115 protein-coding genes (2 of these 115 running past the window's edge) are annotated in these 110,429 nt (G+C 65.1%); 55 read left to right on the top strand and 60 right to left on the bottom strand.

The window, feature by feature from the left end; genetic code table 11:
• Positions 1-875 carry the 3' portion of an ATP-binding protein gene (locus tag P9220_RS17730; protein WP_309766355.1) on the top strand. Its footprint begins 1,315 nt before the window's first position, so 875 of the gene's 2,190 nt are visible here — the last part of the coding sequence; its start codon lies off the left edge, out of view; it ends in the stop codon at positions 873-875.
• Positions 876-884: 9 nt separating this feature from the next.
• Here the strand turns inward: P9220_RS17730 and P9220_RS17725 are convergent, their stop codons facing one another.
• From P9220_RS17725 to P9220_RS17705, 5 genes are all read right to left on the bottom strand, one after another.
• Positions 885-1,373, bottom strand: coding sequence for a hypothetical protein (locus P9220_RS17725; RefSeq protein WP_309766354.1), 489 nt, complete (start codon positions 1,371-1,373; stop codon positions 885-887).
• The gene (locus tag P9220_RS17720) at positions 1,374-2,690 is read right to left on the bottom strand and encodes a sorbosone dehydrogenase family protein (protein ID WP_309766352.1); all 1,317 of its coding nucleotides are present in this window, start codon (positions 2,688-2,690) and stop codon (positions 1,374-1,376) included.
• Entirely contained in the window at positions 2,690-2,857 is a 168-nt protein-coding gene (locus tag P9220_RS17715; RefSeq protein WP_309766350.1) for a hypothetical protein, read from the bottom strand. Before P9220_RS17715 ends, P9220_RS17720 begins: the two co-directional genes overlap by 1 nt.
• A gap of 62 nt (positions 2,858-2,919) precedes the next feature.
• The gene (locus P9220_RS17710) at positions 2,920-3,315 is read right to left on the bottom strand and encodes a DUF3175 domain-containing protein (RefSeq protein WP_309766348.1); all 396 of its coding nucleotides are present in this window, start codon (positions 3,313-3,315) and stop codon (positions 2,920-2,922) included.
• 12 nt (positions 3,316-3,327) lie between these two features.
• Positions 3,328-3,945, bottom strand: coding sequence for a UdgX family uracil-DNA binding protein (locus tag P9220_RS17705; RefSeq protein ID WP_309766346.1), 618 nt, complete (start codon positions 3,943-3,945; stop codon positions 3,328-3,330).
• Positions 3,946-4,132: 187 nt separating this feature from the next.
• Here P9220_RS17705 and P9220_RS17700 point away from each other — a divergent pair, with 187 nt between their 5' ends.
• On the top strand, positions 4,133-4,444 hold the full coding sequence (locus tag P9220_RS17700; protein ID WP_309766344.1) for a hypothetical protein: 312 nt from the start codon (positions 4,133-4,135) through the stop codon (positions 4,442-4,444).
• 58 nt (positions 4,445-4,502) lie between these two features.
• Here the strand turns inward: P9220_RS17700 and pqqA are convergent, their stop codons facing one another.
• The 3 genes from pqqA to P9220_RS17685 all read right to left on the bottom strand — a co-directional run bounded on the left by pqqA (position 4,503) and on the right by P9220_RS17685 (position 5,194).
• On the bottom strand, positions 4,503-4,577 hold the full coding sequence (gene pqqA, locus P9220_RS17695; RefSeq protein ID WP_008353049.1) for a pyrroloquinoline quinone precursor peptide PqqA: 75 nt from the start codon (positions 4,575-4,577) through the stop codon (positions 4,503-4,505).
• Between the two features lie 162 nt (positions 4,578-4,739).
• Complete coding sequence (locus P9220_RS17690) at positions 4,740-4,940, bottom strand: hypothetical protein (protein ID WP_309766343.1); 201 nt, start codon at positions 4,938-4,940, stop codon at positions 4,740-4,742.
• 20 nt (positions 4,941-4,960) lie between these two features.
• On the bottom strand, positions 4,961-5,194 hold the full coding sequence (locus P9220_RS17685; RefSeq protein ID WP_309766342.1) for a DUF2795 domain-containing protein: 234 nt from the start codon (positions 5,192-5,194) through the stop codon (positions 4,961-4,963).
• A 120-nt stretch (positions 5,195-5,314) separates the two neighbouring features.
• Here P9220_RS17685 and P9220_RS17680 point away from each other — a divergent pair, with 120 nt between their 5' ends.
• Complete coding sequence (locus tag P9220_RS17680) at positions 5,315-5,551, top strand: hypothetical protein (RefSeq protein WP_309766339.1); 237 nt, start codon at positions 5,315-5,317, stop codon at positions 5,549-5,551.
• 11 nt (positions 5,552-5,562) lie between these two features.
• Here the strand turns inward: P9220_RS17680 and P9220_RS17675 are convergent, their stop codons facing one another.
• Positions 5,563-8,454 carry an EAL domain-containing protein gene (locus P9220_RS17675; protein ID WP_309766338.1) on the bottom strand — a complete coding sequence of 964 codons (2,892 nt, stop codon included), beginning with the start codon at positions 8,452-8,454 and terminating at the stop codon, positions 5,563-5,565.
• 193 nt (positions 8,455-8,647) lie between these two features.
• Positions 8,648-9,067, bottom strand: coding sequence for a GNAT family N-acetyltransferase (locus tag P9220_RS17670; protein ID WP_309766336.1), 420 nt, complete (start codon positions 9,065-9,067; stop codon positions 8,648-8,650).
• Between the two features lie 63 nt (positions 9,068-9,130).
• On the opposite strand from P9220_RS17670, the gene P9220_RS17665 reads away from it, so the two are divergent.
• The gene (locus P9220_RS17665; RefSeq protein ID WP_404980294.1) at positions 9,131-9,628 is read left to right on the top strand and encodes a cupin domain-containing protein; all 498 of its coding nucleotides are present in this window, start codon (positions 9,131-9,133) and stop codon (positions 9,626-9,628) included.
• Here P9220_RS17665 and mobB read toward each other — a convergent pair.
• Complete coding sequence (mobB, locus tag P9220_RS17660) at positions 9,625-10,149, bottom strand: molybdopterin-guanine dinucleotide biosynthesis protein B (RefSeq protein ID WP_309766332.1); 525 nt, start codon at positions 10,147-10,149, stop codon at positions 9,625-9,627. The two genes, P9220_RS17665 and mobB, sit on opposite strands and share 4 nt — an antisense overlap.
• A gap of 134 nt (positions 10,150-10,283) precedes the next feature.
• On the opposite strand from mobB, the gene P9220_RS17655 reads away from it, so the two are divergent.
• Positions 10,284-12,815 (top strand): adenosylcobalamin-dependent ribonucleoside-diphosphate reductase, encoded by a 2,532-nt coding sequence (locus P9220_RS17655; protein WP_309766330.1) that lies wholly within the window; start codon positions 10,284-10,286, stop codon positions 12,813-12,815.
• On the opposite strand, the gene P9220_RS17650 is transcribed toward P9220_RS17655, so the two are convergent.
• Entirely contained in the window at positions 12,812-13,396 is a 585-nt protein-coding gene (locus P9220_RS17650; RefSeq protein ID WP_309766328.1) for a TetR/AcrR family transcriptional regulator, read from the bottom strand. The two genes, P9220_RS17655 and P9220_RS17650, sit on opposite strands and share 4 nt — an antisense overlap.
• An 87-nt stretch (positions 13,397-13,483) precedes the next feature.
• Here P9220_RS17650 and P9220_RS17645 point away from each other — a divergent pair, with 87 nt between their 5' ends.
• The gene (locus P9220_RS17645) at positions 13,484-13,951 is read left to right on the top strand and encodes a nuclear transport factor 2 family protein (protein WP_309766326.1); all 468 of its coding nucleotides are present in this window, start codon (positions 13,484-13,486) and stop codon (positions 13,949-13,951) included.
• A gap of 4 nt (positions 13,952-13,955) precedes the next feature.
• Here P9220_RS17645 and P9220_RS17640 read toward each other — a convergent pair whose 3' ends face one another.
• Complete coding sequence (locus P9220_RS17640; protein ID WP_309766325.1) at positions 13,956-14,978, bottom strand: transporter; 1,023 nt, start codon at positions 14,976-14,978, stop codon at positions 13,956-13,958.
• Positions 14,979-15,191: 213 nt separating this feature from the next.
• Here P9220_RS17640 and P9220_RS17635 point away from each other — a divergent pair, with 213 nt between their 5' ends.
• The 3 genes from P9220_RS17635 to P9220_RS17625 all read left to right on the top strand — a co-directional run bounded on the left by P9220_RS17635 (position 15,192) and on the right by P9220_RS17625 (position 16,602).
• Positions 15,192-15,536, top strand: coding sequence for a hypothetical protein (locus tag P9220_RS17635; RefSeq protein WP_309766324.1), 345 nt, complete (start codon positions 15,192-15,194; stop codon positions 15,534-15,536).
• Between the two features lie 62 nt (positions 15,537-15,598).
• A complete protein-coding gene (locus P9220_RS17630) occupies positions 15,599-16,030 on the top strand; it encodes a response regulator (RefSeq protein WP_309766322.1) in 432 nt (143 codons plus the stop codon).
• Positions 16,031-16,326: 296 nt separating this feature from the next.
• Complete coding sequence (locus P9220_RS17625; protein ID WP_309766320.1) at positions 16,327-16,602, top strand: hypothetical protein; 276 nt, start codon at positions 16,327-16,329, stop codon at positions 16,600-16,602.
• Positions 16,603-16,709: 107 nt separating this feature from the next.
• Here the strand turns inward: P9220_RS17625 and P9220_RS17620 are convergent, their stop codons facing one another.
• Entirely contained in the window at positions 16,710-17,669 is a 960-nt protein-coding gene (locus tag P9220_RS17620) for a chemotaxis protein (RefSeq protein WP_309766319.1), read from the bottom strand.
• A 349-nt stretch (positions 17,670-18,018) separates the two neighbouring features.
• On the opposite strand from P9220_RS17620, the gene P9220_RS17615 reads away from it, so the two are divergent.
• The 5 genes from P9220_RS17615 to P9220_RS17595 all read left to right on the top strand — a co-directional run bounded on the left by P9220_RS17615 (position 18,019) and on the right by P9220_RS17595 (position 21,649).
• Positions 18,019-18,459 carry a CBS domain-containing protein gene (locus P9220_RS17615; protein ID WP_309766317.1) on the top strand — a complete coding sequence of 147 codons (441 nt, stop codon included), beginning with the start codon at positions 18,019-18,021 and terminating at the stop codon, positions 18,457-18,459.
• A gap of 119 nt (positions 18,460-18,578) precedes the next feature.
• Positions 18,579-19,598 carry a diacylglycerol kinase family protein gene (locus tag P9220_RS17610; RefSeq protein ID WP_309766316.1) on the top strand — a complete coding sequence of 340 codons (1,020 nt, stop codon included), beginning with the start codon at positions 18,579-18,581 and terminating at the stop codon, positions 19,596-19,598.
• Positions 19,595-20,455, top strand: a complete 861-nt coding sequence (locus tag P9220_RS17605; protein WP_309766315.1) for a metallophosphoesterase family protein — start codon at positions 19,595-19,597, stop codon at positions 20,453-20,455. The genes P9220_RS17610 and P9220_RS17605 overlap by 4 nt, the downstream gene beginning before the upstream one ends.
• 104 nt (positions 20,456-20,559) lie before the next feature.
• Positions 20,560-20,949: an MAPEG family protein gene (locus P9220_RS17600; protein ID WP_309766313.1), complete on the top strand. Its 390-nt coding sequence runs from the start codon at positions 20,560-20,562 to the stop codon at positions 20,947-20,949.
• Positions 20,950-20,965: 16 nt separating this feature from the next.
• On the top strand, positions 20,966-21,649 hold the full coding sequence (locus P9220_RS17595) for an alpha/beta hydrolase (RefSeq protein WP_309766312.1): 684 nt from the start codon (positions 20,966-20,968) through the stop codon (positions 21,647-21,649).
• Here the strand turns inward: P9220_RS17595 and P9220_RS17590 are convergent.
• From P9220_RS17590 to cobA, 9 genes are all read right to left on the bottom strand, one after another.
• Positions 21,646-23,640: an ATP-binding protein gene (locus P9220_RS17590; protein WP_309766311.1), complete on the bottom strand. Its 1,995-nt coding sequence runs from the start codon at positions 23,638-23,640 to the stop codon at positions 21,646-21,648. The genes P9220_RS17595 and P9220_RS17590 overlap by 4 nt on opposite strands.
• 216 nt (positions 23,641-23,856) lie before the next feature.
• Positions 23,857-24,018, bottom strand: coding sequence for a hypothetical protein (locus P9220_RS17585; protein ID WP_309766309.1), 162 nt, complete (start codon positions 24,016-24,018; stop codon positions 23,857-23,859).
• A 174-nt stretch (positions 24,019-24,192) separates the two neighbouring features.
• A complete protein-coding gene (locus tag P9220_RS17580) occupies positions 24,193-27,381 on the bottom strand; it encodes an Hsp70 family protein (protein ID WP_309766307.1) in 3,189 nt (1,062 codons plus the stop codon).
• On the bottom strand, positions 27,382-29,265 hold the full coding sequence (locus P9220_RS17575) for an Hsp70 family protein (protein ID WP_309766305.1): 1,884 nt from the start codon (positions 29,263-29,265) through the stop codon (positions 27,382-27,384).
• Positions 29,262-29,852 (bottom strand): DUF2760 domain-containing protein, encoded by a 591-nt coding sequence (locus P9220_RS17570; RefSeq protein ID WP_309766303.1) that lies wholly within the window; start codon positions 29,850-29,852, stop codon positions 29,262-29,264. Before P9220_RS17570 ends, P9220_RS17575 begins: the two co-directional genes overlap by 4 nt.
• Positions 29,853-30,264: 412 nt before the next feature.
• Entirely contained in the window at positions 30,265-30,750 is a 486-nt protein-coding gene (locus P9220_RS17565; RefSeq protein WP_309766302.1) for an adenosine-specific kinase, read from the bottom strand.
• A gap of 59 nt (positions 30,751-30,809) precedes the next feature.
• Positions 30,810-31,922, bottom strand: coding sequence for a CmpA/NrtA family ABC transporter substrate-binding protein (locus P9220_RS17560; RefSeq protein ID WP_309766301.1), 1,113 nt, complete (start codon positions 31,920-31,922; stop codon positions 30,810-30,812).
• A 20-nt stretch (positions 31,923-31,942) separates the two neighbouring features.
• Positions 31,943-32,518, bottom strand: a complete 576-nt coding sequence (locus tag P9220_RS17555) for an ANTAR domain-containing protein (protein WP_309766299.1) — start codon at positions 32,516-32,518, stop codon at positions 31,943-31,945.
• A 94-nt stretch (positions 32,519-32,612) separates the two neighbouring features.
• A complete protein-coding gene (gene cobA, locus P9220_RS17550; RefSeq protein ID WP_309766297.1) occupies positions 32,613-33,377 on the bottom strand; it encodes a uroporphyrinogen-III C-methyltransferase in 765 nt (254 codons plus the stop codon).
• A 588-nt stretch (positions 33,378-33,965) separates the two neighbouring features.
• On the opposite strand from cobA, the gene P9220_RS17545 reads away from it, so the two are divergent.
• The 5 genes from P9220_RS17545 to P9220_RS17525 are packed head-to-tail and all read left to right on the top strand — an operon-like array spanning position 33,966 to position 42,209.
• Complete coding sequence (locus P9220_RS17545; protein ID WP_309766295.1) at positions 33,966-35,291, top strand: MFS transporter; 1,326 nt, start codon at positions 33,966-33,968, stop codon at positions 35,289-35,291.
• Between the two features lie 13 nt (positions 35,292-35,304).
• Positions 35,305-37,845: a nitrite reductase large subunit NirB gene (gene nirB / locus P9220_RS17540; RefSeq protein ID WP_309766294.1), complete on the top strand. Its 2,541-nt coding sequence runs from the start codon at positions 35,305-35,307 to the stop codon at positions 37,843-37,845.
• Between the two features lie 16 nt (positions 37,846-37,861).
• Entirely contained in the window at positions 37,862-38,203 is a 342-nt protein-coding gene (gene nirD / locus P9220_RS17535; RefSeq protein ID WP_309766293.1) for a nitrite reductase small subunit NirD, read from the top strand.
• Positions 38,200-39,456 (top strand): FAD-dependent oxidoreductase, encoded by a 1,257-nt coding sequence (locus P9220_RS17530; RefSeq protein WP_309766291.1) that lies wholly within the window; start codon positions 38,200-38,202, stop codon positions 39,454-39,456. Before nirD ends, P9220_RS17530 begins: the two co-directional genes overlap by 4 nt.
• A gap of 11 nt (positions 39,457-39,467) precedes the next feature.
• On the top strand, positions 39,468-42,209 hold the full coding sequence (locus P9220_RS17525; protein ID WP_404989556.1) for a molybdopterin-dependent oxidoreductase: 2,742 nt from the start codon (positions 39,468-39,470) through the stop codon (positions 42,207-42,209).
• A 7-nt stretch (positions 42,210-42,216) separates the two neighbouring features.
• On the opposite strand, the gene P9220_RS17520 is transcribed toward P9220_RS17525, so the two are convergent.
• The 4 genes from P9220_RS17520 to P9220_RS17505 form a co-directional block, all read right to left on the bottom strand.
• Entirely contained in the window at positions 42,217-43,668 is a 1,452-nt protein-coding gene (locus tag P9220_RS17520; protein ID WP_309766816.1) for a heavy metal sensor histidine kinase, read from the bottom strand.
• A gap of 2 nt (positions 43,669-43,670) precedes the next feature.
• Entirely contained in the window at positions 43,671-44,384 is a 714-nt protein-coding gene (locus tag P9220_RS17515; RefSeq protein WP_309766288.1) for a heavy metal response regulator transcription factor, read from the bottom strand.
• Between the two features lie 194 nt (positions 44,385-44,578).
• Positions 44,579-44,845 carry a DUF4148 domain-containing protein gene (locus P9220_RS17510; RefSeq protein ID WP_309766286.1) on the bottom strand — a complete coding sequence of 89 codons (267 nt, stop codon included), beginning with the start codon at positions 44,843-44,845 and terminating at the stop codon, positions 44,579-44,581.
• 144 nt (positions 44,846-44,989) lie between these two features.
• Entirely contained in the window at positions 44,990-45,268 is a 279-nt protein-coding gene (locus P9220_RS17505; protein ID WP_309766284.1) for a DUF4148 domain-containing protein, read from the bottom strand.
• A gap of 200 nt (positions 45,269-45,468) precedes the next feature.
• Between P9220_RS17505 and P9220_RS17500 the strand changes: the two genes are divergently transcribed.
• Positions 45,469-46,797, top strand: a complete 1,329-nt coding sequence (locus P9220_RS17500) for an Nramp family divalent metal transporter (RefSeq protein WP_309766283.1) — start codon at positions 45,469-45,471, stop codon at positions 46,795-46,797.
• Between the two features lie 7 nt (positions 46,798-46,804).
• Here the strand turns inward: P9220_RS17500 and motB are convergent, their stop codons facing one another.
• Together motB and motA are read right to left on the bottom strand one after the other, a co-directional pair.
• Positions 46,805-47,788: a flagellar motor protein MotB gene (motB, locus tag P9220_RS17495; RefSeq protein WP_309766282.1), complete on the bottom strand. Its 984-nt coding sequence runs from the start codon at positions 47,786-47,788 to the stop codon at positions 46,805-46,807.
• Between the two features lie 29 nt (positions 47,789-47,817).
• Positions 47,818-48,687, bottom strand: coding sequence for a flagellar motor stator protein MotA (gene motA, locus P9220_RS17490; RefSeq protein ID WP_309766281.1), 870 nt, complete (start codon positions 48,685-48,687; stop codon positions 47,818-47,820).
• Positions 48,688-48,920: 233 nt separating this feature from the next.
• Between motA and P9220_RS17485 the strand changes: the two genes are divergently transcribed.
• Complete coding sequence (locus P9220_RS17485; protein ID WP_309766814.1) at positions 48,921-49,748, top strand: helix-turn-helix transcriptional regulator; 828 nt, start codon at positions 48,921-48,923, stop codon at positions 49,746-49,748.
• Positions 49,749-49,838: 90 nt separating this feature from the next.
• Positions 49,839-50,111, top strand: coding sequence for a hypothetical protein (locus P9220_RS17480; protein WP_309766279.1), 273 nt, complete (start codon positions 49,839-49,841; stop codon positions 50,109-50,111).
• A 56-nt stretch (positions 50,112-50,167) separates the two neighbouring features.
• On the opposite strand, the gene P9220_RS17475 is transcribed toward P9220_RS17480, so the two are convergent.
• On the bottom strand, positions 50,168-50,335 hold the full coding sequence (locus P9220_RS17475; RefSeq protein ID WP_309766277.1) for a hypothetical protein: 168 nt from the start codon (positions 50,333-50,335) through the stop codon (positions 50,168-50,170).
• Positions 50,336-50,472: 137 nt separating this feature from the next.
• Positions 50,473-51,774 (bottom strand): MFS transporter, encoded by a 1,302-nt coding sequence (locus tag P9220_RS17470; protein WP_309766276.1) that lies wholly within the window; start codon positions 51,772-51,774, stop codon positions 50,473-50,475.
• 463 nt (positions 51,775-52,237) lie between these two features.
• On the opposite strand from P9220_RS17470, the gene P9220_RS17465 reads away from it, so the two are divergent.
• Positions 52,238-52,981: a response regulator transcription factor gene (locus P9220_RS17465; protein WP_309766275.1), complete on the top strand. Its 744-nt coding sequence runs from the start codon at positions 52,238-52,240 to the stop codon at positions 52,979-52,981.
• Positions 52,982-53,038: 57 nt separating this feature from the next.
• Here P9220_RS17465 and P9220_RS17460 read toward each other — a convergent pair whose 3' ends face one another.
• Complete coding sequence (locus tag P9220_RS17460) at positions 53,039-53,944, bottom strand: dihydrodipicolinate synthase family protein (protein WP_309766274.1); 906 nt, start codon at positions 53,942-53,944, stop codon at positions 53,039-53,041.
• Positions 53,945-54,123: 179 nt separating this feature from the next.
• On the opposite strand from P9220_RS17460, the gene P9220_RS17455 reads away from it, so the two are divergent.
• The 6 genes from P9220_RS17455 (at position 54,124) to P9220_RS17430 (ending at position 59,687) form a co-directional block, all read left to right on the top strand.
• On the top strand, positions 54,124-55,092 hold the full coding sequence (locus P9220_RS17455; protein ID WP_309766811.1) for a 4-hydroxyproline epimerase: 969 nt from the start codon (positions 54,124-54,126) through the stop codon (positions 55,090-55,092).
• Positions 55,089-56,237, top strand: a complete 1,149-nt coding sequence (locus P9220_RS17450) for an FAD-binding oxidoreductase (protein WP_309766273.1) — start codon at positions 55,089-55,091, stop codon at positions 56,235-56,237. The genes P9220_RS17455 and P9220_RS17450 overlap by 4 nt, the downstream gene beginning before the upstream one ends.
• Before the next feature lie 203 nt (positions 56,238-56,440).
• Entirely contained in the window at positions 56,441-56,689 is a 249-nt protein-coding gene (locus P9220_RS17445) for a (2Fe-2S)-binding protein (RefSeq protein ID WP_309766271.1), read from the top strand.
• Entirely contained in the window at positions 56,686-57,969 is a 1,284-nt protein-coding gene (locus P9220_RS17440) for an FAD/NAD(P)-binding oxidoreductase (protein ID WP_309766269.1), read from the top strand. Before P9220_RS17445 ends, P9220_RS17440 begins: the two co-directional genes overlap by 4 nt.
• A 190-nt stretch (positions 57,970-58,159) precedes the next feature.
• The gene (locus tag P9220_RS17435; protein ID WP_309766808.1) at positions 58,160-58,906 is read left to right on the top strand and encodes an AraC family transcriptional regulator; all 747 of its coding nucleotides are present in this window, start codon (positions 58,160-58,162) and stop codon (positions 58,904-58,906) included.
• Positions 58,907-59,276: 370 nt separating this feature from the next.
• Positions 59,277-59,687 carry a response regulator gene (locus tag P9220_RS17430; protein ID WP_309766267.1) on the top strand — a complete coding sequence of 137 codons (411 nt, stop codon included), beginning with the start codon at positions 59,277-59,279 and terminating at the stop codon, positions 59,685-59,687.
• A 44-nt stretch (positions 59,688-59,731) separates the two neighbouring features.
• Here P9220_RS17430 and P9220_RS17425 read toward each other — a convergent pair whose 3' ends face one another.
• Entirely contained in the window at positions 59,732-59,902 is a 171-nt protein-coding gene (locus tag P9220_RS17425) for a hypothetical protein (protein ID WP_167569274.1), read from the bottom strand.
• A 65-nt stretch (positions 59,903-59,967) separates the two neighbouring features.
• On the opposite strand from P9220_RS17425, the gene P9220_RS17420 reads away from it, so the two are divergent.
• The 3 genes from P9220_RS17420 (at position 59,968) to P9220_RS17410 (ending at position 64,232) form a co-directional block, all read left to right on the top strand.
• The gene (locus P9220_RS17420; RefSeq protein WP_309766807.1) at positions 59,968-60,639 is read left to right on the top strand and encodes a glutathione S-transferase; all 672 of its coding nucleotides are present in this window, start codon (positions 59,968-59,970) and stop codon (positions 60,637-60,639) included.
• 66 nt (positions 60,640-60,705) lie between these two features.
• On the top strand, positions 60,706-62,343 hold the full coding sequence (locus tag P9220_RS17415; protein ID WP_309766262.1) for an ATP-dependent helicase: 1,638 nt from the start codon (positions 60,706-60,708) through the stop codon (positions 62,341-62,343).
• Positions 62,344-62,387: 44 nt separating this feature from the next.
• Complete coding sequence (locus P9220_RS17410; protein WP_309766260.1) at positions 62,388-64,232, top strand: ATP-binding protein; 1,845 nt, start codon at positions 62,388-62,390, stop codon at positions 64,230-64,232.
• Between the two features lie 18 nt (positions 64,233-64,250).
• Here the strand turns inward: P9220_RS17410 and P9220_RS17405 are convergent, their stop codons facing one another.
• Both P9220_RS17405 and P9220_RS17400 read right to left on the bottom strand, forming a co-directional pair.
• Complete coding sequence (locus P9220_RS17405; protein WP_309766259.1) at positions 64,251-65,105, bottom strand: helix-turn-helix domain-containing protein; 855 nt, start codon at positions 65,103-65,105, stop codon at positions 64,251-64,253.
• 189 nt (positions 65,106-65,294) lie between these two features.
• Positions 65,295-65,972, bottom strand: a complete 678-nt coding sequence (locus tag P9220_RS17400; RefSeq protein ID WP_309766257.1) for a TetR/AcrR family transcriptional regulator — start codon at positions 65,970-65,972, stop codon at positions 65,295-65,297.
• A gap of 158 nt (positions 65,973-66,130) precedes the next feature.
• On the opposite strand from P9220_RS17400, the gene P9220_RS17395 reads away from it, so the two are divergent.
• A complete protein-coding gene (locus P9220_RS17395; protein WP_309766255.1) occupies positions 66,131-66,649 on the top strand; it encodes a DUF6622 family protein in 519 nt (172 codons plus the stop codon).
• Between the two features lie 58 nt (positions 66,650-66,707).
• Here the strand turns inward: P9220_RS17395 and P9220_RS17390 are convergent, their stop codons facing one another.
• Both P9220_RS17390 and P9220_RS17385 read right to left on the bottom strand, forming a co-directional pair.
• A complete protein-coding gene (locus P9220_RS17390) occupies positions 66,708-66,911 on the bottom strand; it encodes a cold-shock protein (RefSeq protein ID WP_040052162.1) in 204 nt (67 codons plus the stop codon).
• Positions 66,912-66,989: 78 nt separating this feature from the next.
• Positions 66,990-67,238, bottom strand: a complete 249-nt coding sequence (locus P9220_RS17385; RefSeq protein ID WP_309766254.1) for a hypothetical protein — start codon at positions 67,236-67,238, stop codon at positions 66,990-66,992.
• Positions 67,239-67,439: 201 nt separating this feature from the next.
• Between P9220_RS17385 and P9220_RS17380 the strand changes: the two genes are divergently transcribed.
• The 5 genes from P9220_RS17380 to P9220_RS17360 all read left to right on the top strand — a co-directional run bounded on the left by P9220_RS17380 (position 67,440) and on the right by P9220_RS17360 (position 71,817).
• On the top strand, positions 67,440-67,598 hold the full coding sequence (locus P9220_RS17380; protein WP_309766253.1) for a hypothetical protein: 159 nt from the start codon (positions 67,440-67,442) through the stop codon (positions 67,596-67,598).
• Positions 67,599-67,721: 123 nt separating this feature from the next.
• Positions 67,722-68,483, top strand: a complete 762-nt coding sequence (locus tag P9220_RS17375) for an SDR family NAD(P)-dependent oxidoreductase (RefSeq protein ID WP_309766252.1) — start codon at positions 67,722-67,724, stop codon at positions 68,481-68,483.
• A gap of 25 nt (positions 68,484-68,508) precedes the next feature.
• Complete coding sequence (locus P9220_RS17370; RefSeq protein ID WP_309766251.1) at positions 68,509-69,828, top strand: MFS transporter; 1,320 nt, start codon at positions 68,509-68,511, stop codon at positions 69,826-69,828.
• A gap of 17 nt (positions 69,829-69,845) precedes the next feature.
• Positions 69,846-71,024 carry an L-rhamnonate dehydratase gene (gene rhmD / locus P9220_RS17365; protein ID WP_309766250.1) on the top strand — a complete coding sequence of 393 codons (1,179 nt, stop codon included), beginning with the start codon at positions 69,846-69,848 and terminating at the stop codon, positions 71,022-71,024.
• Positions 71,025-71,034: 10 nt separating this feature from the next.
• On the top strand, positions 71,035-71,817 hold the full coding sequence (locus P9220_RS17360) for an SDR family NAD(P)-dependent oxidoreductase (protein ID WP_309766249.1): 783 nt from the start codon (positions 71,035-71,037) through the stop codon (positions 71,815-71,817).
• Here the strand turns inward: P9220_RS17360 and P9220_RS17355 are convergent.
• Positions 71,804-72,760 (bottom strand): LysR family transcriptional regulator, encoded by a 957-nt coding sequence (locus P9220_RS17355; protein WP_309766248.1) that lies wholly within the window; start codon positions 72,758-72,760, stop codon positions 71,804-71,806. The genes P9220_RS17360 and P9220_RS17355 overlap by 14 nt on opposite strands.
• Positions 72,761-72,945: 185 nt before the next feature.
• Between P9220_RS17355 and P9220_RS17350 the strand changes: the two genes are divergently transcribed.
• The 6 genes from P9220_RS17350 to rhaS all read left to right on the top strand — a co-directional run bounded on the left by P9220_RS17350 (position 72,946) and on the right by rhaS (position 78,815).
• Positions 72,946-73,260, top strand: a complete 315-nt coding sequence (locus tag P9220_RS17350; RefSeq protein ID WP_309766247.1) for an L-rhamnose mutarotase — start codon at positions 72,946-72,948, stop codon at positions 73,258-73,260.
• Positions 73,261-73,285: 25 nt separating this feature from the next.
• Positions 73,286-74,176: an amidohydrolase family protein gene (locus P9220_RS17345; RefSeq protein WP_309766246.1), complete on the top strand. Its 891-nt coding sequence runs from the start codon at positions 73,286-73,288 to the stop codon at positions 74,174-74,176.
• 5 nt (positions 74,177-74,181) lie between these two features.
• Positions 74,182-75,696 carry a sugar ABC transporter ATP-binding protein gene (locus P9220_RS17340; RefSeq protein WP_309766245.1) on the top strand — a complete coding sequence of 505 codons (1,515 nt, stop codon included), beginning with the start codon at positions 74,182-74,184 and terminating at the stop codon, positions 75,694-75,696.
• Entirely contained in the window at positions 75,696-76,736 is a 1,041-nt protein-coding gene (locus tag P9220_RS17335) for an ABC transporter permease (protein WP_404980293.1), read from the top strand. The genes P9220_RS17340 and P9220_RS17335 overlap by 1 nt, the downstream gene beginning before the upstream one ends.
• Positions 76,729-77,733 (top strand): ABC transporter permease, encoded by a 1,005-nt coding sequence (locus P9220_RS17330; protein ID WP_309766244.1) that lies wholly within the window; start codon positions 76,729-76,731, stop codon positions 77,731-77,733. The genes P9220_RS17335 and P9220_RS17330 overlap by 8 nt, the downstream gene beginning before the upstream one ends.
• 68 nt (positions 77,734-77,801) lie before the next feature.
• Positions 77,802-78,815, top strand: a complete 1,014-nt coding sequence (gene rhaS, locus P9220_RS17325) for a rhamnose ABC transporter substrate-binding protein (RefSeq protein WP_309766243.1) — start codon at positions 77,802-77,804, stop codon at positions 78,813-78,815.
• Between the two features lie 49 nt (positions 78,816-78,864).
• On the opposite strand, the gene P9220_RS17320 is transcribed toward rhaS, so the two are convergent.
• From P9220_RS17320 to P9220_RS17305, 4 genes are all read right to left on the bottom strand, one after another.
• Positions 78,865-79,269, bottom strand: coding sequence for a helix-turn-helix domain-containing protein (locus tag P9220_RS17320; RefSeq protein WP_309766242.1), 405 nt, complete (start codon positions 79,267-79,269; stop codon positions 78,865-78,867).
• A 387-nt stretch (positions 79,270-79,656) separates the two neighbouring features.
• Entirely contained in the window at positions 79,657-79,986 is a 330-nt protein-coding gene (locus tag P9220_RS17315) for an H-NS family nucleoid-associated regulatory protein (RefSeq protein WP_309766241.1), read from the bottom strand.
• Between the two features lie 370 nt (positions 79,987-80,356).
• Positions 80,357-80,602, bottom strand: a complete 246-nt coding sequence (locus tag P9220_RS17310; RefSeq protein ID WP_309766240.1) for a hypothetical protein — start codon at positions 80,600-80,602, stop codon at positions 80,357-80,359.
• A 223-nt stretch (positions 80,603-80,825) separates the two neighbouring features.
• Positions 80,826-81,821, bottom strand: a complete 996-nt coding sequence (locus P9220_RS17305; protein ID WP_309766239.1) for a luciferase-like monooxygenase — start codon at positions 81,819-81,821, stop codon at positions 80,826-80,828.
• 264 nt (positions 81,822-82,085) lie between these two features.
• Between P9220_RS17305 and P9220_RS17300 the strand changes: the two genes are divergently transcribed.
• Together P9220_RS17300 and P9220_RS17295 are read left to right on the top strand one after the other, a co-directional pair.
• Positions 82,086-83,189, top strand: coding sequence for a YjgN family protein (locus tag P9220_RS17300; protein WP_309766238.1), 1,104 nt, complete (start codon positions 82,086-82,088; stop codon positions 83,187-83,189).
• Positions 83,186-84,211, top strand: a complete 1,026-nt coding sequence (locus P9220_RS17295; protein WP_309766237.1) for a M48 family metallopeptidase — start codon at positions 83,186-83,188, stop codon at positions 84,209-84,211. Before P9220_RS17300 ends, P9220_RS17295 begins: the two co-directional genes overlap by 4 nt.
• Positions 84,212-84,213: 2 nt before the next feature.
• Here the strand turns inward: P9220_RS17295 and P9220_RS17290 are convergent, their stop codons facing one another.
• Together P9220_RS17290 and P9220_RS17285 are read right to left on the bottom strand one after the other, a co-directional pair.
• Complete coding sequence (locus P9220_RS17290) at positions 84,214-85,029, bottom strand: PhnD/SsuA/transferrin family substrate-binding protein (RefSeq protein WP_309766236.1); 816 nt, start codon at positions 85,027-85,029, stop codon at positions 84,214-84,216.
• Positions 85,030-85,041: 12 nt separating this feature from the next.
• Positions 85,042-86,061, bottom strand: a complete 1,020-nt coding sequence (locus P9220_RS17285; RefSeq protein WP_309766235.1) for a fatty acid desaturase — start codon at positions 86,059-86,061, stop codon at positions 85,042-85,044.
• Between the two features lie 294 nt (positions 86,062-86,355).
• On the opposite strand from P9220_RS17285, the gene P9220_RS17280 reads away from it, so the two are divergent.
• The 3 genes from P9220_RS17280 (at position 86,356) to P9220_RS17270 (ending at position 89,038) form a co-directional block, all read left to right on the top strand.
• Complete coding sequence (locus P9220_RS17280) at positions 86,356-86,856, top strand: OmpA family protein (RefSeq protein ID WP_309766234.1); 501 nt, start codon at positions 86,356-86,358, stop codon at positions 86,854-86,856.
• Between the two features lie 142 nt (positions 86,857-86,998).
• Entirely contained in the window at positions 86,999-88,078 is a 1,080-nt protein-coding gene (locus P9220_RS17275) for a HoxN/HupN/NixA family nickel/cobalt transporter (protein WP_404980274.1), read from the top strand.
• Between the two features lie 93 nt (positions 88,079-88,171).
• Positions 88,172-89,038, top strand: a complete 867-nt coding sequence (locus tag P9220_RS17270; protein WP_309766232.1) for a formate/nitrite transporter family protein — start codon at positions 88,172-88,174, stop codon at positions 89,036-89,038.
• Positions 89,039-89,071: 33 nt separating this feature from the next.
• Here the strand turns inward: P9220_RS17270 and P9220_RS17265 are convergent, their stop codons facing one another.
• From P9220_RS17265 to P9220_RS17240, 6 genes are all read right to left on the bottom strand, one after another.
• Positions 89,072-89,374, bottom strand: a complete 303-nt coding sequence (locus P9220_RS17265; protein ID WP_309766231.1) for a beta-xylosidase — start codon at positions 89,372-89,374, stop codon at positions 89,072-89,074.
• Between the two features lie 153 nt (positions 89,375-89,527).
• Positions 89,528-89,833, bottom strand: a complete 306-nt coding sequence (locus tag P9220_RS17260; RefSeq protein ID WP_309766230.1) for a hypothetical protein — start codon at positions 89,831-89,833, stop codon at positions 89,528-89,530.
• A 283-nt stretch (positions 89,834-90,116) separates the two neighbouring features.
• A complete protein-coding gene (locus tag P9220_RS17255; RefSeq protein ID WP_309766229.1) occupies positions 90,117-90,407 on the bottom strand; it encodes a hypothetical protein in 291 nt (96 codons plus the stop codon).
• Positions 90,408-90,430: 23 nt separating this feature from the next.
• Positions 90,431-90,763 (bottom strand): hypothetical protein, encoded by a 333-nt coding sequence (locus P9220_RS17250; protein WP_309766228.1) that lies wholly within the window; start codon positions 90,761-90,763, stop codon positions 90,431-90,433.
• 117 nt (positions 90,764-90,880) lie between these two features.
• Complete coding sequence (locus tag P9220_RS17245; RefSeq protein ID WP_309766227.1) at positions 90,881-92,527, bottom strand: penicillin-binding protein 2; 1,647 nt, start codon at positions 92,525-92,527, stop codon at positions 90,881-90,883.
• 71 nt (positions 92,528-92,598) lie between these two features.
• Entirely contained in the window at positions 92,599-93,483 is an 885-nt protein-coding gene (locus P9220_RS17240; protein ID WP_309766226.1) for an arylamine N-acetyltransferase, read from the bottom strand.
• A gap of 183 nt (positions 93,484-93,666) precedes the next feature.
• Here P9220_RS17240 and zwf point away from each other — a divergent pair, with 183 nt between their 5' ends.
• From zwf to P9220_RS17225, 3 genes are read left to right on the top strand one after another with little or no spacing between them, the layout of a single operon-like run.
• Complete coding sequence (gene zwf, locus P9220_RS17235) at positions 93,667-95,199, top strand: glucose-6-phosphate dehydrogenase (RefSeq protein ID WP_309766225.1); 1,533 nt, start codon at positions 93,667-93,669, stop codon at positions 95,197-95,199.
• Positions 95,200-95,226: 27 nt separating this feature from the next.
• Positions 95,227-96,051, top strand: a complete 825-nt coding sequence (locus P9220_RS17230) for an ROK family protein (RefSeq protein ID WP_309766224.1) — start codon at positions 95,227-95,229, stop codon at positions 96,049-96,051.
• The gene (locus tag P9220_RS17225; RefSeq protein ID WP_309766223.1) at positions 96,048-96,926 is read left to right on the top strand and encodes an HAD family hydrolase; all 879 of its coding nucleotides are present in this window, start codon (positions 96,048-96,050) and stop codon (positions 96,924-96,926) included. Before P9220_RS17230 ends, P9220_RS17225 begins: the two co-directional genes overlap by 4 nt.
• A 98-nt stretch (positions 96,927-97,024) precedes the next feature.
• On the opposite strand, the gene infA is transcribed toward P9220_RS17225, so the two are convergent.
• From infA to P9220_RS17195, 6 genes are all read right to left on the bottom strand, one after another.
• On the bottom strand, positions 97,025-97,291 hold the full coding sequence (gene infA / locus P9220_RS17220; protein ID WP_309766222.1) for a translation initiation factor IF-1: 267 nt from the start codon (positions 97,289-97,291) through the stop codon (positions 97,025-97,027).
• Between the two features lie 533 nt (positions 97,292-97,824).
• Positions 97,825-98,802, bottom strand: a complete 978-nt coding sequence (corA, locus tag P9220_RS17215) for a magnesium/cobalt transporter CorA (protein ID WP_309766221.1) — start codon at positions 98,800-98,802, stop codon at positions 97,825-97,827.
• 143 nt (positions 98,803-98,945) lie between these two features.
• Positions 98,946-99,383: a polymer-forming cytoskeletal protein gene (locus P9220_RS17210; RefSeq protein WP_309766220.1), complete on the bottom strand. Its 438-nt coding sequence runs from the start codon at positions 99,381-99,383 to the stop codon at positions 98,946-98,948.
• Positions 99,384-99,459: 76 nt separating this feature from the next.
• Positions 99,460-99,816, bottom strand: coding sequence for a hypothetical protein (locus P9220_RS17205; RefSeq protein WP_309766219.1), 357 nt, complete (start codon positions 99,814-99,816; stop codon positions 99,460-99,462).
• Positions 99,803-100,783 carry a M23 family metallopeptidase gene (locus tag P9220_RS17200; protein WP_309766218.1) on the bottom strand — a complete coding sequence of 327 codons (981 nt, stop codon included), beginning with the start codon at positions 100,781-100,783 and terminating at the stop codon, positions 99,803-99,805. Before P9220_RS17200 ends, P9220_RS17205 begins: the two co-directional genes overlap by 14 nt.
• A 218-nt stretch (positions 100,784-101,001) precedes the next feature.
• A complete protein-coding gene (locus P9220_RS17195) occupies positions 101,002-101,964 on the bottom strand; it encodes a LysR family transcriptional regulator (RefSeq protein WP_309766217.1) in 963 nt (320 codons plus the stop codon).
• A gap of 177 nt (positions 101,965-102,141) precedes the next feature.
• Between P9220_RS17195 and P9220_RS17190 the strand changes: the two genes are divergently transcribed.
• From P9220_RS17190 to P9220_RS17180, 3 genes are all read left to right on the top strand, one after another.
• Positions 102,142-103,674 (top strand): CoA-acylating methylmalonate-semialdehyde dehydrogenase, encoded by a 1,533-nt coding sequence (locus tag P9220_RS17190; protein WP_309766216.1) that lies wholly within the window; start codon positions 102,142-102,144, stop codon positions 103,672-103,674.
• A 17-nt stretch (positions 103,675-103,691) separates the two neighbouring features.
• Positions 103,692-104,576 carry a 3-hydroxyisobutyrate dehydrogenase gene (gene mmsB / locus P9220_RS17185; protein WP_309766215.1) on the top strand — a complete coding sequence of 295 codons (885 nt, stop codon included), beginning with the start codon at positions 103,692-103,694 and terminating at the stop codon, positions 104,574-104,576.
• A gap of 268 nt (positions 104,577-104,844) precedes the next feature.
• Positions 104,845-105,201 carry a hypothetical protein gene (locus P9220_RS17180; RefSeq protein WP_309766214.1) on the top strand — a complete coding sequence of 119 codons (357 nt, stop codon included), beginning with the start codon at positions 104,845-104,847 and terminating at the stop codon, positions 105,199-105,201.
• A 69-nt stretch (positions 105,202-105,270) separates the two neighbouring features.
• Here the strand turns inward: P9220_RS17180 and P9220_RS17175 are convergent, their stop codons facing one another.
• The 4 genes from P9220_RS17175 to glgC all read right to left on the bottom strand — a co-directional run.
• Positions 105,271-106,707: a dihydrolipoyl dehydrogenase gene (locus tag P9220_RS17175; protein WP_309766212.1), complete on the bottom strand. Its 1,437-nt coding sequence runs from the start codon at positions 106,705-106,707 to the stop codon at positions 105,271-105,273.
• A gap of 29 nt (positions 106,708-106,736) precedes the next feature.
• On the bottom strand, positions 106,737-107,537 hold the full coding sequence (locus tag P9220_RS17170) for an SDR family oxidoreductase (protein ID WP_309766211.1): 801 nt from the start codon (positions 107,535-107,537) through the stop codon (positions 106,737-106,739).
• 55 nt (positions 107,538-107,592) lie between these two features.
• On the bottom strand, positions 107,593-109,056 hold the full coding sequence (gene glgA / locus P9220_RS17165; RefSeq protein ID WP_309766210.1) for a glycogen synthase GlgA: 1,464 nt from the start codon (positions 109,054-109,056) through the stop codon (positions 107,593-107,595).
• 738 nt (positions 109,057-109,794) lie between these two features.
• Positions 109,795-110,429 carry the 3' end of a glucose-1-phosphate adenylyltransferase gene (gene glgC, locus P9220_RS17160; RefSeq protein ID WP_309766209.1) on the bottom strand. The gene runs 640 nt beyond the window's last position, so only the last 635 of its 1,275 coding nucleotides appear in the window; the start codon falls outside the window, past its right edge; the stop codon is at positions 109,795-109,797.

Raw genomic sequence — 110,429 nt, 5'->3', positions numbered from 1 at the left:
TGAGAAGCGCGGTGCATCCATCGGTCGTGCTGACGCTGGAGTGTGCGGCGGACTCGTGGAACGTCATGGCGGATGCGGTCGAACTCGAGCTCGCGCTCGTCAACATCGCGGTCAATGCGAGCGATGCGATGCCGCACGGCGGGCGCATTGTGATCCGTTGTCAGAACGCGCGCGTGCGCAGCGCCGGGAACGACTTGCCCGACGGCGAATACGTGCTGATCGCCGTCACCGACAACGGCGAAGGCATGAGCGAGTCGGTGCTGCGTCGCGCGTTCGAGCCGTTGTTCACGACGAAAGAGCGCGGCGCGGGAACGGGACTTGGGCTTGCGCAAGTGCTCGCGGCATGCGAGCAGGCGGGCGGCGCCGCACGCATCACGAGCGTGCCGAATGCGGGCACGACCGTGCGGTTGTACCTGCCACGCTATCAGGGGGCGGTTGCATCGACGAAACAGGAGGTAGTTAGTCAACCTGAGCATCGGGTTCCACCGCCGAACGTCGATGAGGACCATCCATTGCGCGGCATGTCCGTGCTGCTCGTCGAAGATAACGCCGATGTCGCCGCGGGCATCACGGCGGTGCTCGAAGTGTTCGGCTGCGCCGTGCATCACGAAGAGAGCGCGGACGCGGCCTTCGCGCTCCTGGGCGAAGGCTATGGCTTCGATCTCGTGTTGTCGGATGTGCAGATGCCTGGCCGCATGAACGGCATCGATCTGGCCGAGCAGATCGTTCAGCGCTTGCCTTCGCAGAAGATCGTGTTGATGACCGGCTACGCGGACGAGATCGAACGCGCGAAGCATCTCGGTGTTCGCATCCTCGCCAAGCCGTTCGATATGGATGAGCTACGCGTCCTGATGGCGGACGGCGTCCCGCATTGAAGCGATGACTCAGCGCTTGTGCTTCGGTATCGCGCGCGCGCCGACGAGCGGATTGAACCCGGCAGGCTTGCGCGACGACGCCTCCTGCTTTTCGGAGCCCTCATCGCTTCGCTTGCCGCCTAGCTGGCTCAACAGGTCTTCGTCGTCGGCAGGCTCTTCGCTGGTATCGTCAGCGACATGCGCCTTCGGCGGACTCCTTCCCGAAAGATGCTCGACCACCGACAAGAAGTCCTTCTGTGCCGAACGCAACGCGCGCCCCGGCATCATGATGAGCACGACCGCTTCCTGAAGCGTTCGGTCATCCACGGTATGCATGGAGCCTGCTTCGTTCCAGTCGATGCCGCTATCCGCATAAGCCGCGATCACCTGATGCAACACAGCGGGTGACAATACGCCCGCGTCGTACAGGCCGACGATCTGCCGCTCCGCAAGTGCGAAGAGCGTGAGCCGAGGCGCGGCCTGCGCTTCTTCTTTAGCCTTGGGCTTGCGCGCGGCCACTTATTTCGACGCGGGCGCGACCCGCCAGACGGTATTGCCGACATCGTCGGCGACGAGCAGGCCACCCGTGCGATCGACTGCCACGCCGACCGGACGCCCGAGCGCGCGTCCATCCGATGACAAGAAGCCCGTCAGTATGTCTTCGGGCGGTCCCGAAGGCTTGCCATTCGCGAATGGAACGAACACGACCTTATAACCGCTCTTCGGCTTGCGGTTCCAAGACCCGTGCTGACCGATGAACGCGCCGTTCCAGTAGCGCTGGGGAAACGCTTTACCATCGTAGAACGCGAGGCCGAGCGATGCCGTATGCGCGCCCAGCGCGTAGTCGGGAACGATGGCCGCGTCCACGAGATCGTCGCGTTGCGGCTTCACGCGATCATCGACGTGCTGCCCGAAATAGCTATAAGGCCAGCCATAGAAACCGCCGTCTTTCACGGCCGTCATATAGTCGGGCACGAGTTCGTTGCCAATTTCGTCGCGCTCGTTCACAGCGGTCCACAGTGCACCGCTTTGCGGTTGCCACGCCATGCCATTAGGATTGCGCAAGCCCGTTGCATAGAGCCGCGATGCTTTACTGGCAATGTCCACTTCGACGATCGCCGCACGTCCGTTCTCGGCGTCGATGCCATTCTCCGCAGCGTTGCTGTTCGAGCCGACCGTGACGTAAAGCCGCTTGCCGTCAGGGCTTGCAATGACGTTCTTGGTCCAGTGATGATTGATCGGCCCGGCGGGCAGGTCGATGAACTTCTCACCGGGCGATGCGATCTGCGTGTCGCCGTTTCGATAAGGAAAGCGCACGACGGCATCGGTATTCGCAACATAGAGATAGTCGCCGACGAGCGCCATTCCGAAGGGCGAATGCAGCTTGTCGATGAACACGGCGCGCGTCTCCGCGACGCCATCGCCGTCGGCGTCGCGCAGCAGCGTGATGCGATCCGCGCTCGGCCCTGCAGCGCCAGCACGCTTCATCACCTTCTTCGTGATGATGCCTTTGAGACCCGCGTTCTCGTCATGCTGCGCAGGCGTATTGCTTTCGGCAACGAGAACGTCGCCGTTGGGCAGCGTCGCAAGCCAGCGCGGATGATCGAGTCCGGCGGCGAACGCAGTCACCCCGAAGCCTTGCGCCGCGACGGGCCGTTGACCCTGCGCCCAGGGTTTTGCAGGCGCGATGTTCACCGTCGGCAGCAATGCTCGCTTTGGGGCTGGCAACGTAGGATTCGGGCCGAAGCCGGGGGCGTAATCGTCGGCGCTGGCTACGGAGCTTGCTAGACCGAGGGCGACGATTGCCGCCGCGCACCGGTGAATGCGGCGCTTCATCAGCCCCCGCCGATGCCTTGCGTCACCTTGCCGGTGCCGCTGCATGTCGGGCATTCGCCGCCGTCCTGCTTGCCGGTGCCGTTGCAGTCCGGACAGATGTCTTCGCCGGTGCCGGGTGCGCCGGGTTCGGCTTCATCGCCCGGGCTGAGAGGAGGTTCTTGCGCCATGGTCGTCTCCTTGTCGATTGCACGGCTAATAGCAAGTCACATTCCCGATGCGTCCGGCGCGCTCAGGGCTTTCGGCCGAACGCCTCGCGCAAGTGCTTTTTGGCCCGTTCCAGTGTCTTGCGTCGCGTCTTCGGCAGATTGCGGCCCGCTCGATTGATATAGAAATTGAGCATCGACATCGCCGATTGAAACGGCGTGCCCTTGCGTCGCGTGCTGCTCGTCGACGAATGCTTGAGCGATTGCGCAATTTCCTCGGCGTTGCCCGTCTTGAAGATGTCGCGCTCGATATCCATTGCATCGCTGGTTTCCATCACGTGATGCGACCAGCGATGATCGTCGTTCCTGGGCTTGGCAGACTTGCTGGATGCGCTGCGCGTCTTCTTCTTGCGATCGCTCGCGAGCGTATGACGTTGGCGCGTGGTCTTAGAAGTCTTTGCAGTCTTGCGGGTGGTTGCCATGAGGTTTCCCGATCAACGTTTGGCTTTCAGCAAGCGATGCGCTTCGCGCAGCGCATCGACGATGGCCTGATACGCGGCATGACGCGTTTCCGGATCGGCCGCGCGCAAAACATACGACGGGTGATAGGTGGCGACGATCACCCGTCCGTCATGCTCGATCGCCTGTCCCATCGAAGCCTGCAGTTTCGCCTTGGAATCGCTCAGCACGGATTTGAGCGCCGTTGCGCCGAGTGCGACGATGACCTTCGGATCGATATCCGCAGTCTCTCGGTCCATCCAGTAATGACATGCATCGATCTCGCGCTGTGCAGGCGTCTTGTGCATGCGTCGCTTGCCGCGCGGTTCCCATTTGAAATGCTTGACTGCGTTCGTGACATAGACATCTTTACGCGCGACACCGGCTTCCTCCAGCGCGCGATCGAGCATGGCGCCCGCAGGGCCGACGAAGGGCTTGCCTTGCAAATCCTCCTGATCGCCGGGCTGCTCGCCGACGACCATCAACGGCGCATGGCGCGGGCCGGCACCGGGCACGCCCTGCGTTGCGTCCTTATAGAGCGCGCAGCGGTGACACTCATCGAGTGATGCGGGCGTTTGATCCGGTTCGACACCGGGTTGCTTGAGCGTTGCCATCAGCGTCAGGCGTTGAGCGTATGTGGGACGACATCAAAGGGCGTTTGCGAAAGCGGGGGCATCGCACTCTCTAACGAAGAACGACAAGCAATGATCGGACCTCTCGCTCAAAGCGGCTCAGCCATTGCGAAGCGAGTGGAATGTCCGTTGCTGTGCAACAGATCATCAACTCGATAGGAGGCGTGCAATGGGTACCGACGACGATCGTTTGGAAGGGAAAGGCAGCACGGACAAGCCGCTCGGCGATGCCGGCAGCGGCGCGAGCGGAGGCGGCTCTATTGGAAACCTGCCAGGACCCGGGGCGGCAACGGGCGGCGATCCGAAGCAAGCCGTGCGTCAGCCGAATGCAGGCGAAGTCGAACCGGAGAACCGGCGTCTGGAGCAGGACCCGCATCAGACTGCAGAAGTGCCGCTAGGCTCTGGCGACCGGCCTGAGCCGACCGGTAAGGGCGGGCAGGGACCTCAAACAGGACAGGACGTCCCGCCGCGCGGGAATTGAGGTAAAAGGGATTGCAGAGGAAAAAGTACGGCCGCTTGTCGCGGCCGTTTTTTGCAGATTAGCGCGTGGCAATGTACATCGTGATTTCGAAGCCGAAACGCATATCGGTGAAGCTCGGGGTTTCCCACTTCATAAAGCCTCCTTGTGCAATAAGCGGCCTGGCGGATGCCGGGCCGTTGCGCGGTGGTGGTCTGCAAGCGCCGTGCAAAGCCGCGCCCCAATTCGACGCTCTTAAATGCTAGCGGAGTTTGGCGCTTGCATGATTGGAAATCGCCTGCGCGTTCATTTAATTTATTTATAGCGACCTCGGACGATTGCCCGAATCGTCAGGGTTTACGCTGGCCTTGTCGGGATCGGTTGCTTCGTCGCGCTCCAATGCCTCACCGGGACGAGGGATTACCCTATCCGCTTCGTCGGGCGTGATGTTGTTCAGTTCATTGCCGCCCGGTGCATGGGGCTTGTCATGCGTATCGGGTGCTTCGGGAGTTTGAGCCATCACGTGTCCTCGTTTGACGGTTATTCGGCGCGCGAGGCTTCGCGCAGCACAGCGGCATCGCTGTCGTACTTGTGGTCGCGCATCTTGTGCAACAAGGCAATGACTTCACCGTTCGCTCCGTTGCGTTGCGCAAGTGCAATAAGTTTTTCCTTGCCTAGCGGGTATTCAGCGCCCTTTAACGCTTGAGCGATCTCATCCATACGCGGTTCATCTTCGTGCCTCTGGTCCTGCGACTGCGCGGGATGCTGAGACATAAGGCCTCCTTGTTCGGTGTGACGATAACGATGAGACAAACAGCAACGCATGTACCTGTAGCCAGGCGCGTTTGATGCTGCGTTCGTATACCGGTCGCATTGATAAAGGGAGGACAGCAGATGACCATTAGCGCAGACCGCATCTCCGACACGGAAGTCAAGGTCGAGAACACGATCTACACCTTCGACGGCAAGGACAGAGCCGACGCGTTTCAGCAATGTCTCGGCAGCGACAGCGTCGAAACGTGCGCCGCCGATCACGCGCCGCTATCGACGCGCGCCGTTAGTGCAAGCGATACCGCACTGGGAGGCGAGCCCGGCAGCATCATTTCGCCGTCGATGGGCGGCATGCCCTGAACGCAGTGCGTTCACAGCGCCGCGCTGTTCGTCGCGCGCGGCGCGAGAGACGTACGCGTGAGGGCGTGTAAAGGCAAGGGCTTATCGAAGAAATAGCCCTGCGCCTGCGCCGCGCCCATGTCGCGCAGCACGGCAAGCGTTGCCGCGTCTTCCACGCCTTCCGCCACGAGCGTAAGGTCGAGTGATTCGGCCATTCTCACGATCGCACGCACGATTGCGCGGCTGCGTGCGCTTTGAGTGAGTTCGAGAATGAATGACTTGTCGATCTTGAGGCCGCTGAACCGATACTGATGCACATAGCTCAGCGACGAAAATCCCGAACCGAAATCGTCCAGCACGACGGACATGCCGTTATCGGCGAGACGCTGCATGGTGCGGCGCGCGAGATCCGGCTCGGCGACGAGCGCGCCTTCGGTGAGTTCAAGACATACACGCGAAGGCGATACGCGGTAACGACGCAATAACGCAAGGACGTCATCCGCGAATTCGGGGCGCGTCATGCTATAGCTCGAGCAGTTCACATGCACCGGCGGCCAGTGCGCGTAACGCTCGTTCGAGAGAATGGCGGCCACGCGTTCGAGCATATAAAGATCGAGCCGGCCGATGAGTCTCAGGCCTTCCACCGACGGCAGAAATTCACCCGGCCCCACGATGCTTCCATCCGGCTGGCGCCAGCGTATGAGCGCTTCGAGCGCGACGACTTCCCCGCTCTTGACATCGACGATAGGCTGGAAATAGGGCAGTAATTCGTCGTCGCGCTTCATTGCGTTGCGCAGCGCGCCTTCGCGTTCGACCTGGTCCGATACCTCGCGCCGCAATTCCTGGTTGAACACGACAAAGCTGTCGCGCCCCGCATTCTTCACGCGATACATCGCCGTATCGGCATCGCGCAGGAGATCCGCAGGCTCGGTATGGAACTGACTGTCCGCAGTGACGATGCCGATGCTGCACGACGAAAAAACCACATGCTCTTCGATATGAAACGGCAGATCGAATGCGGCGAGAATGCGCCTCGCAATCGCGATGGCGTCGTGAACCGGCGCGTTAGCGGAAAGCACCGCGAACTCATCGCCGCCGAGGCGTGCGAGCAGGTCGGTCGAACGCACGCAATCGCGCAATCGCGCGGCGGCCTGGACGAGCAGCATGTCGCCGAAGTGATGACCCAGACTGTCGTTCACGACCTTGAAGCGGTCGAGGTCGATGAACATCACCGATAGCTCGTGCCCACGCGTGCGGTAGTCGTTCCATGCGCCGCGAAGCCGCTGCATCAGATGACTACGGTTCGGCAGGCTCGTCAGTGAGTCATGCGCGTTTTCGTAGAGAAGACGGGCGTTGGCTTCATCGAGCTCGCGCGTGCGGGCCTGCACGCGTGCTTCGAGTTCGAGGTTGGCCGCATGCAAGGCCTCGGCGTCGCGGCGGCGCGATAACGCGGTATCGATATGACGCGATACGAACGTCAGCAATTCCTGGTCGCGCAGTGAATAACGCACCAGCGGCGAATAGCTTTGCACGGCAAGCACGCCGCGCACGACATCGCCGTCGAAGAGGGGAATGCCGAGCCATGAACGCAGGCGCACGGTGCCCGTTTCGGTCTCGAATGCCCCTTCATCGATGAGCCGCATGGCTTCCTGGTGATCGATCAGCCGCGCGCGACGCTCCCCGATGACATACTCGGTCAGCCCGCGCTGACCACGACGCGGAGCAGGGCGTTCCTGCACGATTTCGTCGACGTAATACGGAAAGGACACTAACCCCGTATCCGGTTCAATCAATGCGATATAAAAATTTCGCGCATAGAGCAACTCGCCGACGATGCCGTGCAGGCTGCGAAAGAACTCCATCATGTCGCCCGGTCGACTCGACAGTTCAGCGATCTGATAGAGCGCGGCCTGCAAATGCTCGGAACGCTCGCGCTCGGCAATGCCATGACGCAGCGCCGCGTTGAGCTGCGAAAGCTCGGACGTGCGGCGTGCAACCTGTTCTTCGAGATCGGCGCGATGAAGAATGCGGTCGAGCGCCATGGCCACGTGGCGCGCGACGACGAGAAAGAGCGCACGGTCCTCGGCGGTGTAGATGCGCGACACGTCGTAGACCTGCATCGCGAGCATGCCGAACACTTCGTCGGATGCGTTCTTGAGCGGCGCCCCCATCCAGAACTCGGGGCGGTCTCCAAGGCAATAGAAGCGTCCGTCGCGCTCGGCGGCGGTGATGTCGGCGCGCGTGACGAATAGCGGCTGGCCGCTCGTCAGGACGCGGCCTGTCATCGAGAGATGCGACGGATCGAGGATGTCGTAATTCTCTGCGGCCTGCACGTCGGTATCGATGACATCGACGTAATACGGATAAGTGATCCTGCCACTCTTGCGATCGTAAAGCGCCAGATAAAAGTTCTCGGCGTCGATGAGCGTGCCAAGCCGCTCATGCACGCAGCGCAAGAATTCGGCGCGGTCGCGCACCGAGCTCGCCAGATAGGCAATCTCATACAGCACGCGTTGCGTAAGCTGCGCGCGGGCCAGCGCGTCCGCCTGAACGCGTTCGCCGAGACGCCGGGCAAGGCTCGCCAGTTGCGCATCGTTCTTGTGCACCGCAGGCGCGACGAGCCATCCGAGAACGCCTTCACCACGTCCGGTAGGCCAGCGGTGCCAGCCATGCGCCGCGCATTGCTCGTCGAGCCCTTCTTCCGGGATGCTGCGCGGCCATTTCAGCGACGCGTCGCCGCGATGCGCGAGATGCAATTGCTCGCCCGCGCGATACCACGCCCACTCGCGGCTGCAGTCCATCGAGGCGGCATCGCGCAGCAGCGCTTCTATCGGCTGAGTGTCGGTCACTTCGGTCACGTCGTCCGTTGGGGCCGCGACTAAAGCTGAAACGGGCATCGCGTTATACGCGGAAAACACACTCATCGGCGCTCCAGGCCATTTTTTTCTTGGGGCATTCAGGCCGCCGCGCTGGGGGCCTGGGTCCGCGTTCAGTCGTTAGTCAAGCAATCGCTCTTATTGGGCTAACGGCACGGAGCATACAGGCTTGAGCATCGCGCAAAAAAAATGTAAGGCGCGATTGAACCAACGCGCGCCAATAACGCCGTCTAAGACCCTGTCAAAAGCGCTTCTGCAGAAAAATACGTGGACGTCCGTCATGAAAATCCGCAAGCTCGCCGAAGGTCTCATAGCCGCAGCGCAGGTAAAGATTACGTGCTTGCGGGTTGAGCGTGTCGAGCCAGGCGGCACGGCAGCCGCGCTGTTTCGCCTCTATTTCGGCGGCTTCGAGCGCGCGTGCGGCGAGCCCCTGGCCGCGCATGTCTTCGCGTATCCAGAGCCATTTGACGAAGAGCCAGCCCCAGGCAGTAAAGCCTGCCAGTCCGCCGACGAAGTCGTCATCGACATAGAGCGATACCGCGAGATCGCGATGCCCGCTCGGCCCGAGTTGCGATGCGTTGAATTGGGCGAGCCCGCCCGCGACATCGGCCTCGAACGATTCGTCGATCCAGTCGGTAACGGAAATGGTGATGTCGCGCATAGCGATGGCCCGGGCGCTTGGGGAACATGCAGAATACGCGAAACTCAGGAAAGGGGAATGAGCATGCACGAACCAATCGACAGTCACGCGCTGATTGCGCGCCTGCAATTGCAGCCGCATCCGGAAGGCGGCTACTTTCGCGAGACGTATCGCGCGGACCATCGCGTGTTGCGGGAAGCATCGAATGAAGCACGTTCGGCTTCCACCGCCATTTACTATCTTCTTTGCGATGGCGCGCATTCCGCGTGGCATCGCATTCGCTCCGACGAAGTCTGGCACTTCTACGCGGGCGATCCGGTCGACGTCCATGTGATCGATGCCGACGGCACGTCGACCACGCATCGGCTCGGCAACGCAGTGGCGCATGCGGACGTTGTCTTTCAGGCCGTGGTGAAGGCAGGCGACTGGTTCGCGGCCGAATGCCGCGAGGCATCAGGCGTGGCGCTGGTCGGCTGCACCGTTGCCCCGGGCTTCGAATTCAGTGAGTTCGAACTTGCAGCGCCGGGTGAATTGCAGGCGCGCTATCCGCAGCATCGCGAATTGATTGCGCGGCTCGCCTAAGCATTCGACGCAAGCCCCAAGGTGTCGCATATGAATGCGCCGATGCGTGCTGCGTCATCGAGCGGCAGCGTCGGAAGGGCGGTATCGATCGAGGATGCGTCGTCCGTTGCGATAGCGAGTATCTCGACATCGGTCTTGAAGAGCGGCTCCGTTGCGGTGGATGGTCGCACGACTTCGAGTCGCGGCATCGCTTCACGCGCGAAGCCTTCGACGATGACCAGATCGGCGGGCGCAAGGCGTGCGGCAAGCGTGGCAAGCGGCGGCTCGGCTTCGTCGTTCAGTTCGTGGACGATCGCATACCGGTAGGGCGACGCGATCAGCACTTCGCCTGCGCCTGCGCGGCGAAAGCGCGCACTGTCCTTGGCCGGCGGCTCGAGCTCGATCGAATGATGGCTATGCTTGATGACGTTCACGGTGAGACCGCGTGCGCGAAACCACGGCAGCAGCGCTTCGATCAACGTGGTCTTTCCTTGGCCGGAGCGGCCCGAAATGCCGAAAAACGGCGGGTGCGACGAATTCATGCGACGGTTTTATACGGGGTGAATGAAGCAACGGCGAGTTTAGCGGTTCCGTGGCGAGCCCGGTGATTTCGCGCTATCGTCGGGCATCGCGTTTGCGAACCACGGCAAGCGCGCGACATACCATAGGATCAGACATGGCCGAAGACAATCCGAGCACCGCGCTCGCTCCGCAGCAATTCTCCATCGACGTCATGCTCGAAAAGTACGCCAAGGGCGACGAGGCTCGCGTCGAAGACATTCATCGACGCGTCGCGCGGGGCGTGGCGTTAGCCGAGCCGGCGGAACTGCGCGCGAAGACGGAGGCGGAGTTCGTCGACAACTTCAGACGCGGCGCTCTGGGCGCTGGTCGCATCATGAGCGCGGCGGGCGCGGGCATCGATGCAACGCTCATCAACTGCTTCGTGCAGCCGGTCGGAGATGCGATACAGGGCGTCGATGACAACGGGCTGCCCGGCATCTACGTCGCGCTTCTGCAAGCGGCGGAAACCATGCGGCGCGGCGGCGGAGTGGGCTATAACTTCTCGGCGATCCGTCCGCGCGGCGCGCGAGTGCATTCGACGGGCTCCGCCGCATCCGGCCCGTGCAGCTACATGGACGTCTTCGATGCATCCTGCCGCACGGTCGAGAGCGCGGGCGCGCGGCGCGGCGCGCAAATGGGCATCCTCGATTGCACACATCCGGACCTGCTCGAATTCATCGCGGCGAAGCACACGAAAGGGCGCTGGAACAACTTCAACGTCTCCGTCGCCGTAAGCGATGACTTCATGCAGGCCGTCGCCGACGATGCGATCTGGCAGCTCGTGCACAAGGCGGAGCCATCGCCGGCGCAGCGATCATCGGCGGATATCCGGCAGCGCGAAGACGGATTGTGGGTGTATCGAGAGGTCAGGGCGCGCGAAGTGTGGAACACGATCATGCGTTCTACTTACGATGTCGCCGAGCCGGGCGTCGTCTTCATCTCTCGCATGAACGGCGACAACAACCTGCGCGCGGTCGAATCCATTCGCGCGACGAACCCGTGCGGCGAACAACCCTTGCCCGCTTACGGTTGCTGCAACCTCGGCCCGATCAATCTGACGCGGCTCGTGCGCGACCCGTTCGCGCAGATGCGCGGCGGTGCGCCGTCATTCGACTGGGACGGCCTTGCGCGCGCCACGCGCACGCAAGTGCGCTTCCTCGACGACGTGCTCGATGTCACGCTGTGGCCGTTGCCGGAACAGGCGCGCGAGGCGCAAGCGAAGCGGCGCATCGGCGTGGGATTCACGGGTCTCGGCGATACGCTCGTCATGCTCGGACTACGCTACGACGCACAGGAAGGCCGCGACTTCGCGGCACGCATTGGCCGCGCGATGCGCGACGAAGCGTATCGTGCGTCGGTTGATCTCGCACGCGAACGCGGCGCGTTTCCGCTATTCGACGCCACGCGGTATCTCGAGGAAGGCACGTTCGCATCGCGCCTGCCGGACGATATCCAGAGCGCAATCCGCCTGCACGGCATTCGCAATAGCCACCTGCTTTCCATTGCGCCGACGGGCACCGTGAGCCTCGCGTTCGCGGACAATGCATCGAATGGCATCGAGCCTGCATTCTCGTGGACGTACCAGCGCACGAAGCGCATGGCGGACGGCTCGCGTCAGAGCTTCGCGGTCGAGGATCATGCGTATCGCCTGTATCGCGAGATGGGCGGGGACGTGAACGCACTGCCGGAATACTTCGTGAATGCGCTGCAAATGTCCGCGCATGACCACCTGGAGATGATGGCGGCGGTGCAGCCTTTCGTCGATACGTCGATCTCGAAGACGGTGAATGTCCCCGCCGATTATCCGTTCGACAAGTTCCAGGACCTGTATTTCGAGGCCTGGCGGCGTGGCCTCAAGGGGCTGGCGACGTATCGGCCGAACGAGACGCTGGGCGCGGTGCTGTCCGTGACGCCGCCAGAAACGCCGAGCGATTCGCCCGATCCGGAACTGGACCTCGATCCTCTGCGCATTGCAATCGATCACCGGCCGCGCGGCGAGTTGCCTGCGATCATCGAGAAGGTCGAATATCTGACGCAGGCCGGCAAGAAGTCGCTGTATCTCGCGGTCTCGTTCATTGAAGTGACGGGGCGCATTGCGGGCCAGGACGTGACGATCGAGCGTCCTATCGAATTTTTCATTCCAACGGGCCAGCGCGACGAATCACAGCAGTGGATCACCGCAACCATGCGTTCGCTTTCGCTCGCGGCACGCGGCGGTTTCGCCGCGCGCACGCTTCAGGACATGCGCAAGGTTTCGTGGGATCGCGGACAAGTACGGCTCGGCGATGTGGAGCGGCTCGACGGCCATCGCAGTCCGCGCTGGCACGATTCGGAAGTCGCGGCGCTTGCGTATGCAATCCAGCAGATCCTGCACCGTCGCGGCTTTCTGGATGCGGAGGGAACTCAGATGCCGTCCCGCGTGCTGGCGAAGAAACGCAGCGAGGGCGCCCAACCGGTGCGCGCATTGACGGCAGACGATGAAGCCGAAACGGACGATGCTTCGGATGCCGATGTATCCGCCAGCGATGCGAACGGTCTCGCGCTGATGCACGGACGCAAATGCGCGACGTGCGGCGCCAACGCCGTCATTCGCAAGGACGGTTGCGATTTCTGCACGGCTTGCGGGGAAGTGGGGGCCTGCGGCTAGTGCGATTCGCTCGCCCCCCGGCGCACCGCGCGCACCAGCCGGGCCAGCGACTTCAACGCATTGGCGGGGGCATCGGCGAACTGCGCGGCGACGATCGCCCCATCGACGGCCAGCGCGAGCGCCTGCGCGTCGGCCTTCGCGGTGCGTGACGCGGGCATCAGCGTGCGAATGGCGGCGGTCATGTCGCGCTTGTGCCGTCGTGCGATATCGACGGCTTGCGGCAGCGTGCCGCCGACTTCCACCACCGAATTGATGAACGCGCAGCCGCGATAAGTCTCGCCGCCGAACCATTCGGCGAGCGCCGGCACGAGAGCCGACAGCGTGCCGCCATGACGCGCGAGCGCATCGCGGAACCAGGCCATCCAGTTGTCGTGCCGAAACTCGAGGAACGCGACGATCAGATCGTCCTTGCTCGCGAAATAGCGATAGAACGTCTTCTTCGCGACGCCCGATTCCGCGATCACACGATCGATGCCGGTCGCGCGGATGCCGTCGCGATAGAAAAGGTCGTGCGCGGTGCGAAGGATGCGCGCATCGGGCGCAAGCCCCGCATCATCCGTGACAGATTCGATGATGTTCATGCCGTCGATTGTAGACAGGTTCGTCTACCTGGGCTAGAGTGCTGGCAAGTAGACAGACCTGTCTACCATCACCGACCAGGAGCCGCAATGGAAAGCCGACCGCCTCTTCCGCCGTTCGATGCACACACCGCCGCGCAGAAAGTCCGTCTCGCCGAAGACGGCTGGAACACGCGCGATCCGAAGCGCGTCGCGCTGGCCTATAGCGAAGACACGCGCTGGCGCAACCGCGCGGAGTTCGTCACCGGCCGTGCGCAAGTCGAAGCGTTTCTTCAGCGCAAGTGGGTGCGCGAACTGGACTATCGGCTCATCAAGGAACTGTGGGCTTTCACGGGCAATCGCATCGCGGTGCGCTTCGCGTACGAATGGCATGACGATTCGAACAACTGGTTTCGCAGCTACGGCAACGAGAATTGGGAATTCAACGAGGCGGGGCTGATGACGCATCGTCACGCGTCGATCAACGATCTGCCGATCAGGGAGTCCGAGCGCAAGTATCACTGGCCGCTTGGCCGACGGCCCGACGATCATCCCGGCCTCAGCGACCTCGGCCTGTAGCGACTCACATGTCGCGCCGCCGCCGGAAGGCCCACCATCCGGCGAGCACGGTGAAACTCGCGACGACGAGCACGAGCAGCCAGAAGCCGTGATGGTTCTCCGCGAGCGGAATGCCGCCCACGTTCATGCCGAAGAAGCCCGCCACGATGTTGATCGGCAGCGCGAGCACGGTCACGAGCGTCAGTGTGAACAGCGTGCGGTTGCTTTGCTCGTCCATGCGCGTCGCGATCTCTTCCTGCAGCAGCCTGATCCGCTCGACGAGGCCGGCCAGATCGTTCAGCACGAGCGAGAACTCTTCGGTCGCGTCGCGCAAGTCCTGAATATCCTGCGCGTGCAGCCAGCGCGGCGGCCGGGCGAGCAGGCGGAACACGGAGCCGGGTTCGGGGGCGAGCAGCCGTTGCAGCCGAACCAGCACGCGACGAAGCGCGCCGAGGTCGGAGCGCGTTTTGGACGAATGCGTCGACAGAAAATGATCTTCGATGCCATCGACCTCCGCGCTCGTGCGCCGCACGATCTGCACGAGAAGATCGGCCTGATCCCGCAGCAGATGCGCGAGCAGTTCTGCCGGCGAACGAAACACCTCGCCGCGGCGCACCGATTCGCGCAGCGAGTCGATCGAGCGCAGCGGCTTCATGCGCGCCGTGACGAGCAGCTTCTGATGCGTATAGACCCAGAGCGTCGCGATTTGCGAAGGCGTCAGTTCGAAGTCGAACATGACGTCGTTGATGACCGCGAACAGCGCGCCTTCCTGATGCTCGATGCGCGTCGAGTGCGAACCCTCGTGCAGGGTGTCGAAGAACGCGTCCGGCACGCCGAGGCGCGTGCGCATCCAGCGTTCGCACGCGCTGTTGGCGAGATCGAAGTGCAGCCAGATGAATTCCTTCGCCGTGTCGCCGCGGGCGAGCCATGCGCTCGCGGCTTCCGCGTCGATCGGTTCGCCCGGCTCATCGGCACGAAACCGAAAGCCGCAGACGAGGCCGGTGAAGTCGGAGCCGTAGGGCGGTCGGAGCAGGGTGGGAGAATTCATGCGGGCGTTCCGTGCGTTCGATGTGACATGCGCTGCGGCGGCCGGCTCGCGCGTTCAGGCGCTAGTGTGCCACTGGTCGCACCGGAAACGGTCGATGCAACCGTCGCACGTCGTGCAAGAATGGCTGTCATATTGGCGGCGTATCATGGCGCGATGCGAGACGGTCCGCCGACTCCGGCGAGCATGCCGTCGGTCAACTAGGGGAGAAGCGCGGTGGATGATCTGGACGATCTGGACGGCGTGACACAAACGACGGCGGCGGGCCTCATGCGGCTTGCATCCGTGATCGCGACGCTCGCCCGCGACGGCGAGGTGGACACGCGCTTCGGCGCGAAGCTTTTCAAGCGGCTCGACAAGGAAGCGCGGCGGGTTGCCGAGCGCGGCGACGACACGTTCGACGGCGCAGCGCGCGATGCACTTTTCGCGGCGATCGGCGAGCTCGACGTGGCGCTGCGCCAGCGCGACGCCGCTTCACTCGTCGAAGCCAACGCGCGGCTGCGCGAGCGCGAGGAAGCGCCGGCGAAGCGTCGCAAAGGCAAGAAGGAAAGCAACGCCTGAAAGGAAATTGAAGTCAGGCGCGAAACGTGCTGAGAGCCCGGCGATCCATTCAGCGAATCGCCATGTCCGTGAACTTGCATTCCCCTCATTGCGCCGTGTGGACCAGCCGCAGCGTCGACGTGGAGGTCCAGAGCTGGCGGATCCTGGTCGTCGATGACAATGCCTCCAGCGCCGAGGCGCTCGCCGCGGCGCTGACCGCGGACGGCTTCGAGACACGCGTCGCGCTCTCCGGCGTCGACGCGCTGCACGCCATCGACGGCTGGGTGCCGCACATCGTCATCCTCGATATCAGCATGCCCGAACACGACGGCTTTGCGACGGCGCGCGTGCTGCGGCGCATCGCGCGGACGCGTGACGCCGGAATCATCGCGTTCACGGCGCTCGGCGAGGAACTCGTGCGGCCACAAGGGCTGCACGCGGGCTTCGACGCGTATTGTCAAAAAGGCAATTCGCCCGCCACGCTCGTCAATCTGATTCAGCGGCTCGTCCACTGAACACCACTGTTCTGCACGCTCGTGCAGCAAAAGATTGTTCTGTCCCTGCGAAACGGCGCGGTCAGCGAGGAACCTCGTCGTCGCTCGGTACGCCTTAATCCATGCGGCAATCGCCGATTCACGCACGCTCGTGCGGCCAGCGATTGTTGGCGCACGGTGAAAAGTGAATTGAAATATATCGATATAAAAAAACGATAGTAGGGGTATACACTGCATTCCATCGACGTAGCAGACAGTTTCTCGCAATCCGCTGCGGCGCTTTCTGACACGAACGTCAACCGTCTTTGGAGCACACCATGAAACGCAATCTGATCGCTACCCTGCTTATCGCTGCTTCCGCTTCGATCGCCGCACCCGCTTTTGCAAGCGGCTACGGCCCGGCTCCGTCCTACCGCCCGGTCGTCGGCGCGCCCGCTTCGCAGCAAGGCCCGAGCGCACAAACCATCGCCGCTGAAGAAAACGCACACGGCATCGATGCCCGCGCGTTCGGCGGTTCGCGTGACTCGCTGGCTCAATCGGGCAACCGCACGCAAGCGGCTACCAGCACCAACTCGATCTACTTCGGTCACTGATCGAACCGGTCCGGCCGGATGATCCTCCGGCCTCGAGACTGAAGCGACCTTTCGGCGCCCGCTGCAGCAGACTCACGAGGTCTGTCCGCACCGGGCGCCGATGCTTTTCAGCCCGCGTCGACGAGCGCGCCGCGCATCACGCTGGCAAGCTCGGACGCCACGAACTTCGATACATATGCGTTCGCGCCGACCTTGCGCACGTGCTGCTCGTTCGCCGACCCGGACAGCGACGAGTGGATCACGACCGGAATGTGCTGCAGGCCGGTATCGGCCTTGATGCGCCGGGTCAGCGTGAAGCCGTCCATCTCGGGCATTTCGAGATCGGTGAGCACGAGCGCGATTTCGTCGGCCACTTCGGTGCCGTGCTTGCGCGCCTTGTCGAGCGCCGCTTCGAGCACTTCCCACGCTTCCTGGCCCGTTTTCGTCATCACGTAGGGGACGCCCATCGCGGTCAGGCTCTGCTCGATCAGCGCGCGCGCGACGCCGGAATCGTCCGCCGCGAGCACGCGGGCGCCGGGCTTCAGCTGCAAGCGGCCGGTGCTCGCTTCGGTGATGTCGGCGTCCTGCCCCGGCAGCACGTCGCGCACGATGCGCTCGACATCCAGCACCTGCGCGAGCCGCGTCCCGTCGACATTGCCGTCGAGCCGCGCGAAGCTCGTCACCGTGCGCCCGCCCGAATGCGATTCCGCCGACAACACCTGATTCCACTCCAGCCGCACGATATCGTCGACTTCCTCGACCGCGAATCCCTGCGTCGTGCGCGCGAACTCGGTGACGAGCAGAATCTTCGGCCCGTTCTTCGGACGGCAGCCGGTGATGCGCGCCAGGTCGATCACGGGAATGATCTGACCGCGAATGTCCGCGACGCCCAGAATTTCCTCGCTCGATCCCGCGACGGCCGTGATCGCCGGCATCGCCAGGATTTCGCGCACCTTGAATACATTGATGCCGTAAAGCTCGCGCTGCTCCGAGTTCGGCGCCTCGCCGAGCCTGAACAGAAGCAACTCGAACATGTTGCTGCCCGCGAGCCGCACGCGCTGCTCGATATCCTGCTGTGAACTGCTCATCTTGTCCTCTCTGTCGGCCGAAGCGGGCGCTCGCGCACCGCGATCCGCCCCATGCAACCGGTTGCGGGGCCGCGCGCGTGGCGCACGGCGTTCGCGGATTGCTACTTTTTCCGCGTGATGCCTGATTAGCGGCAACGTTCGGCGAAACTGAAGTCGGGCAAAGCGCGTATGCCGCCGCCGGGCTTGACCTATACTTTTTCCCGAATGGTCGGGTTAATGCCGATGAAGGCATCGAGCGGGAAGCCTTACGCTCGACGGCAGGCGCAGCAACGTATCCCGGATACAACGAAGCGCGCGCTCATCGGTCATTGCCGGGCCGGCGAACACGCGAAGCCAACGGAGGCGCTCGATGGCAACAGTCGCAGAAGTTCTGAATTCGAAACCCGACCAGACGGTCTATACGGTCGCCGAGACATCGCCGGTCTACGACGCCATCAAGCTGATGGCCGACAAGCACATCGGCGCGGTGCTCGTCACGCAGGGCGAGGAGATCGTGGGCATCATGACCGAGCGCGACTACGCGCGCAAAGTCGTGCTGATGGACCGGTCCTCGAAAGAGACGCCGGTGCGCGACATCATGACTTCGCACGTGCGCTACGTGCGCCCCGACCAGACCACCGACGACTGCATGGCGCTCATGACCGACAAGCGCATGCGCCATCTTCCCGTGATCGACAACGGCAAGCTCGTCGGCATGATCTCCATCGGGGATCTGGTGAAGAACATCATCTCCGAGCAGCAGTTCACCATTCAGCAACTCGAGTACTACATCCGGGGCGAGCACACCTGATCCGTGCATCGAACGTTCGGGCTTGTGCTGAATTTGTAAGCCTATCGTTATAATCGGCAAGGTTCGCCGGCCGCCGCGCCGGCGCGCAAACATGCGACGAACCGCAAGGAGCGCTGCCGATGAACGTGCCCGCCGAATCCACCGACGCCGCCTCGAGCGCGCAACTCGCGCGAGGCGCAAGCGCGCTTTCGCCCGATGCGCCGTTCTTCGTCGTGATGAACGCGGGCTCGGGCCGCAAGCAGGTCGATGAAACCTGCGCCGTCCTCGAACGCGAGCTGGGCGCGGCGGGACGCCGCTTCGAATTGTCCGTCGTCGACGATCCGCGCCAACTCGCCGCGACCGCGCAGCAAGCGGCCGAGCGGGCGCGTGCGGATCACGGCGTGCTCGTCGGCGCGGGCGGCGACGGCACCCTCTGCACGGTGGCCGAAGCCGCGCTCACGGCAGGCGTGCCGTTCGCCGTGCTTCCGCGCGGCACCTTCAACTACTTCAGCCGCGATCACGGCATTCCTGCCGATCTCGAAGCATCGACGAAGCTGCTGCTCGATGCCCGGGCGTATCCGGTGCAGGTCGGCTACGTGAACGACCGCATGTTCCTCGTCAACGCGAGCCTCGGGCTGTATCCGAAGCTGCTGGAAGATCGCGAGACCTACAAGCAGCAGTTCGGGCGCAGCCGGCTCGTCGCAATGTGGTCCGCGCTGTTCACGCTGCTGCGGCGGCATCGGCATTTGCGCCTGCATATCCGGCACGAAGGACAAACGCGCGAAGTGCGGTCGTCGACGCTTTTCGTCGGCAACAATCGATTGCAGCTGGAGCAGATCGGCATGGCGGAGGCGAGCGCGGTGGAATACGGCTTGCTCGTTGCAATCGCGCCTCGCCCCGTCGGCCGGCTCGCGCATCTGATGCTCACGCTGCGCGGCGCGGCGGGGCGCCTGAGCGATTCGGACCACGTGATGAGTTTCACCTTCGACCGCATCACGGTGACGCGGCCCTCGCGCCCGAAAGACACGCGCCGCCGCATCAAGATCGCGACCGACGGTGAAATCGCGTGGCTCGACATGCCGCTCGAGTTCCGCGTGTCCGAGCGTCCGCTGTTGCTCCTGAAGCCCGAACCTGCCGTGGCGGAAGCCAATCGCTCATGACTTTGCTGCTGCAGATTTCCGATCCGCATTTCGGCACCGAGCAGCCTCGCGTCGTTGCGGCGCTGTCGCGGCTCATCGAGGAGACGCCGCCCGATCTGGTCATCGTCTCCGGCGACATCACGCAGCGCGCCCGCAAGCGCCAGTTCGCGGCGGCGCGCGCGTTCTTCGATACGCTCGGCGCGACGCCGACGCTCGTCGTGCCCGGCAATCACGATATCCCGCTCTTCAACGTGTTCGCGCGCTTGTTCCAGCCGTACGCGAATCATCAGCGCGCATTCGGCGCGGAGCTCGAGCCGTCGTTCGAATCGCCGGATGTGATCGTGCTGGGCGTCAACACGACGCGGCCGTACCGGCACAAGGACGGCGAAGTGTCGATGCAGCAGGTGAAGCGCGTCGCCGCCCGGCTGGAGTCGGCGAAGGCGCGGCAGTTGCGCATCGTCGTGACGCATCAGCCGGTCGCGGTCACGCGCGCGAAGGACGAGGCCAATCTGCTGCACGGACGCGAGCGCGCGGTGCCGCGCTGGGCGCGCGCGGGTGCGGATCTGATCGTCGGCGGGCATATTCACTTGCCGTATGTGCTGCCGCTCCACGATACCTTCGCGAACCTGCCGCGCCGGATGTGGGCGGTGCAGGCGGGCACGGCGCTGTCGTCGCGCACGCGGGGGAGCATCGGCAATTCGGTGAACGTGATCCGCTATTCCCACGATGCAAGCGATACGGGCGATGCCGGCGCGCGGCGCGTCGTCGTCGAACGATGGGATTACGCCGAATCGGATGACCGCTTCGAGCAGCGCGCGCGGCATGAACTGGCGCTCGACGGCGCGGCGCGAGCGGCGGCGGTGACGTCGGCCGGATGAAGCAGACCGAAGCAGACTGAAGCAGGACAAGGCCGCCGCGCCGGGCACGCGCGCTGCGCACATGACAGAATGAACGCCGCCAGGCCACCCGCCCCGGAGCCCCGATGACCTTCGAACTGACGTTGCTCGCGTGGACGCTCGTCCTCGCCCTCGTGCAAGTGCTGTTGCCCGCGCTCGTGCGCAACCGCGAGACGGGCATCCGCTACAACACCGGCCCGCGCGATGGCCCCGCGCCGCCGCCCGGCAAGCTCGCCGGCCGCCTGATGCGCGCGCAGGCCAATCTCTTCGAGACGCTGCCCGTGTTTGCGGTCGCCGTGCTGATCGTCCATGTGACCGGGCGCGAGAACGCGCTCACGCATTACGGCGCGCTGACCTACTTCGTCGCGCGCGTCGTGTATGTGCCGCTATATGCGGCGGGCGTGCCGTTCGTCCGCTCGCTGGTGTGGCTGATTTCGATCGTGGGCATCGTGCAGATGCTCGTCCCCATCATCTGAGGCATACGGAGTCCGCATGACCGATTCACCATCGACCGTCGAAATCGAAACCGCGCCGAATCCCGAGTTCGCCGTGATCCTCATGCACGGCCTCGGCGCGGACGCCAACGACTTCGTGCCCCTCGTGCCCGAGCTGCGCCTGGCCGATGCCCCCGCCGTGCGCTTCGTCTTTCCGAATGCGCCGGAAATCGCCGTGACCGCGAACAACGGCTACGTGATGCGCGCGTGGTACGACATTCTTTCGTTCGAGGGCATCGTGAGGCGCGTCGACGAGGCGGGCATCGATGCGTCCGTGAAAACCGTGCGCGCGCTCATCGCACAGCAGAACGCGCGCGGCATCGCCACCGAGCGCATCTTTCTCGCGGGCTTCTCGCAGGGCGGCGCGATGACGTATCAGGCGGGGCTCACGCATCCCGAGCGGCTCGCCGGGCTGATCGTGCTGTCGGGTTACATGCCGTCGAAAGGCTTGATCGATGCCTCGGTCAGCGACGCGAACCGCCATGCGCCGGTCTTCGCGGCCCACGGCGCTTTCGACGACGTGCTCGACGTTCAGCTCGGCCAGGACGCCTGCGAGTTCGCGCGAGAGCTCGGCTGCGCCGTCGACTGGCACACCTATCCGATGGCGCACACGGTCTGCATGGAAGAAGTCGAAGCGCTGCGCCAATGGTTCGGCGCGCGTCTCGCGGCGGCGCGAAGCTAGCGTCCGGCGATCAGCGACACCATCTCGCGCCGCAACTCGGCCGGGCTCACCGGCTTGCTGAGCACGTCGTGTTCGCACGCGAGCGGCACGATGGTCGCCGCCGGTTCGCCCGTCACCACGAGGCAGGGACACGGGCGCCCGAGCTTCAGCGCGCCCGCCATCGCCACTTCGCGCGCGGTCTTGAAATCGCGCAACCGGTAATCGGTGATGATGAGATCGGGGAAGCGCTCGATCGTCGCGAGAATCTCCTCGAATTCCTCGAACGTCGCGGCGGAGTCGTAGAGCACGCCCCATTGCGACAGCAGCGCTTCTGTCGATGCGCGCACGAGGCCGTCGTCCTCGACGAGCAGCACGTAGCGCCCCGCCAACTGCGCCGCCTCGGCCGCCTCCGAACGCGCCGGCGCGCGGGCCGAGGGCTGGTCCGGCGACGGTCCGCACTGCGGCATCTCGAGCGAAAAGCGCGAGCCGCGCCCTTCGGCAGACTTCAGTTCGATGCGGTGCTCGTCCAGCATCGACACCACCGCATTGACGATCGACAGCCCCAGCCCCAGGCCCTTGTCGCGATCCTGCTCCGGGTTGTCGAGCTGAAAGAACGGCTGAAAGATGGCGTCGAAATAATCGGCCGGAATGCCGATTCCGTTGTCGAGCACGTCGATGCGCGCGCGCGTCGGCGATCGCACGACGCCCACGATGACGGTCGGCTTCGTCGGCTTGCCGGTATCCGCGTACTTGATGCCGTTCGACACGAGGTTCGCGACCGCGCGGCACAGCCAGTGCGAATCGCTGCGCACGCAGACGACATCGTCTTTCGGCAGCCGCAGGCGCAAATCGACGCCACGGCTCGCCGCGAACGGTCGCAACTGCTCCGCCGCTTCCTCGACGATCTGCCGCACGTCGAACACGTGATAGCGCGGCGCCACGCGCCCCGATTCCAGTCGCGACAAGTCGAGCACCGCGTTCAGCAGCCGCGCGAGGATCACCGACGAGCGCCCGCATTCGTCGATCAGCCGCTCGGCCTGCGCGAACTCGCCGTTGCGGATGGCTTCGGCGGCGGCTTGCAGGAAGAGGTTCAGCGCGTGCATCGGCTGGCGAAGATCGTGCGTCGCCGCCGCCAGAAAGTTCGACTTCTCGCGGCTCGCGGTCTGCGCGGCGATCATCTGCTGTTCGCGCAACGCAAGCAGCGCGTGCGTCTTCGTCTCCTGGTCCTTCTTCGAAACTTCGAGTTCGCGGTTCTTGCGTTCGAGCGAGCCGTTGGCCGCGCGCAGTTCGTCGTTGAGCGAGGCCAGCGCGCGCTCCGCCAGATAGCGTTCGCGCGATACCCGTTCGGCGTGAGCACACACGCCGTGGCCGACGACCACGACGTTGAACATATAGAAGAGTCCCGCGAAGAAGTCTTCCGGATTGAGCAGGCGCACGGTGATCTGCAGCAGGACGATTGCCGCCATCGTGACGACGCCGACCATCAGCGCGAGACGAGAGCGCAGGTAGAAAAAGCTGAACTGGAAGAAGAGGGCGAGGTACAGGCCGATGAAATACTGCGTGTAGTTATAGGGCGCGGGGGTAATCGCGACCATCGTCAGGATGAGGCAGAGCAGGCCGTAGATGCCGGTGAGGATGACCCGGTGCGCCGTCGCGTGCGATCGGAACGACGGCCGCAGCACCAGGAAGCCGACGCAGATCAGGAGCGCGACGCCCGCGAAACGCAGCGCGAGGATATCGGCGAGGCGCACGTTGAGCGCCTTGTTGCCGCGCACGAAGCTGAAGTCCCACCACAGGAAGCATGTCCAGATGACGAGCGCGAGCAGCGCGGATGCGCGCCTGAACGCGCAGAACCGCTGGCTGTGATCTTCGAGAAATTGCGCTTCGAGCGCGGGATCGGCGAAGGGCGCGGGGATCGACAGATTGCGCACGAGGCTCGCGCCGGCTTCACGCGCGGCGGCGGCGAGCATGCCTCGGATGCGCACGGTGGCGGCGCTTTGCGGAACGGCCATCGTCGGGTCCCGGTCGGGCGATAAGCGAGAGGATTCACTACTTTAGGCTACGGCGCACGGATCGGAACGTCTTTTTTGGGCGATGCGCGCGGCTGCCGTGCGCGAGAAGGGCACGAAAATGCCGAACGGCGAGCGCGTGACAACCCGCTCGCCGTCTGGAAGGACAGCCCCGATCGATGCCCGGCGCGACAAGGGTACTGCGCGCTCAACGCATGGTCACGACTTCGGTTTGGCCTTGGTCGTGCGCTTGGTGACGCTGGTTTCCTTCGCGCCCGTGCTTTTGGTGGTGGACGCTTTGGTGGTTCCGGCCGTCTTCTTGCGGCTCGACATTTCCGTTTCGGCGGGATGGCTCGCCTGAGCCTTGCGTGGCGATGGCATGATGGACCTCCTTCAGTGAGTGTCGAAGCGACACACTGATAACCATAGGATGCGGGTAGCCGCTATTCAAGCGGTCACGGGCCGGTGCGCGCAAAAGCTTCTGACAGCGAAGCATTTCGATGCCGCCGGCCGGAGCTTCACGCCCAGCTCTCGACCGATCAGCCGATCGGCCGATCAGCCGATCAGCTTCAGCCCTGCGGGCAGCGTCTCGCCGAACACGCGGCCTTCGTCGGCGCGATCGAGCGCGACGGTCTCGCGCACCATCGCGATCCACGACTGCGCCGCGCCCATCGTCGTGAGCCGTTCGATGACGGCGGCGCGCACTTCGTCGGACACGTCGCGGGAGCGGTCGCCCGTCATGCGCGCGATCTGCACGGCCGCGAACGCCGCCGGTTCGACCTTCTTCCAGTCGAGCGCGAGTATGGCCGCAAGCCACGCCTCGGCGATGTCCGGCGGCACGACGCCGTGCGCGCTGCCGTAGAACGGCTGCCGCGCGCCGATGCGTCCGACCGCCCACCAGCTTTGCAGGTTCTCGGAAGGCTTCTTGAGGCGCGTGAGCAGCCATTCGCCGGCTTCGACCTTGCGCTCGACCGGCACGCGCTCGAGCGATGCCGCAAGCCGCACCATGTCCTCGTAACCCGCGCGAGCCGCGCCCGCCGCGCGCCGGTAGCGGCTCGCGCCGGGCGGTTGCAGAACGAAGGCCATGTCGTCGAGCAGGCGCAGTTGAGCGGCTTCGTCGAGGCCGCCCGCCGCGCGACGCCAGAGCGTCCACCATTCGGACCAGATCTGATTTTCGTTGACGTACTGGATGCCCTGATCGAAGAGCGTCCACAACTGCTCGACGCGCCACTCGTCGAGCGGGTGCCCGAAGCCGGGCCGCATGCAGTAGCCAGCGAGATTGAGCCACAGGCGCTCGTGATCGGCGGTGCGCCGGCGCTTCTTCGCGCGGTCCCACAGCGCGCCGAATAGCTCGCGCAACAGCGCGATGTCCCACGTATCGCGCGGGCCCAGCGCCTGCTCGAGTTGCGCACGCAGCCGCTTCACTTCGTTCGGGCCGACATCCTGCGCGCGCGTGCCGAAGGTGCGATCGATCAGTTCGATGGCCTTCGGCAGCGCCGGATGCGTCTGCGCCGGCGTCTGCGATGCGGCGGCATCGGCGTCGGGTTCCTCGCGGCGTAGCTGGAATTCGAGGAGCCAGCGTTTCGCGGGATCGTCGATGGCGATGCAGTGCATCTCCAGCGTGCCCACTTCCGTCAACGACGTCGTGAGGTGCACCGGCGTTTCGCGCGGTCCCGAGCCGCTCGGCCCGCCACGGGTCTCGCCGCGCGCATCGACGACAGTGGCGATCGGCGGCAGGCGCACGAAGTCGCCCGCCGATGCGCTGACGTCCGCGATGTCGCCCGCCTTGTATGCGGTATCCGCCACCGACGAAACGAGGTGAAAGCGCACCGGCGCGCCGAGCCGGAGCGCGAAGGTGCGGTCCGCGAGATGGATCGGCTGGCCTTCCTCGGTGCCGCGCGGCAGCACGCAGACGCCGCGCGTGGCGTCGCCTTCCTCGTCGAGCAGCAGAAAATAGCTGCGCGCCGATCCCCCGCCGATCTTCGGCGCGTTCCCCGCGCGCGCGAGCGCATAGGCAACCGCGCCACGCGCGACGGCCACGTCGGGATGGTCGTTGGCGAGCACGTGGACGGGCGCGCCGCGCCACTTGCCGAGCGTATCGGCGATGCGGCGGGCGAGCGGGGCAGCGCGAAAGACGCCGCCGTTGAGAAGCAGCGTGTCGGGGACGGGGAGGTAGGCGGCGGGTTGAGCGGTGTCGCGAGCGCCGGTGGCTTTGCTTGCATTTCCCGCGACTTCCGCGTTCGCCGCCTTCTCGGGATTTTTCCCGTTCCCTGGGACGTTCGCGTTTGTCGCATGCGTCACGTTCGTCGCAATGGCCGCGTTGCCCGCGGTCCGGGTATGCGTCGTATTCGCAGCGTTCCCCGCAACGTTCAGGTTCGTCGCGTTGCCGGCGTTTGTCGCATTCCTCGCGGTCCCCGCAACGTTCGGGTTCGCTGCGTTCCCCGCAACGTTCGCATTCCCCGCATTCGCCGCATTCGCAGCAGCATCCCCATCCCTGTCCTGCGATGCTTGCGGTTCGCTCGTTCGCGCCGCTTCCGCGCGCGCATCGCCGCTCAGTGCTTCGCGCGCCTGCGTCGCGTGCTGCGCGAGAAACGCGGCGACGTGGCGCGTGATGGCGGGATCGCTCGCATAAGGCAGCCCGAATTCGACGATACCGCCGCGCGCCCGCCCCGGCCGCTCGCCGCCCGACACGAGCGGGAAAAAGCCCTCGACGATGATCCGCTCGATCTCCTCGCGCGTCACTTCCGCCGAACGCGCGCCGCCGATCAGCTTCGATCCCGCGCCAAGCAGCGTGATCGACACGGACGCCGGCGCGTGTTCCCCCAGCAATTGCTCTTTGGCCGCGCGACAGCGTTCGACCAGTTGCGACAGTCGCCCCGCCGACAGTCGCCCGTCATCGCCCGCAAGCCGCTTCTCGACGAGATGCGCGAGCGCGAGGTCCATGTTGTCGCCGCCCAGCATCAGATGGTTGCCGACCCCGATGCGCGTGAGAACCGGCTCGCCGCCCGCTATGTTGTTGGGTTCGACCTGGATGAGCGTGAGGTCCGTCGTGCCGCCGCCGACATCGCAGATCAGCACGAGCCGCGTCGCCGCCAGTTCTTCGCCCAGCGTCTCGCGATGGTGAAACAGCCAGTCATAGAACGCGGCCTGCGGCTCTTCCAGCAGGCGCAGCGTCTCGAGCCCCGCCATCTTCGCCGCTTCGAGCGTGAGGGCGCGCGCGCCTTCATCGAAAGAGGCGGGCACCGTCAGCACGACGTCCTGCGCGTCGAGCGGCGCTTCGGGAAAGCGCTCGTTCCATGCCGCGTGCACGTGCGCGAGATAGCTCGCGCTCGCGATCACCGGCGAGATTTTTTCGATGTCGTCGCCCGCGCCCCACGGAAGAATGGGCGCGAGACGATCGACCGCCGCGTGCGACAGCCAGCTCTTGGCGCTCGACACGAGCCGCCCCGGCACCTGCGCGCCGAGCGTCCGCGCGAATCTGCCGATGACGGCGGGCGCTTCCATCTCGCCCCACGGCAATTGCAGGTCTTCGGACCTAAGTTCGCCGGGCGCGAAGTGATAACGCAGCGACGGCAGCAGCGGTTGCGCCGCGACCTCGCCGGCAGCGACGAGCTGATCGATCTCGAAGATGCGGATATCGCCCGAGCCGGCCCGCGCATAAGCGACAACCGTATTGCTCGTGCCGAGATCGATGCCGACGCGATACCGCGCCTGCGCCGGCTTCTGCTTGCGCGCGGCGGACACTTACAGGCCCATGCCCTGATCCGTGCCGACGCCGCCGCGCACGTCGAACTCGACTTTCCACCGTTCGGGCGAATTGCGCGGCAGGGCTTCAAGTTCGAGCGTGCCGGCTTCGGTCACGCGGGCATGCAGCCTGACCGGCACGACTTCACCGGGCGTGCGGCCTTCAGTGGGCAGCGACGCTTCGATTTCTTCGAGCTCCTGCAGTTCGTCCGGTTGCCAGTAATCGAGCAGCGTGCCGACGGTGTCCTGCCGCCGCACCGACGATCCGAAGAAGCGAAAGCGCACCGGCTCGCCGACGACCAGCCCGAATTCCTGCGCGGGCAGCGCGGCTTCGGTGCCTTCTTCCATGCCGAACGGCGCGACGCACAGCGCCTGCACGGGCGGTTCGAGACCGGGAACCGCCGGCATCGCCGATTCGACCGCGACGTAATACGCCCGCGCGGTGCCGCCGCGAATACGCACGCCCTTGCCGCGCCGCACATAGCCGTAGTACGCGGCGCCGCGTGCGACCGCGAGATCGAGGTCCGCGCCTTCGAGCAGACGCGCGGCCGGCGCGTTCTCGGCAGCGAGCCACGCGTTGAGCGTCGACATCACGCGCTCGACCAGCAGAGGCGACTTGAACACGCCTCCGTTGAACAGCACGGCGGTCGGGTGCAGCAGCGTCGCGCCGGCCGGAGCCTGATGCTGCAGGCCTTCGACTTCGGCCAGCGCGTTCACCTGACGGCCGAGGAACGCAGCGAGATGACGCGTGACGGCGGCGTCCTGCGCGTAGGGCAGGCCGAGCTGCGTCAGGCCGACGCGCGCGCGGCTGACCGGACGCGCGGCGGCATCGACCTGAGGGAAGAAGCCTTCGAGCAGAATCTGCGTGAGTTCGGCGCGCGTGAGCTCGGTGCGCAGCGATCCGCCGATCAGCTTCGAGCCGCGGCTCGGCACGACGAGCGGCACGGAGTCGGCGTTCGGATCGGAGAGCAGCGTTTCCTTCGCCGAACGGCACGCGTAGGTGAGCGCGCGAAGTTGCCACGGATCGGGCTGCGTGCCTTGCGCCGCGAGCTTGCGCGCGACGACATGCGCGAGCGCGAGGTCCATGTTGTCGCCGCCGAGCAGGATGTGCTCGCCGACCGCCACGCGATGCAGTTCGAGATTGCCCTCGCGCTCGACCACTGCGATGAGCGACAGGTCGGTGGTGCCGCCGCCGACGTCGACGACGAGGATCACGTCGCCCACTCTGACCTGCTTGCGCCAGCCGCCGGCGGACTTCTGGATCCAGCTATACAGCGCGGCTTGCGGCTCCTCGAGCAGCGTCATGCGGCCGTAGCCGGCGGTCGCGGCCGCTTCGGCGGTGAGCTCGCGGGCGGCGGGATCGAACGAGGCGGGGATCGTCACCGTGACGTCCTGCTGATCGAACGGCGCATCCGGATGCGCGTGATTCCACGCTTCGCGCAGGTGCGTCAGGTAGCGCACCGAAGTTTCGAGCGGCGACACGCGCTCGACTTCCTCGGGCGCATCGGCGGGGAGAATCGCCGCGCGACGATCCACGCCGGGGTGACAGAGCCAGCTTTTCGCGCTCGAAACGAGGCGGATGGGCGTGCCCGCGCCACGGCTGCGCGCCAGTTCACCGACGATATACGGCCGCTCCTGCGTCCACGGCAGCGTGAGGTCGCCGGGCGCAAGCTCGTTTGCGTGCGGAAGATAGAGAAACGACGGCAGCAGCTCGCGGTCTTCGGCGGCCCCGGGCGCGGTCAGCTGCGCGATCGACAGCACGCCTTGCGCGGTTTTTTCGCCGTCGCTCGCGGACATGTCGACATACGACAGCGCGCAATGCGTCGTGCCGAGATCGACGCCGATCGAAAAGCGCGCCGGGCCTTGCTCGTTGTATTCGCTCATAGCTCCACCTCGGCGGGCGCGACGATGCTCGCGTCGTGCGACTGCGCGAGCTTCGGCAGCCGCGTTTCCTCGACCTTCCAGCCGCGATGGCTGATGCTCCCGTTGAACGGCGGCTTGCCGACGACGTTGCCGGTGAGACGCACGGCGCTTGCGTCGAAGCCGTCGGGCAGGGTGATGCGGCTGCCTTCGGCTTCGCTGCGCACCGGCCTGATCGTGAAATGCTCGCGCAGCACCGCGCGGCAGCCATCGTGGACGAGGCGCGCAGCCGCGCCGATGTCCGCGTCGCCGTAATTGGCGATGTCCTCTTCGACGAAATCGATGAAGCGCGCGTCGCGTTGCAGAAGCCCCAGCAACTGGAGCGCCGCCACCGGGCTCGCTTCCGTCAGCGGCGACGGCGCGGGCGTGGCGACCGGAGCCGCCGCGGGCGTCGGGGCGTGCGTTTCCGGCGCTTCGGGCGCTTCGGGCGCATGTTGCGCTTCCCGCAGGCGCTGGACGCGCCCTGCGAAATTGCTGTTGCCGAGGATGCCGAAGAAGGCGCCGAAGGCAATGGACAGCCGGCCGAAGAAGGACGGATTCATGTCGGTCATGTGTGAAGCTCCTGTGTTCTTGTCGACCGTTCCGAAGGACGACCTTATCCTCGGGACGGCGCCGGTGGGCGTGTTCGGTGGCGCATCGGCCGCAGCGGGCTGCGTTCGACGATCGCCGTGGATGCCGATTCGGATGCGCTCTCGCCTCGCGAAATGGCCGTGGCGGGCGCACCGCATCCCGATATTGTCCATGATGCCGGTGCATCGCGAGGGAAAAGCGCTGGCGCGGCGCATCCGGCCGGCGGCCGGGCGCCCGCTGGCCGATGCTGCCCGGCCTTCGGGCGGGGCATCATTCTCGCGATTCGCGCGGGCAAGTCAAGGCGCGGCGAGGCGTTGCGTGAGCGGGCGCAACGGCCGCCCGCTCGGGTGCCCGCTCAGGCGCCCGCTCGCGCCGGGCCGCCACATCGCCTCATCAAGCCTTATACCCGATCTGCCGCAGCAGGTCCTTCCGCCACCGCACGTCCTCTTCGCTTTCGATGCCGAGCGGCGGCATTCCATCGACCACGCCGATGATCCCGCGCCCCTCATCCGTCTCCGCGACGAGCACCTGCGTCGGATTCGCCGTCGCGCAGAACACGCGGCAGACCTCGGGCACCGTCTTCACCGCGTTGAGCACGTTGACGGGAAAGAAGCCATCGCCCAACACGATGATGAAGCTGTGTCCCGCACCGATATTCAGCGCGTTGCGCGTGGCCAGTTCGACGAGCCCCTCGTCCGTCCCCGATGCGCGCACGAGCCGCTTGCCCGACGCCTCGCAGAACGCGAGGCCGAAGCGGATGCCCGGCACCGCGCCGACGAGCGTCTCGTGCAGGTCCTCGACGGTCTTGATGAAATGCGACTGGCCGAGAATGAAGTTGGCGTTCTCCGGCTTGTCGATGCCGATGGCGAGCAATTGCATGGCGCACCTCCGTTGCGAGAATCCCTGCATGGCAACGCTAATGGTAGGCGGTCGGCGCGCTATGCGTGCATGTCGAACCCGGAGAGATACGCCTTCGCCGCGCTTCCGTCCCAGACGCGGCCATCGCAGAACGTCGACTTTCGAGTCGCGGCGGGAAGCGCAACGCCTGCCTCCTGCGCCGCCTGTGCATAGAGCGCGGTCTGGTTGACGGCTGCGGCCACGGCGGTGTCGTCGCCATCGCCTGCGAGCATGCCCCATCGCCGATACTGAGTGATGAACCAGAGCCCGTCCGATGCGCGCGGATAGTTCACCGCGCCGCCGTCGAAAAAACGCAGCGGCGCAACGCCTTCGATGGCGCCGAGCCGGGATGCGATCAGCTCGCGCGGGACGCCGAGCAGGTCGGACGCCGCGAGCGCATCCGCGATTTCCGGCCGATGCTCGCGCGCATCGAGCCATTCGCACGCGTCCAGCATGGTGCGGACCAGCGCGCGCGCCGTGTTGGGATAAAGCGCGACGAAATCCCGCCGGCACGCAAGCACTTTCTCCGGGTGATCGGGCCAGATTTCGCCCGTGTACACGACCGTGCGCCCCGCGCCGCGCGCCTCGGCCACCGCATGCCACGGGTCGCCGGCGCAGAAGCCGTCGAGCGTGCCTTCGACGAGCGCATCCGCCATGCGCGGCGGCGGTATCACGACGCTCCGAACGTCGACGAGCGGATGCACGCGTTGCGTTGCGAGCCAGTAGTAGAGCCACATCGCGTGCGTGCCGGTCGGGAAGGTTTGCGCGAGCACCGGCGTGCGTCCCAGCGACGCGAGCGCGTCCTTCACGCTCGCGCCGCGCTGAATGGCGTCGGCGAGCGGATTCGACAGCGTGATCGCCTGGCCGTTGCGGTTGAGCACCATCAGAACGGCCATGTCCGCCTGCGGCCCGCCGATGCCGAGTTGCACGCCGTAGACGAGCCCGTAAAGCGCATGGGCGGCGTCGAGTTCGCCGGACAGCAACTTGTCGCGCACCGCCGCCCACGACGGCTGCCGGCACAGCTCGATGCGGATGCCGTGCCGCCGCCCCATGTCGCGCAATGCGGCGGCCGCGAGCGGCGCGGCGTCGCTCAGGGCGACGAAGCCGAGCCGCAGATGCGATCGCTCGGGCGTGAGGTTGTCGGAAGCGTTCATTCGATGATGTCGGTATATGGCTACCGCAGAAGGTCGGCAAGCGAGAGAAGCCGGCGCGCGATCTCGGCGACCTTGACGCCCTGATCCATCGCGCGTTTTCGAAGCGTCGCGTAGGCGTCGTTCTCCGACAGGCCGCGCCGCTCCATCAGAAGCCGCTTCGCCCGGTCGATGACCTTGCGTTCCGCGAGTTCGTTCTCGACCTGCTCAAGACGCTGGCGCAATTGCGCTTCATGCGCGAAGCGGGCGAGCGCGACCTCGATGATCGGCGCGAGCCGCTCGGGCGCGAGACCTTCGACGGAATACGCGGTTACGCCCGCTCCGACTGCGGCGCGGATGAATTGCTGATCCGCGTCGTTGCTGAACATCAGCACCGGGCGCGGCGCGGCCTTGTTCATCACCGCGAGCTGTTCGAGCGTGTCGCGGGAAGGCGAGTCGGTATCGATGATGACGACGTCCGGCTTCTGACTCTCCACCGCCGCATGCAACTGAGCGGGCGCGGCGGCTTCCGCGAGCATCTCATAGCCGAGACGTGCGAGTTGATCGCGCAGATCGCCGATGGGTTTGTCGGTGTCGGTGACGAGAAGGACGCGAAGCATGTGAGGCGTTTGACGGTGTATCGGTTCGTTGGACTTTAGCGCGATGCACCTTCGCCGCCTATCTGGCCCAATGGCATAGGCCGAATCGCATGGATCACGCCGCGTGCGCGATGCCGTGCCCGATGCGCTCGCGGTGAGCCGCGAATTCGACGGCCTCGCCGATCGCTCCGCCCACGAAGATCACAGCGGGACTGCCGAGGCCGGCGGCGGCTGCATCGTCGGCGAGACGGCCGAGCGTCGTCACGAGCCGCCTTTCCTGCGACGATCCCGCGTGCTGCACGACCGCTGCGGGCGTCGTCGCGGGCAGCCCGTCGAGCAGGGACCGCGCGATGCCCGTGATGCGGCTCATGCCCATGTAGATGGCGAGCGTCATGCCGGTCGCCGCGAGCGCGCGCCAGTCCGGTTCGCCGTGGTCCTGCATGTGAGCGGTGACGAAGGTCACGCCCTGGCAATGGTCGCGATGCGTGAGCGAGATGCCCAGGCCCGCCGCCGCTGCAAATCCCGCCGAAACGCCGTTCACGATCTCTACCGCGATCCCCGCGCCGCGCAACGCCGCGATCTCTTCGCCCGCGCGCCCGAACAGCAGGGCGTCGCCGCCTTTGGCACGCACGACGTGCAGCCCCTTGCGCGCATAACGAAGCATGAGGCGCTGAATGAACGCTTGCGGCGTGGACTTGCAGCCGCCGCGCTTGCCCACGCGAATCACACGGGCTTGCGGTGCGAGCGTCACGATGTCCGCATTGGCGAGATCGTCGACGAGCAGGATATCGGCATCGGCGAGCGTTCTTGCCGCGCGGATCGTCAGCAGGTCGAGATCGCCGGGGCCTGCGCTGAGGAGAGTGACTTTTCCGGAGGTCATCGTCGTGTCCTGTTTGCTTGTATCGGGGGCACGTATCGACGCGGCGAACGCACGAGGCGTCCGCTCGTGTCGGGCACGAGGGACGCCATTGTCCTGGATTCCATGTCCTTGCGTTGCATTTGCCTTGCCGCCAGCGCCGTTGCAGGTGGCAATTCATCAATGCAATAAGCGGGCCATTCGGACGCGGTATGGCTTTGCCGCATCGCGAGCCGCGCGTGAAGCATACGTTGCGTGCAGTTCGAGGAGGCTAACCGAATCGTACAAATTCAGGCGACGCGATGGCGCGCCGCACGTCCGCAGTGCTGCGCCGCACCACGCTTGTGCCGGCCCGCATCACAACGCTGCGTGAAGGCGATGCCCGCGCTCAGTGCGCGCATCCCGCAAAGCCACGCTGCTCAAGCCTCTCCGGGCGATTCGACTCGCATGGCATACCCCTTGCCTTTAGTCCTGCCATCGGATCAACGGCGATCCGTCCTGAACACAGCGCCCCGGCTTCATCGAGCCAGACGGGCATCGGACAACGGCGTCCCCCGCATCTGGCTCGAACGGCCCGGTGCGCGGGACGCCTTTCTTTTTGTGACCAAGAGAATGGATAAAGCCACCCGGATCGATCTCTTCAGCATGCGCAGTGCGCCGATGCGCGCCTTCCATCTCACGTGGATGGCGTTCTTCGTGTGCTTCTTCGCCTGGTTTGCGTGCGCGCCGTTGATGCCGCTCATCAAGCGCGAATATGGCCTCTCCGCCGATCAGATCGCGAACATCAACATCGCCGCAGTGGCCGTGACCATTCTCGTGCGTCTCGTCGTCGGCCCGATGTGCGACCGCTTCGGCCCGCGCAAGGTCTATAGCGCGTTACTGCTCGCCGGCGCATTTCCGGTGATCGGCGCGGCGTTGTCCACCGGATACGAGAGCTTCCTGTGGTGCCGCCTCGCGATCGGCGCGATCGGCGCGAGCTTCGTCATCACGCAGTACCACACGTCGGTGATGTTCGCGCCCAACGTCGTCGGCACCGCGAACGCGACGACCGCCGGCTGGGGCAACGCGGGCGCGGGCGCGGCGCAGGCCATCGTGCCGCTGCTGGTCGCGGCGGCCATCGTGCTCGGGGCGGGCGAAGCATCGGCATGGCGCATCGCGCTGATCGTGCCGGGTATCGCGATGCCGGTCATGGCGTTGCTCTACTGGCGCTATACGCAGGATTGTCCGCAAGGCGATTTCGCGGAACTGCGCCGCGCGGGCATCGCCATCGACGGCGGCAAGAAAGGCGGCTGGGACAGCTTCGTGACCGCGTGCGCGAACTATCGCGTGTGGATGCTTTTCGTGACCTATGGCGCATGCTTCGGCGTCGAAGTCTTCATTCACAACATCGCGGCTGTCTATTACGTCGATCACTTCGGTCTCACGCTCGCGCAGGCAGGCATGGCGGCGGGCAGCTTCGGCCTGCTCGCACTCTTTGCCCGCGCGCTCGGCGGCTGGCTTTCCGACAAGGCCGCCGCGAAGCGCGGCCTCGATATCCGCGCGACGCTGCTCTTCGCGCTCATCGCGGGCGAAGGCATCGGCCTCTATGCGTTCGCACATGCAGGCAGCGCGACGCTCGCCGTCATCGCGATGCTCGCCTTCGGTCTTTTCACGCACATGGCCTGCGGTGCGACGTATGCGCTCGTGCCGTTCATCGACCGCAAGGCGCTCGGCGGCGTGGCCGGCGTGATCGGCGCGGGCGGCAACGTCGGTGCGGTCGCGGCGGGCTTCCTGATGAAAGGCGTCGGCGATGTGCAGCAGACGCTCTCGCTGCTCGGCGTGCTCGTCGCCGGCTCTGCGTTGTGCGCGCTTGCCGTGCGCTTCTCTCCGGAACATAAAGCGCGCGAAGCCGCGCTGCGCGAAAGCGCACTCGCAGTCAACAACAGCGTCGCCCACTGAGGAAGGTCCAGTCATGAAAATCGTCGTCATCGGCCACGGCATGGTCGGCCACAAGTTCCTCGAATGTCTCGCTGAAAGCGGCAACGATGCGGCGCGCGTCACCGTCGTCTGCGAAGAGCCGCGTGCCGCATACGATCGCGTGCATCTGTCGGAATTCTTCGCGGGCAAGTCGGCGGGCGATCTTTCGCTCGTCGAGGAAGGCTTCTTCGAGCGCACCGGTTATGCGCTGAAGCTGAATGCGAAGGCGGTATCGATCGACCGCGCGGCGCGCACGGTCACGGTATCGACGGGCGAAACGCTTGCCTACGACAAGCTCGTCATCGCGACCGGATCGTATCCGTTCGTGCCGCCCGTCGAAGGGCGGGATCGGGACGGATGCTTCGTATACCGAACGATAGATGATCTGGAAGCGATGCAGGCGTTCGGCGCACGCGCGACAACGGGCGCCGTAGTCGGCGGCGGCTTGCTCGGGCTGGAAGCCGCGAAGGCGCTGCGCGACATGGGCCTTGTCACGCATGTCGTCGAATTCGCCCCGCGCCTGATGGCCGTGCAGGTCGATGAAGGCGGCGGGCGCGTCTTGCGCAGCAAGATCGAGGAGCTGGGCGTGACGGTGCATACGAACCGCAACACGCTCGCTATCGTCGATGGCGAGAACGCCGTCAATCGCATGAATTTTGCGGACGGCGGGCATCTCGACACGGACATGATCGTGTTCTCGGCGGGCATTCGTCCGCGCGACGATATCGCGCGCGAAGCGGGGCTCGATATCGGTCCGCGCGGCGGCATCGTCATCGACGATGCATGCCGCACGAGCGATGCCGACATCTACGCCATCGGCGAATGTGCGTTGTGGCAGGGGCAGTTGTTCGGACTGGTCGCGCCGGGCTACGACATGGCGCGCATCGTCGCGAAGCACTTGATGGGCGTCGACGCCGCCTTCGCCGGTGCGGACATGAGCACGAAGCTCAAGCTGATGGGCGTGGACGTCGCGAGCCTCGGCGATGCGCACGGCAAGACGCCGGGCAGCCGCTCGTACCAGTTTAGCGACGAGCGCAAGCAGGTGTACAAGAAGCTCGTCGTCTCCGATTGCGGCAAGTATCTGCTGGGCGGCGTGATGGTCGGGGATGCAGCCGAATACGGCACGCTGCTGCAGATGATGCTGAACAGGATCGAGCTGCCCGAAGCGCCAGAATTCCTGATTCTTCCGCAAAGCGACGGCAAGGCGAGACCGGCGCTCGGCGTCGAAGCGTTGCCCGATGCCGCGCAAATCTGCTCGTGCAATAACGTGAGCAAGGCCGAAATCTGCGCGGCCGTGTGCGCGGGCGCGACGAGCATCGGCGCGATGAAGAGCGCATGCAAGGCGGGGGCTTCGTGCGGCGGCTGCGTGCCGCTCGTCACGCAGGTGATGAAATCGGAGATGGCGCGTCAGGGTCTCGCCGTGAACAACCATCTCTGCGAACACTTTCCGTATTCGCGGCAGGAGCTGTATCACATCGCACGCGTGGAAGGGCATCGCACGTTCGCATCGTTGCTGGCCAAGCATGGCAAGGGACTCGGCTGCGATATCTGCAAGCCGGCCGTCGCCAACATTCTCGCTTCGTGCTGGAACGAATTCGTGCTGAAGAAGGAGCACGCAAGCCTGCAGGATTCGAACGACTACTACCTCGCCAACATTCAGCGCGACGGCACGTACTCTGTCGTGCCGCGTATGCCGGGCGGCGAAGTCACGCCGGACGGACTCATCGCGGTAGGGCAGATTGCGAAGAAGTACGGCCTTTATACGAAGATCACGGGCGGTCAGCGTGTCGACATGTTCGGCGCGCGCGTCGAGCAGTTGCCGCTCATCTGGGAAGAACTGATCGAAGCGGGTTTCGAATCAGGACATGCCTACGGCAAGGCGCTGCGCACGGTGAAGTCGTGCGTCGGCTCGACATGGTGCCGCTATGGCGTCGGCGATTCCGTCGGCCTCGCGGTCGAACTGGAGAACCGCTACAAGGGCCTGCGCACGCCGCACAAGATCAAGTTCGGCGTGTCGGGCTGCACGCGCGAATGCGCCGAAGCGCAGGGCAAGGACATCGGCATCATCGCGACGGAAAAGGGCTGGAACCTCTATGTCTGCGGCAACGGCGGCATGAAGCCGCGTCATGCCGAACTGCTCGCATCGGATCTCGATCAGGCCACGCTCGTGCGTTATATCGACCGCTTCCTGATGTTCTATGTGCGCACGGCGGATCGCCTGCAACGCACGAGCGTATGGCGCGACAACCTCGAAGGCGGGCTCGATTATCTCGTCGATGTCGTCGTGAACGACAAGCTCGATATCGCCGCCGAACTCGAAGCCGAGATGCGGCATGTGGTCGACAGCTACGAGGACGAATGGAAGAAGGCCGTCACCGATCCCGATACGCGCAAGCGCTTCCGTCACTTCGTCAATAGCGACGAGCGCGACGGTAATGTGCGCTTCGTCGAAGAGCGCGGCCAGATTCGTCCGGCGACGCCGGAAGAGCGCACGTCGAAGCAGATCGATATTCCCGTTGTCGTCGAAACCGTCTGAACGAGAGGACCTCATCATGAACGACCGCATCGAACAGGACTGGACGCCCATTTGCGCACTGGACGATATCGTGCCCGACACGGGCGTCTGCGCACTCGTCAACGGCGCACAAGTGGCCGTGTTTCACGTCGCGGGCAATTCGTCCGTCTATGCCATCGACAACTTCGATCCGCATTCGCAAGCGGCCGTGCTGTCGCGCGGCATCGTCGGCAGCATGGGCGAGCGCATCGTCGTGGCGTCGCCGATCTACAAGCAGCACTTCGACCTGCGCACGGGCGAATGCGTCGAAGCGCCCGAACGCTCGGTGAACGCGTATCGCACGCGCGTGGCGGGCGGCAAGGTCTGGATCGCGGCATGAAGACCGAATACGCGGTTGCGGCTGCGGCGGGCGTGATGGCGCGCCAGCGGCTCGTGGTGATCGGCAACGGCATGGCGGGAATGCGTACGGTCGAAGAGCTGCTGAAGATCGCGCCCGAGCTTTACGACATCACGGTGTTCGGCGCGGAGCCGCATGGCAACTACAACCGCATTCTGCTTTCGCCGGTGCTCGCAGGCGAGAAGCAGATGGACGACATCATCATCAATACGCGCGACTGGTATGCGGCGAACGGCATCACGCTGCATGCGGGCGATGCGGTTGTCGACATCGATCGCGGGCGGCGCATCGTCCGTTCGGCGAAGGGCGTCGAGGCGCGATACGATCGTCTGCTGATCGCGACGGGCTCGAAGCCGTTCATCATTCCGGTGCCCGGCTGCGATCTTCCCGGCGTGATCGCGTTTCGCGATATACAGGATGTCGAAGCAATGCTGGAGGCCGCGCGCGATCATCGTCATGCAGTGATCATCGGCGGCGGCCTGCTCGGGCTGGAAGCGGCGAACGGCCTTCAGCGCCAGGGCATGTCGGTCACGGTCGTGCACGCAGGCGACAGCCTGATGGACCGTCAGCTGGATGCGAGCGCAGCGGCGTTGCTCAAGCGTTCGCTCGAAGAAAAGGGCCTGCGTTTCGCGATGGCCGCGCAGACGACGGAGATCGTAGGCGACGATCGCGTGCGCGCCGTGCGCTTCGCAGATGGCGCCGAGATCGATGCCGACCTCGTCGTGATGACAGCGGGCGTGCGTCCCAACATCGCGCTTGCAAAGGCGGCGGGCCTGCATTGCGATCGCGCGATCGTCGTCGACGATACGCTGCAGACCTTCGATCCACGCGTGTATGCGGTCGGCGAATGCGTGCAGCATCGGTCTGCCACGTTCGGCCTCGTTGCGCCGATCTGGGATCAGGCGCGCGTGGCCGGCGCGCATCTCGCGGGCGCAGGGCATCGGCGCTATGTGCAGCGCGCCACCGCGACGAAGCTCAAGGTGACCGGCGTGGACCTTTATTCAGCGGGCGATTTCATCGGCGGCGGCGACAGCGAAGACCTCGTGCTGCGCGATCCGCGCCGCGGTGTCTACAAGCGCGTCGTGCTGCAGGCGGGGCGCGTGATCGGCGCGGTGCTCTACGGCGACGTGAAAGACGGTGCGTGGTACTTCGATCTGATACAGAACCGCACGGATGTATCGCATCTGCGCGGGCGTTTGTTGTTCGGCAAGACGCTTTGCGAAGCGGGCGCATAGACAGCATGGATATGAAAGCGAGCATTCCCATCATCCCGAACGCGCCGGCCGTCGTGCATACGACGTGCCCTTACTGCGGTGTCGGCTGCGGCGTGAAGGCGACGCCGCACAGCGCCCTCGATGTCGCCATCGCCGGTGACGAAGGGCATCCCTCGAATTTCGGGCGGCTGTGCGTGAAGGGCTCGGCGCTCGGCGAAACCGTCGGGCTCGACGGGCGCTTGCTGAATCCGAAGCTGCGCGATCCGGCGACAGGCGCGCTTTCCGACGTCTCCTGGGAACATGCGATCGGCACGGTAGCGAACGGCTTTGCGCGCGTCATCGGCGAGCACGGCGCGGATGCCGTCGCGCTTTACGTGTCGGGGCAATTGCTCACCGAGGACTATTACGTCGCCAACAAGCTGATGAAGGGTTACATCGGCAGCGCGAACATCGATACAAATTCGCGGTTGTGCATGTCGTCGTCGGTGGCGGGACACAAGCGCGCATTCGGCGAAGACCTCGTGCCGATGAATTATGAAGACCTCGAACTGGCGGATCTTATCGTGCTCGTCGGATCGAATACCGCGTGGTGTCATCCGATCCTGTTTCAGCGCATCGTCAAGGTGAAGGAGACGCGGCCGGAGGTGAAGATCGTCGTCATCGATCCTCGCCATACCGCGACGTGCGAGATGGCCGATCTCCATCTGCCGCTGAAGGCCGGCAGCGACGTGCGACTCTTTAACGGGCTCCTCGCGTTTCTCGCGGAACACGGCGCGACCGACTCCGCTTTTATCGATGCACATACGAACGGCTATGATGCCGCTCTCGCAGCGGCAATGCCCGCCGATATCACGCCTATCGCCAAAGACTGCAAGCTCGATGCGAATGACCTGGCGACGTTTTACCGCTTGTTTGCGGGCACGGAACGCGTCGTGACGGTGTACTCGCAGGGGGTGAATCAGTCGAGCGCGGGCACCGACAAGGTCAACAGCATCATCAACTGTCATCTTGCGACGGGACGTATCGGCAAGCCCGGCATGGGGCCGTTCTCGTTCACCGGCCAACCGAACGCGATGGGCGGCCGCGAAGTCGGCGGCCTCGCGAACACGCTTGCGGCGCATCTCGAACTGGACGATGCGCTGCATCGCGAGATCGTGCAGACCTTCTGGAACTCGCCGCGCATCGCGCAACGTGCGGGCTTGAAGGCCGTCGATCTCTTCGATGCGATCGAAGCGGGCCGCGTGAAAGCGGTCTGGATCATGGGCACCAATCCGGTCGTGAGCCTGCCCGATGGCGATCGCGTGAAGCGTGCGCTCGAAAAGTGCGAACTCGTGGTGAGCTCGGACATCGTCGAGAAAACGGATACGAATGCGTTCGCGCATGTGCTGTTGCCCGCGCTCGGCTGGGGCGAGAAGGACGGCACCGTGACCAACTCGGAGCGGCGCATCTCGCGTCAGCGTGCGTTTCTTGCCAAGCCGGGACAAGCGCGCGCGGACTGGCGCATCATCTGCGATGTGGCGCGCCGCCTGGGTTTCGATGGCTTCGATTTCGAAGGCCCGCATGAAGTGTTCGATGAACACGCGCGTCTATCTGCATACCGAAACGATTCGACGGACGGCGTGTATCGCGTGTTCCATATCGGCGGGCTGAGTACGCTCGATCGCGCCGGATACGATGCGCTGGAGCCGGTGCAATGGCCGCTGCGCACGACGAACGAAGCAGGCGGCGCACGGCTTTTCGAAACGCGACGCTTCAGCCACGCGGATGGCCGCGCGCGCCTGATCGCGACCCCGCCGCGCGCGCCCGTCAACGCACCGGATGCCGACTATCCACTCGTACTCAACACGGGGCGCGTGCGGGACCAGTGGCATACGATGACGCGCACGGGCCGTTCGGAGAAGCTTGCCGGACACATCGGCGAATCGTTCATCGATATGCATCCGCAAGACGCGCTTGCATGCGGCGTGCGAGAAGGCGAGCTTGCGCGCATCACGAGCCGCTGGGGCTCGATGATCGCGCGGGTGCAGCATGGCGGAGGCATGGCGCGCGGCAGCGTGTTCGTGCCGATTCACTGGAATGACCAGGTGGCGTCGGATGCGCGAGTCGGGGCAGTGGTGAATCCCGTCGTCGATGCTGTCTCGGGCGAGCCTGAATTCAAGCACACGCCCGTTGCCGTCGAGAAGTTCCACGTCATGTGGCATGGCTTCTCGTTTTCGCGCGGCGTCCCTGCGCTCGATGCCGTCACGCACTGGACGCGCGTGCACGGTGCGCGCTTTGTGCGCTACGAGCTTGCGGGCCGCAATCGTTTCGATGCGGCGCATGGGGATCATCGCGAATGGGCGCGTGCGTTCTTTCATATCGACGATCCGCATGCCGACTGGATCGAATACGAGGACAAGAGCGCGGGCGTGTATCGCGCGGCGCATGTGGTGAACGACCGTATCGAACATTGCATCTTCATCTCCGAGCGCCCGGACCTTCCGGCGCGCGCCTGGCTTGCGAGCCTGTTTTCCAGGGATCGCCTCGACGATGACGACCGCGCGAGCCTCTTGCTCGGTCAGCCGGCCGGCAAGGGCGAGGACACGGGGCCGACGGTGTGCTCGTGCTTTGGCGTGGGCCGCAACACCATCTGCAATGCGATACGCGACAAGAGCCTCAAGACCGCAGCGGAGATCACCGCATGCGTGAAAGCGGGCGGGAACTGCGGCTCGTGCGTGCCGGAGCTGAAGAAGCTGATCGTCGAAAGGGAAATGGCGCGGCTGAGTACTGTGTGAACGCGTCTTACCCGGCCGAGCGCACGCCGATCTTTTCGCCGCGCGCCTGCGCATGCTGCGGCACTGGATGCGTCGGCGCTGCGGGACGCTCCTCATTGCCCAAGCGTGCGATGGAGAACGCGAACGTGTTGACGCCGTTCGCGCTCGTCGCCGACACCGTGCCGCGATGCATCTCCGCCACCGCCTTGACGATGGCGAGCCCGAGGCCGTGATTCTCGCGGCTGTTCGTGCGCGAGCTTTCCGCGCGAAAGAAGCGGTCGAAGAGATGCTCCATGATATGCGGCGCAATGGGCTCACCGGGATTCGTCACGGCGATGCGTACGCATCCGTTCTCACGCGCGATAGACACGGCTATCGTCGCGCCCGGCGCGCAATGCTGGATCGCGTTCATCACGAGATTCGACAGCGCGCGGCCGAATAGCGAAGTGTTGACGAAGGCGCGGGCGTCGCCGCTCGACACCGCGCGCACTTGCGCATCTTCGAGCGGAATCTCGAGAAACTCTAGCGTGCGATGCACTTCCGCCGCAAGCGACACTTCGATGAGGCCGGTCGCGCGCTCGCCCTGATCCGCACGCGCGAGGAACAGCATGTCGTTGATGATCGCGCGCACGCGCTCGAATTCCTCAAGGTTGGATTGCAGTGTATGGCGCAGCTCCTCGATGGACCGATCGCGCGTCAAAGCCACTTCCGTTTGCCCGATGAGGATGGTCACCGGCGTGCGCAATTCGTGCGCGACATCGGCGTTGAACGATTCGAGACGCCCATACGCATGATCGAGCCGTTCGAGCGCACCGTTGAAGGACTTCGCGAGGTCTTCGAGTTCGAACGGAAGCGAACGCGTATCCAGGCGTTGCGACCGATTGTTGGGCCGCACATTCTGCGCATCGCGCGTGAGCCGCGTCAGCGGCGCGAGCCCGAGCCGCGCAACCGAGTAACTCAACAGCAGCACGGCAACGGTTGCAAGCGCGAGCAGCGCCGCGAGCGCAAGACCGAAAACGCGCATGGTGCGTACGTTCGGCGAGCAATCGACCGCGACGAACAATTGAAGCGGCGGGCGATCCGCGTAAGGCGGAATGGTGAGCGTGGTCATCAGCATGTCATAGGCGCGGCCTTCGGGCCTGAAGCGCGCGTAGCCGCCGAGCACTCGCTTGACGACACGGCCGGCGGGCGGCAACCCGTAGCTGAAGCGCGCATCGTTGCTCGTCACCGCGAAGAGCGTCGAGCCGTCGCGCGGGGTGATGTCGGCGAGCTTCTCCTTCGCCATCTTCCATTTGTCCGTGTTCGACGCATGAGAGACGATGAGCCGTGCGATTTCCGCGCGGTTATCGAGCGAATCGCGCAAGTGCTGCTCCAGTTGCATGCGAAGCACGAGGAACAGCCCCGAGCCGACGAGCGAAAACACGAACAGCGCGACGAGCGCGAACATCACCGCGAGCCGCCGCGCGATGGAACGCTGCACCTTCATGATGGCCTCGCGTCTTCCCTCGCATCGCGCATGTCGCGCGGCTCGCGCACTTCGAGTACGTAACCCATGCCGCGCACCGTATGCAGCAGTTTCGTGCGGAACGGGCCGTCGAGTTTTGCGCGCAGGCGTTTGATTGCGGTCTCGACGACATTCGTATGGCTTTCGAAATCGACTTCCCATACGAGTTCGGTGATGGCCGTCTTCGAAAGAATGTCGCCATGACGCCGCGCGAGCACGCTCAATAGCTGAAACTCCTTCGCGGTGAGATCGAGTCTCAGGCCATCGCGTGTGGCGCGACGGCCGATCAGGTCGACGTATAGATCGCCGACGGAGATCAGCGTGGATTCCTGCGCGCGCGTGCGGCGTGCCAGCGCGTGCAGCCGTTCGACGAGTTCGAGGAACGAGAAGGGCTTGGTGAGATAGTCGTCCGCTCCTTCGCGCAGGCCGCGCACGCGATCGTTGATGTGATCGCGCGCGGTCAGCATGATGACGGGCGTCGATTTCTGCAGGCGCAGCGCCTTGAGGACCGCGAAGCCATCGCGGCGCGGCAGCATCACGTCGAGCACGATCACGTCGTAATCGTATTCGATGGCCAGATGCGTGCCTTCTTCGCCGTCCATCGCGATATCGACGACCCAGCCTTGCTCGGTCAATCCCGAGCGCAGGTAGTCCACCACCTTGTGTTCGTCTTCCACTATCAGGACTTTCATGCTGGCCCCTGTGCCCGTTCAATGTGTGCTCGCTGCGACAGCGTCTTCGACACTATACGAGCGTTGCAGCTATGTTAGTGGCCAGGCGCCAACGACAATATGACGTGAAAATGGCGCTCTGGTCATTTTCTGGCGTTCGAACGAAAAAAGGTGAAGAGCGATCGCAAGCTGCGCGATCGCTTCATGCGGCGGCTTCAGTTCGCAAGCGAACCGTCCGTGGGGGCGGGGAGGTTACGCGGTGTGGCGGAGCGATAGACGCTCGCGCCAGTATAGATGCCTTCTCTGATATCGAGGAAGCTGCCGAGATAACGCTGGTCGTCGACGCCGGGGTAATAGCCCGCGCGTTCTGCGCGGACGAGGTCGTCGACGACTTGCTGACGCGTGAGGCCGCTGGTTTGCGCCGCCGCGGCGACGGGCGACAGCGCGATGACAGCGACGGCAATGCGCAGGACTGGCTTCATGGCGAACTCCTCATACGAAGGGATCGAGGGACGCGACTACAACGCGCGGCCACGTCATCGCGACGCGGCCCCGTTCATTGTAGGCACGCCCGCGCAGCGAAGTTCGCCCGCGACGGCGCGATTGCAACCAGCGGCGCGAAGGTGTTACTGCGGTGTCTGTCCCGGCGGCGTGGTGGACATCGAGCGGCCCGATGCGGACGTGCCATCCGGCGACGCACCGTACGCGTTGCCCGAGCGGATCTTTTCTTCCGCGGCCTGAATGTTGTTGGGATAGAACGCGTCTCGCTCGGACGGGTTGTAGCCGGCCTGCTCGAGTTGTTTCAGTTGCTCCCTGACCTGCGCGCGCGTGAGCCCTTCCTGGGCGGATGCGACGAGCGGCGAAGCGACGAGGGCGGCGACGGCAATGCGCGTGACTAGCTTCATGGCGGACTCCTCATGCGAGTGATGGGCGATCGCGGCATGCACGCCAGGATCACGTGCGAATTCTATTTGTCGGACCGTGACGACATGCTGGCGTGCGGATGGCGCGTCGGTCAGACGAAACGTCAGCCATGCCCTGAAAGCGCGCGAGCCCGGTGATAGACTCGCCTGCTCTTTACGCCATCCTTTCGCGCTCTTATCGCATGTTCAAATTGCCGACCACGGCGACCGCGCCGTTCTGCCCGTCCGAATTCAAAGGCTCCGTCATCGTTGCTCCCGGTGCGCCGCTCTGGAAGAAGCTGCTGCAATTCGCGGGGCCGGGCCTGCTGATTTCCATCGGCTATATGGACCCCGGCAACTGGGCGACGGATATCGAAGCCGGATCACGCTACGGCTTCAGCCTCTTGTTCGTCGTCGTTTTGTCGAGTCTTGCGGCGATGGTGCTGCAATGCCTTGCGATGCGGCTCGGCATCGTCACCGGGCGCGATCTCGCGCAACTTTCGCGCGAGCGTTATTCGAAGCCGGTGGCGAATGCGCAATGGATGCTCGCGGAGCTTTCGATCATCGCCTGCGATCTGGCCGAAGTGCTCGGCGGCGCGCTGGCGTTTCACTTGCTGTTCGGCTGCTCGCTGATGTGGGGCGTGGTCTTCACCGCGTTCGACACCATCATCGTGCTAGGCCTCAAAGGCAAGAACTTCCGCGATCTCGAAGCGATCATGCTCGGGCTGATCGCGACCATCGGCGTCGGGTACATCGTGGAGCTGGTGCTGGTGAAACCGCACTGGCCGGCGGTTGCGGCGGGACTCGTGCCGTCCATCGACGTGCTGTCGAGCCGCGAACCGCTCTATCTGGCGATCGGCATTCTCGGCGCGACCGTCATGCCGCATAACCTGTATCTGCATTCGTCGATCGTGCAGACGCGCGTCGTCGCTCGCGATGAAGCGAGCCTTGCTTCGGCTATCCGTCTTTCGCGGCTCGACACGATCGTGTCGCTCGTGCTTGCGCTGCTGATCAACGCGGCGATCCTGATTCTCGCGGCCTCCGCCTTTCACCCGACGGGGCATACGCAAGTCACCGAAATCGAGGATGCGTACAAGCTGCTTGCGCCCATCGTCGGCACCGGGCTCGCGGCCATTCTGTTCGCGGTGACGCTGTTCGCTTCGGGGCAAAGCTCGACCTTCACCGGCACCATCGCGGGACAGGTCATCATGGAAGGATTCTTGCGCCTCAAGATTCCGTGCTATCAGCGCCGCCTGATCACGCGGGCGCTCGCGCTGGTGCCGGCAGTGATCGGCGTGTACCTGATGGGCAACGGGGCGGTCGGCAAGCTCCTCGTGGCGAGCCAGGTCGTGCTGAGCCTGCAGTTGCCGTTCGCGCTTTACCCGTTGATTCGGATGACGAACGACCGCAAGCTGATGGGCAGATTCGCGAACGCCCCGCACATGAAGGCGCTCGCGTGGCTGCTGTTCGCCGTGATCAGCGCGGCGAACGTGTGGCTCGTCGTGCAGACGACGATGGACTGGTTCGCCTGATGCGCGCTTACTTGACGACGCCGACCTGCATCGTCGATTTCGCCGCGACGGCTGCGGGACTCGCGGATTCGCCGGGCAGCGCCTGATCGCTCGTGGTGCGCCCGCCATCGCGGAAGAAGGCGAGCTCGGCCGCCTTGTTCAGCACGAGAATGCTGATTCGGCGATTCGTCGGCTCGTCGACGACGTCCTTGTTGAGCGGCAGCGCATCGGCGAGGCCGCGCACTTGCAGCACCTTGGTTTCGTTCATGCCGCCCGCGACCAGCGCGCGGCGCGCCGCGTTCGCTCGCTCGCCCGACAGTTCCCAGTTCGAATAGCCTTTCTGGCTGCCGGAATACGGCACGGCATCCGTATGGCCCGCGATCGACACGCGATTATCGACATCGTTGAGCGATGCGCCGATGTTCGAGAGAATCGTCGTCACATAGGTTTCGAGCTTCGAGCTGCCCGATGCGAACATCGGCCGCTTCAGCGAATCCACGATCTCGATGCGCAAGCCTTCGCTCGTGATCGCAATGCGAATCTGGTCCTTGAACGCACGCAACGCGGGCGTGTTCTCGATGAGCGCCGTGAGCTTCTGCTTGAGTTGCTGCAGACGCTGCATGTCCTCTGCTGCAACCGAGGCGCGCGCCACCGAAGGCGGCACCGGTTGTGTCTGGCTCTTGCTGGCTTCGCCGGGACGCGAGCTCGACAAGTCCTTGCCACCGCCGTTGATGATGCTCGTATGCGCCGATGCGCCGCCTTCGTTGCCGAAGAGCGCGGACAGCGGCGTGTTGAAGTAGTCTTCGATGCCCGCCTTGTCGTACTTCGACGTGGAGCCGAGCAGCCACATCAGCAGGAAGAACGCCATCATCGCGGTGACGAAGTCGGCATAAGCGATCTTCCATGCACCGCCATGATGCCCGCCGTGGCCGCCGCCCTTCTTCTTGCGGCGCACGACGACAGTGGGGGCGAGCACCGATTGCAACGGGTCGCGTGAGGGTCTATCAGCCATGAGCGTGACTCCTTCTGATCAGGGCTTCGTCAGGCCGACTTCGGCATCTTGGTCGCGCGCACGGCGTCGTCCAGTTCCTGGAAGCTCGGACGGTCCGCGGTGAACAGCACCTTGCGGCCGAACTCCACCGCCACGGTCGGCGCATAACCGTTCATCGATGCGAGCAATACCGACTTCACGCACTGGAACGGCTTGGCTTCGGCCGCGCCCTTCGCGTTGAGCAGGTCCGCGAGCGGGCCGATGAAGCCATACGCGAGCAGAATGCCGAGGAACGTGCCGACGAGCGCGCCCGCGATCATCTCGCCGAGCACGGCGGGCGCGGCGCCGACCGAGCCCATCGTATGCACGACGCCCATCACCGCGGCGACGATGCCGAATGCCGGCAGGCCATCGGCCATCTTCTGAATCGCGTTGGCGGCGATCGAGCTTTCCGCGTGATGCGTCTCCAGTTCTTCGTCCATCAGGTCCTGCAGTTCGAGCGCGTTCACATTGCCGGCCGACATCATGCGCAGGTAATCGACGATGAAGTCGAGCAGGTGATGATCCGCCATCACGTGTTCGTACTTTTGAAAGAGCGGGCTGGATTCGGGCGCGTCGACATCGGCTTCCAGCGCCATCATTCCTTCCTTGCGCGCCTTCTGCAGCAGCTCGTAGAGCAGCGCGATCAGCGAGAGGTATTTCTCTTTAGTATAGCCGCCGCCCTTGAACACCTTCGGCAGCGCCTGAAGCGTTTTCTTGAGCGTCGCGGTCGGGTTCGACACGACGAAAGCGCCGATCGCCGCGCCGAAAATACACAGCAACTCGAAGGGCTGAACGAGCGCGGCCAGGTGACCGCCGACGCCAATGAAGCTCCCGATCACCGAGCCGATGACGAGGACCCATCCGATAACGACAAACATGATTTCTCCGCAAATGTCCGGGCTTTGCGAGCCGTGCGCGCTCGTTCAACGAAACACGCACGGCTCGCAAAGCATTGTCTGCATGATGCTGGGCTTTTTAACGGCGCAGTACACCGGGACATTTAGGGTGACCCGTGGAAACATTTCGAAAGCATGTTCCGGGCGGTAAATGTTACGCAGCCATGACGCCGCAGGTAATGGAAGCGCCGGCGCGCTTCCTCTACCATCGACGCATGAACCCGACCCTGACTGCTCACACGCTGCGCGCCCCGCCCGCGACCGTCGGCGCTTTGCTGCGCGAATGGCGGCAGCGAAGGCGCATGAGCCAGCTCGATCTCGCGGGCATTGCCGATATCTCGACACGGCACCTGAGCTTCGTCGAATCCGGACGCTCGATGCCGAGCCGCGACATGCTGATGCGCCTCGCCGAACAACTCGACGTGCCGCTGCGCGAGCGCAACACGCTCTTCGTGGCGGCGGGTTATGCGCCGATGTATCGCGAACGCGCGCTCGCCGATCCGCAACTCGACGCGGCGCGCCGCGCGGTCGATCTCGTGCTGAAGGGCCACGAGCCGTATCCGGCGCTCGCCATCGACCGTCACTGGACGATGGTCGCGGCCAACGCCGCGCTCGCGCCGCTGGTCGCATCGGCGGACGCGTCGCTGCTTCCGCCGCCGTCGAACGTGCTGCGGCTGTCGCTGCATCCGCGCGGGCTGGCGGGCGTCATCGACAACTGGCATGCCTGGCGCGCGCATGTGCTCGCCCGCGTGAGGCGTCAGATCGACGTATCGGGCGATACGACGCTCGCCGCGCTGCTCGCCGAACTGGAGGCGTATCCCGCCCCGCCGCACGCGCTCGCCGAAGCGCACACCGATTTCGACGCGGTCGTCGTGCCGCTCCGATTACGCACGGCACACGGCGTGCTTTCTTTCTTCAGCACGACGACCGTCTTCGGCACACCCGTGGACATCACGCTGTCGGAACTGGCGATCGAAGCGTTCTTCCCGGCCGACGACGCGACGGCCGCCACGCTGCGCGAACTCGCCGACGCACGGCGCTGACGCTTGCGGAGCGGAACCTGCCGCCGTCGACGAGATCAATAATGAAGCAGTCGTGCACGACGCAGTCCAACCAACGCGGAAAAGGCAGCCATGATTCAAACATTCGAACACGTAGTCGGCGGCGAGCGCATGCAATTCTGCGCGAGCATCGCAGAAGGCGGCGGGCCGCAACGCGTCATCATCAGCCGCGCGGATTCGGCGGAATCGCTCGTGATCGTGGAGGCCGACGGCATCATCGGCGCGATCCGGGCGGAAGTGGAAGCGCCCGATACGTTCGTCGCGGACGCGGTGCGCAAGGCGCAGAACGAAGCGCTGATCGAGCGCGCGCTCGAAACAGGCGAAGTGCAGACGACGAGCCTCTGAGGCCCGTCTTCTTTCGACGATGCCCGCGCAGTTCGACGGCTGCGCGGGCATCGTGCTTACATGCGCGGCTCGCCGTTGTGGGGATCGGCGGGCACGAGCGGCGTCGCCGAGTCGGGGCCGTCGGGCATGTCGGGGTCTTCGGGATTCGGCGGTGCGTCGGGATCGAGCAGTTTGTCAGGGTCCGGCTCGATGGTTTCGTCCGGCGAGTGAGGCGTGGTCGACATGATGGCGTGTTCTCCGGAATTGGAACGAAGGCGCGCGTTCGGGCGCTTCCGGCACACGCTGCAACGCGCGTTCCCGATAACGAAGATGGCGCACCCGAACTGCGGTGCGCCATCCATCGACGACTCAGCCGCGATCTTTACCGCGCAGCCGGCGCGTCCTTGATGAAGAGCGTCGTCAGCGCACCCACGACGCACAACGCGCCCACATACAGCGCGGGCGCCATCGGACTGGATTTCATCATCAGCGAGACGACGATCGGCGTGAGTCCGCCGAACACCGCATACGCGACGTTGTAGGAGAACGAGATCCCTGAAAAGCGGACGGCGGGCGGGAACGCCTTGACCATCACGAACGGAATCGCGCCGATCACGCCGACCGTAAAGCCCGTGAACGCATACCACGGCAGCAGCACGGACGCATCCACGGCCACTTGTTTGAAGAGCGCGTAGTACGACACGGCCAGCACGCATCCGCCGATGAAAATCGTCTTGCCCGCGCCGATGCGTCCCGCAATCGCGCCCGCCAGCACGCAGCCGATGGTCAGGCAGAGCGTCGCGGCGCAGTTGGCGGCGAGCACCGTCGCCGGGGCGATGCCGAATTGCTTCTGCAGCAGCGTCGGCGTCATCAGGATCACGACGACGATCGCGGCGGAGAGCATCCACGTCAGCAACATCGATACGATCACCGCGCGTCCGTGGTCGCGCAGCACGGCCTTCAGCGGGATTTCCGCCGCGAGCGACTTGCGCTTCTGCAGTTCCGCGAAGACCGGCGTTTCATGCAGCCAGCGGCGCAGATAGACCGAGCACAATCCGAACACGCCGCCGAGCAGGAACGGCAGACGCCATGCGAAACCGGCGACATCGGCGGGAACGAAGCTCTTGTTGATCGCGGTGGCGACCAGCGAGCCGAGCAGGATGCCCGCCGTGAGACCCGCCGTCAGCGTGCCGCACGCATAGCCGATATGACGGCCCGGCACATGCTCCGACACGAACACCCACGCGCCCGGCACCTCGCCGCCGACCGCCGCGCCCTGCATGACACGGAACAGCAGCAACAGCACGGGCGCCATCATGCCGATCGACGCATACGTGGGCAGCAGGCCCATCAGGAGCGTCGGCACCGACATCAGCAGCACGGACAGCGTGAACATGCGCTTGCGCCCGAGCAGGTCGCCGAAGTGCGCCATGACGATGCCGCCGAGGGGCCGCGCCAGATAGCCCGCCGCAAAGATGCCGAAAGTCTGCAATTGCCGCAGCCAGTCGGGAATCGACGGCGGGAAAAACAACTGGCCGATGACCGGCGCGAAGAACACGAAAATGATGAAGTCGTAAAACTCGAGCGCGCCGCCGAGCGCGGCGAGCGTGAGCGTCTTGTAGTCGCTGCGCGTGAGCGAGCGGCCGGCGGCCTGCGACGCGCCGTCGAAAGGTGTTGCCTGCATCGAATGAGAACCCGTAATGAGAAAAGCCACGCGCGCGGCGAGCGACGCATGGAACGAGGCAATGCCCTGCGGGATGTCGGACGCGCCGGGTGAGCGCGAAACGGGAACGACTCGGGCGCGGATTAGAAGCCGGCCCCCGCCAACCGCACTGCGCGTGACGACGGAGAGCCGCAGCGCACGCCCCCGCAGCGTCTCGGTAAGACGGCGAAGGCGGGATTTCGGCCATTGTGAGCCGAAGGCGGCATGTTACAGGATGTAAGTCGCCACTACACGAAGTTTCGCAAACGAACGATCGCGCGGTTGCATCGGCGAGACGCACCTTAGTCACATGCGTTGACACTTTCGGACCAATCCGATGGGAAAGGGATGCGCGGCTGACCAGAATGCCTGCCTGTATTTGCCGTCTCTTTTTGTAACGAGACGCCCGGGAACCACGTCCCTTAGACTCATCAGGCCTGACACTATGCGCGTCGCCGTTTTGCAAACCGACACAACTTATCGAAATCTCATCAGCGACGTCGTGAAACGCCTCGGCCATACGGTCGTGACTTTCGGCGACGGCCTTCTGCTGTCGAAAGCGCTGTCGCGCTCCACGGTCGACCTGCTGATTCTCGACTGGAATTCGTCGGGTCTCTGCGGTCTCGATCTTCTGAAATCCGTGCGTTCCAGCTTCGGCGAACGCGTGCCGGTCATGTTCGCCACGCCCGACGGCGCGGAACACAACGTCGTGTGCGCGCTGACGGCGGGCGCGGACGACTACGTCGTTTATCCCATTCGTCCCGGCGAATTCGGCGCGCGCATCGAAGCATTGCTGCGCCGCGCGTTCCCGGCCACGTCGAGCGCGTGCCTCGAGATCGGGCCGTATCGCTTCGACTCGCGGCAGCAGACCGTCACCGTGCGCGGCCGTCCGGTGCAGTTGAGCGGCACGCAATTCCGTCTTGCGCAGCTCTTCTTCTCGAACATCCGCCGGGTGCTGTCACGCGATCACATCTTCGCGATGGTCTGGGGCCGCGAGTTCCGCGAAACCACGCGCACCATCGACAGCCACGTGTCGCGCCTGCGCCTCGCGCTGGAAATCGAGCCGGTGAACCACTTCCGCCTGCAGCCGGTGTACAAGAGCGGCTACCGTCTCCTGCATCTTTACGATGAAAGCGAGGATTCCGGCGAAGAACGCGTGGAGCCGGAGCAAGCACGTTTCGCCGCGTAAGCCGATAAGACCGAATCAGCACCATAGAAAATGCCGTCGCAAGACGGCATTTTCATTTCATAACGACGGCAGCGCGGGCCGCGTCTCGATGCTTCGGCGAATCAGCGCCTCGACTTCGCGGCGCTCGTCGCCCGCGAGCGGCAGACGCGGCGGGCGCACCGGCTCCGTGCCGAGGCCGACGATGGCTTCCGCGAGCTTGATGTTCTGCACCAGCTTGTGCGACACATCGAGCGCGAGCATCGGCGCGAACCAGCGATAAATCGTGCGCGCTTCCTCGATGCGTCCCGCGCGCAGCAGCCGGTAGATCGTCACCGTCTCCTGCGGAAACGCGCACACGAGGCCCGCCACCCAGCCGTGCGCGCCCATCAGCATGGCTTCCATCGCCAGATTATCGACGCCGCAAAAGAGCGCGTAGCGTTCGCCGACTTCGTTGATGAGATCGGTGATGCGCCGCACGTCGCCGCTCGATTCCTTGATCGCTGCGAACTTCGCGTCCTCCGCGAGTTCCGCGAACATCCTGGGCGTGACATCGACGCCATACGCGAGCGGATTGTTGTAGACCATCAGCGGCACGGGACTCGCGTTGGCGACCATGCGGAAATGGTTCAGCGTCTCGCGCCGGTCGGACAGATAGCGCAGCCCCGGCAGCACCATGTAGCCCGCCGCCCCACGCGAGGCCGCGCGTTCGGCCTGGCGGCATCCGTCGAGTGTGCTGTTTTCCGCGATGGTCAGCAGCACCGGCACGCGGCCGCGCGACGCATCGACGGCGATGTCAAGCACGTCGAGCTTCTCATCGAGCGACAGCGTCGACGCTTCCCCGAGCGATCCGCACACAATGACGCCGTCGACGCCCGCATCGATCTGCGCTTCAATATTCTTCTTCGTCCACGCGCGGTCTATGCTGAAATCCGCGTTGAACTTGGTGGTGACGGCGGGCATCACGCCTTCCCAGATATGCGCCACGGCGGCTCTCCGAAAGTGTTGGACGGCTCGCAGTTTAGGTAGCGGAAATCGCGCCGTCTTGCGCGTTTCGCGCGTGCGCCATGCCGATTTCGGCACAGTCGAAAAGGCCGCCCGTTATGCCGATATCGTCACCAAAATCGCCTAGCCGCGCCAAGACGCCCGGCGCGTGCATTTCTACGATAGGCGGCATGAAAACCATCGACATCATCGACTCGCATACGGGCGGCGAACCCACGCGCCTCGTCGTCGCGGGCGGCCCGGACCTCGGCGGCGGCACGCTGGCCCAACGGCTGGACGCGTTTCGCACGCAATTCGACGACTGGCGGCGCGCCATCGTGACCGAGCCGCGCGGCTCGGACGTGATGGTCGGCGCGCTGCTGTGCGCGCCCGACGACCCGGATACGGCGGCGGGCGTCATCTTCTTCAACAACGTCGGTTATCTGGGCATGTGCGGGCACGGGACGATCGGACTCGTCGCGTCGCTCGCGCATTCGGGCGGGATTGTGCCGGGGCGGCATCGGATCGACACCCCCGTCGGCCCGGTCGATGCGACGCTCAACGCGAACGGCAGCGTCAGCGTGCGCAACGTGCCGGCGTATCGGCACCGGCATGCGGTGACGGTCGAGGTGCCCGGGCACGGCCCGCTGACCGGCGACGTCGCGTGGGGCGGCAACTGGTTCTTCCTCGCCGCGGAGCATGGCCGCGAACTCGTGCCGGCGCGCATCGGCGAGTTGACGGCTTTCACCGAGGCCATCCGCGACGCGTTGCACGCCGAAGGTGTGACGGGCGCGGACGGCGCGTATATCGACCACATCGAACTGTTCGCGGACTCGCCGCGCGCCGGGCTCGACAGCCGCAATTTCGTGCTGTGCCCCGGCAGCGCGTACGACCGTTCGCCGTGCGGCACCGGCACGAGCGCGAAGCTCGCCTGCCTCGCGGCGGACGGCCTGCTCGCGCCGGGCGCCGTCTGGCGGCAGGAGAGCATCATCGGGAGCGTGTTCGAGGCGAGCTATGCGCGCGCCGGCGACGATCTCGTTCCGACCATCACCGGCTACGCGCACATCATGGGCGAAGGGCGGCTCGTCATCGACGAGCGCGATCCGTTCGCCTGGGGCGTCCTGACCGGCGCGGCGAGCGCGAGAGAATGACGGCGGATGTGATCGTCGTCGGGGCCGGCATCGTCGGCGCGGCGTGCGCGGCGGAACTGGCGGCGCGCGGCCTGGCCGTCGATGTGCTCGACGCGGGCGGGATCGGCGGCGGGGCGACGGCGGCGGGCATGGGCCATATCGTCCTGATGAACGAATCGCCGGCCGAATTCGCGCTGTCGCGCCTGTCGCGCGATCTGTGGCTTGCGCTTGCGCCGGACCTGCGGGCGCGCGATGCGTTTTCCCAATGCGGCTCGCTGTGGGTCGCCGCAGACGACGAAGAGTGCGCCGCCGCCCGCGCGATGCAGTCCGCGCTCGCGGCCGCCAGCGTGCGCGCGCGTCTGCTCGACGCCGCCGCGCTGCGCGACGAGGAGCCGTCGCTCAGTCACGCGATGCAGGGCGGACTCGTCGTCGACGACGACGCCATCGTCTACGCGCCCGCCGCCGCGCAGTTCCTGCTGACGTGTTCGGCCGGCGCGAGCCGCATCCGCGTATCGACGCAACGCGCGGTCGTGGCGGTCGAAGCGAACGCGGCGCACGCGAGCGTCACATTCGCGGACGGCGAGCGGCGCACCGCCGCGCATGTCGTGGTCGCGAACGGGCTGGCGGCGTCGCGACTCGTCGACGGCGTGCCGCTCGAAGCGAAGAAAGGCCATTTGCTGATCACGGACCGTTATCCGGGGACGATCCGGCATCAGATCGCGGAACTCGGCTATATCAAAAGCGCGCATCACGCGCGCGGCACCTCCGTCGCGTTCAACGCGCAGCCGCGTCCGACGGGTCAGGTGATGATCGGTTCGTCGCGGCAATTCGGGACGACCGATCCCGCCGTCGAGATGGACGTGCTCGGCGCGATGCTGAAGCGGGCGTCGCGCTATCTGCCGGGCATCGGCAAAATGAACGCGATCCGCACGTGGACCGGCTTGCGGGCCGCGACGCCGGACGGCCTGCCGATCATCGGCGCGGCGGGGCATGACCATGACCGGCTGTGGCTCGCGACCGGGCACGAAGGGCTGGGCGTGACCACCTCGCTGGCAACGGCGAAGGTGCTGGCCGGGCAGATGCTGGGCGATCCGCCCATGCCCGAGTTGCCCGATGTCGCGCCGTTCTCGCCGCGACGGTTCCTGGAAGCGCACGCGCATGAGTGACGCGATCGACGGTTCATCGCCCGGATGGCGCGACGTCACGCCTTTGCGTCCGCGACGAATCGCGCAGGCGCACGCGCATGACCGGCGCTGGACGAATCGAAGCCCGATGGCCCCACATGCACGCTATCGACGCGCGCTTGCCGCTGAACGAACCGTGCGCCCACGCCGATACGAGGCCAACCATCCAACGTCCGCGCTAGCCGATGACTGAACGCGTTCACATCACGATCGACGGTCAATCGCTCACCGTTGCCGAATACACGACCGTCGCCGCCGCGCTCGCGATTCACGGCCGCGCCGCCGCGCGCCGCTCCGTCAGCGGGGAAGCGCGCGCCGCGTTGTGCGGCATGGGCGTGTGCCACGAATGCCGCGTCACCATCGATGGCCGCGCGCACGTGCTCGCGTGTCAGACGCTGTGCCGCGACGGCCTCGTCATCGAGACGGCGCGATGAAGGCCGCGCATTTCGATATCGCGATCATCGGCGCGGGACCGGCGGGCCTCGCTGCCGCGCGCGTGGCGGCCGCCGGTGCGGGCGTTCGCGTCGCGCTGATCGACGACAATCCGCGTCCCGGCGGGCAGATCTGGCGTCAGGGGCCGGACGCCGCGCCGTCGCCGTTCCTGCGCGACTGGCTCACCACCACGGCCCCGCGCGCGAATCTCGAACACATGGGCGCGACGAAAGTCGCCGCCGCGCCGGGCGACAAGCGGCTCCTTCTCGAACGCGACGGCGCGCCCGCCGTCATCGGCTATACGAAGCTGATCCTCGTCACCGGCGCGCGCGAGCGGCTGCTGCCTTTCGAGGGCTGGACGCTGCCTGGCGTGACCGGCGCGGGCGGCCTGCAGGCGCTGGTGAAGGGCGGCTCGCCGGTGCGGGGCGAGCGCATCGTCGTCGCGGGAAGCGGGCCGCTGCTGCTCGCCGTCGCCGATACCGCGCGCCGCCACGGCGCCGAAGTCCGCGCGGTGATCGAGCAGGCGCCGATGGCGCGCGTCGCGGGTTTCGTCGCATCGCTTGCCGCGACGCCGGGCAAGCTCGCGCAGGCAATATCGCTCGGGCGGGCGCTCGGTGTGTCGCGGTATCGCGCGGGGAGCGTCGTCGTGAAGGCCGAAGGCCGGGGGCGCGTCGAAGCGGTGACGATCCGCTCGCGCAACGGCGAGGAGATCGTCGAAACGGATCGCATCGCGTGCGGCTACGGGCTCGTGCCGAACGCGACGCTTGCACTGGCGCTCGGCTGTGCGGTCGATGAACGCGGCGCGATCCGCATCGACGATAACCAGCGCACGTCGCTTGCCGATGTGTTCGCCGCCGGCGAATGCACGGGCATCGGCGGCATGGAACTGTCGCGGGCGGAAGGGACGTGCGCGGCACATGCGGCGCTGGGCGTGCCGATCGACGCGCGGCTGGCGCGTGAACGAAACCGGTGGCGGGCTTTCGCGGCGCGCGTCGATCGCGCGTTCTCGCTCGGGGCCGACGCCCGCGCGATGCCGCCCGCCGACACGCTGATCTGCCGCTGCGAGGACGTACGCATCGGCGATGTCGCGGCGCACGGCAACTGGCGCGAGGCCAAGCTGCAGACCCGTTGCGGCATGGGGGCGTGCCAGGGGCGCGTCTGCGGCGAGGCGGCGGCGCTTTATTTCGGCTGGCCGCGCGCGGCGGCGCGGGAGCCCTTCACGCCCGTCAGAATCGATACGCTGATCGCCGGGTGCGAGGCCGCCCCGTCGAAAGAAGGATGACGGCAAGAAAGAATAGTGGGGACAGCGCGAATATTGGCGCGATCCGGGCGTCACTATAATCGTCCCAAAAATGACGACCCGCGAACGCACGATGAGCACGCAAGGCCTGATTGCCGGACACGCTTCGCCTGGCGCGGCGAGGGCCGATGCACCGGAGCTACCGGCGCCGCCGCCTTCGACGCTGCGCGACATGCTCTCGCATTTCGCGCTGCTCGCGCCGGTATTCGACGCGATGCCCGACATCGTCTTCTTCGTGAAGGACCGCGACGCGCGCTACGCGATGGTCAACCGCACGCTCGCGCGTCGTTGCGGCCACAAGGACGACAAGACCGCGCTCCTCGGCAGGACGGCGGAAGACGTGTTCCCGCGCCGCTTCGGGCGCATCTATACGGCGCAGGATCAGGCGATCATCGCGCAGGGCGTGCAACTGATCGATCAGCTCGAACTGCATCTGTATCCCGGACGCGAGCCGGGCTGGTGCATGACCTGCAAGCAGCCGCTCTATGACACTCAAGGGACCATCGTCGGACTTGCCGGAATTTCGCGCGACCTGCAAGCCGCCGAGAGCACGCATCCGGCGTATAGCCGGCTCGCGGCGGTCGTCCAGCATATTCAGGAAAATTACGTGCAGCCGCTCAACATGCGCGATCTCGCGCGGATGGCGAACATGTCGATCGCGCAGCTCGAACGCTACTTTCACAAGGTTTTTCATCTGACGCCGCGACAAGTGCTGCTCAAGACCCGGCTCGATGCCGCGACGGCGCTGCTCGTCACCCACGACAAGGTCACGGATGTGGCCGCGTTGTGCGGATACACCGATCACAGCGCGTTCACCCGTCAGTTCAAGGCGACCGTGGGCATCACGCCGACGGAGTACCGGACCCTGTTGCAATCAGCGCCAGCGCGGGCGGACACGGCGAGCCTTGCGAACGTCTGACGAGAAAGAAGGGCGCGCGTACGACGAAATTACACGGTCGTGCTCCTCGATGAGAAGCGGGAAGAATTCACCGAAACCGCGCACGCCGCCTGGAGCGGCGCCGACACGGCAGCGCTTCTCGCCGGTCCGGATATTGCTCGTTGTCATCTGCCGGGCTACGGCGGCCGTCCTTGTCGGGCGGCGCTCCCTGGACACCGCGAGACGTTCCGCACCGGCGCACGCGCGGCAAAAAAACACGGTGCGTTCGGAATTCCTGCCACGTTTTTCTGTCAACGAAAGCGCACGAGCGCAAGGTAGACGGATCAGACGAAGCGGCGAGCCGTGGAGACCGTGCGCGAGAATTCCGTTTTTGGCAGTCGAAAACAAAATCATGAGCGAAGTTGCAAGACTGGGGCATACGCGGATCGTACTCATCGAAGACGATCCCGAAAGCAGAGCTTCACTGCAGATGTTGCTGGAAGAAGAAGGGGCCGATGTCATCGCCGTGGCCGACGCCGAAGACGGCGCGGAAACCGCGACCCGCGTGCTGCCCGATGCAGTGATCTGCGATCTCGACCTTCCGGGAATGGACGGTTTCTACCTCATTCAACGTTTGCGCGACCACGAGATACGCGGGAATCTGCCGCCTTCCGTCGCCATCGCGCTGACGGGGCATGACGGCGACGAATATCGATTACGAAGCATCGGCGAAGGCTTTCAGCACTTCATGACGAAGCCCGCGCATCCCGATGAACTCGTCACGCTGATTCAGGATGCGCTCAACGCGCGCGTCGCGGCCTGATGCCGGGCCACGCGCCGCGCATGGCAGCGCGTGGCGCGTGGCGATCAGGAACGGTCGCGGTTGCGCGCCCGCGTGGCGCCCGTGATCACGGCGATTCCGAGCAGGATGACGGCAACAATGGCGATTGTGTGCTGCGCCACGTGCATGGCGACGAGCGCCCACGACACTCCGCCGATAAAAATGAGCCAGCCCACGAGGTAAATGATGAGCGTCATCGAGTTCTCCTTTTGCTTGGGTTCGACGTGTTGATGGAAACACTATCTGCAAGATGCGTACCGTCATGCTGACCATCCATCACCTCAACAATTCGCGGTCGCAACGGGTGCTGTGGATGCTCGAAGAACTCGGCGTCGAGTATGAACTCAAGCGGTACGAACGCGATCCCCGCACGATGCTCGCGCCGCCCGAATTGCGCGCGGTGCACCCGCTCGGCAAGTCGCCCGTCATCACCGACGGCCCGCTGACCATCGCGGAGTCGGGCGCGATCATCGACTATCTCGTCGACCGCTACGGCGAAGGACGCTTCGCTCCGCCGCATGGCGCGTCGCCGGAACGCGTGCGCTACAACTACTGGATGCACTACGCGGAAGGATCGGCGATGCCGCCGCTGTTGCTCAAGCTCGTCGCATCGCGCATCGCGAACGCGAAGATGCCGTTCTTCGCCAGGCCGATTGCAAGGCGCATCGCGCGAACGCTGCAGTCGAGCTTCATCGATCCCCAGCTGAAGCTGCATTTCGGCTACATCGACAGCGAACTCGCGAAATTACCGTGGTTCACGGGCGATACGTTCACCGCCGCCGACGTGCAGATGAGCTTCCCGCTCGAAGCGGCCAGCCAGCGCGCGGGCGCGAAGCACCTGCCGCATATCCGCGCGTTCCTCGAACGTATCCACGCGCGGCCGGCGTATCGACGCGCACTCGAACGCGGCGGCCGATACGACTACGCGGATTGACGCTTGCGTACAATGAGGCGCACAGCAGGCGCACGCGACGCCTGATCCTCACGCCAAAGGTAACGCATGGCCCGAATCGTTCCCGACGACTGGAAGAACCTCGAAGCGACCGGCGCCGCCGCGCGCGAACTGGAAACGCTCACGCTGCTCGAAAGACTGCCCGACGACTACACGGTCTATCACGGCGTTCACTGGACGCGCATCAACGAAGGCTTCTCCGTCTTCGGCGAAGCGGATTTCGTCGTCGTCGCGCCGTCCGGCCGCGTGCTGATGATCGAGATGAAAGCCGGCTTCCTGCGTGAAACCAGCGCGGGGCTCGTCAAGGTTTATCTGCAGAAGGAGCGCAATGTCGCCATTCAGCTTGCGCGCACGCTGGAGAACCTGCATCGGCGCTTCACCGCGGCGTTCGGGGCGGGGACGTATCGCATCGAGGAGCTGCTGTATTGCCCGGACTACACGGTGAAGGACGCGGCGATCGCAGGCGTGCCGCCCGGGCGAATCGTCGATGCGAGCCGCAAGGCGCAACTCGCGCGCGTCGTGCTGGAGATCCTTCCGCCCGACGAGCCGCGCTTCGAAGCCGCCGCGCGCATCCATCACTTTCTCGCGGATGAACTCTCGCTCACGCCCGATACGAACGCGCTCGTCGGCGCGGCCAATACGCTCGTCACGCGTCTGTCGGGCGGTCTCGCGACGTGGGCGCGCCGGCTCGAATTCGAGCCGTTCCGTCTGCGCGTGATCGCCACCGCGGGCGCGGGCAAGACACAACTGGCCGTGCGCGTCATGCGCGATGCGCTCGCCGCCGGCAAGAGCGTGCTGTACGTCTGCTTCAACCGGCCGCTCGCGGACCATATCCGCGCGATTGCGCCGAAGGAAGCGAAGATCGCGAACTACCATCAGCTGAGCGCGGCGGTCGCGCGCGATGCCGGCAGTCCGCCCGATTTCAGCCAGCCCAACGTCTTCACGACGCTCGAGGAGCGCTTCGCCGCCGTGCCGGTCCCGGACCACTGGAAGACGGATGTGCTGATCGTCGACGAGGGCCAGGATTTTCATGCGGCGTGGGTCGAATCGCTGGAACGGCTGCTCAATCCGGACGGCGCGTGGTGGTGGCTCGAAGACCCGATGCAAAACCTCTATCTGCGCGAGCCGGTTGCGCTGCCCGGCTGGACGATCCTGCGCGAAAGCACGAACTATCGCAGTCCGCGCGACGTGCTCGGGTTCATCCGCAAGATCGTCGGGCCGAACGTGCGGGTCGATTCGGGCAGTCCGTTCGATGGCTCGGATGTCACCGTGTCCACTTACGAGGACGGCCATCCGGAGGAAGTCATCGAAGCGACCAAGCGGGCGATCACGCATGCGCTGTCGCTCGGCTTCCGCAAGCAGGACATCGCCGTGCTGTCGTTTCGCGGGCGCGAGGGTTCGGCGCTGACGGCCGTCGATCATCTCGGACCGCATCGGCTGCGCGCGTTCACCGGCACGTACGATCTCTTCGGCAATCCGGAGTATCGGGAAGGCGACGTGCTGCTCGAATCGATCTATCGCTTCAAGGGGCAATCCGCGCCGTGCGTGATTCTGACCGAAGTCGATTTCGATGTCCTCGACGATCAGGCCGCGCGCAAGGTCTTCGTGGGCGCGACGCGCGCGACGATGAAGCTGATCGTGGTCGCGTCCGAGCGCGCGGCGCGCGACATCGACGCGCTCGGCTGATCGGCTGATCCGCATATAGCACGCGACGCCCGCAACGATCGCATATGGCCATCACCCGCACCGACTCTCCGCTTCGCACGCCGACTGCGCGTCCGTGGCTGCGCCGGCTCTGGTATGCCGTGATGCTCGCGCTCGCGGTGGCGCCGCCGTTCGGCGTCGTCGGCTACATGGTGTATTCCGGGCTCGTCGCGCGCGAGACGCATCATCTCGTGATGCCCTACGAAGGGCTCTACTGGGACGCCGCGCAGTTGCAGATCGCGTATGAGCGGTTCGAGACGCAGGTGCTGCTCTTTCGCAATGGCATCGACGAAGACGGCGACGCCGTGCGCGAAAGCTATGCGCGGCTGCTAGGACGCCTGAACGACGCCTCCGATAACGCGCACACGCCCGAAGGACACGAAGCGCTGCTCGCGCGTCAGGACGAGATTCTGCGGCAGCTGCGCACGGCGCTCGGTTCCATCGAATTCGACGTGCAGAACATCAGCGGCGAACGGCAGCGCACGTTGCGCATCATTGGCGTGCTGCGGCAGAACGCGCCCGCCGTTTCGGAACTCGCGAGCGGCCGGCGGCTCATGGACGCCGCCGAGCACGAGGCGATCCGCTACGACTTCCAGGCGAAGCGCCGGTATCTGATCTATAGCGGCATCCTGCTCGGCCTGCTGTCGGCGGGGGCGACTTCACTGCTTCTTTTCAACGGCTACCGGCGCACGCGGCTGATCGAACAGCAACGCGCCGCGCTCGCCGCCGAGCATCAGGCGACGCGAGCGGCGCGCGAGGCGGGCGTCGCGAAGGACACCTTTCTCGGCATGATCAGCCACGAACTGCGCACGCCGCTGCACGCCATCGTGTCGTCGATCGAACTGCTCGGGCTCAACCTGCGCAACGAGGCGGACCGCAAGATCATCCAGCGGCTGGAGACCGGTGCGCGTCATCTCGAAGCACAGATGCGCGATCTCACTGACTACGCGCGCCTCGGCGCGGGCAAGCTCGAACTGCGCATGGCCGTGTTCGATCCGGTGGATCTGCTCGAATCCATCGTGGATGCAAACGCGCCCGCCGCGACCGCCAAAGGCCTGCACTTGCACGGCGACTACGTGGGCAAGCGCGGGCCGCTCGAATCGGACCCGCATCGCGTGCGGCAGATCGTGACGAATCTCGTCACCAACGCAATCAAGTACACGGATACCGGTTCCATCGACGTGCATTTCGCGCGCTCGGACAAGCGCCTCGACATCACCGTCAAGGACACCGGCCCGGGCATTGCGCGAGAGCAGTTGCCGCTGATCTTTCAGGAGTTCACGCAACTGGACTCGTCCAGCACGCGGCGTTTCGACGGCGCCGGCATGGGCCTCGCGGTCGTGCGCGGACTCGTCGAACTGCTCGGCGGGAGCATCGAGGTATCGAGCGAAGTGGGCGAGGGCGCGGCGTTCCGCGTGAGCTTGCCGGCGGTGGCGGTCGAACGGATGCCCGAGCCCGGCGAATACCATGCCGATGCGCCCGGCTCGCGCAAGTCGCGCGTGCTCGTCATCGACGATCACGAGGCGATCCGCGAATCGCTGATCGAGATGCTCACGCATCTGGGCTACTGGGCCGTCGCCGTGCCGGATGTCGACAGCGCGCTCGCCTGGCTGCGCGCCTATGACGCCGACGTGATCCTCGCGGACCTGCACATGCCGGGCAAGGACGGGTATTCGTTCGCGAATGAATATCGCGCGCGCACCGCGCCGGGCGGCAGCGTGCCGATCATCGCGGTGAGCGCATACGTGCCGGAACTCGTGGACCCGAGCGCGTCGGTGCTGTTCTTCGACTATCTGCTCAAGCCCGTGCGATACGAAGTGCTGAAGGCTGCCGTGCATCGCGCGGCGACAGCGCGGCGGCGCGCGGCCTGATGCGCCGCGCGTGCGGTCTCAGGCGCGCAGCAGCCGCTTGGACAGATCCGCGACGAGAATGCCGAGCCGCGCGGGTTTCTCGAAGCACGTGACGTTGTAATCGCGGATGATCTGGCTGATCTCCGACTCGCTCGCCTTGCCCGTCATCAGTTCGCCCGTCAGGACGAACACCGGCGCATCGGGGTTGTCCGACTCGCGCACCGCCTTGATCGCGCCCGCGGACGTATGCGCGCCGAACAGCCAGTCGATGACCACCGCATCGAACACCTGCGACTGGAGCGCGTCGAGAAACGCGTCGAGGCCGTAGAAGGCCATCGCGGTGAAGCCGGTCATCTCCAGATAGTCGTGGAGGTTGTCGGCGGACGCGTGATCGTCGTCGACCACGGCGATGATCGGCTTGTCCGTATCCGCGCGGCGCGGGAGGATTTCGATCTTGTGGACGTCGCAGGCTTCCTGCAGCAGCACGCCTTCGTGACGCGTCACGACCCAGCGGCCGTTGACCTTCTGCGTGATGAAATCCGGCCGCGTGCCGGGCTCGAGCGCATTGCCGATCCACGCGGTGCACGGAATCTCGACCACACCGAGCTTAAGCACGGCGTCGTGCGGCGCGCCTTCGGTGTCGTCCGGGCGCGCGTCGATGGCGTCGAAGAGCTTGAGCGCGGGTTCGTCGAAGGCGTCGGCGACGCGGCGAATCTGCGCGATCGTCCACGGACTGTTGCCGCGCAATTTTCTGTGCCCCTGCGAAAAGCTGAGGTCCAGAATGCGGCACAACTCGGCTGTCTGCTGCCGTTTGCCGATGCCGTGACGGCTCATGAGCTCGCGCACGCGCTCGGCGACGGCGAGCGATTCTGAAGATGACGTTTCAGTGACCATGCTGCCAGGCGAGTGCTGTAGGTGGCGGCGCGAAGTGGCGCCGGGGCGCATCGCGGGCACGCGGCCGATGCGCAGTAAACGCTGATTGTAAACGTCGACGCATCCTGCCTGAAAAAGCGAAACGGCCAGACCTCCGATATTACGCGCCGCTGACAGTCGATGGCGTACGCTGCCGCGCACTGCGAGCGATCACAGGTCGTCGATGACCGCATCGACGAGTTCGCGCGGCGTCCCGAATGCGCCGGTAGCGGCGGCGAGACCGTCGAGACGCTTGTCGATCAGCAGCGAGGCCAGGCCGTGCACATAAGCCCAGGCGGACGCCATCGCGATGGCCTGCGCGCGTGCGGTCTGGCCGAACGCGCTCGTGCCTTCATCGACATGTGTCACAGGCTCATCGGCGGATGCGGTCTCGAAGACGCCCGCCAGGCCGCGCGCCGACATCCGCCGCGCCTCGACCAGTGACGGACGGTTCGTGTCGAGCAACTCATTGCGGGACATCAGGCGGAACAGGTCGGGATTCTCGACGGCGAAATCGATGTAGCCGTGTGCAATGGCGTGTTGCCGCTCGCGGTCCTCGCCGGCTGCGGCCGCGCGATGCGCCATGAACTGCGCCAGCCGCCGATGCCCGCTCGCGGCAAGCTCGCTGAGCACGCCGGCGGTATCGCCGAAATGATGCTGAGGCGCCGTGTGCGATACCCCCGCTTCGCGCGCGATGGCGCGCAGCGTCAGTCCCCGCAGGCCGTCACGCCGGAGCACCGCTTCGGCGGCGTGCAGCAACGCGTCGGGCAACGACCCGTGGTGGTAGGGGTGCGGCGTCGATTTGATCGCGGGACGGCCGCGTTTGCGCGCAACAGGAGAATTCTGCATAGGAATGGAAAGTCGTGAGCCGATCAATCTTTACAATGTAAATTTATGTTGACGCACGGTCGTTGCAAAGTCAAAATCTTTCCAACGTAAAGATTGACCGGCGACGCGAAGGCGCAGAGCCGGCGAACCATTTACCGCATCATTCATGGAGAACGATCATGTCTTTCGCAGCGATTGTGTCGGGAACGCCGGTCTGGGTCTGGATTCTTCTGGCAGTGCTGGTTTCGCGCGGCCTGAAGGCGATGAAGGGCGGCACGGCGCCGCTCTCGAAACTGGCTATCGTTCCGGCTTTATTCGCCGGATGGGGCCTGTTGCACGTCTTGACGGGGCCGGCCGCAGGGGCCGAGACGGCGCTGATGTGGTTCGTCGGCGGGCTCCTCGGCACCGGCGCTGGCGTGGTGCAGGCGAGGGCGAGCGGACTGAGCGTCGATCGCGTTCGGCGGACGGTGACGCTGACGGGATCGGTCGTGCCGCTTGCGCTGATTCTCGTGACGTTCGCGTCCAAGTTCTGGATCGGCGTCGAACTGGCGACGAGCGCATCGGTAGGCGTCGACTCGATGTTCGTCGTGCTGAACGGACTCGTGTCGGGCGTGGTTGCCGGGATATTCGCGGGGCGTTTCCTGATCTACTGGCTGGCGTTGCGTCCGGCGGCAGCGCCCGCCCTGGACCGCGCCTGACCGTCGAAAAAAAGCCGTGAGGGTTTTCGCCCTCACGGCTTCTGTTTGGTGCGGCCGATTACTGCGGCTGAATGTTCGCGGCCTGCAGACCTTTCGGGCCCTGGCGCACTTCGAACAACACCTTTTGATTCTCCTGCAGCGACTTATAGCCGTCCGCGCGGATTTCCGAGAAATGCGCGAACACGTCGGGCGTGCCGTCATCCGGCTTGATGAAACCGAAGCCCTTCGTGTCGTTGAACCATTTCACAGTGCCAGTTGCCATTGCTTCCTCTTCTTCTGCAGCGTTGAGCGGGGGATGTCCCCGCGTGATGGATCGATTTCAGTTTGTTCGACGTGCGCGTCACGCCATTGCGGCTTCTTCGGGCATTTCGTCGAGCAGGGTGGCGAGCTGGCTGTCCGAATCGCGTCCGCTGAATTCGCGCAAGGTCGCGAGGAGCGTGCGCCACGGCGCGGGCCAGCGCGTTTCGCGCACGCATCGGCCGGTGCTGGCATCGGTGATTCGGAGCAACGTGGTGTCGGGAAAGTAAGTCAGGGTGACGGGCATGCCGTCGAGAACACAGGTCGCGGTACAGGCTTTTGGTTTGAACATGCTTTTTTGGTCGATAAAGTCGCTGTGATTCAGCGGTGCGTCGCTTAGAGCAACGCCTGTGCCTGACGGGCACGTGCACGCCGTCCATCGAAAGAATTCGAACTTTCGATTCACTTTGTTGAAAGAAGTATTGTCGACTTGGCTGTCAATTAAACGAAGTTACCGTTTTATACTGCGATGCAACATGCATTGGAGATTTTTATGTTCGTCGCGCTTCTTCTTTTGTGTCCCGTCGGCATCGCTGCGCTTTTTGCCTTTTCGCTCTTCGCCGACAAGGTTTTTCACGACGCCCGTCTTCCGAAACCGCCAGCCCTGCTCGTTCCGCAGGTGCCACGTCGCCTCAAGGTACGGCGTCGCTGACGGCGGTCCGATCCGGTTTCGCTATCGAACGATCGCCCTTTCGAATTGTTGCGTTATTGCTCCCGGTCTATAGTGCGTTGTCACGGCACGTAGCCGATGCAGAACAACGACAGGAGACAGGGCATGAACCGTATCGATCTGGCAGGCCGCAGTGTCGTCATCACCGGTGGTGCGCGGGGCATCGGCCTCGCGGTTGCAGAGCGCGCGCTGGCGTCGGGCGCGAACGTCGCGCTGTGGGATCTCGACGCCGAGCGGCTGCAGCGCACGAGCGGGGAACTCGCATCGAAGAACAAGGAGCGCATCGTCAGCGACGCCGTCGTCGAACTGACCGATGAAGCCTCCGTCGAAGCCGCCGTGCAGAAGACGCTCGCCGCGCACGGGAGAATCGACGTGCTCGTGAACAACGCGGGCATCACGGGCGGCAACGGCACGACGTGGGAACTCGCCCCCGACGTGTGGCGGCGCGTGATCGACGTCAATCTGATCGGGCCGTTCCTCACGTGCCGGGCCGTCGTGCCGCACATGCTGAAGGCGGGCTATGGGCGCATCGTCAACATCGCGTCGATCGCGGGCAAGGAAGGCAATCCGAACGCCTCGCATTACAGCGCGTCGAAAGCCGGGCTGATCGGCCTCACCAAATCGCTCGGCAAGGAACTGGCGGGTAAAAACGTTCTCGTCAACGCAGTCACGCCGGCTGCCGCCAAAACCGAAATCTTCGATTCGATGTCGCAGCAGCACATCGACTACATGCTCTCCAAGATCCCGATGAACCGCTTCCTGATGCCGGAGGAAGCGGCATCGCTCATTCTCTGGCTCTCGTCAGAGGACTGCGCGTTCAGCACGGGCGCGGTGTTCGATCTGTCGGGCGGACGCGCGACTTACTGATCCGCACGGTTCACCGGAGAGAGACATGGAACATTCCGCATCGGCGGAAGGGGCGGTCACGTCTCGCGTGATGCGCCGTCTGCTGCCGTTCCTCTTGCTGATGTACGTGCTGGCGTTCCTCGACCGCGCGAACATCGGCTTCGCGCAGAAGGCGCTGCAACAGGACACCGGGCTCACGAACGCCGCGTTCGCGTTCGGCGCAGGCGTGTTCTTCGTCGGCTACGCCATCTTCGAAGTGCCGAGCAACCTGCTGCTGCATCGCGTGGGCGCGAAGCTGTGGATGTGCCGCATCATGGTCACGTGGGGCATCGTTTCGGCGGCGATGGCTTTCGCGCATTCCGCGACCACCTTCTATGCGCTGCGCTTTCTCCTCGGCGTGGCGGAGGCCGGCTTCTTTCCCGGCATCGTCTATTACCTGACGCGCTGGTTTCCGCAAGCATCGCGTGCGCGGGCGCTCGGCGTCTTCTATTTCGGCGCGCCGCTCGCGTTTATCTTCGGTGCGCCGCTTTCGGGGCTGCTGCTCGATCTGCACGGCATGTTCGGGCTCAAGGGCTGGCAGTGGCTCTTTCTCGTGGAAGGACTGCTCGCGTCGGTCGTCGGGGCGTGGGCGTTCTGGTTTCTCGACGACGACCCGGCTCGCGCACGATGGCTCACGCAGGAACAGCGCGCACTGCTCGTCGCGCGTCTCGCGGATGACTCGCGCCAGGCGTCGTCGCACGGACCGAAGAGCGTGCTCGCCGCGCTCGTCGATCCACGCGTGCTCGTGCTGTGCTGCGTGTACTTCCTGATCCAGGCGGCGGTGTATGGCGTCGTGTTCTACCTGCCTCAACAGGTCTCGGCGCTGCTCGGCACGAAGGTCGGCTTTCGGGTCGGGCTCGTGACCGCGCTGCCGTGGATCGCGGCGGTCGTCGTCACGTGGATCGTCCCGCGCTATGCGGATCGCACGTCGAAGCACCGAAGCTGCGCCGTCGCGCTGCTCGTGATGTCCGGTGTGGCGATCGCCGTGTCGGGCATCGCGAACACGCCGGTCGTTTCGCTGATCGCGCTGTGTTGCGCCGCGAGCGGATTCATCGCCGCGCAGCCGCTTTTCTGGACCTTCCCCACGCGCTACCTGACGGGCGCAGCGGCCGCCGCCGGCATCGCGCTCATCAACTCGCTCGGCGGACTCGGCGGATTCTTCGCGCCGATGGCCCGCACCGCCGCCGAAGCCGCGTTCCATTCGACGAGCGCCGGTCTGGCCGTGCTCGGCGCGGCGAGCGTGCTGGCCGCGCTCGTCATCGTCGCGCTGGTGCGCGTGCCGCAGCGTCATCCGATTCCGGGCGGCAAGGCCGCCAACGCATCCTGATCAGAAGGAGACAAACGATGTCCATGCCGACCATCAAGCACGTGCGCGCCTTTACCGTCCGCGGCGGCGGCGCCGATTACCACGACCAGGGCGCCGACCACTGGATCGACGATCACGTCGCGACGCCGATGGCGCGTTACCCGGAGTATCGGAAGAGCCGGCAGTCGTTCGGGCTGAACGTGCTCGGTTCGCTCGTCGTCGAGATCGAAGCGAGCGACGGCACCGTCGGCTTCGCAGTGACGACGGGCGGCGAGATCGGCGCGTTCATCGTCGAGAAGCATCTCGCGCGATTCCTCGAAGGGCAGCGCGTGACGGACATCGAAAAGATGTGGGACCAGATGTACAACGCGACGCTCTATTACGGGCGCAAGGGCATCGTGCTCAATGCCATATCGGGTGTCGATCTCGCGCTGTGGGACTTGCTCGCGAAGGTGCGCGAGGAGCCGGTGTTCCAGTTGCTCGGCGGCCCGGTGCGCGACGAACTGCAGTTCTACGCGACCGGCGCGCGTCCCGATCTGGCGAAGGAGATGGGCTTCATCGGCGGCAAGATGCCGTTGCAGCACGGCCCGGCGGAAGGCGAGGAAGGGCTGGCCGCGAACATCGCGAAGCTCGCCGACATGCGCGCGAAAGTCGGCGACGACTTCTGGCTGATGTTCGATTGCTGGATGTCGCTCGACCTGAACTACGCGAAGCGTCTCGCCACGGCGGCCCACGAATACGGCCTGAAGTGGCTCGAAGAAACACTTCCGCCCGACGACTATTGGGGCTACGCCGAACTGCGCCGTTCCGTGCCGCGCGGCATGATGGTGACGACGGGCGAACACGAAGCGACGCGCTGGGGTTTTCGCATGCTTTTCGAAATGGGCTGCGCGGACCTCGTGCAGCCGGACGTCGGCTGGTGCGGCGGCATCACGGAGCTGATCAAGATATCGGCGCTCGCCGATGCGCATAACGTGCTCGTCGTGCCGCACGGATCGTCGGTGTACAGCTATCACTTCGTCGTGACGCGGCACAACTCGCCGTTCGCGGAGTTCCTGATGATGGCCCCGAAAGCCGACGAAGTCGTGCCGATGTTCAACCCCTTGCTGCTCGACGAGCCCGTGCCCGTCAACGGCCGCATGAAGGTGCCGGAGACGCCGGGCTTCGGCGTGCGGCTCAATCCGGAATGCGCGCTCACGCGCCCTTACACCCACTGACGAGGCGCTCATGCTGCTCGAAAACAAGGTCGTGATCGTGACGGGCGGCTCGCGCGGCATCGGCCGGGCGATCGCGCTCGCCAGCGCGCGCGAAGGCGCGAACGTGGCGATCAACTACTGGCGCGACAACGATCAGTCTTACGGCAAGGCATCGGCGGTGGAATCGATCGTCGGCGAGATCGAGGCGCTCGGGCGGCGCGCGATTGCGGTCGAAGGCAATGTCGCCGAACGCGAGACGGGCATCGAACTGGTGCGGCGCACCGTGGACGCGTTCGGGCGCGTGGACGTGCTGTCGAGCAACGCGGGCATCTGTCCGTTCCACGCGTTTCTCGACATGCCGCCATCGGTGTATGAAACCACGGTCGCGGTGAATCTGAACGGCGCGTTCTATGTGACGCAAGCGGTCGCGAACCAGATGAAGTCGCAAGGCACGGGCGGCGCGATCGTCGCGACGAGTTCGATCAGCGCGCTTGTCGGCGGCGGCATGCAGACGCACTACACGCCGACCAAGGCGGGCGTGCATTCGCTGATGCAGTCGTGCGCGATTGCGCTCGGGCCTGACGGCATCCGCTGCAATTCGGTGATGCCCGGCACCATCGCGACGGACCTGAACGCCGGCGACCTGTCCGATGCGGACAAGCGCGCCTACATGGAGAAGCGCATTCCGCTAGGACGCCTCGGCGCACCCGACGATGTCGCGCAATGCGTGGTGTTTCTCGCCTCCGACCGGGCGCGCTATGTGACGGGCGCATCGCTGCTGGTGGACGGCGGCTTGTTCGTCAACCTGCAGTGAGCGCAAGCGACGCCGCCGAGTACTTTCGAAGCAGCGCGATGAAGTATTCGGCCGGCTCGCTCAGCGTTTCGGATTTGCGTCGCAAGAGGCCGAAACCCGACAAGCTCTTGCCGATCTCGATCGGCAGTTCCGCAAGCAATCCCGCGCGCAGGTAGTCGCGCACGACGGACTCGGGGAGCATGGCGACGGCGTCGCTGTTCTGCAGCAGTTGCAAGGTGGCGAAGATGGACGCGCATTCGACGATATCGGCGGGCGTCGTGAGTCCCGCGCGCGCGAGCTCCTCTTCGAAGAGGCCGCGCGCGGGGCTCGTGATCGGCTGAAGAATCCACGGCCAGCCGACGAGCGTATCGAGCGCGAGCGATGTCTTCGCCGCAAGCGGATGCGTCGCGCGCACGACGAGGCGCATGGCTTCGCGTGCGAGCGGCTCGAAGTCGAAGTCGTTGTGTTGCAGGGGCGTGGTCAGCCGGCCGAGCGCGAGATCCACTTCGCGCCGATGCAGCAGCTGCACGACCTGATCGCTGGTTTCGCCGAGAATGCGCACGTTCAGGAGCGGGCGCTCGGACTTCAGTTCGGTGACGGCCATCGCGAGCACGTCGGGCGCGGCGCCCATGATCGCGCCGACGGTCAACTGGCCGTGGCCGCCGCGCCGCTTGTTGTCGAGATCGTCGGCGAAGCGCGTGAGATCCGCGAGCGAGCGCCGCGCGTAGGCGAGCGCGGCGGTGCCAAGCGGCGTCGGATGCATGCCGCGCGCGTTGCGCTCGAAGAGCAGAAAGCCGAATGCTTCCTCGATGTCCGCGAGCATCCGGCTCGCGCTCGGCTGCGCGACGTTGACGGTGTCGGCGGCCTGATGAAGATTGCGCGTGTCGTCCAGCGCGACGAGCAGCGCGAGGTGCTTGAATTTGAGGCGGTTGACGAGCGATATCTGGGAGACGTTCTGATTCATTTGGCTGTCCGGATGATGCAACGCAACGCAGCAACGTATAGAAGATAAGCCGACTCGTGCGATACGCTTTTGCGATCGGCCAATCCTGCTTTCGAATTGTCGTGTTATCGGTCGGCGAATTATAGTCGCAGCACAACGCGCCTCGACACACGTGAAGGCGCACAAACATAAGAAGGCGGGCCGCCATGGAGACAGTGGCATTGCGCATGACCCTGAAGCCCGGCATGCGCGAGGAATACGAACGGCGCCATCGCGAGTTATGGCCCGAACTGGCCGATGCCCTGCGCGCCGCAGGCATCCGCGATTACCGCATCTTTCTCGACGAAGCGACGGGGCATCTGTTCGCCGTCTATCAGCGCACGGCTTCGCATACGGTCGATGCGCTGCCCACGCTGCCGATCATGCGCAAATGGTGGGACTACATGGCGGAACTGATGGACACGCACGCGGATCACGCGCCCGTCGCGGTACCGCTCGTGCCGGTGTTTCACCTTCCCTGAAGCGCATCGCTCACGAGGAACCATCATGCAGGTCGTCGATCCGCATATCCACTTGTGGGACCTTTCCACGCATCACTATCCGTGGCTCGCGAATCCGCAAACATCGTTCGTGGGCGATGCGCGCGAGCTGAAGCACGACTACTTGATGCGCGACCTGCTGCGCGATGCGGGCAGCGTCGCCGTGCTGAAAGTCGTGCATGTCGATGCGAATCACGACCCCGCCGATCCGGTGGAGGAAACGCGCTGGCTGCAAGGCATCGCCGATGGAGAAGGGCGCGGCATGCCCGACGGCATCGTGGCGGGCGCGGATTTATCGGCAGACAACGCGCCGCAAGTGCTCGAAGCGCACGCGGCGTTCGCGAACACGAGAGGCATTCGCCAGATCCTGAACGTGCACGACGATCCGCTCTACGACTATGTCGGACGCCATTACATGCACGAGCCGCAATGGCGCCGGCATTTCGCGCTGCTCGAACGTCATGGCCTGTCGTTCGATCTGCAACTGTATCCATCGCAGATGAGCGATGCGGCGGCGCTCGCCCGCGAGCATCCGGGCACGCAATTCATCGTCAATCACGCGGGCATGTTCGTGGATCGCGCATCGCCTTCGGGGTATCGCGCGTGGCGTGAAGGGATGCGGACGCTGGCCGCGTGCCCGAACGTCGCGGTCAAGATCAGTGGCCTCGCGATGTTCGATCACGACTGGACCATCGAGAGCTTCCGTCCTTACGTGCTCGAAACCATCGATACGTTCGGCTGCGAGCGCGCCATGTTCGCATCGAACTTTCCGGTCGACCGGCTCTTCGGCTCGTACACGGCGATATGGAACGCGTATGCGCGCATCGTCGCCGATGCGAGCGAGAGCGAGAAAGACGCGCTTTTCGTGCGCAACGCCGAGCGCATCTATCGCATCTAGGAGACATGGCGATGACCCCCAGACTCGAACTGAGGCACGCGAGCAAGGCGTTCGGCCGCGTGCGCGCGCTCGGCGATGGCAGCCTGCAACTCTTTCCCGGCGAAGTGCATGCGCTGCTCGGTGAGAACGGCGCGGGCAAGTCGACGCTCGTGAAACTGCTCGCGGGCGTGTATCGGCCCGATGCGGGCGAGTTGCTCGTCGACGGCGCCGCGCGCCGCTTCGCGACTCCCGCCGAAGCGCGCGATGCAGGCATCGCCGTCATCTATCAGGAGCCGACGCTGTTCGCGGACCTGTCGATCGCGGAGAACATCTACATGGGCCGCCAGCCGCGCGACCGGCTCGGGCGCATTCGCTACGACGAGATGCATCGCGAAGTGGACGCGCTGCTCGCATCGCTCGGCGTGAACCTGCGCGCGCAGAGGCTCGTACGCGGGCTGTCGATTGCGGACCAGCAGGTCGTCGAGATCGCGAAGGCGCTGTCGCTCGATGCGAACGTGCTGATCATGGACGAGCCGACCGCCGCGTTGTCGCTGCCCGAAGTCGAGCGCCTCTTCGCCATCGTGCGCGCGCTGAAAGAGCGCGATGTCGCGATCCTCTTCATCACGCATCGGCTCGACGAAGTCTTCGCGCTCACGCAGCGCATGACGATCATGCGCGACGGCATGAAGGTCCACGACGCGCTCACCGCCGACATGACCATCGACGCGATCGTGAGCCGGATGGTCGGCCGCGATCTCGACACGTTCTATCCGAAAGCCGACGTCAGGCCCGGCGACGTGCGGCTCGCGGTGCGCAACCTCACGCGCGAGGGCGTGTTCAGAAACGTTTCCTTCGATGTCCGCGCGGGCGAGATCGTCGCGCTCGCGGGTCTCGTCGGCGCGGGACGCAGCGAAGTCGCGCGCGCGATCTTCGGCATCGATCCGGTCGATGGCGGCGAGGTCGTCGTCGCCGGAAGCAAGCTCGCGTTGGGCAAGCCAGCGGCGGCGGTGCGCGCGGGCCTCGCGCTCGTGCCGGAAGACCGCCGCGCGCAAGGACTCGCGATGGAGCTGTCGATTGCACGCAACGCATCGCTCACCGTGCTCGGCCGATTGATGCGTCACGGCCTCATCTCGGCGCGAAGCGAATCGACGCTCGCCGCCGACTGGGGCAAGCGCCTGCGCCTCAAAGCCAGCGATCTCGATGCGCCCGTCGGCACGCTGTCGGGCGGCAATCAGCAGAAGGTCGTGCTCGGCAAGTGGCTGGCGACGAACCCGAAGGTGCTGATCATCGATGAGCCGACGCGCGGCATCGACGTGGGCGCGAAGGCGGAGGTGTATCGCACGTTGGCCGAACTGGTGAAGGAGGGCATGGCCGTGTTGATGATTTCGAGCGAATTGCCGGAAGTGCTCGGCATGGCGGATCGCGTGCTGGTGATGCACGAAGGCCGCATCAGCGCGGACATCGCGCGCGCCGAGGCGAACGAGGAGCGGGTGATGAGCGCGGCGCTGGGCGCGTCGCCCTCGATGGGGCACGCAGCATGATGACGAGACACTCTCCGGCCATGCCCGCGATGCCGCCCGCCGAAACGAAGCGCGACAGCCTCGCCGTATCCATCGCGAAGAGCCGCGAACTGACGCTCTTCATCGTGCTGCTCGTGCTCGTCGGCGCGACGGCCGCCGTCAAGCCCGACTTCCTGAATCTGCAAAACCTGCGCGACGTATTGCTCAATGTGTCGATCATCGGCTTGCTGACGGCGGGCATGACCATCGTGATGCTGATGCGGCACATCGATCTGTCGGTCGCGTCGATCGTCGGCGTGAGCGCGTATGCGGTCGGCAGTCTCTTCGTGATGTTCCCGCAGATGCCCGTGCTCGTCGCGATGGTCGCGGGCGTCGGCGTCGGCCTGGCCATAGGCGCAGTCAACGGCGCGCTCGTCACCTTCGGGCGCGTGCCGTCGCTCGTCGCCACGCTGTCGACGCTGTACATCGTGCGCGGCGCGGACTATGCCTGGGTTCACGGCGGACAAATCAACGCGACGAGCCTGCCCGATGCGTTCGCCGCGATCGCGACCGGCGCGCTGTTCGGCGTGCCGAATCTCGTGTTGATCGCGCTCGCCGTGCTGGTCGCGCTGTCGGTGTATCTGAAGCAGTATCGCGGCGGGCGCGAGCACTATGCGATCGGCTCGAATCCCGAAGCGGCGCGGCTCGCGGGCATCCGCGTGGATCGCCGCGTGATGATCGGCTTCCTGTTGTCCGGCGCGATAGCGGGGCTTGCGGGCGTGCTGTGGCTCGCGCGCTTCGGCACCGTCGACGCCAGCACGGCCAAGGGCATCGAGTTGCAGGTGGTCGCGGCGGCGGTCGTCGGCAGCGTCGCGATCACGGGCGGCGTCGGCACCATCGCCGGGGCGACGCTCGGCGCGCTCGTGCTCGGCGTCATCAACATCGCCCTCGTGGTGCTGCGCGTGTCGCCGTTCTGGCAACAGGCGATTCAGGGCGCGCTGATCGTCGCGGCGATCACGCTCGATACCTTGCTCGCGCGTTCCGTCGCGCGCCGCATGATGAGGAAACGCGATCATGGCTAAGCCCGATTCCGCTTTGTCCACGGCGAAGCGCCGTCACGTGCAGTGGGAAGCGATGCTCGTCGTCGTGCTCGTGGTCTCGCTCGCGGCCGGACGCATGCTGTCGCCGATGTTCCTCTCGTCCGCGAATCTCTCGAACATGCTGGCGGATTTCACCGAGATCGCGCTGATCGCCTTGCCGATGACGCTCGTGATCGTCGCCGCGGAGATCGACTTGTCGGTGGCGTCGGTGCTCGGCGCATCGAGCGCGCTGATGGGCGTGCTGTGGCACATGGGCTTGCCGATGCCGCTCGTCATCGTCATCGTGCTCGCGTTCGGCACGCTCGCGGGACTGCTCAACGGGCTCGTGATCGTGCGCTTCGGCCTGCCGTCGCTCGCGGTCACCATCGGCACGCTGGCGCTCTTTCGCGGGCTGGCTTACGTGCTGCTCGGCGATCAGGCAATCGCGGATTTCCCCGCGTCGTACACGGCGTTCGGCATCGAGACCGTCGCCGGTACGTTTCTGCCGATGCCGTTCGTGCTCGTCATCGCGGGCGCGATCGTCTTCACGGTCCTTCTGCAAGCGACGCCGTTCGGCCGCAGCCTCTATGCGATCGGCGCGAACCCGACGGCCGCGCAGTTCTCGGGCATCGACGTCGCGAAGACGAAACTCCGGCTTTTCATGATTTCCGGCGCGATGGCCGCGCTGGCGGGCGTCGTCTATACGCTGCGCTTCACGAGCGCGCGCGGCGACAACGGCGAGGGCTTCGAGCTTTCCGTGATCGCGGCGGTGCTGTTCGGCGGCGTGAGCATCTTCGGCGGACGCGGCTCGATGATCGGCGTGCTGTTGTCGCTCGTGATCATCGGCGTGCTGCGCAACGCGCTGACGCTCGCGGACGTATCGAGCGAAACGCTAACGATCGTGACGGGCGCGCTGCTGCTGTCGTCCGTGCTGATACCGAATCTCGTCGCGCGCTGGCGGGCGGCGCGCGAGAAGCGCCTGATGGCGCAGTTGCCCTGAAGGCGTGCCGCGCCCGTTGATAACCCGCGCAGTCCTGCGTAATGACGAATGACAGGAGACTTTTCGACATGAAGACACCATACCGACTCATGCGCGCCCCGATGCTCGCGGCGGCCCTGCTCGCGGCAAGCGTCGCGCTGACGGCGAGCGCCGCCGAAGTGAAGAGCGGCCTCAAGATCGCGTTCCTGCCGAAGCAGATCAACAATCCTTACGAAGTCATCGCCGACGATGGCGGAATGGCCGCGATCAAGGAGTTCAAGGGCGAGGGCAAGGTCGTCGGCCCGTCGGATGCGGGGGCGTCGTCGCAGGTGAGCTACATCAACACGCTGATCACGCAGCGTCAGAACGCGATCGTGATCGCGGCCAACGATGCGAACGCGGTCGTGCCGTATCTGAAAAAAGCGATGTCGCAAGGCATCAAGGTCGTCACGTTCGATTCCGACACCGCGCCCGACGGACGTCAGATCTTCGTCAATCAGGCGGATTCGGAGGCGATCGGGCGCGGGCAGATTCAACTGCTGTCGAAGCTCGTCGGCGGCGAGGGCGAGTTCGCGATTCTCTCCGCGACGCCGAACGCGACGAATCAGAACACCTGGATCAAGTGGATGCAGGACGAGTTGAAGAAGCCCGAGTATGCGAAGCTGAAGCTCGTCAAGATCGCCTACGGCAACGACGACGATCAGAAGTCGTTCGTCGAAACGCAAGGCTTGTTGCAGGCGTATCCGAACCTGAAGGGCATCGTCGCGCCGACATCGGTGGGGATCGCGGCGGCGGCACGCTATATCTCGACATCGCCGGCGAAGGGCAAGGTCGTCGTCACCGGGCTCGGCACGCCTAACCAGATGCGTGCGTTCGTGAAGAACGGCACCGTCACCGCGTTCCAGTTGTGGGACCCGGGCCAGTTGGGCTATCTGGCCGCGTTCGCTGCGGCGAATCTCGCGTCCGGGACCATCACCGGCAAGGAAGGCGATTCCTTTGATGCCGGCAAGCTCGGCAAGCGCACCGTCGGCAAGAGCGGCGAAGTGATTCTCGGCCCGCCCACGACGTTCGATGCGAGCAACATCGACCGCTTCAACTTCTGAGTGCTACTGATGGCGGAGCGCCGGCGCGACGCCGCGCTTCGCCTCGGCATCAACGCCGCGACTTGGACAGCACATGCGCGAGCCCGAGATTCGTCGCGATCTGCCAGACATAGACGCGCGAGTAGCGCACGCCGTAGCGCCGTTCGATCACCTCGCGCAAGCGCGCGTTCGTCCACGCATCGCTTTCGAAGCCGTGGTCGCGCGCCGAGCCCTGCAGCGCCGTCGCGATCCAGCCGAGCGCATCCTGATCCAGCACCGATGCCCGCCCGCCGACGCCCATTTTGGCGAGCGCGTCGAGGCCGCCTTCCGACACCATCGCCTTGTAGCGGCGCACCGTCTGCAACGACAGATGCAGCTCGTCCGCCACCTGTTCCACCGATACGCCTTCGAGCAGCATGCGGCCCGCCGTCATGCGGCGCACGACGCTCGGCAGCGAGTCGGAGCGGGAATGCATGGCTCGCCCCTCGCGGATCAGTGGAGCCCGCGCACCGCGGCTCAGGCGCGACAGCCCGAAGCGCGATCGCCGGCCGGCGTTCGCGCCGGCAGTGATGGATGCGCATCGGGGGTGAGCTCGCGGCGTGCCTGTGCATTCATGCGTGGCTCCTCTCGACCGTGGGCGTTCGGACGACTCGACGAAGTCGATGCGCGGCGGCATTCCGCCCGCCGGCTTCAGAGGAGAGCAATAAACCGTTTCCGGCACGATGGCGATGCATCGCCGAAAATTTTTGAACTTGATAAACGGCAGCGAATTGCCTATGGCACGACGGCCCTGCGATACGCGATGCGTAACGCCGCGCGAATCGATTTCGCGCGCTTCACGGGCGACGTGAGAGGCATCGCCTCAGACGCGGTAAAACTCGATGTCCTGTCCTGCATGCACCGCGCGTTTGAGCCATTCGGGCATATCGCCGACGCCGTCCCAGGTGTCGCCACTGGCGTTGCGGAACACCGGCTGATCGCCGTGGCTTTGCGGCATGATGGGGAGTTGCGGCATCGCCCGTCTGGGTTTCTGCGCGCCATTTGCTCCGTTGGTTTTCGTGAGCATGGGCGGCGGCGGGGGCGGTTCCGACGCTTCGGCTAATGCTTCGGCCAATGCGCTTTCGGTGATGCCGAATTCGGCCATACGGCTGCGCAAATACGCAATGATGCTATCTCGCTTTCTTTCGTCCACGGCTTTCCTGATTCAGCTTTTTGATTTGCAGAAGACGAACCGATGCTCCGCGCGGACCGGGGCGGTTCGATGGCCTGAAGTTATATTTAATACAAGCGTGGCGCAGCGCCTGCCGCGCGTCAATTAGTGTATTTACCGCAAGGCTGCTTTAATCCGCCGGTCGTTGCCTGAATAGCCGGCACCCGGCCGATTGCAGATAACGCCAGTTCAGGGATCACCGTGACGGACGCGCGACGGGCGTGCGCGCGGGAAGTCACGCCGCATAAGCCGAAAACGGCCATGATCCGTGGAACACGAGGCTCGCGCCGCATGGCGGCAACCTCGCTTTGAACTCTATTGTATGCTGCGCGCGGCCATTATTAAAAAAGTTTTAACGGGTATGCTGCTCTCCCGGTAATTCCGCGCCGTGCGCGCGAATGGCGGCAATGAGTTCCGCGGGCGTAATCTCATAACGCACTTCACGATGAATCCCGGGTTTGCGCTCGTCGATTTCGATGAGCAGGACGGCCTTGCCGTCCGCGGCGGGTTCGAGCCGCAGCGAACGCACTTCCTGGCCGCTCGCCTCATCGTATTCGGTCAGGAGCGTCATGGCTCCGGTGGCAGCGCTTTTCGGCATCGACATTCTTCCTCCCTCTTGCGACATCGTTGTTGTTGTCCGCCGCATCGTCCGGCCGCGCGCAGGGACAGCGTGCGCGCTTCAGGGAGATGCTTGGCGGGTAAGGCAGACGCGAAGCGCGCGGTCCATGCGGCGGCGGTGCGGCTCCGGCATCTCATTATTGCCTGTCAAAAGCGCGCGCGTCCAGCATGGGGCGTTTTGCCGTCGTGTCCGGGCGCGGGATTCAGGCGTTCGCGCCGATGGCGTCCCGCGCTTCGGCGGTGATTTCGAACGAGCGCAGACGCGCCTTGTGGTCGAAAATCTGCGCCGTCACGATGAGTTCGTCCGCGCGCGTCTGATCGATGACCGAGCGCAGCCCCGCCTCGACATCCGCGCGATTCCCCACGACCGAGCACGCGAGCGAGTGCTCGACGCCCGCGCGCTCCGCCGGCGACCACGCGATCGACTCGACGGGCGGCGGCAGTTGCCCCGGCGTGCCACGCCGCAGATTGACGAACTGCTGCTCGAGCGACGTGAACAGGAAGCGCGCCTCCTCGGTGGTATCGGCGGCGAAGACGTTGACGCCGACCATCGCGTAAGGCTTCTTGAGCGTCGCCGAAGGACGGAACTGGGAGCGGTAGACGTCCAGCGCCGTCAGCAGATAGTCCGGGGCGAAATGGGACGCGAACGCGAACGGCAGCCCGAGCGCGGCGGCGAGCTGCGCCGAAAACAGCGACGAGCCGAGCAGCCAGATCGGCACATGGAGGCCGGCGCCCGGCACCGCGCGCACGCGCTGACCTTCGACGGGATCGGCGAAAAAGCGTTGCAGCTCGACGACATCGTCCGGGAACGAGTCCGCGCTGCCCTGCAGGTCGCGACGCAGCGCCCGCGCAGTGGTCTGGTCCGTGCCCGGCGCGCGGCCCAGCCCCAGGTCGATGCGCCCCGGAAACAGCGAGGCCAGCGTGCCGAACTGTTCGGCGATGACGAGCGGCGCGTGATTCGGCAGCATGATGCCGCCCGAGCCGACGCGAATCGTCTTCGTGCCGGCCGCGATATGGCCGATCACCACCGACGTCGCCGCACTGGCGATGCCCGTCATGTTGTGATGCTCCGCGAGCCAGTAGCGCAGGTAACCCCAGCGTTCGGCGTGCTGCGCGAGATCGAGCGAATGAGCGAAGGCATCGGCGGCGGTCGAGCCGAGCGGGATGGGCGAAAGGTCGAGCAGCGAGAAGGGGATCATTGCGGATTGTTGGCTTTCGGTGACGTGGCAATTCGCGCACGGCGAACGCGGCTACGCGCGGGAAAACCCGATTGTGCCGAAAGTCCGGGAAGTCTGCCGGGACCGGCCGAGGCCGGGCGCGGTGTGCGAGGCGCGTGCGGCAATTATTGACAAGTGCCGAATGCAGCCCGTGATATACATCCGCGCCGCGGTCTGTCCCCTAAGGAGTTGCAAGCACTATTCCCGACGGGCCGCCGATCAAAACAACAACGAAGGATTCGGACAATGAGCACGCCAAACGAAATGCGTCCTGCCCTGACCTATGACGGGGATCTCGGCGATATGTACGCCGTCTACTTCAAAAATCTGCTGTTGAGCATTATCACGCTGGGAATTTATCGGTTCTGGGGCGTCACGAATATGCGCCGCTATGTGTGGTCGCATGTGCGCTTTCAGGATGAACGATTCGAATACACCGGCACCGGCGGCGAGCTGTTGCGAGGCTTTCTTCTCGCGGGCGCCGTGCTGGTCGGTGCGAGCGTGGCGGCGTTGATCGTCGGCGGCGTGCTGAAGGCCGCCACCGGCAGCGCGGTGGTTGCGTCGCTGCCTGTGTTCGTCCTTTATGTGGTCGTCTTCGTCCTGGCGCTCGGCGCGTATTACAGTGCGGAGCGGTATCGACTGAGCCGCACGGTCTGGCGCGGCATTCGCGGCGGGATGACCGGATCGGCGTTCGCGTACGGGCTGAAGTCGCTGCTGTACGCGCTGCTTTGTGTCGTGACGCTTTACCAACTGGTGCCCTGGGTGACGATGCGGCTCCTCGAAAGCCGCATCAACGCAAGCAGCTTCGGCGACCAGTCCTTCAGTTTTCAGGGGCAGGCCGGCAAGGTCTACGGCGCATTTCTCATTGCATTGCTTGGCTCCCTTGCGCTCGCCGCCGCGCTCGGCCTGCTGATCGTCTGGCCGGTCGCGACGTTCATTCAGCAATCGCACGATTCCCTCGGCGGCCTCTATCTCGCGGTCCTGGCGGGCATTTTTATGGGCGGCGTGGTCCTGGTGCTGTTCATCATCGGTTCGTGGGTGATGAGTTGCTTTTACTTCGCGAGCCTGTCCCGCCACGTGGCGGCCAACACGACGTTCGGCGCACTGCGATTCGAAAGCCGTGTGACCGCGTTTCGCGTCATGCGCCTCGTGCTGGGCAACCTGGCCATTCTCGCGGTGACGGCTGGCCTCGGGTATCCGATCGCCCTGCATCGCGGCTTGCGCTTTGCCGCCACGACGCTGTTCGTCGCCGGCGAAATCGATCCGGCCGCATTGCATCAGACCACGCTGCGCGCGCCCGCGGCGGGCGAAGGCATGCTGAACGCGCTCGATCACGGCGCGGTGCTGTGAAGACGACGGTCCGCTTCTTCGACGGCAAGTGCGGCGCCGAGCATCGCGGGAGTTTGCGCATCGACGATGGATGCATGGTCATCGTCGATGAAGGGACCGGACGCGAGCACGCGCGTTGGCCGCTGCACGCGATGCACAGTGGCGATCCGAACCCGGACGGCGTTGTCGCTCTGTGGTGCAAGGGCGAGCCGGGCCGCGTGCTGGCCAATTGCGCCGCGTTACCGTCCGAACTGCCGCGCCGGCGTGCCCGGCCGCGCCACGTGGCGTGGGTCGCGTCGATGGCGGTCGTGTTCGCTTTTCTGGCGGCGGGCGCGGCGTTCGTGCGCGACCCGTCGCTGGCCGTGAAGCTGGTCCCGCTCTCGGTGGAAGCCCACTTGGGCGATGCCGCGCAAGCCGCGCTCACGAGCACGAACCGCGTTTGCGAGGGCGCTGCGGGCCAGGCGGCCTTGAGCGCGCTCGAAGCCCGCCTTGCGCGTGCGGCGGGTATCGCTCGTCCGGTGAGCGTGATCGTCGTGGACGACGATCAGATCAACGCGTTCGCGCTGCCGGGGCGGCGCATCGTCGTGATGAAGGGGCTGATCGATCATGCGAGCGACGCCAACCAGCTTGCGGGCGTGCTCGCGCACGAGACGGCGCACATCGCGAACCGCGATCCGCTGACCGGCGCGATGCGCCAGCTCGGCATCCGCGCCGTCGCGACGATGTTCGGCGTGGACATCGGATACGGCGATGTTTCGTCGATTGCGGGCCACTTCCTGACGCTATCGTACGGTCGCGAGGCGGAGCGCGCCGCCGATGCGCGGGGCATCGCCTATCTGCATGCAGCGGGTCTGCGCAGCGACGGCCTCGCCGCCTTTTTGATGTCGATGACAAAGCGCGAGGGCGAATTCGCGCTGCCGCCGTTCCTGTCCGATCATCCCCGCACCGATGACCGCGTGCGTGACAGTCAGGGTTCATCGACCGGCGACGACGCGATGAGCGACGCGCAATGGCGGGCGATTTCGAAGATGTGCGCGCCGTGAAGTCACGCGAGCCGCGGATACCCAAGCTCGATCGACTCGCGCTCGTATCGGTCGATGCAAGCGTAATCCGCTTGCGGTAAGCGCAGCATTGAGCGAAGCATCAGCCGCTTCGCCAACTCGCCGTCTTCCGCGACTGCATCGGAAAGCGCGATGGCGAGCGCATCGACGATGGGTTGCGCAACGCGCTTCGACGCGATGAACGGCAAGGCAGGCGCGCTCGCCGTGAACCCGATCTCGCGGATGCCCGCCGCGAGTTCCGGCCGATGCGCCCGCACGAACGCGAGCGTGACGCAATCAATGGCGGCGACATCGCCCGAGCGCTCGACGGTGAGCGCGCGCAGCGACGCCAGATGCCCGCCGCTCTTCGTGACCGCCGAAAAGAACCGTCCGTTCGATGCGAACGGCGCGACCGCGTGGCGGAACAGGTTCATGCCGCTGTTGGAATCGTCATCGTTATAGACAGCGTGCAGCTCGCGGCACGCTTCGAGCGACGAGGCGCCGACGTGCGCGCCGGCCACCAGCACGCTGCGATAGCCGCCGCGCTCGCAGCCGGGCGCATCGAACGCGGGCGTCGCGACGAGCTGAACGCGCTCGTCGAGCGCATGCAGCAGCGGATAGCCGCAGGTCTGCGAGAGCAGCACATCGTCACGCAGCCAGAAGGCGGTGAGATCCGCGCCGGGATCGACGATCTGCACGGTATCGCCGCGCGCATCGAGCCACGGCGAAACGCGCGTCAGCACGGCGTCGAGCAGGGTGCGCCAGTCGTCCGCGAGAGCGGGCGCGACGTTGTACATCGGCAAGGCGGCGATCCACTGCATGAAGGCGGGCAATCAGGCGGAAGGAGACTGCATCGTACCGAGTTCGCCACGGCCTCGCCGAAACCGCGCGGGGGCGTGCACGCCGGCATCGCCCGCAAACGGATGCACCGGCGACGCCGCTTTCGTGAACGCATGCCGCGCGAGCCACTCGCCATATCCCTGCACGACGAACCCGCCGTTATTCACCCGATACGCCTCGCGCCGCTGCGCATACAGCTCGCCGAGGCCGTACCACGGCACGCCCGGCAAGTCGTGATGCACCGCGTGATAGTTGTTGTTGAGAAAGAGCAGCCGCCAGGGCCACGCAGCCTCGTTGATGACCGTGCGTTCGCGCTCGTCATGGACTGCACGATGCTCGCGAAACGATCGCACCGAAGCCAGCGCGAGTGACGCGTAGCCGACGCCGAAAACGAACGCGCGCCACGGAATGCCGCATCGCGCATCGAGCCACCATGCGAGCGCGGCGAGCGCTAGCGCGTGAACGGCCCAGCTTCCGACGATCCGCCATTGCCGTGTCGCAAGCGCCTGCGCCGCTTCGCGCCACGACGCGGCGATCGAAAACCACGGGCCGATCAGCATGCGCCCCGCGAACGTGTTGCGCGCGGCAATCGCGGCCCGCAGCAGCGCACCGGCGTTCTCCCATTGCTCGGGCGTGACGTAATAGCTTTCCGGATCGCGGCCGGGAACGGTGAGATGGTCATCGTCGTGATGGCGAAGATGCGAGTCGCGATAAACCGCGTACGGGAACCACACCGCGAGCGGCGCGATGCCGAACAGCATGTTGACGAACGGCCAGCGCGTCGGATGACCGTGCAGCAACTCGTGCTGCAGCGACATGTACCAGCAGGACAGCACCGCCAGCAGGCCGAGCGCGAGCGGCAGGCCGAGCGCGCGCGCGTTGATCGCGACCGCGAACCAGCCGCCATGTACCGCGACGATCACGAGCCACGTCGGCCATTCGCTGCGCCAGCGCCACGACGCGCGCCGATCCTGGATTGCATCGCGTTGTGCGTCGTCGAGATAGCGTGGCATGGCGGGCTCTGTTCAGCGGAAGGGCCATGTTAGCCGCGCGCGCTCATTCGCCCAACGAACGAATCGGCCTATGTTTTTCGCGGCGAAGGGAAAGGCGCGGCGTCCCACGCGCGGACCCGGAGTTTGCAAATGTTGACAAAGTGAACCGGACGCCCGTGCTATACCTTTGGCCGCTTTGAGTAAGCGCATCCGGAACATGCCGACATCGGTCGATCGTTAGACATGCCAACGTGATGCAGTCACGGCCGCGGCGATGCTGTCCGCGACGCCAATTTCATGAGCAAGGAGAAAGAGTTGAATAAGCTGATGGCTATGAGCGCCTGCGTGGCCGCCATTTCCGTGCTGACGGGTTGTTCCGGCCTGAACCGCACGAACGAGGAAGCGCTGAACCGCGCGGCCGGCATCGAAGTGACGAAGACGGAAGAGGGTGTCGATGTCCGTCTGCCGGAGAAGGTGCTGTTCGACTTCGACAAGTCCGTATTGCGCGCCGGTTCCGCCGCCGCCATCGACCGCTCGGCCATCCTGATCCAGCGCAGCAAGAAGCCGGTTCTGGTCGAAGGCCATACCGACAACATCGGCGATCACGCGTACAACCAGACGCTGTCGCAGGAGCGCGCCGAGACGGTCGCGCGGGCCATCGCGGCCAAGGGTGTGGATCCTGCTCGCATCAACTACAAGGGCCTGGCGTACGACCGTCCCGTCGCGAGCAACGACACCGACGAAGGCCGCGCGCGCAATCGCCGCACGGAAATCGTGATCATCGGCGAATCGGTCGATACGATCATGGGCAAGTAAGCGGTCTCGTTGCCGAATCGTCCGGTCGCCCGGCCGTCGCATTGCTCGCGGCGGCCGGGCGATCTCGCTTTTGGCGGGCGCCAATATTGGCCGGAGACCGAAGCAGGGTATTCTCTGACCCTCCGCTCAAGTCCGCGCGCATATGGCCCGACCTCCCGAACCCGGCACCGCGTCACGTTCTCCGAATCCTTCCGTCACGCCCCGGCTGCCGCGCCGGTCGATGCGCCTCCTCGCCGGGCTCGTCGCGTTCAATATCCTCGCCTGGGTCTGGGCGCTCGTCGCCTTTCGTCACTATCCGCTGCTGCTCGGCACGTCGATGCTCGCGTATTCGCTGGGGCTTCGTCATGCCGTCGACGCCGACCACATCGCCGCCATCGACAACGTCACGCGCAAGCTGATGCAGCAGGGCAAGCGGCCGCTCGGCGTCGGCATCTTCTTTTCGCTCGGTCATTCCACGGTCGTCGTGCTGGCGACGGCGCTCATCGCGGCGACCGCGCTCGCGGTGCAGGAGCGCTTCGCGTCGTTTCGCGAGATCGGCGGGCTGATTGGCACGTCGGTGTCCGCGCTCTTTCTCTTCGCCATCGCGGCGATGAACCTGTTCGTGCTGCGCGGCGTGTGGCGTGCGTTCCGGCGCGTGCGTCGCGGCGACGCCATCGCCCGGGACGATGCCGACACGCTCGCCATCGCCGGCGGCCCGCTCGCGCGCATCGCGCGTCCGTTATTCGGACTGGTCGGCAAGAGCTGGCACATGTATCCGCTCGGCTTCCTGTTCGGACTCGGTTTCGATACCGCCACGGAAATCGGCCTGATGGGCATCGCGGCGTCCGAGGCCACGCGCGGCTTGCCGGTGTGGTCGATCCTCGTGTTTCCGGTGCTGTTCACGGCGGGCATGTCGCTGATCGATACCGCCGACAGCATGCTCATGCTGGGCGCGTACGGCTGGGCCTTCACGAAGCCGGTCCGCAAGCTCTACTACAACCTGACGGTCACGCTCGTGTCCGTCGTGATCGCCGTGTTCGTCGGGGGCGTCGAGGCGCTCGGCCTGATCGCAGATCGGCTTCAGCTCAAAGGCGGCTTATGGGATGTCGCCGCGATGCTCTCGGAGCACTTCGGCGCGCTCGGCTATGCGATCGTCGGGCTGTTCGCGGCCTGCTGGCTCGTGTCGGCGCTCATCTATAAATGGCGCGGCTACGATGCGCAGGACGCCGTCAACGCGCGCTGACTGACGTTTCCGTTACACGGGCATCGTTCCTGCTGTCACCGTGCGCCTGCCGCCCATCGATCCCGCATCGGGCGGCCTTCACGGAGAACGATCATGGCAGAGCCGGACAAGAACCCGTCCGCGGGAAAAGAGTCACCTCACCTCGACCGCGACGAACGCGAACAGGCCGCCGAGCATTCGACGCCGCACGCGCTCGTGATTCACGAGATCGTGCGCGAAGAGGGCGAAGCCGCGATGGAGCGCACGTTTGCCGCGCTCATGTGGTCCGCGCTCGCCGCCGGCCTTTCGATGGGCTTCTCGTTCCTCGTTCAGTCCATTCTCGAAAGCGAGTTGCCGGACACGAGCTGGCGCAGCCTCGTCGCGAGCTTCGGCTATACGATCGGCTTCGTCTTCGTCATCCTCGGACGCCAGCAGCTCTTCACCGAAAGCACGCTGACGGCGGTGCTGCCCGTTCTCGTGCGGCGCGACCTGAAGACGCTCGGCAAGACGTTCCGGCTATGGGGCATCGTGATCTTCTTCAACCTGATCGGCACCGTGATCTTCGCCGGCCTGTTGCAGATACCCGGCGTATTTTCTCCGGAGGTGACAGAAGCGCTGGCGAAGGTGGCCAAAGCGCCGTTCTCAGGCGATTTCGGCGTGACCGTCGTGCGCGCGATGTTCGCCGGCTGGCTGATCGCGCTGATGGTGTGGCTGCTGCCGAGCGCGCGGTCGGCGCGGCTTCTCACGATCCTGCTCGTCACCTATACCGTCGCCGTGAGCAAGCTGTCGCACGTGATCGCGGGATCGGTGGAATCGGCATATGCGGTGATGACCGGCGCGCACAGCGTCTCCGACTACTTCCTCGTGTTCCTGCTGCCGACGTTCATCGGCAATGTGATCGGCGGCGTGTCGCTGGTGGCGATCGTCAATCACGCGGCCATCGCGCCGGAGATCAACGGGTCGTCGCATCACGCGGACTGAACGCCGGGATCGGCCCGCGAGCTGCGGTGCGGGTTATTTGTTGTTGCCCGCGCCGGTGCCGTACAGGCCGTTGTTGAATCCGCCTGCGCCGTCGGTCTTGTGTTCCTTGCCGACGGTCGCGCCGCGCGCCTTGCCGGCGGCATCCTTCGATTGCGGGCGCTGCGATTCATGCACCACCGTTCCCGACGGATTGGCCCGGCCCGTCGAATCCGACGTGCGGCTCTCCTGCTGGTCGGAACCCGCAGGCTGCGTGATCTGGGCGTGGCTGGCCGTGCCGAATGCGGCGGCAGCGCACGCGAAAAGAGTGGCGGCGATTCGATGTGACGTGACGGACATGGCGCCTCCAGGCGTGACTCATAGGAGTGTCCAGTCGAGCACGAACGATGCCTGACGCCGATTCGCCTGCCGGGTAGTGCAAGCACGCGCGGCATGTCTCGCGCGTGAGGATCGGGGATCGCGCCGCGGCGCGAGTGGCGAAAGCGGCCGGCTTCAGGCCGCTTTCGCCCAAAGCCTGTTGGTCGTCCTTTTGCGGCTGCCGCCGTCGCGTGGCGTGCTTCGCATGGCGTCGAGCGCGAGGCGCAGCGCTTCGATGCGCTGCTTCTGCGCCGGCACGAGCGCATAGCCGTTCACCACGGCCGCGAGCCGTTCACGCCAGTATTCGACGTTGAGGGCGCCCGGCGACTGATTGTTCATTGTGCGAAGCTGCGCGACCGCGCGCTCGATATGCTGAAGTTCGACATCCGCCAAAGCCGACGGCAACAGGCTGCCCGTGGCCTCGCTCTTTTTCTTCTTCATCGCTGGTCTTCCTCTCAGCCGCGCGGCGCACGCTCTTCGTCGTTACGCCGGCGGGCACCCCGTTTCACCCGCGCGATTTCTGATGAATCGTCGCAGGCGGCCCTTGCTCGTTATCTTTACGATCGTGACCGTTGTGCTGTCTTTGAGTCTTTGTCGATCAAAGGTACGACCGTTGAGCAAAATGTACGCAACGGGGCCCATGTGGCTCCGTCTGTCAACGCACACTTAATGCCGCGGCGCGCTTCTTTCGATGCTGCGATGCGCCACCCGGCGGCGCATCGCCTCATTCGTCTTCATCGGATGGCGGCCGGTCCGCGCGCTTTCCGCTGCGTCCGATTTGCGCTTCCATCGCCTGATCGAGCTTGCTGACCTTGCGCGGCCTGGCCGGCTCTCGCGCGTCGACGAACGCGATGAAGTCGTCCATCGGGAGCGGGTCGCAGAGCTTGCTCGCGCCTTGCGCGGAGCGTTCGATGAGATAGAAGTAGCCGCCCGGCATGCTGACGGCCGCGTAGTGCGGATTGCCGCTGCGGGTCTTGAGCCGTTCGACGGCATGGATGGCTTTAGTGGAGCGCATGCGGTTCTATGCTCCGTGCGACGTCACGGCGCGCACTTCTTGCCCGCGCCTTCGAGCCAGAGGTTCGATGCGTGGCGCTCGCCCGGATAAAAGCGATACACCGTCTGGCCGTTGTCGTAACGAACCTTGATGACGTTCGAATCGCCGAATTCGAGCATCGCGCCTTGCGGAATTGCCGTCTGCTTGAATGTGGCGTTGTGTTTCTTCGCTTCGTCGGCAATGCACTGGACGATGCTGCTGACCTTGTTTTCCGTCGATGCCGTATCGACTTCCGGCTGGCCGGCATCGGCGTTGTGAAAGCGGCCGCAAGCCGCGAGGAGCATGGGCAGCGCGAGGGCCGCGATGAGTTTTTTCATGGTCTTCCCGTTGTCGTGTTGGCAGGCGGATCGCGTGATTAGAGCACAGCGTCTTTACAGTTCGGACAGCTTGCGCAGCAACGTCCGCGCCCGCCTGTGTTCGCGCTTCATCCGTCTTCACGCGTCGGGCGGGATGCCGAGCAGCGGCAGCGTCGCGCCGACGATGCCCGAGAAGACCGGACCCGCGACCGTTCCGCCGTAGTACGTGCCGCCCGACGGCTCGTCGATCATCACCGCGACGATCACGCGAGGATCGCTCATCGGCGCGATGCCGACGAACGACGCGCGATACTTGTTCGCCGCATACGCGCGCCCGATTTGCTTGCGCGCCGTGCCGGTCTTGCCGCCGACGCGATAGCCTTCGACCGCGGCGGCGCGTCCGGTGCCGTTCGGGCCCATCGCCATCTCGAGCATGTTGCGCACGGCGGCGGCGGTCGCGGGCTTGACGACGGGCACGCTCTCGCGCCGTTTCTCGCCGTGAATGAGCGTGGCCGCGTGGAAGTGTCCATCGCCGGCATAAGGCGTGTAGAGCTGCGCGATCTGCAGAAGCGACAAGGAGAGGCCGTAGCCATAGGCCATCGTCGCCTGCTCGATGGGCTTCCATCGCTCGGGCGAGCGCAGCCGTCCCGTCGCCGCGCCGGGGAACGTGAGCTCCGGCGCGCGCCCGATGCCGTATTCGCGATACTTGTCCCAGATGGTTTGCGCGGGCAGTTGCAGCGCGAGCTTCGTCAGCGCGACGTTGCTCGACATCTGCACCGCTTCGGACACGGTGATGACGCCGTGATTCGACGTGTCGTGAATCACGTTCGGGCCGATCTTCATGGTGCCGGGCGCCGTATCGATGCGCGTGTCCGGCCGCACCTTGCCGAGATCGATGGCGAGCGCCGCCACCAGCGGCTTGATGGTCGAGCCGGGTTCGAACGTATCCGTCAGCGCGCGATTGCGCAACTGCTCGCCGGTGAGGTGGCTGCGGTCGTTCGGATCGAAGCTCGGATAGTTCGCGAGCGCGAGCACTTCGCCGTTCTTCGCATCGAGCACGACGACGCTGCCCGCGCGCGCGCGATGTTTCGCGATCGCCGTCTTCAGTTGCGAATGCGCGAGCTGCTGGATGCGCCGGTCGATGGTCAGCTGAATCGTTTCGCCGTTCTGCGGCAAGTCTGTCTCGCCGATCTGCAAGACGACGCGCCCCAGGCGATCGCGAATGACTTCGCGCTGACCCGCTTCGCCGGCGAGACGCGCATCGGCGGCCAGTTCGACGCCTTCCTGGCCCTTGTCCTCGTTATCCGTGAAGCCGACGACATGCGCCGCCGATTCGCCCTCGGGATAGAAGCGCTTCGTATCCGGCACGAGCGTGACGCCCGCGCGCCCGATTTCGGCGATGTGCTCGGCGGCTTGCGCCTCGACCTGACGTTTGAGGAGCACGAAGCGGCGATCGGTGTCGAGACGCCGCGCAAGCTCGCGCGGCGGCATGCCGAGCAGCCGGGCAATGTCGTCGTTGCGCGCGCCGTCGAAGCGTTTCGGGTTCGCCCACACTTCGTACGTGGACAGGCTCACGGCGAGCATCGCGCCGTGCCGGTCGACGATGCGTCCGCGGGTCGCCGCGAGCGCGAGCGTGCGCTGATAGCGCTTCTGTCCTTCGCCGATGTAGAACTCGTGGTCGACCACCTGGACCCACATCGCGCGCCCGGCGAGCGCGAGAAACGCCGCCGTCACGCCGGCGAAGACGAGCCGCGAACGCCAGGCGGGCAGGCGGCTTCCGAGCATCGTGCTGCGGTGATGCGTGTGGAACTCGCGGCCGCCGGTTGTTTTTTTTTCTGAACATCGATCGAGTGGGATCAGGCCGGACCGGATGCAGCGAGCCGCGCGAGCGCGGCGTCCAGATCGGCGGGGGAAACGGGATTCGAGCAATCGGGCGCATCCGGCAGATGGATGCCGATCTCTTCGCTCAACGTGCGGCGCAGGTCGGCCACGGTGGACGATTCGCGATGCGTCGTGCCTTCGTGATCGTCGTGAGACGAGAAGCGCTGGTTGAACACGCCGTACCGGCGACCCGGCGCAAGGCGGGCGGCAAGCAGGTTATGCACGAAGATGGATTGCGGATACGTCGAGACGAAGTGGTTCGACATCTCGTAGTCGATGTCGTATTGCGGATCGAAGTCGAAGCGATAGACAGGCGTCCACTTGCCCTCGATCAGCGCATCCAGCCGATAGTGCGGCAGCCGGGCGCCCGGCTCGATGCGCTCGAGGCGAAACGCGCCGTGCGGCGTGATCTGCTCCAGTCCGCTCGAGAGCGCGAGCGGCGCGGACAGCGTCATGCCGCCGAAGCCGACATCGGTGACGAACGCGCCTTCGTCCAGATCGACGACCAGCAGCATGTGCGAACGCGGCGGCATCGCGGTATCGGCGCGGCCCCACAGCACGCGCGCCGCGTAGCTTCGGACGCGAAAACCCAGCGCTTCGAGTACGCTGCGAAAAAGCAGGTTGTGTTCGTAGCAGTAGCCGCCGCGCCGCTCGCTCACGAGCTTGCGCTGCAGCGACGCGAGATCCAGCCGCACCGGACGGCCGAGCAGGACGTCGAGATTTTCGAACGGTATCGCCTGGGGATGAAGCAGATGCAGCGCCCGCAAAGTGTCGAGCGTCGGCGCGGGACGTTCTTCCTCGCGATAGCCGATGCGTGCGAAGTAAGCGGACAAGTCGATGGAAGTGTCGGTTGCATTCATGTGAGTGAGCGGTGAATTGCGACGCGTCGTCCGTGAGCGCGGACATTTTACGACACGAAAGGCGTGAAATTACAGAAAGCATACAAAGAAGCGCGCATGCCGAAAGACACGACGCTCGATTGAACTGTGCCGCATCGGCGAGAGTCTTTCCAGCTTCAGCCCAACGGATGAGGATTCCAGTTCATGGCAAATGACGTGAAACAGTCGAGCGATTCGGAACCATCGACGAGGCGGCGCGCGCCCGCCTGCACGCTGGTCATCTTCGGCGCTGCGGGCGATCTCACCAGGCGGCTTCTGATGCCCGCGCTCTATAACCTCTCGGCTCAGGGACTGCTCGACGACGACATGCGGATCATCGGCGTCAATCATGGCGCGCGGGCGACCGATCAATGGCGCGATGAACTGACCCAGGCGCTGCGCAAGTTCGCCGCCGACAAGGCCAGCACCTTCCACACATCGGAGCTGAACGACGATGCGTGGAACCGCATCGCGCAAAAGCTCGAATACTTCGCGGGAGAGTTCGCCGACGACGAGACCTTCACGCGCCTCAAGGAACGGCTCGCGCAGCAGCAGAGCGGCAATGTCGTGTTCTATCTGGCGGTGAGCGCGCGCTTCTTCGCGCCGATCGCCGAACGGCTCGGCCGCACCGGCCTGCTCGAACAGAAGGACGGCGCGTTCAGGCGGCTCGTGATCGAAAAGCCGTTCGGCACGGACCTCGCCTCCGCGAAGGAGCTGAACCGCTGCATCCTCGCGCATGCCGAGGAATCGCAGGTGTATCGCATCGATCATTTTCTCGGCAAGGACACCGTGCAGAGCATTCTCGCGGTGCGCTTCGCCAACGCGATGTTCGAACCCGTGTGGCGGCGCGAGTACATCGACCACGTGCAGATCACGGCGGCGGAGACCATCGGCGTGGAAGGGCGCGGCAGCTTCTACGAGCAGACGGGCGCATTCCGCGACATGTTGCCGAATCATCTGTTCCAGTTGCTCGGCATGGTCGCGATGGAGCCGCCCAATTCGTTCGACGCCGAAAGCGTGCGCGACAGGAAGGCCGATGTCTTCGATGCGATCAAGCCGCTATCCGCGAACGACGTCGTGCTCGGCCAGTACGAAGCCGGACCCGCCGGCCCGGCGTACAGGGACGAGCCGGGCGTCGCGAAGGACAGCCGCACGGAAACCTACGCGGCGGCGCGCGTTCATGTCGAGAACTGGCGATGGGCGGGCGTGCCGTTCTATCTGCGCACCGGCAAGCGGCTGACGGAACGGCGCACGGAGATATCGGTGCAGCTGAAAGCTGTGCCGTTCCGCCTTTTCCGCGATACTCCCGTCGATGCGCTGACGCCGAACGTCTACACGCTGCGCATCGATCCCGGGCACGGCACGAGCTTCGACTTCAACGTGAAGATGCCCGGCCCGCTGATGCAGATCGGCGCGGTGCGATCGGCGTTCGATTACAGCGACTTCTTCGCGGCAAGCGCAAATGTCGGCTATGAGACGCTGCTCTACGACTGCATGCTCGGCGACCCGACACTGTTCCAGCGCGCGGACAGCATCGAGACGGCGTGGGCGGCGGTGGATCGCGTGCTGCATCCGGATGCCGAACTGCCGGTGCATGGCTATGCGTCGGGCAGCGCAGGCCCGGAAGCCGCGGACCAACTGCTCGCCGCCGACGGCCGCGCGTGGCGTTCGCTGACGGACGATGCCGGCAAGAAGTGAACTCTTTCTCGACCGAGGACAAGAAGCGTGAGCACGGAATCGAAAACGAAGCACAGGACGCGCGTTTCCACGACCAAGGGCGCGCCGAAGGCTGACCGCATCCTGGCCATCGACATCGGCGGCACGGGGTTGAAGGCCGCTGTCCTGTCGGAAGACGGGGAGATGAAAAGCGAGCGCGTGCGCGTTCCGACACCGAAGCCCGCCACGCCCGATGCCGTCGTCGATACGCTGATGACGCTCGTCGCACCGATTACCGGGGAGCCGCCGACGCATCTCTCGATCGGCTTTCCCGGCGTCGTGCGCGACAACGTCGTGCTGACCGCGCCGAATCTGGGCAACGAATACTGGTATCGCGTCCCGCTCGCCGACATGATCTCCGCGCGTCTTGGCGGCGTGCCGGCGCGGATGATCAACGACGCGGAGATGCAGGGCCTTGCCGCGATAGAAGGCGGCGGCATCGAAATGGTCCTCACGCTCGGCACCGGCGCGGGCACCGCGCTATTCCGCGACGGCGAACTGATGCCGCATCTGGAGCTTGCGCATCATCCGGTATCGAAGGGGCGCACTTACGACGAATACATCGGCAACGCGGCGCGCGAGAAGGCGGGCAACAAGCGCTGGAACAGGCGCGTCGAGAAAATCATCGGCATACTGGCGACGCTCGTGAACTTCGACAAACTCTGGATCGGCGGGGGCAACGCCGCGCATCTGAAGTTCGACCTGCCGCCGAACGTCGCTGTCGTGTCGAACGCGGCGGGCATCGAAGGCGGCGCGAAGCTGTGGCATCCGCGTTCGGTGCGCGAGACTCGTCAACTGCCTCACTTCAATCAGCGCGAAGGAGCGCTCTCATGAACGGCAAAGGCCAATACGGTTTGCATAGCGTGAACGGCGACGGCGCCGCCGCCTTCGAGGCGCTCGCGCGCGTGGAGCTCGTCGTATCGGATTGCGACGGCACGCTGCTTCATACCGACAAGTCGATCAGCGAAGCCGCGAAGGACGCGGTGCGCCGGCTGCACGAAGCGGGCGTCGCCTTCACGGTCGCGAGCAGCCGGCCGGGGGCGGGCATGCGCAATATCGTCGAGACGCTTGCCGTCGACATGCCTTACGCGTCGTACAACGGCGGCAATCTCGTCGATCCGCGCACGCGGGAAGTGCTGGCCGCGCACAAGCTGCCGCGCGACGCGGTGCAGGCCTCGCTCGAAGCGCTCGCCGCGGCGGGCGTCGATGCGTGGGTGTTCGTTGGGGACGTGTGGTATCTGACGAATCCGGACGGCGCATACGTGCCGCGCGAGCGCCGCACGGTCGGCTACGACGGCGTGCTCGTGCAGCGTTTCGACGACGTGGATCTCGATGCGGTCGACAAGATCGTCGGCTCGACCGCCGATGCGCCGCTGCTCGAACGCGTCGAGCAGCAATTGCAGGCGCGCCTCGAAGGGCGCGCGAACGCGGCGCGCTCGCAGAGCTACTACCTGGATATCACCCACCTGCTCGCCAACAAGGGCGATGCGGTGCGCGAACTCGCGCGTCGCAAGAACGTGCCGCTGGAACGCGTGGCCGTGCTCGGCGACATGACCAACGACATCGCGATGTTCGAGATTGCGGGGGTGTCGATTGCGATGGGGCAGGCGTCGGAAGGCGTGCAAAGCCGCGCGAGCCTGGTATCGGCAACCAATGACGACGATGGATTCGCCGTGGGGATCGACGCGCTGCTGGCGGCGCGTGCCTGAGGGGAACCGCCCGCCGCGGATCGGGGCTTCGGACCAAACTTCGGACCGGCCAACGGATCAGCGGTGGACGCTAATGCTGACGAACGACGCCGGATGAGTTAGCGCCGGCGCATCGGTGCGCGTGCCATGCCGCCGCCTGCGCGTTCGTCCTTGTGACGGAAGTTGATGCGGCCTTTGGTGAGGTCGTACACGGACAGTTCCAGTGTGACGCGATCGCCGGCCAGAATACGAATGTGGTTCTTCCGCATGCGGCCCGATGCATACGCGCCCACGACGACGCCGTTGTCGAGCGTCACGCGATAGCGGCTGTCGGGGAGCACTTCGTCAACGATGCCATCGAGTTCGATGAGTTCTTCTTTCGCCATGTGAGCTCCTGTTGAGGGTGTTGTAGGGTGCTGCGCTCGCCTGTTTCACGTCCATTGCGCGCGCTTCGCCAGCACACGACGCCGGTTCGCGAATGGAGGCATGAGCGGCTGCGCCAGAAGGCATCGTCGCTGCAATGCGTCGGAAGCGATGTAAAGCGTGGTCCGGCACGCTCGACTGAACGAGCGCGCCACGTCTCATTTCAGGCTCGTGCTGAGCTTGACGGCATAGGCCGGAACAACTGCGTTCGCCTCGAGGCGGCGAACCCTGGCCGGCGTGACCGGGACGGCGAGATTGGCGCGGCAACCGCTCTGATGCATGATCAGGCGACGGCACGACGCCAACGTGCGGTGTGATGCGTGACTGCAGGGGTGAACGTGTCTGCTGTTGCTACCACGTGCGGCCAACGGGCCGAATTGCAAGGCATAGGTTCCAGCAAACATGTCCGATTAGACAGACGATACCGCGCAAGAGTTCCCGCGCGATGCCCTATGAATGATCGAAAATCGATGCAGACTTCGCATCGAAGGAGCCATTATAACCAACCTGCCCTTTTGAAGCGCAGGTAAAGCAGGATGTCGACGATCAGCATCACCGCGATGCACGCCGGATAGCCATACTTCCAGTCCAGCTCCGGTATGCGATGGAAATTCATGCCGTAGATGCCGGCGATCATCGTCGGGACCGCGAAAAGCGCCGCGAACGAGCCAAGGCGCTTGGTCACTTCGCTTTCCGCAAGCGCGATGAGGCCGAGGTTCACCTGAATCGCCGTGACGATCATTTCCCGGCGGCCTTCGATGGTCTTCACGATGCGCAGCAAATGATCGTACACGTCGCGAAAGTAGTCCTGCATGCCCGCGCACACGCCGGGCGGACGCCCGCCGTAGAGCTTGCTGACCGCCTCCAGCAAAGGCGCGGTGTGATGCTGCAGGAGCGTCATACGGCGCTTGAGCGAATACAGGTCTTCGATGATCTCCCGCGACGCCGCTGAACCGTTGTGCTCGAAGATGCGCTCCTCCACTTCGTCGAGATCCGCGCCGAGCGTCTCGAGGATAGGGAAATAGCGATCGACGACGGCATCGACGAGCGCGTACATCACGAAGGCCGGGCCGTGCTTGAGCAGTTGCGGCTCGCGTTCGCAGCGCTTGCGCACTTCCTGGAAGCCTTGCGTCGTGCGGTTACGCACCGAGATCACGTAGTTCCGTCCGACGAACACGTTGATTTCGCCGACGAGCAACTCGCCTTCTTCATCGAACTCGACGGTATGGAACACGGCGAAGAGCGAATCGCCGTATTCCTCGATTTTCGGCCGCTGATGCCCGTGCTGTGCGTCTTCGACAGCGAGCTCATGCAGTCCGAATTGATGCGCCATGTGAGCGAGTTCGCCCGGCCCCGGTTCCTTCAGTGCAACCCAGATGAAAGAGTCGGGCAGGTCGCGATACGCGTTGATGTCGTCGATATGTACGTCTGCCAGCTTCCGGCCGTTCTGATAAGCCGCGCAATTGACCAGCATGGGGCGCCCTTGTCGTCTCGATGTAATGAGCCGCGCATCATGCCCGGCGGGCGAGAGCGAGCGGCGTCGTCATCGTCGAATCTTAGCGGATCGGCTTGCTGAGCGGGCCTCGGCTTCCCATGCCGATGCGGTATTCGCGCGCCTCAGCTTGCCGAGTAATCGAGCGCGGGCACGACTTCCGCGGCCGGCAGCGCGGGCGGGCTCGACTGCATCGATTCGAGCTTGGTCAGCTTGCCTTCGACCGTCGCGCCGACATCCATGCGCAGCTTCTGATAGTAGATGTTGCCGTGAACGTGCGCGTTCGATTGCAGTTCGACGAAATGCGCGACCATCACGTCCCCGACCACGCGCCCGTTGATGATGACGTCATACGCGCTGACGTTGCCGTGAATCGCGCCCTGATCGCTGACGACGAGGAGCGATTCGTCGCCGGGGCGGCCGGTGACGTTGCCGGTCACCTGACCATCCATGCGCAGCCCTTCGCTGAATTCCAGGTCGCCGGAGATATGCACGTTATGTGCGACGAGCGTGGAGAGCTTGGCGGGCTTCACGCCCTGCGAGTCTTTCTTCGATGAAAACATGGCCAGTCCTTGCGATGCGATAAAAGTTGCTTCGAACGGCCACGCCATGCGGCGCGACCGGGTTGTCCGGGGGGAATCAGCGTTGCTTCTTCAGGAAAGCGAGGTCCGTCTGCAATCGTTCGATCTGCGCGGCGCCTTGCGCGACCCGCTGCTCGAGCGCGGCGCGGGTGGCGGCTTCCTGTTCGAGCGCGAATTGCGCGTGCGTCAGTTGCTCTTGCAGCTTCTGTTCGGAGGCGGGCGGCGCGCACAGCACGTCGAGCTTGCGCGACTGGTCCTGCGAGTTCTTGAGCGCGAACCCCGCCGCCACGAGCGCCCCGACCGCGCAAACCGCGGCGATGACGCCGGGTAGGTAGGCGGCGTTGCGCTTGGGCGTGAGGGAATAGCTATGCTGCGTGAGCTTCAGCGACGCGCGTTTGGAATCAGCTTTGCGCATTGAGCTTGGGCCTGAAAAGCGAGAGATAGGGCTTCGGATCGAGCTGTGCGCCGCCGACGATGACTTCGAAGTGCAGATGCGGCCCGGTCGAGCGGCCGGTCGAGCCGACTTCGGCGATTTCGTCGCCCGGCATCACGAACTGCCCTTCCTTCACGAGCACGCGCGATGCATGGCCATAGCGCGTGACGACGCCGTTCGAATGGCGAATGTCGACGGAATTGCCGTAGCCGTTGCGCTCGCCTGCCTGCACGACGCGGCCGCCCGCGCTTGCGAGGATCGCGGTGCCGGTCGGCGCGACCATATCGAGTCCCGGATGGAAACTCATGTGGCCCGTGAACGGATCGACGCGATTGCCGTATGGCGAGCCGTAGCGCGCACCCGGCGCGGGATTGCGGCCGGGAAACGCCATGTAGGCGGTGTAGTGGGCGAGCGTCTGACCCTGCAACTGCGAGAGCGTGTCGTCGAGACATCCGACGATCTTCTCCGCGGCCTTGAGCCTTTGCGCCGGCGTACCCGCGCTTGCGCGATCGGCATTGCACAGGCGCGGCGGCAGTTCCGGGCCGCCCGCGCCGTCGAGCGCCGTCGCGGATTCCTCGCTGTCCGGCAGCGGCGGCACGTCGTGCACGCCGGATGCCGTGCCGCTGCCGGGCGAGCCCTTCAGCCGGCTGTCGAAGTCGCGCAGTTCGCCGACTTGCGCCGAAAGCGCCGCGACGCGCGGCGCGAGCGCGCTCAGATCGGCATCGATGCGGCCGAGCTGCTCGATCTCGAACGAACGCCGCGCGGCAAGCGCCTGCTTCTCGCCGAGATGCGTGCGGGCGAACATCGTGCCGATGACGATGCCGAGCGCGAGCGCGGCAATGAGAAGCGCGATCAGCGCGATCACCGCGATGGCGCGCGCCGTGCGCGCCTCGACGAAGCGGACGCGCTGGCTGGAGACCGACCGCCTGGACCAGATGACGAACGACATCAGCGGGTGGCGAACGGTCGACGGGGTTGAACGACACGGGATTCGAAGCGAATCCCGCGAGGTATCGACGATTGATCGGGATAGCGAATCAAAGTATTACGGAACGGTTGTTGACGTCGTGTGGCGATGTGCGAGACATCGCTGGAAAGCGGCATTAAAACACTTGGCCGCGATAACAACGTCAAAAAGGTTGGACGCGCGATGAGGGCGCGTAAGCGTCACGCAGGCGCGATGTCCGCGAAGCCCATGCTGGGCGCGTCGCCCATGAGGAACGCATGATTGACTTCGGCCGCCGCGCGCAGGAAGTCCCACACGGCGGTGATGCGCCGCAGCCGGCGCAAGTCTTCGCGGCACGAGAGAAAGAAGGCGCGCGTCACGACGATCCGATCGGCGAGCACCGGCACGAGCCGCGCATCGGGCGAGGCCATGAAGCACGGCAGGATCGCGAGTGAGCGGCCTTCGAGCGCCGCGTGGTACTGCGCGATCGCGCTCGTGCTGCGCCAGTGCGACACCGCGCCCGGCACCGCGCGTTCCAGGTACAGCAGTTCGTGGCTGAACGCGAGATCGTCGATATAGCTCGCGAAGCGATGCCCGCGCAGGTCGTCGGCGGTGCGGATCGGCGGGTGCGCGGCGAGGTATCCCGGCGTCGCGTAAAGCCTCAGCCGATAGTCGCAGAGCTTCGTATAGACGTACTGGCCGTGCTCGGGGCGCTCGAGCGTCACCGCGATATCCGCTTCGCGCTTCGACAGGCTCACGAAGTGCGGCACGGGCAGCAAGTCGATCGATATGTTCGGATGCGCGTCCTGAAAGCGCGCGAGTTGCGGCGCGAGGAAGAAGCAGCCGAAGCCTTCTGTCGAACCGACGCGCACGTGTCCCGACAGCGCGTGGCCCGTATTCGCGATCTGCTCGGTGGCGGATTGCACCGTGGTTTCCATCGCATCGACAAAACCGAGCAGCCGCTGGCCCTCCGCCGTCAGCACGAAGCCGCCGCTGCGCGACTTGTCGAAGAGCAGGGTGCCGAGCGCGTCCTCGAGCGCACGCACGCGCCGCGCGACGGTCGTGTAATCCACGCCCAGGCGCTTCGCCGCGCCGCTCGCGCGCTGCGTTCGCGCGACTTCGAGGAAGTAGCGCAGGTCGTCCCAGTTGAGTCTGGCGGGGTCGAAAGCCGGGCGTTCTTGCATATCGATCGGGTGTTTTTCTAGTGCCTTGCGAGACTTTTGCATCACTATACTCAAAGGCACGAGCCTGCCGAATAGCGGGCCGATACCTATAACGGAGACGCCGCGCCCGATTCTCCCCGACGCTTTCGCGCGTCCTCTCCGTTTCCTTGCGCACGCTTTCCGACCAGGGAGACATCCGTGAACATCGTTGCTGAACAACCGGCGCAGCGCGCGTCCGTCCGCACCGCGAAGCTGCTGATCGACGGCGAGTTCGTCGATTCCAGGACGAGCGAGTGGCGCGACATCGTCAATCCGGCGACGCAGGAAGTCGTGGGCCGCGTGCCGTTCGCGACGGCCGACGAAGTGAGCGCCGCCGTCGCCGCTGCGCAAAAGGCTTATCAGACGTGGCGCACGACGCCGCTCGGCACGCGCATGCGGCTCATGCTGCGTCTGCAGGACCTGATCCGGCAGAACATGAAGCGCATCGCCCAGACGCTGACGGCCGAGCAGGGCAAGACGCTCGCGGATGCCGAAGGCGACATCTTCCGCGGGCTCGAAGTAGTCGAGCACGCGTGCTCGATCAGCACGCTGCAACAGGGCGAATTCGCGGAGAACGTCGCGGGCGGCGTCGATACGTACACGCTGCGGCAGCCGATCGGCGTCTGCGCGGGCATCACGCCGTTCAACTTCCCCGCGATGATCCCGCTCTGGATGTTCCCGATGGCCATCGTGTGCGGCAACACCTTCGTGCTGAAGCCGTCCGAGCAGGACCCGCTTTCGACGATGGAGCTCGTCGAACTGGCGATGCAAGCGGGCATTCCGCCGGGCGTGCTGAACGTCGTGCACGGCGGCAAGGATGTCGTCGATGCGCTCTGCACGCATCCCGACATCAGGGCGATATCGTTCGTCGGCTCGACGGCTGTCGGCACGCACGTCTACAACCTCGGCAGCCAGCACGGCAAGCGCGTCCAGTCGATGATGGGCGCGAAGAATCACGCCGTCGTGCTGCCCGACGCGAACAGGGAACAAACGCTCAACGCGCTGGCGGGCGCGGGCTTCGGGGCGGCGGGCCAGCGCTGCATGGCGACGTCGGTGGTGGTGCTCGTGGGCGCCTCGAAGGAATGGCTGCCGGATCTGGTCGACCGGGCGCGCGCGCTCAAGGTCAACGCGGGCGCGGAGCCGGGCGCGGACCTCGGACCTGTCGTGTCGCGGGCCGCGAAGGAACGCATCCTCGGGCTCATCGACAAAGGCGTCGAAGAGGGCGCGACACTCGCGCTCGACGGACGCGGCATCGCGGTATCGGGCTATGAGCACGGCAACTTCATCGGCCCGACGATCTTCTCGAATGTCACGACCGACATGACCATCTACAAGACCGAGATTTTCGGGCCGGTGTTATGCGTGCTCGAAGCGGCGACGCTCGATGACGCCATCGCGCTCGTCAATCGCAATCCGATGGGCAACGGCGTCGGCCTCTTCACGCAAAGCGGCGCGGCGGCGCGCAAGTTCCAGAGCGAGATCGACATCGGCCAGGTCGGCATCAACATTCCAATTCCGGTGCCCGTGCCGTCGTTCAGCTTCACCGGTTCGCGCGGCTCGAAGCTCGGCGATCTCGGTCCGTACGGCAAGCAGGTCGTGCAGTTCTACACGCAGACCAAGACCGTGACGGCGCGCTGGTTCGACGACGCCACCGTGAACGACGGCGTCAACACGACCATCGCGCTGCGATAAAAACAGGAGAGACGGCGATGCAAATCGGTTTTATCGGCCTCGGCCACATGGGCGGCCCGATGGCTGCGAATCTGCTGAAGGCGGGGCATGCGCTGACCGCTTTCGATCTGTCCGCAGCCGCGCTCGATGCGGCGAAAGCGGCGGGCGCAACGCTCGCCGAGTCGCCGCGCGCGGCGGCGCAGGAAGCGGAAGCCGTGATTACGATGCTCCCCGCCGCGCAGCACGTGAAGGCGGTCTATCTGAGCGATGACGGGGTGCTCGCGGGCGTTCGCGCGGGCGTGCCGCTCATCGACAGCAGCACGATCGATCCCGCGACCGCCAGGTTCATCGGCGAAGCGGCGGCCGCGCACGGCAATCCGTTCGCGGATGCGCCGGTGTCCGGCGGCGTCGTCGGCGCGCAGGCGGGCACGCTGACCTTCATGGTCGGCGCGGACGAGGCGCTCTTCGAAACGCTGCGTCCGGTGCTTGCCGGCATGGGCAAGAATATGGTGCGCTGCGGCGAAACGGGCACCGGTCAGATCGCGAAGATATGCAATAACCTGCTGCTCGCGGTCTCGATGATCGGCGTCGCCGAGGCGATGACGCTCGGCGAAACGCTAGGCATCGATCCGGCGAAGCTGGCGAGCATCATCAACACGTCGACGGGGCGCTGCTGGAGCGCGGACACGTGCAATCCGTATCCCGGCATCGTGGAAACGGCGCCGGCCTCGCGCGGTTATAGCGGCGGGTTCGGCGCGGACCTGATGCTGAAAGACCTGGGACTTGCCGTCGATGCGGCGCGCGGCGTCAGGCAGCCGGTTTTCATGGGCGCGCTGGCGCAGCAGCTCTATCAGTCGATGAGTCAGCAGGGACTCGGCAGACTCGACTTTTCAGGCATCATCAAGCTGTATGGCAATCATTAAAGCGGCACGCACGTGCGTGCGAAACGTGCGCTGATAACTAGCCGTTTTATTAAGTTGCACTGCACAACGTCTCGTGCTCTGCCTTAGTGGTCGAACTGATCGGGAATACGATGATTCGCTTTCCCGAAAATTGTCCTATTCTGAAAGCACGACGCGCGTGTCCCGTTGTATTAAGCGTCTCGCTAAACGCCGGGTCAAGCGACTCAACGCGCGTCACCGATGCAGGCGAAAAGCCCGGCCTTTCGGGCTATCAGATGAGGAGTACGCGATGCAAGTCACACGACACTTGAACATGGAATTGCGGCACGCTACGGTGCCGACTTATGTCGCCAGCTATTTCTTTCCGTTGCTTTTATTGGCATACGAAGCATGGCGAGTGGGATCGTGGGTCGCGGTGAACGGCTTCAACTTCAGCAACTTCAACGCGATGGGGTACGAGTTCGCATTGATGATTGCTGTATTCGCCATGCAGGTCATCGTTGAAATCGCGTTTCTGGCGGGCGCCGTGCTCACGCGGCACAAGGACGTCGGTCATCGGCTGGCGAATCTGTCGCTGGGCCTCTTCTGCTCGATGGTCGTGCTCGGCTTCGACCTTGCGCTGCAATATGGACTGAGCGGAGGCTGATCGGTTGCGGACGCATCGCAATGGCAAAGGCCGGCTTTTCAGCCGGCCTTTCTTTTTCGAATGGGCGATTCAGCAACCCGCCGCGCCGGGCAATCGGGGCGGTGTCTCCGAGCGTTCCTCGTAGCATTTCCTGTTGGCGTCCTTCAACGCGGTGCGCAAGCCTTCCTCCACGACCGGGTGATAGAACGGCAGCCTGAGCGCGTCGTCGAGTGTCAGCTCCAGTTGAATCGCCCACGCGAGCAGATGCCCGAGATGCTCCATCGCGGGACCGCAGCCTTGCGCGCCGCGCAGCTTGCCGGTCCTGGCATCGGCATAGACGTGCAGCAGGCCGCGATTCTTGCGCATCACGCGGCTTCGGCCCTGCGTCTCGAACGATGCTTCGCCGGTCACGGTCATCTGCTTGTCGAGATCGTCGTACGATGCCCCGACGATCACCGCCTGCGGCTCGCAGAATACGATCGAGAACGGCACCTTGCGCTTGACCGCCTGCAGGTCCGGATAGCGCGCGGCGTTGTCGCCGGCGAGCTTGCCTTCGTCGGCGGCGTCGTGAAGCCAGGGACGGGCGCCATCGCAATCGCCCGCGATGAAAATCGCGCTTCGGCCGCACTGCATCGTCGTTTCGTCGAACTGCGGCACGCCCTTGTCGTTCAGTGCGATACCCGCCTTATCGAGCGCGAGCGGCTCGAGGTTCGGCGCGCGGCCCGTGGCGGCCAGCACGAGATCGAACCGTTCGGTGCGCGCAGCGCCTTCGGGCGATGTGAAGCGCAGCGTCGGCTGACCGTTGTCCAGCGACATTGCGTCGATATCGGCGTCGGGATCGAAGTAGAACTCGCTCGCGAGAGCGGCAGTCAGCGCATCGCGTACCGGCGTATCCGACAGCGCCGCCACGCTGCCGCCCTTGCCGAACACGAAGACTTCGACCGACAGCCGCGCGAGCGCCTGCCCGAGTTCCAGCGCGAGCGGCCCCGCGCCGAACACGGCGATGCGCTTGGGCAGCGCGGGCAGTTCGAAGAGATCGTCGCTCGTGATGACTTTGTCGCCGAATACTTTCAGCTCGTCGGGGATGCTTGGCCGTGCGCCCGTCGCAATGACGACGCCTTTCGCTTCGACGCATACCTGTTCGCCGACGATCAGGCGTCCCGGCGATTCGAAGCGCGCCTGACCGCGCAACAGCGATCCTTCCGGGAACTCCCGCGTTTCCTCGATGACGCCGCTCACGAAGTAATCGCGTTCGCGCCGCACGTAAGCCATCACGCGGGCTGAGTCGGCACGAAGCGCATCGCCGCCGTCGATGCCGCGCGGTTCAAGCCCGCGGGCATCGTGCAAGCCGTTCGCGGCGGCGAGCAGCAGCTTCGACGGCATGCAGCCGACGCGCGCGCAAGTTGTCCCCAGTTCGCCGCTTTCGATGAGCACGGCTCTCGCCCCTGCATCGCGCGCCGCCCGAAACGCGGCCATGCCGGCCGTGCCCGCGCCGATCACGGCGACATCGACTTCGATCGTTTGCATTGAACTCCCGTTCTGTTGCCGGCCGCGCGTCAGCCGTTGCCCGCGAAGCCGGGATAAAGCGTCATCCCGCCATCGACGAAAAGCGTGGTGCCGACGACGTAATCGCTCTCGTCCGAAGCCAGCCACACCGCCGCGCGCCCGATGTCCTCCACTTCGCCGATGCGCCCGTACGGCACGAGCGTCAGCAGCCGGTCCATCGCGTCCTTCGATGCCCACGCCTCCTGGTTGATCGGCGTGCGGATCGCGCCGGGGGCGATCGAATTCACGCGGATGCGCTGGGGCGCGACTTCCTGCGCGAGCGACTTCATCAGCATCTGAATGCCGCCCTTCGACGCCGCGTAGTTCACATGGCCCGCCCACGGAATCACTTCGTGCACGGAACTCATGCAAATGATCTTGCCGAGCGCCTTCGACACCGGGCGCGGTCCGCGCCGCTGAAACTCCCGCACCGCGCGCTGTGCGGTCAGGAATTGACCCGTGAGATTCGTATCGATGACCTTGCGCCAGTCGGCGAGCGTCATTTCGGCGAAGGCGGCATCCTGCTGCAAGCCCGAATTCGCGACGACGATATCGACGGTGCCGAAGCGTGCGACGACGGCTTCGAACATGGCGTCCACGTCGTTTTCGTCGGAGACATCGGCGCCGACGGGCAGCGCTTCGCCGCCGAGCGATGCAATTTCATCGGCGAGCTTTTCGGCCGGCTCCGCGTGCGAGTGATAGTTGATGGCGACGTGCGCGCCCGCCTCGGCGAGCGCCTTCGCGACGCCCGCGCCGATACCCGAGCTCGCGCCCGTCACGAGCGCGATCTGGCCTGCGAGTGCCTTTTGCATGGATGTCCCTGCTGTCGTGTGAATGCATCGCTGGCGAGCAAGGGACGCGCCCGCGTCACGACGCAAGCAGCCCCTGATAGACGTCCGCGTAACGGAGCGCCGCCGATTCCCAGCCGAAATTCTGCGCCATCGCGCGCTTGACGACGGCCTTCCACTCCGTGCGGCGTCCCTTGAGCGCGAATGCCCGGCGGATTGCCGCGACGATGCCCGCGCGGTCGAAGTGTTCGAAGACGAAGCCCGTCGCGAGCCCGTCCGCGAGATTTTCGAGCGAGCAATCGGCGACGGTATCCGCGAGTCCGCCCACGCGATGCACGAGCGGCAGCGCGCCGTAGGCGAGAGCATAAAGCTGCGTCAGCCCGCAGGGCTCGAAGCGCGACGGCACCATGACGACGTCGCTGCCCGCGATGATCGAATGCGAGAGCGTCTCATCGAAACCCAGCACCACCGCGACCGCGCCGGGATGCGCCGCCGCCGCGTTCTTCATGCCGGCTTCGAGCGCCGGGTCGCCGGTGCCGAGCACGACGAGTTGCCCGCCGCGCTGCACGATGTCGGGCACCGCCGAGAGCAGCAGGTCGAGTCCCTTTTGTTCGGTCAACCGGCTGACGACGCCGAAGAGCAGGGCGTCCTCGTCGCGCGTGATGCCGACGCGTTCCTGCAGCGCCGTCTTGCATCTGCTCTTGGCGGCCGGCTTGGCGGCCGTGTAGCGGGAGGCGATGGCGTCGTCGACCGAAGGGCTCCAGATCGTATAGTCGACGCCGTTCAGGATGCCGCTGATGTCGTGCGTGCGGGTCTGCAGGAGGCCGTGCAGTCCCGCGCCGTGTGCCTGCGTCTGAATCTCGCGGGCGTAGGTCGGGCTGACGGTGGTGATGCGGTCGGCGTAGAAGAGCCCCGCCTTCAGGAAGGAGACGTGGCCGTAGAACTCGAGGCCGTCGACTGCGTAGAAATCGTCCGGCAACTGGAGCGTGCCGAATTGCGACGCGGGGAAGACGCCCTGATAGGCGAGGTTATGCACGGTCATCACGCTTGCGACATGCGGTGCGCCGCCGCGCTCGAACGCGCGCAGATAGGCTGGCGCGAGGCCTGCGTGCCAGTCGTGCGCGTGGACGATGTGCGGCTTCCAGTCGGGATCGACACCGGTGGCGATACGCGCCGCGGTCCAGCCGAGCAGTGCGAAGCGGCGGTCGTTGTCCGCATACGGGCGATGCGCGGCATCGAGATACGGATTGCCGGGGCGATCATAGAAGGCGTCGGCGCGCACGACGTAGACGACGACTCCGTGCGGTTTCAGCACGCCGCGTTCGAGGCGGACGTCGGCGGCGCCGAAGGCGGTTCCGAGATCGGCGACGGGCGTGAGATCGTCGAGGCCTGCCAGCACGGCGGGGAAGCCGGGCAGCACGACGCGCACGTCCATGCCCAGTTGCGATTGGGCGGGCGGCAGTGCGCCGGCGACATCGGCGAGGCCGCCGGTTTTCAGAAGCGGAAACATTTCTGCTGCGACGTGCAGCACGCATACGGTCATTGGCGCTCCTGTCGACCAGAGTTGGCGCTTTAGCGCCTTACTCTGGTCCCATGCCACGAAGTGGCGGTCGACCAGAGTTGGCGCTTTAGCGCCTTACTCTGGTCCCATGTCATAAAGTGGCGGTCGATCAGAGTTGGGGCTTTAGCGCCTTACTCTGGTCCCATGTCACAACGTGGCGGTCGGCCGGAGTTTGCGCTTCAGCGCCTTACTCCGGTCCCACGTCATAAAGTGGCGGTCGACCGGCGTTGGCGCTTTAGCGCCTTACTCTGGTCCCATGCCACGAAGTGGCGGTCGATCAGAGTTGGCGCTTCAGCGCCTTAGTCTGGTCCCATGCCATAAAGTGGCGGTCGACCGGCGTTGGCGCTTCAGCGTCTTACTCCGATTCCATTCCACGAAGTGACGATCGACGGAACTGGCGCTTTAGCGCCTTGCTCCGGTCCCAAACTACAAAGTGACGATCGATGGAACTGGCGCTTTAGCGCCTCACTCCGGTCCCAAACTACAAAATTGACGGTCGACGAAACTGGCGCTTCAGCGCCTTACCCTGGTCCATTCCACAAAGCGGCGGTCGACCAGAGCTGGCGCTTCACCGCCTTCTACTCCCGTCCCGAACCAGAAAATGGCCATGCAACGTGGCGACGCGCGCACCGGAGCAAGCGGTGCAACGCTTCGCTCCGGCATCATCGCGGTCGGTTTTCAATCGACTTCGCTCCCGACGGCTAAAGCGCGCCTGCTGCACTAACGCTGCCCGAGCCGCGCAAGCGCCTCGCGCGTGACGAGCGTCACGCCCGACTCCGTGCGGAAGAAGCGCGCGGCGTCATCGTCCGGGTCTTCGCCGATCACGAGTCCCTCCGGCACCGTGCAGCCGCGATCCACCACGACGCGCTGCAATCGGCAACTCGGTCCGACGGTGACTTGCGGCAACAGGACCGCCTCGTTGATGTTGCAGAACGAATGCACCCGCACTGCCGACGAAAACACCGACTTCGACACTTGCGATCCCGAGATCACACAGCCGCCGCACACGAGCAGATTCGTGATCGCCCCTTGTTGCCCGTTCAGGTCGCGCACGAACTTGCCCGGCGGCAGTTGCTCCTGATTCGTCCAGATCGGCCAGTTGCGGTCGTACAGGTCGAGCTGAGGAATCGTCGATGCAAGGTCGAGATTCGCTGCCCAGTAGGCATCGACGGTGCCGACATCGCGCCAGTACGCCGGCGCGTTCGGATCCGCGTCGGACGTCACGCACGACATGCTGAACGGATGCGCGATCGCGCGGCCGCTCGTCACCACGCGCGGAATGATGTCCTTGCCGAAGTCGTGATCCGTGCTCGATGCGGCGATGTTCTCTTCCAGCAAGTGATACAGATACTTCG

It is taken from the genome of Caballeronia sp. LZ016, from assembly GCF_031450805.1.
GTDB lineage: Bacteria > Pseudomonadota > Gammaproteobacteria > Burkholderiales > Burkholderiaceae > Caballeronia.
Note: the sequence above shows the minus strand (reverse complement) of the source record. Positions and strands in the feature narration are given on the sequence as shown.

What these genes read in the sequence shown, in the direction of transcription:
- mobB (WP_309766332.1), bottom strand. Translation starts at nt 10,149, where the DNA reads ATGAATTCGTCGCACCCGCCGTTTTTCGGCATTTCGGGCCGCTCCGGC.
- P9220_RS17345 (WP_309766246.1), top strand. Translation starts at nt 73,286, where the DNA reads ATGCAGGTCGTCGATCCGCATATCCACTTGTGGGACCTTTCCACGCAT.
- corA (WP_309766221.1), bottom strand. Translation starts at nt 98,802, where the DNA reads ATGCTGGTCAATTGCGCGGCTTATCAGAACGGCCGGAAGCTGGCAGAC.
- P9220_RS17350 (WP_309766247.1), top strand. Translation starts at nt 72,946, where the DNA reads ATGGAGACAGTGGCATTGCGCATGACCCTGAAGCCCGGCATGCGCGAG.
- P9220_RS17620 (WP_309766319.1), bottom strand. Translation starts at nt 17,669, where the DNA reads ATGAGCAGTTCACAGCAGGATATCGAGCAGCGCGTGCGGCTCGCGGGC.
- motB (WP_309766282.1), bottom strand. Translation starts at nt 47,788, where the DNA reads ATGGCTGATAGACCCTCACGCGACCCGTTGCAATCGGTGCTCGCCCCC.
- P9220_RS17200 (WP_309766218.1), bottom strand. Translation starts at nt 100,783, where the DNA reads ATGTCGTTCGTCATCTGGTCCAGGCGGTCGGTCTCCAGCCAGCGCGTC.
- P9220_RS17645 (WP_309766326.1), top strand. Translation starts at nt 13,484, where the DNA reads ATGGAAAGCCGACCGCCTCTTCCGCCGTTCGATGCACACACCGCCGCG.
- nirD (WP_309766293.1), top strand. Translation starts at nt 37,862, where the DNA reads ATGAACGACCGCATCGAACAGGACTGGACGCCCATTTGCGCACTGGAC.
- P9220_RS17570 (WP_309766303.1), bottom strand. Translation starts at nt 29,852, where the DNA reads ATGACCGACATGAATCCGTCCTTCTTCGGCCGGCTGTCCATTGCCTTC.
- P9220_RS17195 (WP_309766217.1), bottom strand. Translation starts at nt 101,964, where the DNA reads ATGCAAGAACGCCCGGCTTTCGACCCCGCCAGACTCAACTGGGACGAC.
- P9220_RS17470 (WP_309766276.1), bottom strand. Translation starts at nt 51,774, where the DNA reads ATGCAGGCAACACCTTTCGACGGCGCGTCGCAGGCCGCCGGCCGCTCG.
- P9220_RS17555 (WP_309766299.1), bottom strand. Translation starts at nt 32,518, where the DNA reads ATGCTTCGCGTCCTTCTCGTCACCGACACCGACAAACCCATCGGCGAT.
- P9220_RS17565 (WP_309766302.1), bottom strand. Translation starts at nt 30,750, where the DNA reads ATGCAATTGCTCGCCATCGGCATCGACAAGCCGGAGAACGCCAACTTC.
- P9220_RS17285 (WP_309766235.1), bottom strand. Translation starts at nt 86,061, where the DNA reads ATGCCACGCTATCTCGACGACGCACAACGCGATGCAATCCAGGATCGG.
- rhmD (WP_309766250.1), top strand. Translation starts at nt 69,846, where the DNA reads ATGTCCATGCCGACCATCAAGCACGTGCGCGCCTTTACCGTCCGCGGC.
- P9220_RS17450 (WP_309766273.1), top strand. Translation starts at nt 55,089, where the DNA reads ATGACGGCGGATGTGATCGTCGTCGGGGCCGGCATCGTCGGCGCGGCG.
- P9220_RS17590 (WP_309766311.1), bottom strand. Translation starts at nt 23,640, where the DNA reads ATGGCCGTTCCGCAAAGCGCCGCCACCGTGCGCATCCGAGGCATGCTC.
- P9220_RS17610 (WP_309766316.1), top strand. Translation starts at nt 18,579, where the DNA reads ATGAACGTGCCCGCCGAATCCACCGACGCCGCCTCGAGCGCGCAACTC.
- P9220_RS17500 (WP_309766283.1), top strand. Translation starts at nt 45,469, where the DNA reads ATGTTCAAATTGCCGACCACGGCGACCGCGCCGTTCTGCCCGTCCGAA.
- P9220_RS17670 (WP_309766336.1), bottom strand. Translation starts at nt 9,067, where the DNA reads ATGCGCGACATCACCATTTCCGTTACCGACTGGATCGACGAATCGTTC.
- P9220_RS17175 (WP_309766212.1), bottom strand. Translation starts at nt 106,707, where the DNA reads ATGCAAACGATCGAAGTCGATGTCGCCGTGATCGGCGCGGGCACGGCC.
- P9220_RS17720 (WP_309766352.1), bottom strand. Translation starts at nt 2,690, where the DNA reads ATGAAGCGCCGCATTCACCGGTGCGCGGCGGCAATCGTCGCCCTCGGT.
- P9220_RS17710 (WP_309766348.1), bottom strand. Translation starts at nt 3,315, where the DNA reads ATGGCAACCACCCGCAAGACTGCAAAGACTTCTAAGACCACGCGCCAA.
- P9220_RS17435 (WP_309766808.1), top strand. Translation starts at nt 58,160, where the DNA reads ATGCTCTCGCATTTCGCGCTGCTCGCGCCGGTATTCGACGCGATGCCC.
- P9220_RS17475 (WP_309766277.1), bottom strand. Translation starts at nt 50,335, where the DNA reads ATGTCGACCACGCCTCACTCGCCGGACGAAACCATCGAGCCGGACCCT.
- P9220_RS17330 (WP_309766244.1), top strand. Translation starts at nt 76,729, where the DNA reads ATGGCTAAGCCCGATTCCGCTTTGTCCACGGCGAAGCGCCGTCACGTG.
- P9220_RS17600 (WP_309766313.1), top strand. Translation starts at nt 20,560, where the DNA reads ATGACCTTCGAACTGACGTTGCTCGCGTGGACGCTCGTCCTCGCCCTC.
- P9220_RS17205 (WP_309766219.1), bottom strand. Translation starts at nt 99,816, where the DNA reads ATGCGCAAAGCTGATTCCAAACGCGCGTCGCTGAAGCTCACGCAGCAT.
- P9220_RS17585 (WP_309766309.1), bottom strand. Translation starts at nt 24,018, where the DNA reads ATGCCATCGCCACGCAAGGCTCAGGCGAGCCATCCCGCCGAAACGGAA.
- P9220_RS17375 (WP_309766252.1), top strand. Translation starts at nt 67,722, where the DNA reads ATGAACCGTATCGATCTGGCAGGCCGCAGTGTCGTCATCACCGGTGGT.
- mmsB (WP_309766215.1), top strand. Translation starts at nt 103,692, where the DNA reads ATGCAAATCGGTTTTATCGGCCTCGGCCACATGGGCGGCCCGATGGCT.
- P9220_RS17260 (WP_309766230.1), bottom strand. Translation starts at nt 89,833, where the DNA reads ATGAAGAAGAAAAAGAGCGAGGCCACGGGCAGCCTGTTGCCGTCGGCT.
- P9220_RS17445 (WP_309766271.1), top strand. Translation starts at nt 56,441, where the DNA reads ATGACTGAACGCGTTCACATCACGATCGACGGTCAATCGCTCACCGTT.
- P9220_RS17560 (WP_309766301.1), bottom strand. Translation starts at nt 31,922, where the DNA reads ATGAACGCTTCCGACAACCTCACGCCCGAGCGATCGCATCTGCGGCTC.
- P9220_RS17485 (WP_309766814.1), top strand. Translation starts at nt 48,921, where the DNA reads ATGAACCCGACCCTGACTGCTCACACGCTGCGCGCCCCGCCCGCGACC.
- P9220_RS17385 (WP_309766254.1), bottom strand. Translation starts at nt 67,238, where the DNA reads ATGTTCAAACCAAAAGCCTGTACCGCGACCTGTGTTCTCGACGGCATG.
- P9220_RS17290 (WP_309766236.1), bottom strand. Translation starts at nt 85,029, where the DNA reads ATGCAGTGGATCGCCGCCTTGCCGATGTACAACGTCGCGCCCGCTCTC.
- P9220_RS17370 (WP_309766251.1), top strand. Translation starts at nt 68,509, where the DNA reads ATGGAACATTCCGCATCGGCGGAAGGGGCGGTCACGTCTCGCGTGATG.
- P9220_RS17515 (WP_309766288.1), bottom strand. Translation starts at nt 44,384, where the DNA reads ATGAAAGTCCTGATAGTGGAAGACGAACACAAGGTGGTGGACTACCTG.
- P9220_RS17650 (WP_309766328.1), bottom strand. Translation starts at nt 13,396, where the DNA reads ATGAACATCATCGAATCTGTCACGGATGATGCGGGGCTTGCGCCCGAT.
- P9220_RS17415 (WP_309766262.1), top strand. Translation starts at nt 60,706, where the DNA reads ATGGCCCGAATCGTTCCCGACGACTGGAAGAACCTCGAAGCGACCGGC.
- motA (WP_309766281.1), bottom strand. Translation starts at nt 48,687, where the DNA reads ATGTTTGTCGTTATCGGATGGGTCCTCGTCATCGGCTCGGTGATCGGG.
- P9220_RS17510 (WP_309766286.1), bottom strand. Translation starts at nt 44,845, where the DNA reads ATGAAGCCAGTCCTGCGCATTGCCGTCGCTGTCATCGCGCTGTCGCCC.
- P9220_RS17425 (WP_167569274.1), bottom strand. Translation starts at nt 59,902, where the DNA reads ATGACGCTCATCATTTACCTCGTGGGCTGGCTCATTTTTATCGGCGGA.
- P9220_RS17320 (WP_309766242.1), bottom strand. Translation starts at nt 79,269, where the DNA reads ATGCATTCCCGCTCCGACTCGCTGCCGAGCGTCGTGCGCCGCATGACG.
- nirB (WP_309766294.1), top strand. Translation starts at nt 35,305, where the DNA reads ATGAAAATCGTCGTCATCGGCCACGGCATGGTCGGCCACAAGTTCCTC.
- P9220_RS17615 (WP_309766317.1), top strand. Translation starts at nt 18,019, where the DNA reads ATGGCAACAGTCGCAGAAGTTCTGAATTCGAAACCCGACCAGACGGTC.
- cobA (WP_309766297.1), bottom strand. Translation starts at nt 33,377, where the DNA reads ATGACCTCCGGAAAAGTCACTCTCCTCAGCGCAGGCCCCGGCGATCTC.
- P9220_RS17675 (WP_309766338.1), bottom strand. Translation starts at nt 8,454, where the DNA reads ATGAGTGTGTTTTCCGCGTATAACGCGATGCCCGTTTCAGCTTTAGTC.
- P9220_RS17275 (WP_404980274.1), top strand. Translation starts at nt 86,999, where the DNA reads ATGGCCCGACCTCCCGAACCCGGCACCGCGTCACGTTCTCCGAATCCT.
- P9220_RS17715 (WP_309766350.1), bottom strand. Translation starts at nt 2,857, where the DNA reads ATGGCGCAAGAACCTCCTCTCAGCCCGGGCGATGAAGCCGAACCCGGC.
- P9220_RS17210 (WP_309766220.1), bottom strand. Translation starts at nt 99,383, where the DNA reads ATGTTTTCATCGAAGAAAGACTCGCAGGGCGTGAAGCCCGCCAAGCTC.
- P9220_RS17480 (WP_309766279.1), top strand. Translation starts at nt 49,839, where the DNA reads ATGATTCAAACATTCGAACACGTAGTCGGCGGCGAGCGCATGCAATTC.
- P9220_RS17335 (WP_404980293.1), top strand. Translation starts at nt 75,696, where the DNA reads ATGACGAGACACTCTCCGGCCATGCCCGCGATGCCGCCCGCCGAAACG.
- P9220_RS17705 (WP_309766346.1), bottom strand. Translation starts at nt 3,945, where the DNA reads ATGGCAACGCTCAAGCAACCCGGTGTCGAACCGGATCAAACGCCCGCA.
- P9220_RS17360 (WP_309766249.1), top strand. Translation starts at nt 71,035, where the DNA reads ATGCTGCTCGAAAACAAGGTCGTGATCGTGACGGGCGGCTCGCGCGGC.
- P9220_RS17640 (WP_309766325.1), bottom strand. Translation starts at nt 14,978, where the DNA reads ATGAATTCTCCCACCCTGCTCCGACCGCCCTACGGCTCCGACTTCACC.
- P9220_RS17400 (WP_309766257.1), bottom strand. Translation starts at nt 65,972, where the DNA reads ATGCAGAATTCTCCTGTTGCGCGCAAACGCGGCCGTCCCGCGATCAAA.
- zwf (WP_309766225.1), top strand. Translation starts at nt 93,667, where the DNA reads ATGGCAAATGACGTGAAACAGTCGAGCGATTCGGAACCATCGACGAGG.
- P9220_RS17170 (WP_309766211.1), bottom strand. Translation starts at nt 107,537, where the DNA reads ATGCAAAAGGCACTCGCAGGCCAGATCGCGCTCGTGACGGGCGCGAGC.
- P9220_RS17250 (WP_309766228.1), bottom strand. Translation starts at nt 90,763, where the DNA reads ATGAAAAAACTCATCGCGGCCCTCGCGCTGCCCATGCTCCTCGCGGCT.
- P9220_RS17405 (WP_309766259.1), bottom strand. Translation starts at nt 65,105, where the DNA reads ATGGTCACTGAAACGTCATCTTCAGAATCGCTCGCCGTCGCCGAGCGC.
- P9220_RS17685 (WP_309766342.1), bottom strand. Translation starts at nt 5,194, where the DNA reads ATGTCTCAGCATCCCGCGCAGTCGCAGGACCAGAGGCACGAAGATGAA.
- P9220_RS17530 (WP_309766291.1), top strand. Translation starts at nt 38,200, where the DNA reads ATGAAGACCGAATACGCGGTTGCGGCTGCGGCGGGCGTGATGGCGCGC.
- P9220_RS17180 (WP_309766214.1), top strand. Translation starts at nt 104,845, where the DNA reads ATGCAAGTCACACGACACTTGAACATGGAATTGCGGCACGCTACGGTG.
- P9220_RS17305 (WP_309766239.1), bottom strand. Translation starts at nt 81,821, where the DNA reads ATGATCCCCTTCTCGCTGCTCGACCTTTCGCCCATCCCGCTCGGCTCG.
- rhaS (WP_309766243.1), top strand. Translation starts at nt 77,802, where the DNA reads ATGAAGACACCATACCGACTCATGCGCGCCCCGATGCTCGCGGCGGCC.
- P9220_RS17690 (WP_309766343.1), bottom strand. Translation starts at nt 4,940, where the DNA reads ATGGCTCAAACTCCCGAAGCACCCGATACGCATGACAAGCCCCATGCA.
- P9220_RS17680 (WP_309766339.1), top strand. Translation starts at nt 5,315, where the DNA reads ATGACCATTAGCGCAGACCGCATCTCCGACACGGAAGTCAAGGTCGAG.
- P9220_RS17440 (WP_309766269.1), top strand. Translation starts at nt 56,686, where the DNA reads ATGAAGGCCGCGCATTTCGATATCGCGATCATCGGCGCGGGACCGGCG.
- P9220_RS17430 (WP_309766267.1), top strand. Translation starts at nt 59,277, where the DNA reads ATGAGCGAAGTTGCAAGACTGGGGCATACGCGGATCGTACTCATCGAA.
- P9220_RS17410 (WP_309766260.1), top strand. Translation starts at nt 62,388, where the DNA reads ATGGCCATCACCCGCACCGACTCTCCGCTTCGCACGCCGACTGCGCGT.
- P9220_RS17545 (WP_309766295.1), top strand. Translation starts at nt 33,966, where the DNA reads ATGGATAAAGCCACCCGGATCGATCTCTTCAGCATGCGCAGTGCGCCG.
- P9220_RS17270 (WP_309766232.1), top strand. Translation starts at nt 88,172, where the DNA reads ATGGCAGAGCCGGACAAGAACCCGTCCGCGGGAAAAGAGTCACCTCAC.
- P9220_RS17355 (WP_309766248.1), bottom strand. Translation starts at nt 72,760, where the DNA reads ATGAATCAGAACGTCTCCCAGATATCGCTCGTCAACCGCCTCAAATTC.
- P9220_RS17625 (WP_309766320.1), top strand. Translation starts at nt 16,327, where the DNA reads ATGAAACGCAATCTGATCGCTACCCTGCTTATCGCTGCTTCCGCTTCG.
- P9220_RS17300 (WP_309766238.1), top strand. Translation starts at nt 82,086, where the DNA reads ATGAGCACGCCAAACGAAATGCGTCCTGCCCTGACCTATGACGGGGAT.
- P9220_RS17595 (WP_309766312.1), top strand. Translation starts at nt 20,966, where the DNA reads ATGACCGATTCACCATCGACCGTCGAAATCGAAACCGCGCCGAATCCC.
- P9220_RS17380 (WP_309766253.1), top strand. Translation starts at nt 67,440, where the DNA reads ATGTTCGTCGCGCTTCTTCTTTTGTGTCCCGTCGGCATCGCTGCGCTT.
- P9220_RS17575 (WP_309766305.1), bottom strand. Translation starts at nt 29,265, where the DNA reads ATGAGCGAATACAACGAGCAAGGCCCGGCGCGCTTTTCGATCGGCGTC.
- P9220_RS17310 (WP_309766240.1), bottom strand. Translation starts at nt 80,602, where the DNA reads ATGCCGAAAAGCGCTGCCACCGGAGCCATGACGCTCCTGACCGAATAC.
- P9220_RS17340 (WP_309766245.1), top strand. Translation starts at nt 74,182, where the DNA reads ATGGCGATGACCCCCAGACTCGAACTGAGGCACGCGAGCAAGGCGTTC.
- P9220_RS17700 (WP_309766344.1), top strand. Translation starts at nt 4,133, where the DNA reads ATGGGTACCGACGACGATCGTTTGGAAGGGAAAGGCAGCACGGACAAG.
- P9220_RS17465 (WP_309766275.1), top strand. Translation starts at nt 52,238, where the DNA reads ATGCGCGTCGCCGTTTTGCAAACCGACACAACTTATCGAAATCTCATC.
- P9220_RS17390 (WP_040052162.1), bottom strand. Translation starts at nt 66,911, where the DNA reads ATGGCAACTGGCACTGTGAAATGGTTCAACGACACGAAGGGCTTCGGT.
- P9220_RS17420 (WP_309766807.1), top strand. Translation starts at nt 59,968, where the DNA reads ATGCTGACCATCCATCACCTCAACAATTCGCGGTCGCAACGGGTGCTG.
- P9220_RS17225 (WP_309766223.1), top strand. Translation starts at nt 96,048, where the DNA reads ATGAACGGCAAAGGCCAATACGGTTTGCATAGCGTGAACGGCGACGGC.
- P9220_RS17665 (WP_404980294.1), top strand. Translation starts at nt 9,131, where the DNA reads ATGCACGAACCAATCGACAGTCACGCGCTGATTGCGCGCCTGCAATTG.
- P9220_RS17655 (WP_309766330.1), top strand. Translation starts at nt 10,284, where the DNA reads ATGGCCGAAGACAATCCGAGCACCGCGCTCGCTCCGCAGCAATTCTCC.
- infA (WP_309766222.1), bottom strand. Translation starts at nt 97,291, where the DNA reads ATGGCGAAAGAAGAACTCATCGAACTCGATGGCATCGTTGACGAAGTG.
- P9220_RS17525 (WP_404989556.1), top strand. Translation starts at nt 39,468, where the DNA reads ATGAAAGCGAGCATTCCCATCATCCCGAACGCGCCGGCCGTCGTGCAT.
- P9220_RS17240 (WP_309766226.1), bottom strand. Translation starts at nt 93,483, where the DNA reads ATGAATGCAACCGACACTTCCATCGACTTGTCCGCTTACTTCGCACGC.
- P9220_RS17395 (WP_309766255.1), top strand. Translation starts at nt 66,131, where the DNA reads ATGTCTTTCGCAGCGATTGTGTCGGGAACGCCGGTCTGGGTCTGGATT.
- glgA (WP_309766210.1), bottom strand. Translation starts at nt 109,056, where the DNA reads ATGACCGTATGCGTGCTGCACGTCGCAGCAGAAATGTTTCCGCTTCTG.
- P9220_RS17605 (WP_309766315.1), top strand. Translation starts at nt 19,595, where the DNA reads ATGACTTTGCTGCTGCAGATTTCCGATCCGCATTTCGGCACCGAGCAG.
- P9220_RS17505 (WP_309766284.1), bottom strand. Translation starts at nt 45,268, where the DNA reads ATGAAGCTAGTCACGCGCATTGCCGTCGCCGCCCTCGTCGCTTCGCCG.
- P9220_RS17255 (WP_309766229.1), bottom strand. Translation starts at nt 90,407, where the DNA reads ATGCGCTCCACTAAAGCCATCCATGCCGTCGAACGGCTCAAGACCCGC.
- P9220_RS17245 (WP_309766227.1), bottom strand. Translation starts at nt 92,527, where the DNA reads ATGCTCGGAAGCCGCCTGCCCGCCTGGCGTTCGCGGCTCGTCTTCGCC.
- P9220_RS17630 (WP_309766322.1), top strand. Translation starts at nt 15,599, where the DNA reads ATGTCCGTGAACTTGCATTCCCCTCATTGCGCCGTGTGGACCAGCCGC.
- P9220_RS17265 (WP_309766231.1), bottom strand. Translation starts at nt 89,374, where the DNA reads ATGTCCGTCACGTCACATCGAATCGCCGCCACTCTTTTCGCGTGCGCT.